General features: G+C 59.2%; 97 protein-coding genes, 3 rRNA genes, 1 other RNA gene, 4 pseudogenes and 1 riboswitch. Of the genes and pseudogenes, 67 read left to right on the top strand and 38 right to left on the bottom strand.

Going from position 1 to position 115343, the window contains the following annotated elements:
* Positions 1-60 precede the first annotated feature (60 nt).
* Positions 61-267 carry a hypothetical protein gene (locus tag ACXX9E_RS00525; RefSeq protein WP_123463209.1) on the bottom strand — a complete coding sequence of 69 codons (207 nt, stop codon included), beginning with the start codon at positions 265-267 and terminating at the stop codon, positions 61-63.
* A 193-nt stretch (positions 268-460) separates the two neighbouring features.
* On the opposite strand from ACXX9E_RS00525, the gene ACXX9E_RS00520 reads away from it, so the two are divergent.
* Positions 461-739, top strand: a complete 279-nt coding sequence (locus tag ACXX9E_RS00520) for a hypothetical protein (protein WP_123463083.1) — start codon at positions 461-463, stop codon at positions 737-739.
* A gap of 90 nt (positions 740-829) precedes the next feature.
* On the opposite strand, the gene ACXX9E_RS00515 is transcribed toward ACXX9E_RS00520, so the two are convergent.
* Positions 830-1993: a 1-acyl-sn-glycerol-3-phosphate acyltransferase gene (locus ACXX9E_RS00515; protein WP_177490484.1), complete on the bottom strand. Its 1164-nt coding sequence runs from the start codon at positions 1991-1993 to the stop codon at positions 830-832.
* A 142-nt stretch (positions 1994-2135) separates the two neighbouring features.
* Between ACXX9E_RS00515 and ACXX9E_RS00510 the strand changes: the two genes are divergently transcribed.
* From ACXX9E_RS00510 to ACXX9E_RS00500, 3 genes are read left to right on the top strand one after another with little or no spacing between them, the layout of a single operon-like run.
* The gene (locus ACXX9E_RS00510; protein WP_128614484.1) at positions 2136-2318 is read left to right on the top strand and encodes a CPXCG motif-containing cysteine-rich protein; all 183 of its coding nucleotides are present in this window, start codon (positions 2136-2138) and stop codon (positions 2316-2318) included.
* Between the two features lie 9 nt (positions 2319-2327).
* On the top strand, positions 2328-2588 hold the full coding sequence (locus ACXX9E_RS00505) for a putative signal transducing protein (protein WP_025109321.1): 261 nt from the start codon (positions 2328-2330) through the stop codon (positions 2586-2588).
* A 36-nt stretch (positions 2589-2624) separates the two neighbouring features.
* The gene (locus ACXX9E_RS00500) at positions 2625-3248 is read left to right on the top strand and encodes an SOS response-associated peptidase (RefSeq protein WP_458554912.1); all 624 of its coding nucleotides are present in this window, start codon (positions 2625-2627) and stop codon (positions 3246-3248) included.
* Between the two features lie 206 nt (positions 3249-3454).
* Here ACXX9E_RS00500 and ACXX9E_RS00495 read toward each other — a convergent pair whose 3' ends face one another.
* Positions 3455-5596 (bottom strand): methyl-accepting chemotaxis protein, encoded by a 2142-nt coding sequence (locus ACXX9E_RS00495; RefSeq protein WP_128614485.1) that lies wholly within the window; start codon positions 5594-5596, stop codon positions 3455-3457.
* Between the two features lie 263 nt (positions 5597-5859).
* On the opposite strand from ACXX9E_RS00495, the gene ACXX9E_RS00490 reads away from it, so the two are divergent.
* Positions 5860-6675: a M48 family metallopeptidase gene (locus ACXX9E_RS00490; RefSeq protein WP_123463092.1), complete on the top strand. Its 816-nt coding sequence runs from the start codon at positions 5860-5862 to the stop codon at positions 6673-6675.
* Between the two features lie 81 nt (positions 6676-6756).
* Here the strand turns inward: ACXX9E_RS00490 and ACXX9E_RS00485 are convergent, their stop codons facing one another.
* From ACXX9E_RS00485 to ACXX9E_RS00475, 3 genes are all read right to left on the bottom strand, one after another.
* Positions 6757-7341 carry a TMEM165/GDT1 family protein gene (locus ACXX9E_RS00485; protein WP_077574495.1) on the bottom strand — a complete coding sequence of 195 codons (585 nt, stop codon included), beginning with the start codon at positions 7339-7341 and terminating at the stop codon, positions 6757-6759.
* Positions 7342-7428: 87 nt separating this feature from the next.
* Positions 7429-7553: riboswitch (yybP-ykoY riboswitch) on the bottom strand.
* A 50-nt stretch (positions 7554-7603) separates the two neighbouring features.
* A complete protein-coding gene (locus ACXX9E_RS00480) occupies positions 7604-8602 on the bottom strand; it encodes a methyltransferase (protein ID WP_123463094.1) in 999 nt (332 codons plus the stop codon).
* Positions 8603-8634: 32 nt separating this feature from the next.
* Positions 8635-9600 carry a 2-hydroxyacid dehydrogenase gene (locus tag ACXX9E_RS00475; protein WP_458554911.1) on the bottom strand — a complete coding sequence of 322 codons (966 nt, stop codon included), beginning with the start codon at positions 9598-9600 and terminating at the stop codon, positions 8635-8637.
* A gap of 304 nt (positions 9601-9904) precedes the next feature.
* Between ACXX9E_RS00475 and ACXX9E_RS00470 the strand changes: the two genes are divergently transcribed.
* Positions 9905-10534, top strand: coding sequence for a LysE family translocator (locus ACXX9E_RS00470; RefSeq protein WP_166221232.1), 630 nt, complete (start codon positions 9905-9907; stop codon positions 10532-10534).
* Positions 10535-10582: 48 nt separating this feature from the next.
* Here ACXX9E_RS00470 and ACXX9E_RS00465 read toward each other — a convergent pair whose 3' ends face one another.
* Positions 10583-11347: an AraC family transcriptional regulator gene (locus ACXX9E_RS00465; RefSeq protein ID WP_458554910.1), complete on the bottom strand. Its 765-nt coding sequence runs from the start codon at positions 11345-11347 to the stop codon at positions 10583-10585.
* Positions 11348-11432: 85 nt separating this feature from the next.
* On the opposite strand from ACXX9E_RS00465, the gene ACXX9E_RS00460 reads away from it, so the two are divergent.
* The 5 genes from ACXX9E_RS00460 (at position 11433) to ACXX9E_RS00440 (ending at position 21013) form a co-directional block, all read left to right on the top strand.
* On the top strand, positions 11433-12617 hold the full coding sequence (locus ACXX9E_RS00460; protein ID WP_458554909.1) for an MFS transporter: 1185 nt from the start codon (positions 11433-11435) through the stop codon (positions 12615-12617).
* Positions 12618-12763: 146 nt separating this feature from the next.
* Positions 12764-14446, top strand: a complete 1683-nt coding sequence (locus ACXX9E_RS00455; protein ID WP_186747991.1) for a fatty acid--CoA ligase — start codon at positions 12764-12766, stop codon at positions 14444-14446.
* Between the two features lie 336 nt (positions 14447-14782).
* Positions 14783-16672 carry a DUF1302 domain-containing protein gene (locus ACXX9E_RS00450; protein WP_128614461.1) on the top strand — a complete coding sequence of 630 codons (1890 nt, stop codon included), beginning with the start codon at positions 14783-14785 and terminating at the stop codon, positions 16670-16672.
* A 28-nt stretch (positions 16673-16700) separates the two neighbouring features.
* Entirely contained in the window at positions 16701-18065 is a 1365-nt protein-coding gene (locus ACXX9E_RS00445; protein WP_128614462.1) for a DUF1329 domain-containing protein, read from the top strand.
* Between the two features lie 212 nt (positions 18066-18277).
* Entirely contained in the window at positions 18278-21013 is a 2736-nt protein-coding gene (locus ACXX9E_RS00440; protein WP_222834317.1) for a winged helix-turn-helix domain-containing protein, read from the top strand.
* A 108-nt stretch (positions 21014-21121) separates the two neighbouring features.
* On the opposite strand, the gene ACXX9E_RS00435 is transcribed toward ACXX9E_RS00440, so the two are convergent.
* The gene (locus ACXX9E_RS00435) at positions 21122-25519 is read right to left on the bottom strand and encodes a M10 family metallopeptidase C-terminal domain-containing protein (protein WP_458554908.1); all 4398 of its coding nucleotides are present in this window, start codon (positions 25517-25519) and stop codon (positions 21122-21124) included.
* Positions 25520-25721: 202 nt separating this feature from the next.
* On the opposite strand from ACXX9E_RS00435, the gene ACXX9E_RS00430 reads away from it, so the two are divergent.
* Both ACXX9E_RS00430 and ACXX9E_RS00425 read left to right on the top strand, forming a co-directional pair.
* Positions 25722-26366 carry an MBL fold metallo-hydrolase gene (locus ACXX9E_RS00430; protein ID WP_336348152.1) on the top strand — a complete coding sequence of 215 codons (645 nt, stop codon included), beginning with the start codon at positions 25722-25724 and terminating at the stop codon, positions 26364-26366.
* A 116-nt stretch (positions 26367-26482) separates the two neighbouring features.
* Complete coding sequence (locus ACXX9E_RS00425; RefSeq protein ID WP_222834320.1) at positions 26483-27220, top strand: YiaD family glycine zipper/OmpA-like lipoprotein; 738 nt, start codon at positions 26483-26485, stop codon at positions 27218-27220.
* A 228-nt stretch (positions 27221-27448) separates the two neighbouring features.
* Here the strand turns inward: ACXX9E_RS00425 and ACXX9E_RS00420 are convergent, their stop codons facing one another.
* Complete coding sequence (locus ACXX9E_RS00420; RefSeq protein WP_064392879.1) at positions 27449-27883, bottom strand: Z-ring associated ZapG family protein; 435 nt, start codon at positions 27881-27883, stop codon at positions 27449-27451.
* A gap of 144 nt (positions 27884-28027) precedes the next feature.
* Between ACXX9E_RS00420 and ACXX9E_RS00415 the strand changes: the two genes are divergently transcribed.
* From ACXX9E_RS00415 to zapE, 3 genes are all read left to right on the top strand, one after another.
* On the top strand, positions 28028-28657 hold the full coding sequence (locus ACXX9E_RS00415) for an alpha/beta hydrolase (RefSeq protein ID WP_123463211.1): 630 nt from the start codon (positions 28028-28030) through the stop codon (positions 28655-28657).
* 24 nt (positions 28658-28681) lie between these two features.
* Entirely contained in the window at positions 28682-30037 is a 1356-nt protein-coding gene (locus ACXX9E_RS00410) for a tryptophan--tRNA ligase (RefSeq protein ID WP_458554907.1), read from the top strand.
* Positions 30038-30127: 90 nt separating this feature from the next.
* Positions 30128-31222, top strand: a complete 1095-nt coding sequence (gene zapE, locus ACXX9E_RS00405; RefSeq protein WP_123463119.1) for a cell division protein ZapE — start codon at positions 30128-30130, stop codon at positions 31220-31222.
* A gap of 134 nt (positions 31223-31356) precedes the next feature.
* Here the strand turns inward: zapE and ACXX9E_RS00400 are convergent, their stop codons facing one another.
* Entirely contained in the window at positions 31357-32253 is an 897-nt protein-coding gene (locus ACXX9E_RS00400; RefSeq protein WP_185015770.1) for a GlxA family transcriptional regulator, read from the bottom strand.
* A gap of 250 nt (positions 32254-32503) precedes the next feature.
* On the opposite strand from ACXX9E_RS00400, the gene ACXX9E_RS00395 reads away from it, so the two are divergent.
* Positions 32504-33640: an acyl-CoA dehydrogenase family protein gene (locus ACXX9E_RS00395; protein ID WP_336348154.1), complete on the top strand. Its 1137-nt coding sequence runs from the start codon at positions 32504-32506 to the stop codon at positions 33638-33640.
* Positions 33641-33746: 106 nt separating this feature from the next.
* On the opposite strand, the gene ACXX9E_RS00390 is transcribed toward ACXX9E_RS00395, so the two are convergent.
* Positions 33747-34787, bottom strand: coding sequence for an NADP(H)-dependent aldo-keto reductase (locus ACXX9E_RS00390; protein WP_222834322.1), 1041 nt, complete (start codon positions 34785-34787; stop codon positions 33747-33749).
* A 244-nt stretch (positions 34788-35031) separates the two neighbouring features.
* Between ACXX9E_RS00390 and rplM the strand changes: the two genes are divergently transcribed.
* The 7 genes and pseudogenes from rplM (at position 35032) to ACXX9E_RS00355 (ending at position 39917) form a co-directional block, all read left to right on the top strand.
* Entirely contained in the window at positions 35032-35460 is a 429-nt protein-coding gene (gene rplM / locus ACXX9E_RS00385) for a 50S ribosomal protein L13 (protein ID WP_003228062.1), read from the top strand.
* Positions 35461-35474: 14 nt separating this feature from the next.
* A complete protein-coding gene (gene rpsI, locus ACXX9E_RS00380) occupies positions 35475-35867 on the top strand; it encodes a 30S ribosomal protein S9 (protein ID WP_127648153.1) in 393 nt (130 codons plus the stop codon).
* A 270-nt stretch (positions 35868-36137) separates the two neighbouring features.
* A pseudogene (petA, locus tag ACXX9E_RS00375) lies at positions 36138-36730 on the top strand (ubiquinol-cytochrome c reductase iron-sulfur subunit).
* Positions 36730-37941 carry a cytochrome b gene (locus ACXX9E_RS00370; protein WP_122590050.1) on the top strand — a complete coding sequence of 404 codons (1212 nt, stop codon included), beginning with the start codon at positions 36730-36732 and terminating at the stop codon, positions 37939-37941. Before petA ends, ACXX9E_RS00370 begins: the two are co-directional and overlap by 1 nt.
* Positions 37941-38723, top strand: a complete 783-nt coding sequence (locus tag ACXX9E_RS00365) for a cytochrome c1 (protein WP_064589123.1) — start codon at positions 37941-37943, stop codon at positions 38721-38723. The genes ACXX9E_RS00370 and ACXX9E_RS00365 overlap by 1 nt, the downstream gene beginning before the upstream one ends.
* A gap of 146 nt (positions 38724-38869) precedes the next feature.
* Positions 38870-39487, top strand: coding sequence for a glutathione S-transferase N-terminal domain-containing protein (locus tag ACXX9E_RS00360; RefSeq protein ID WP_003228048.1), 618 nt, complete (start codon positions 38870-38872; stop codon positions 39485-39487).
* A 16-nt stretch (positions 39488-39503) separates the two neighbouring features.
* Positions 39504-39917, top strand: coding sequence for a ClpXP protease specificity-enhancing factor (locus ACXX9E_RS00355; RefSeq protein ID WP_003228047.1), 414 nt, complete (start codon positions 39504-39506; stop codon positions 39915-39917).
* 51 nt (positions 39918-39968) lie between these two features.
* On the opposite strand, the gene ACXX9E_RS00350 is transcribed toward ACXX9E_RS00355, so the two are convergent.
* The 4 genes from ACXX9E_RS00350 to ACXX9E_RS00335 form a co-directional block, all read right to left on the bottom strand.
* A complete protein-coding gene (locus ACXX9E_RS00350; protein ID WP_123463129.1) occupies positions 39969-40547 on the bottom strand; it encodes a BON domain-containing protein in 579 nt (192 codons plus the stop codon).
* The gene (locus ACXX9E_RS00345) at positions 40544-41137 is read right to left on the bottom strand and encodes a phosphoheptose isomerase (protein WP_008082788.1); all 594 of its coding nucleotides are present in this window, start codon (positions 41135-41137) and stop codon (positions 40544-40546) included. The genes ACXX9E_RS00350 and ACXX9E_RS00345 overlap by 4 nt, the downstream gene beginning before the upstream one ends.
* A 101-nt stretch (positions 41138-41238) precedes the next feature.
* On the bottom strand, positions 41239-41601 hold the full coding sequence (locus tag ACXX9E_RS00340; RefSeq protein WP_123463131.1) for a YraN family protein: 363 nt from the start codon (positions 41599-41601) through the stop codon (positions 41239-41241).
* Positions 41601-43412, bottom strand: coding sequence for a penicillin-binding protein activator (locus ACXX9E_RS00335; protein WP_123463132.1), 1812 nt, complete (start codon positions 43410-43412; stop codon positions 41601-41603). The genes ACXX9E_RS00340 and ACXX9E_RS00335 overlap by 1 nt, the downstream gene beginning before the upstream one ends.
* A gap of 177 nt (positions 43413-43589) precedes the next feature.
* On the opposite strand from ACXX9E_RS00335, the gene rsmI reads away from it, so the two are divergent.
* The 18 genes from rsmI to lpxC all read left to right on the top strand — a co-directional run bounded on the left by rsmI (position 43590) and on the right by lpxC (position 63163).
* Positions 43590-44495, top strand: a complete 906-nt coding sequence (rsmI, locus tag ACXX9E_RS00330) for a 16S rRNA (cytidine(1402)-2'-O)-methyltransferase (protein WP_123463134.1) — start codon at positions 43590-43592, stop codon at positions 44493-44495.
* Positions 44496-44568: 73 nt separating this feature from the next.
* Positions 44569-44921, top strand: an RNA gene (gene rnpB, locus ACXX9E_RS00325) — RNase P RNA component class A.
* 403 nt (positions 44922-45324) lie between these two features.
* A complete protein-coding gene (gene mraZ / locus ACXX9E_RS00320; protein WP_007917012.1) occupies positions 45325-45780 on the top strand; it encodes a division/cell wall cluster transcriptional repressor MraZ in 456 nt (151 codons plus the stop codon).
* Positions 45777-46724, top strand: coding sequence for a 16S rRNA (cytosine(1402)-N(4))-methyltransferase RsmH (gene rsmH, locus ACXX9E_RS00315; RefSeq protein WP_437180145.1), 948 nt, complete (start codon positions 45777-45779; stop codon positions 46722-46724). Before mraZ ends, rsmH begins: the two co-directional genes overlap by 4 nt.
* Positions 46721-47014 (top strand): cell division protein FtsL, encoded by a 294-nt coding sequence (ftsL, locus tag ACXX9E_RS00310; protein WP_085700842.1) that lies wholly within the window; start codon positions 46721-46723, stop codon positions 47012-47014. Before rsmH ends, ftsL begins: the two co-directional genes overlap by 4 nt.
* Complete coding sequence (locus ACXX9E_RS00305) at positions 47014-48753, top strand: peptidoglycan D,D-transpeptidase FtsI family protein (protein ID WP_186748495.1); 1740 nt, start codon at positions 47014-47016, stop codon at positions 48751-48753. Before ftsL ends, ACXX9E_RS00305 begins: the two co-directional genes overlap by 1 nt.
* Positions 48753-50216, top strand: a complete 1464-nt coding sequence (locus ACXX9E_RS00300) for a UDP-N-acetylmuramoyl-L-alanyl-D-glutamate--2,6-diaminopimelate ligase (protein ID WP_186748490.1) — start codon at positions 48753-48755, stop codon at positions 50214-50216. The genes ACXX9E_RS00305 and ACXX9E_RS00300 overlap by 1 nt, the downstream gene beginning before the upstream one ends.
* Positions 50209-51576, top strand: coding sequence for a UDP-N-acetylmuramoyl-tripeptide--D-alanyl-D-alanine ligase (locus tag ACXX9E_RS00295; RefSeq protein WP_123463140.1), 1368 nt, complete (start codon positions 50209-50211; stop codon positions 51574-51576). The genes ACXX9E_RS00300 and ACXX9E_RS00295 overlap by 8 nt, the downstream gene beginning before the upstream one ends.
* On the top strand, positions 51576-52658 hold the full coding sequence (gene mraY / locus ACXX9E_RS00290) for a phospho-N-acetylmuramoyl-pentapeptide-transferase (RefSeq protein ID WP_015096766.1): 1083 nt from the start codon (positions 51576-51578) through the stop codon (positions 52656-52658). Before ACXX9E_RS00295 ends, mraY begins: the two co-directional genes overlap by 1 nt.
* A 5-nt stretch (positions 52659-52663) precedes the next feature.
* Positions 52664-54010: a UDP-N-acetylmuramoyl-L-alanine--D-glutamate ligase gene (murD, locus tag ACXX9E_RS00285; protein ID WP_186748491.1), complete on the top strand. Its 1347-nt coding sequence runs from the start codon at positions 52664-52666 to the stop codon at positions 54008-54010.
* Positions 54007-55224, top strand: a complete 1218-nt coding sequence (gene ftsW, locus ACXX9E_RS00280; RefSeq protein ID WP_047296416.1) for a putative lipid II flippase FtsW — start codon at positions 54007-54009, stop codon at positions 55222-55224. Before murD ends, ftsW begins: the two co-directional genes overlap by 4 nt.
* Entirely contained in the window at positions 55214-56284 is a 1071-nt protein-coding gene (gene murG, locus ACXX9E_RS00275; RefSeq protein ID WP_458554906.1) for an undecaprenyldiphospho-muramoylpentapeptide beta-N-acetylglucosaminyltransferase, read from the top strand. The genes ftsW and murG overlap by 11 nt, the downstream gene beginning before the upstream one ends.
* Entirely contained in the window at positions 56277-57737 is a 1461-nt protein-coding gene (murC, locus tag ACXX9E_RS00270; RefSeq protein ID WP_123463146.1) for a UDP-N-acetylmuramate--L-alanine ligase, read from the top strand. Before murG ends, murC begins: the two co-directional genes overlap by 8 nt.
* Entirely contained in the window at positions 57734-58693 is a 960-nt protein-coding gene (locus ACXX9E_RS00265) for a D-alanine--D-alanine ligase (protein WP_128615092.1), read from the top strand. The genes murC and ACXX9E_RS00265 overlap by 4 nt, the downstream gene beginning before the upstream one ends.
* Positions 58694-58697: 4 nt before the next feature.
* Positions 58698-59564, top strand: coding sequence for a cell division protein FtsQ/DivIB (locus tag ACXX9E_RS00260; protein WP_123463150.1), 867 nt, complete (start codon positions 58698-58700; stop codon positions 59562-59564).
* Between the two features lie 15 nt (positions 59565-59579).
* A complete protein-coding gene (gene ftsA / locus ACXX9E_RS00255; RefSeq protein ID WP_123463152.1) occupies positions 59580-60839 on the top strand; it encodes a cell division protein FtsA in 1260 nt (419 codons plus the stop codon).
* 103 nt (positions 60840-60942) lie between these two features.
* Positions 60943-62139, top strand: coding sequence for a cell division protein FtsZ (ftsZ, locus tag ACXX9E_RS00250; RefSeq protein ID WP_123463154.1), 1197 nt, complete (start codon positions 60943-60945; stop codon positions 62137-62139).
* A 112-nt stretch (positions 62140-62251) separates the two neighbouring features.
* Positions 62252-63163 carry a UDP-3-O-acyl-N-acetylglucosamine deacetylase gene (lpxC, locus tag ACXX9E_RS00245; protein WP_007916984.1) on the top strand — a complete coding sequence of 304 codons (912 nt, stop codon included), beginning with the start codon at positions 62252-62254 and terminating at the stop codon, positions 63161-63163.
* A gap of 178 nt (positions 63164-63341) precedes the next feature.
* Here the strand turns inward: lpxC and ACXX9E_RS00240 are convergent, their stop codons facing one another.
* From ACXX9E_RS00240 to ACXX9E_RS00210, 7 genes are all read right to left on the bottom strand, one after another.
* Complete coding sequence (locus tag ACXX9E_RS00240; protein WP_458554905.1) at positions 63342-64847, bottom strand: sensor domain-containing diguanylate cyclase; 1506 nt, start codon at positions 64845-64847, stop codon at positions 63342-63344.
* Positions 64848-65041: 194 nt separating this feature from the next.
* Positions 65042-66358, bottom strand: a complete 1317-nt coding sequence (locus tag ACXX9E_RS00235; RefSeq protein ID WP_458554904.1) for an OprD family porin — start codon at positions 66356-66358, stop codon at positions 65042-65044.
* A gap of 197 nt (positions 66359-66555) precedes the next feature.
* On the bottom strand, positions 66556-66777 hold the full coding sequence (locus ACXX9E_RS00230; RefSeq protein ID WP_123463160.1) for a hypothetical protein: 222 nt from the start codon (positions 66775-66777) through the stop codon (positions 66556-66558).
* A gap of 911 nt (positions 66778-67688) precedes the next feature.
* On the bottom strand, positions 67689-69053 hold the full coding sequence (locus ACXX9E_RS00225; RefSeq protein WP_186748519.1) for a heavy metal sensor histidine kinase: 1365 nt from the start codon (positions 69051-69053) through the stop codon (positions 67689-67691).
* On the bottom strand, positions 69043-69720 hold the full coding sequence (locus ACXX9E_RS00220) for a heavy metal response regulator transcription factor (RefSeq protein WP_025109277.1): 678 nt from the start codon (positions 69718-69720) through the stop codon (positions 69043-69045). Before ACXX9E_RS00220 ends, ACXX9E_RS00225 begins: the two co-directional genes overlap by 11 nt.
* A gap of 9 nt (positions 69721-69729) precedes the next feature.
* Positions 69730-72831 (bottom strand): multidrug efflux RND transporter permease subunit, encoded by a 3102-nt coding sequence (locus ACXX9E_RS00215; protein WP_186748520.1) that lies wholly within the window; start codon positions 72829-72831, stop codon positions 69730-69732.
* A complete protein-coding gene (locus tag ACXX9E_RS00210) occupies positions 72828-73985 on the bottom strand; it encodes an efflux RND transporter periplasmic adaptor subunit (protein WP_267805066.1) in 1158 nt (385 codons plus the stop codon). The genes ACXX9E_RS00215 and ACXX9E_RS00210 overlap by 4 nt, the downstream gene beginning before the upstream one ends.
* 1303 nt (positions 73986-75288) lie before the next feature.
* Between ACXX9E_RS00210 and ACXX9E_RS00205 the strand changes: the two genes are divergently transcribed.
* The 7 genes and pseudogenes from ACXX9E_RS00205 (at position 75289) to ACXX9E_RS00175 (ending at position 79382) form a co-directional block, all read left to right on the top strand.
* Positions 75289-75651 (top strand): DUF6124 family protein, encoded by a 363-nt coding sequence (locus ACXX9E_RS00205; RefSeq protein WP_458554903.1) that lies wholly within the window; start codon positions 75289-75291, stop codon positions 75649-75651.
* A 192-nt stretch (positions 75652-75843) separates the two neighbouring features.
* Positions 75844-76473 carry a nucleotidyltransferase domain-containing protein gene (locus ACXX9E_RS00200; RefSeq protein WP_458554902.1) on the top strand — a complete coding sequence of 210 codons (630 nt, stop codon included), beginning with the start codon at positions 75844-75846 and terminating at the stop codon, positions 76471-76473.
* A complete protein-coding gene (locus ACXX9E_RS00195; protein WP_458554901.1) occupies positions 76436-76855 on the top strand; it encodes a hypothetical protein in 420 nt (139 codons plus the stop codon). Before ACXX9E_RS00200 ends, ACXX9E_RS00195 begins: the two co-directional genes overlap by 38 nt.
* A 129-nt stretch (positions 76856-76984) precedes the next feature.
* Positions 76985-77290, top strand: a complete 306-nt coding sequence (locus ACXX9E_RS00190; RefSeq protein WP_322375162.1) for a type 1 fimbrial protein — start codon at positions 76985-76987, stop codon at positions 77288-77290.
* 111 nt (positions 77291-77401) lie between these two features.
* Complete coding sequence (locus ACXX9E_RS00185) at positions 77402-77641, top strand: hypothetical protein (RefSeq protein ID WP_123463171.1); 240 nt, start codon at positions 77402-77404, stop codon at positions 77639-77641.
* 151 nt (positions 77642-77792) lie between these two features.
* Positions 77793-78074: pseudogene (locus tag ACXX9E_RS00180) on the top strand (PAS domain-containing protein); the annotation flags it as partial.
* A 204-nt stretch (positions 78075-78278) separates the two neighbouring features.
* Positions 78279-79382: a methyl-accepting chemotaxis protein gene (locus ACXX9E_RS00175; protein ID WP_371921272.1), complete on the top strand. Its 1104-nt coding sequence runs from the start codon at positions 78279-78281 to the stop codon at positions 79380-79382.
* Between the two features lie 114 nt (positions 79383-79496).
* Here the strand turns inward: ACXX9E_RS00175 and ACXX9E_RS00170 are convergent, their stop codons facing one another.
* From ACXX9E_RS00170 to norR, 5 genes are all read right to left on the bottom strand, one after another.
* Positions 79497-80246: a YkgJ family cysteine cluster protein gene (locus ACXX9E_RS00170; RefSeq protein ID WP_186748523.1), complete on the bottom strand. Its 750-nt coding sequence runs from the start codon at positions 80244-80246 to the stop codon at positions 79497-79499.
* An 83-nt stretch (positions 80247-80329) separates the two neighbouring features.
* A complete protein-coding gene (locus ACXX9E_RS00165) occupies positions 80330-80656 on the bottom strand; it encodes a hypothetical protein (RefSeq protein ID WP_123463177.1) in 327 nt (108 codons plus the stop codon).
* 89 nt (positions 80657-80745) lie between these two features.
* Positions 80746-81204 carry a GNAT family N-acetyltransferase gene (locus ACXX9E_RS00160; protein WP_128614849.1) on the bottom strand — a complete coding sequence of 153 codons (459 nt, stop codon included), beginning with the start codon at positions 81202-81204 and terminating at the stop codon, positions 80746-80748.
* Between the two features lie 27 nt (positions 81205-81231).
* Entirely contained in the window at positions 81232-82134 is a 903-nt protein-coding gene (locus ACXX9E_RS00155) for a chemotaxis protein CheV (protein WP_025109268.1), read from the bottom strand.
* A gap of 603 nt (positions 82135-82737) precedes the next feature.
* Positions 82738-84297, bottom strand: coding sequence for a nitric oxide reductase transcriptional regulator NorR (gene norR, locus ACXX9E_RS00150; protein ID WP_458554900.1), 1560 nt, complete (start codon positions 84295-84297; stop codon positions 82738-82740).
* A gap of 164 nt (positions 84298-84461) precedes the next feature.
* On the opposite strand from norR, the gene hmpA reads away from it, so the two are divergent.
* The 9 genes from hmpA (at position 84462) to ACXX9E_RS00105 (ending at position 93381) form a co-directional block, all read left to right on the top strand.
* Positions 84462-85643 (top strand): NO-inducible flavohemoprotein, encoded by a 1182-nt coding sequence (gene hmpA, locus ACXX9E_RS00145; RefSeq protein WP_458554899.1) that lies wholly within the window; start codon positions 84462-84464, stop codon positions 85641-85643.
* A gap of 236 nt (positions 85644-85879) precedes the next feature.
* Positions 85880-86440, top strand: a complete 561-nt coding sequence (locus ACXX9E_RS00140; protein ID WP_458554898.1) for an ester cyclase — start codon at positions 85880-85882, stop codon at positions 86438-86440.
* A gap of 25 nt (positions 86441-86465) precedes the next feature.
* Positions 86466-86975 (top strand): disulfide bond formation protein B, encoded by a 510-nt coding sequence (locus ACXX9E_RS00135; RefSeq protein ID WP_123463187.1) that lies wholly within the window; start codon positions 86466-86468, stop codon positions 86973-86975.
* An 826-nt stretch (positions 86976-87801) separates the two neighbouring features.
* Positions 87802-88743, top strand: a complete 942-nt coding sequence (gene cyoA, locus ACXX9E_RS00130; RefSeq protein ID WP_007916947.1) for a ubiquinol oxidase subunit II — start codon at positions 87802-87804, stop codon at positions 88741-88743.
* Positions 88744-88746: 3 nt separating this feature from the next.
* Positions 88747-90777 carry a cytochrome o ubiquinol oxidase subunit I gene (cyoB, locus tag ACXX9E_RS00125; RefSeq protein ID WP_090286080.1) on the top strand — a complete coding sequence of 677 codons (2031 nt, stop codon included), beginning with the start codon at positions 88747-88749 and terminating at the stop codon, positions 90775-90777.
* A 3-nt stretch (positions 90778-90780) separates the two neighbouring features.
* The gene (gene cyoC, locus ACXX9E_RS00120) at positions 90781-91404 is read left to right on the top strand and encodes a cytochrome o ubiquinol oxidase subunit III (protein WP_034156084.1); all 624 of its coding nucleotides are present in this window, start codon (positions 90781-90783) and stop codon (positions 91402-91404) included.
* Positions 91404-91739 carry a cytochrome o ubiquinol oxidase subunit IV gene (gene cyoD, locus ACXX9E_RS00115; RefSeq protein WP_007916940.1) on the top strand — a complete coding sequence of 112 codons (336 nt, stop codon included), beginning with the start codon at positions 91404-91406 and terminating at the stop codon, positions 91737-91739. Before cyoC ends, cyoD begins: the two co-directional genes overlap by 1 nt.
* Positions 91740-91750: 11 nt before the next feature.
* Positions 91751-92638, top strand: coding sequence for a heme o synthase (gene cyoE / locus ACXX9E_RS00110; RefSeq protein WP_458554897.1), 888 nt, complete (start codon positions 91751-91753; stop codon positions 92636-92638).
* A 251-nt stretch (positions 92639-92889) separates the two neighbouring features.
* Positions 92890-93381, top strand: a complete 492-nt coding sequence (locus ACXX9E_RS00105; RefSeq protein ID WP_123463189.1) for a RidA family protein — start codon at positions 92890-92892, stop codon at positions 93379-93381.
* A gap of 433 nt (positions 93382-93814) precedes the next feature.
* Here ACXX9E_RS00105 and ACXX9E_RS00100 read toward each other — a convergent pair whose 3' ends face one another.
* The 3 genes from ACXX9E_RS00100 to ACXX9E_RS00090 form a co-directional block, all read right to left on the bottom strand.
* Positions 93815-94516 carry a hypothetical protein gene (locus ACXX9E_RS00100; RefSeq protein ID WP_123463191.1) on the bottom strand — a complete coding sequence of 234 codons (702 nt, stop codon included), beginning with the start codon at positions 94514-94516 and terminating at the stop codon, positions 93815-93817.
* Positions 94517-94635: 119 nt separating this feature from the next.
* Positions 94636-96150 carry a sensor histidine kinase gene (locus ACXX9E_RS00095; protein WP_186748526.1) on the bottom strand — a complete coding sequence of 505 codons (1515 nt, stop codon included), beginning with the start codon at positions 96148-96150 and terminating at the stop codon, positions 94636-94638.
* Positions 96147-96857: a response regulator transcription factor gene (locus tag ACXX9E_RS00090; RefSeq protein ID WP_128614853.1), complete on the bottom strand. Its 711-nt coding sequence runs from the start codon at positions 96855-96857 to the stop codon at positions 96147-96149. Before ACXX9E_RS00090 ends, ACXX9E_RS00095 begins: the two co-directional genes overlap by 4 nt.
* 151 nt (positions 96858-97008) lie before the next feature.
* Between ACXX9E_RS00090 and msrB the strand changes: the two genes are divergently transcribed.
* Genes msrB through msrA form a run of 3 tightly spaced genes read left to right on the top strand, consistent with a single transcriptional unit; the run spans position 97009 to position 100066 of the window.
* A complete protein-coding gene (msrB, locus tag ACXX9E_RS00085; RefSeq protein WP_458554896.1) occupies positions 97009-97527 on the top strand; it encodes a peptide-methionine (R)-S-oxide reductase MsrB in 519 nt (172 codons plus the stop codon).
* A 43-nt stretch (positions 97528-97570) separates the two neighbouring features.
* Positions 97571-99346, top strand: a complete 1776-nt coding sequence (locus tag ACXX9E_RS00080) for a cytochrome c biogenesis protein DipZ (protein ID WP_458554895.1) — start codon at positions 97571-97573, stop codon at positions 99344-99346.
* Between the two features lie 15 nt (positions 99347-99361).
* A complete protein-coding gene (gene msrA, locus ACXX9E_RS00075) occupies positions 99362-100066 on the top strand; it encodes a peptide-methionine (S)-S-oxide reductase MsrA (protein ID WP_458554894.1) in 705 nt (234 codons plus the stop codon).
* Between the two features lie 45 nt (positions 100067-100111).
* On the opposite strand, the gene ACXX9E_RS00070 is transcribed toward msrA, so the two are convergent.
* On the bottom strand, positions 100112-100921 hold the full coding sequence (locus ACXX9E_RS00070) for an HNH endonuclease (protein WP_447808882.1): 810 nt from the start codon (positions 100919-100921) through the stop codon (positions 100112-100114).
* Between the two features lie 108 nt (positions 100922-101029).
* On the opposite strand from ACXX9E_RS00070, the gene ACXX9E_RS00065 reads away from it, so the two are divergent.
* Complete coding sequence (locus ACXX9E_RS00065) at positions 101030-101878, top strand: exonuclease domain-containing protein (RefSeq protein ID WP_458554893.1); 849 nt, start codon at positions 101030-101032, stop codon at positions 101876-101878.
* An 18-nt stretch (positions 101879-101896) separates the two neighbouring features.
* On the opposite strand, the pseudogene ACXX9E_RS00060 reads toward ACXX9E_RS00065, so the two are convergent.
* Both ACXX9E_RS00060 and ACXX9E_RS00055 read right to left on the bottom strand, forming a co-directional pair.
* Positions 101897-102190: pseudogene (locus ACXX9E_RS00060) on the bottom strand (GNAT family N-acetyltransferase); the annotation flags it as partial.
* Between the two features lie 38 nt (positions 102191-102228).
* Positions 102229-103134 (bottom strand): LysR family transcriptional regulator, encoded by a 906-nt coding sequence (locus ACXX9E_RS00055; protein ID WP_458554892.1) that lies wholly within the window; start codon positions 103132-103134, stop codon positions 102229-102231.
* Between the two features lie 102 nt (positions 103135-103236).
* On the opposite strand from ACXX9E_RS00055, the gene ACXX9E_RS00050 reads away from it, so the two are divergent.
* Complete coding sequence (locus tag ACXX9E_RS00050; protein WP_458554891.1) at positions 103237-104409, top strand: aspartate aminotransferase family protein; 1173 nt, start codon at positions 103237-103239, stop codon at positions 104407-104409.
* A gap of 124 nt (positions 104410-104533) precedes the next feature.
* Here ACXX9E_RS00050 and ACXX9E_RS00045 read toward each other — a convergent pair whose 3' ends face one another.
* From ACXX9E_RS00045 to ACXX9E_RS00035, 3 genes are all read right to left on the bottom strand, one after another.
* A complete protein-coding gene (locus tag ACXX9E_RS00045; RefSeq protein WP_267805082.1) occupies positions 104534-106453 on the bottom strand; it encodes an alkaline phosphatase D family protein in 1920 nt (639 codons plus the stop codon).
* 72 nt (positions 106454-106525) lie between these two features.
* Positions 106526-107266, bottom strand: a complete 741-nt coding sequence (locus tag ACXX9E_RS00040) for a hypothetical protein (protein WP_458554890.1) — start codon at positions 107264-107266, stop codon at positions 106526-106528.
* 99 nt (positions 107267-107365) lie between these two features.
* Positions 107366-107731 (bottom strand): hypothetical protein, encoded by a 366-nt coding sequence (locus ACXX9E_RS00035; protein WP_340135024.1) that lies wholly within the window; start codon positions 107729-107731, stop codon positions 107366-107368.
* Between the two features lie 118 nt (positions 107732-107849).
* Here ACXX9E_RS00035 and ACXX9E_RS00030 point away from each other — a divergent pair, with 118 nt between their 5' ends.
* Positions 107850-108605 (top strand): hypothetical protein, encoded by a 756-nt coding sequence (locus tag ACXX9E_RS00030; RefSeq protein WP_458554889.1) that lies wholly within the window; start codon positions 107850-107852, stop codon positions 108603-108605.
* Between the two features lie 34 nt (positions 108606-108639).
* On the opposite strand, the gene ACXX9E_RS00025 is transcribed toward ACXX9E_RS00030, so the two are convergent.
* Together ACXX9E_RS00025 and ACXX9E_RS00020 are read right to left on the bottom strand one after the other, a co-directional pair.
* Positions 108640-108969: a hypothetical protein gene (locus ACXX9E_RS00025; RefSeq protein ID WP_128614992.1), complete on the bottom strand. Its 330-nt coding sequence runs from the start codon at positions 108967-108969 to the stop codon at positions 108640-108642.
* A gap of 449 nt (positions 108970-109418) precedes the next feature.
* A pseudogene (locus ACXX9E_RS00020) lies at positions 109419-109731 on the bottom strand (helix-turn-helix domain-containing protein); the annotation flags it as partial.
* A gap of 492 nt (positions 109732-110223) precedes the next feature.
* Between ACXX9E_RS00020 and ACXX9E_RS00015 the strand changes: the two are divergent.
* The 3 genes from ACXX9E_RS00015 to rrf all read left to right on the top strand — a co-directional run bounded on the left by ACXX9E_RS00015 (position 110224) and on the right by rrf (position 115301).
* Positions 110224-111790: ribosomal RNA gene (locus ACXX9E_RS00015) — 16S ribosomal RNA — on the top strand.
* Between the two features lie 315 nt (positions 111791-112105).
* Positions 112106-115035 (top strand): 23S ribosomal RNA (locus ACXX9E_RS00010).
* A 150-nt stretch (positions 115036-115185) separates the two neighbouring features.
* A 5S ribosomal RNA gene (gene rrf / locus ACXX9E_RS00005) occupies positions 115186-115301 on the top strand.
* Together the 16S, 23S and 5S rRNA genes form the textbook arrangement of a ribosomal RNA operon.
* The last annotated feature ends 42 nt before the right edge of the window (positions 115302-115343 follow it).

The following is a 115343-nucleotide window of genomic DNA, read 5'->3' as shown; positions in this document are numbered from 1 at the left end:
GACAACCCGGTCAGTCCTCTCTCCCTCCGGGAGAGGGCCAGGGTGAGGGTGCTTTTGCTTTCAGGCTGCCTGCGAGTAGAAGTCGAGAACGCTGACACCTGTCAGCAAGTCGGTCTCGGGCAAATCCGCATGCTGATGCCCGCCGAGGGCGCAATACACCAGCCAATGGCGATCCTGCACATTGAAGGCGAGACCGCCGACGAGGCTCTGTTGTTCTTCGTAAGGGGTGATGAGGTACAGACGATCCTGGTTTTCAGCGTGAAGCATGTCGCGTTCCATGTGTGTTTCGAGGCGCGCAGGGTGGCGTATCCACATGACGAAGCCGTGACACAGGACAGCCATCGGTCGATTGTCGGGTTATTTGTCGCAAAGGGTAGGGTAGTGAAGGAGGCTTTCGGTAGAATCCGTGCCGCGGTCGTCGATCTGGCGCCTGCCACACCGATTTAGTCTGAGGTCTGTGATGTCGCTGCACTTGATGACGCTGTTTACCGCCCATCCCGCCAAATTGATCAACCTGCTGGCGCTGGCCCTGGCCTTTCCGGGCAGTTGGCTGCTGCACGCGACCCGTCGTCGTGAACAACGCGCCATGGCCAGCATCGCCGCGCAACGCCAGGCCTTGCCGGACGCCGAGCCGATTCTGGATTGGGCGACGTTGCGCATGAACCGGTTTTTCTATCGCTTCGGATTTGCCTGCCTCGGCCTGGCCCTGCTCATCTCCTGGATCAGCACCCGCTTCTGAAGTTGAGTACATGACCCTCGCCACAAAAGTATGAGGCAGGCATAAAAAACGGCGCCCGAAGGCGCCGTTGTCGCGTCTGGTGCATGCCGCTTACAACGGCAACCCAGCCTTGACCCGGTACTGATTGCGCACCGGCGTCGCATATTGCAGCACCAGATACGGACGGTGCTCTTCAGGGCAGGCGTCCAGTCGGCTCTGCCACTCTTCCTGCGCCTTGGCCAGTTCATCGGCCGGGAACACCTCGGCGGCTTTCGGCACGTTCAGTTGCGGATCGGCATCCGCCCACATCGCATACGCCAGGTAGTGCACCGGGAACAGGCGATACCCGCCGAGAATCTGCTTGTCCATCTCGATCGCCAATTGCTTGGTGTCTTCGAACAATTCAGTGATCGGCGCGGCAAAGTTCACGTGCACCCGGCCCTTGTAGCCGGTGATCCCCTTGGCAATGCTTACGTCATCCTCGCCCGGCGCCTTGGCGTAGGTGCCAGTGGTGGCGCGGATGTACAGCTCGCGGGCCTTGGCCTGGTCGCACGGGTCGTATTCGTAGCTGATCGACACCGGGGTCAGGTTCAGCGACTGGATGACTTCGCCGAACGGCTCGTCCTTGCGGCTCATGTGGAACATCTTGAGGATCGCCGACTCGGTACGGTCGTCGCCGTCCTTGGCCCGGCCTTCGGCCTGCGCGATCCAGATCGACGCGCAATCGTTGCGGATCGAGTGGTTGATGTACGCCGACAGCAATTGGTACGCGGCCATTTTCTCGCGACGTCCGGTGATCGAACGATGCACGATGAAGCTCTTGTTCAGGCGCATCAGGTCGCTGACGAATGGCTTTTGCAGCAGGTTGTCGCCAATCGCGATGCGCGGGGTCGGCAGGCCGGCGTGGTACACGGCGTAGTTGACGAAGGCCGGGTCCATCACGATGTCACGATGGTTGGCGATAAACAGATAGGCACTGCCGGATTTGAATTGCTCGACACCGGTGTAGGTCACGCCGTCGGTGGCGCGCTCGATGGTGTGGTCGACGTAGAACTCGACTTTGTCCTGCAAAGTGGCCACCGAATTGACGTCGGCGAACTCACGACGCAAACGATGGGCTATAAGAGGTTTGAGCATCCAGCCGAAGGCACCGGCAAAACGCGGGAAGCGGAAGTGGGTGAGGATATCTAGAAACGCCTTGTCGCCGAGCAGTCGTGCCAGTACCGCTGGTACTTCGCTGTCGTCGTAAGGTCGGATGGCATCGAATTCGCCCATCATGCTCTCTTGTTGGAAACGGCTAGGGTAAGTAAAGGTTTTGATCGAAAACCCGCGAGGCACGGTCTGAAAAAGCAGCCAGACAAAAATAGCCCTGCAAATAGACCGGCGATTATACGCACAAGTCACCTGGGAGACCGCGATGCTGGAAAGCGCACTGTATGAATGTCCGTATTGTGGTGAAGAGGTCGAGACGACGCTGGACCTGTCCGATGGCGATCAGACCTATATCGAGGACTGTCAGGTGTGTTGTCGACCGATCAAGTTTGTCTTGCAGGTGCACGACGGGGACTGGTTTCTGGAAGTGTTCAGCGAAAACGAGTGAGGGGCGCCCATGCAGCGAATCTACGAGCCGGAAAACCTGATGGAAGGCGAGATGCTCAAGGGCATGCTCGCCAGCGAAGGCATCGAGGCGCATCTGGTGGGCCGCGATTTGCTCGGCGGCACGGGGGAGTTGCCGATTTTCGGTCTGCTGGGGCTGTCGGTCGATAACGATCAGGCCGAATACGCCCGCGAGCTGATCACCGCGTACAATGCCGCGCTGCCGCTGCCCGGCGATGAACCGGAGAGCTTCCCCGGGACGCTGGTCTGTTAGGCTGACGTTCGTTTTCTTTCTGAGTCGTGTTGCCCCATGTGTGGACGTTATGCCCTGTTTCGCTGGAACCGCGATTTCGCGGCCCTGCCCGGTTTTCCCGCCGATCAGCAGGCGCAGTGGAACATTTCTCCCAATGATTCGGTGTTGATGCTGCGGGCCGAAGCCGATGGCCAGCGCACGCTGGCCCGCGCCCGTTGGGGGCTGACGCCGCCGTGGCTGACCGACTTGTCGAAAACCCCGGCGCACGCCCGTGCGGAAACCGTGGCCGAACAACCGATGTTTCGTGAAGCCCTGCGCCAGCGCCGTTGCCTGCTGCCGGCCAACGGCTTCTATGAATGGCGCGGGACCCAGCGCAAACGGCCGTTCTGGCTGACGCCGGGGGAGGGCTCGTCACTGTTTTTCGCGGCGATCTGGGAGGCCTATCCGGTGCAGGAGCAGATCTGGTTGAGCACGGCAGTGATTACGCAGCCGGCCTCGAGTCAGCGCCGGCCGTTGATTCTCGATGAGGCCGGGCAGGCGGCGTGGCTCGATCCCGAGACGCCTTTGCATGTGTTGCAAGGGTTGCTGGCCAGCGAACCGGCGGCGTTGCGCGAGCGGGTGCTGGCGAATCTGATCAATGATCCCAAGCTCAACGGGCCGGAGTGTCTGACCCCGGGCTGAAGCCTGCAGATCAAAAGCCCCTCACCCTAACCCTCTCCCGGAGGGAGAGGGGACTGATTGGGGGATATTGACGGAATACACCGACTGGAAGGTTTTTCACCGAATCCATAATCGCCACGATTTTTCAGGTCGATGTATGACGGTAGACAACTCGGTCAGTCCCCTCTCCCTTTGGGAGAGGGTTAGGGTGAGGGCCTTTTGGCTTTTCAGACCTTGAACTGATTGATCAACCGCCGCTGCTGCTCCGCCAGTTTGGTCAAATCCGCGCTCGCTGAACTCGACTCATCCGCACCGCCCGCCACTTCATTCGCCACCTGACCGATATTGATCACGTTACGGTTGATGTCATCGGCCACCGCGCTCTGTTCTTCCGCCGCGCTGGCAATCTGCGTATTCATGTCGTTGATCACCGACACCGCCTGAGTGATCGTCTCCAGCGCCTCGGCGGCTTTCGCCGCGTGTTGCACACTTTCGTCGGTGCGGTTCTGGCTGTCTTCCATGACCCGCACCACATCGCGGGTGCCCTGTTGCAATTGCTGGATCATGGTCTGGATTTCTTCGGTGGCTTTCTGGGTCTTCTGCGCCAGATTGCGCACCTCGTCCGCCACCACGGCAAAACCACGACCCTGCTCGCCGGCACGCGCCGCTTCGATGGCGGCGTTCAGCGCCAACAGGTTGGTCTGCTCGGCGATGCCGCGAATGGCGGTGAGGATGGCGTTGATGTTCTCGCTGTCCTTGGCCAGGGTCTGCACCACATCGACAGCCTTGCCGATTTCCAGCGCCAACACGCCGATCGAATTGGACGTGTCGCGCACGATCTGCATGCCCTGACTGGCTGCCTGATCCGCATGACTGGCGGCTTGTGCGGCCTGAGTGGCATTGCGCGCGACATCCTGCGCGGTGGCGGTCATTTCCTGCACCGCCGTGGCGACCTGATCGATCTCGGCCATTTGTTTCTGGATGCCGATGTTGGTGCGAATCGCGATATCAGCCGTGTGTTCCGAGGAATCGCTGACGCTCTGCACTGACGTCACCACTTGGGTGATCATTGCCTGCAACTTGGCGAGGAAGGTGTTGAAGCCCTTGGCGATCGAACCCAGTTCATCGCTGCGATCGCTGGTCAAACGTCGGGTCAGATCGCCTTCGCCTTGGGCGATGTCATTGAGCATCGCAACCATTTGTTTCAGCGGTCGGGCGATGCCGTGGCCGACCAGCCAGATCACCAGCAGGCCGAGGCCGGCGATGATCAGGCCGACCATGGCCATGCCGAAGGTGTCGGATTTGCGCTGGGCCTCCAGATCGCCCTGCAGTTTTTGCAGGTCGGCCATCACCGCGTTGAGCGGTAATTGCAGCATCAATGTCCAGCGTGCGTCGGTCTGGCCGATGCCGAAGGGCAGGTACAGTTCGATGCGGCCCTTGTCCTTGTTCACCGAATAGGTGACTTCGCCGCGCTTGAGACTGGCCATGCTGGCGATCTGTTCGGCGTCGAGAATGTCGCTGACCTTCTCACCGAATTTGCTTGGGTCCTTGGTGTAGGCAACGATCCGGCCATTGCCGCCGATCAGGGCCATTTGTCCGGCGCCACTGTAGAGTTTCTGGTTGGCGCCCAGAAGCATTTCCTGGATGAAGTTCACCGACAGGTCAGCGCCAACGATGCCCTGGAACGCGCCGTTGAGCATGATCGGTTCAATAAAGGAGGCGAGCATGACGATCTTGTCGCCGACTTTGTACGGCGCCGGATCGATCACGCAGGATTTCTTGGTTTCTTTCGAGCACAGGTAGTACTCGCTGGCGCGCACGCCGGTGGACAGGGTTTTCTGGTCGTCGACGTCCACCAGTTTGTCCAGGCCGAGGGTGCCGTCATCGTTGCGGAACCACCACGGCAGGAAACGTCCGTTGGCCGCGTCGATCCCTACCACGCTGGTGCCGACGTAGGCCGCGTCATTGTGGTCGAGGGCGTTTTTTTCCCAGCCGATGTAGGTGCCGAGAATTTTCGGGTTCTTTTCAACGTTCTCTTTGATCAGGCTGATCAGTTGTTCGCGGCTGACGGTCAGACGTGGCTGGCCGTCGGCACCTGGTGTGCCGAGCAGGGCGTTGACCCGCACCAGGCCGCCGGCAATCAACAGTGGCGCTTCGAGTTCACGCTGGATCTGGCTGACCTGAGTCTGCGCCAGCGAGGTCAGGCGCTGTTCGATGACCTGCTCGAACTGGGTCTGGGTGCGCTGTTGCACCATCTCTTGCGTGCGGGCGCCGGAGAACAGCGCATACAGCACCAGCGCAACGACCACGCTGAGCACGATGGCGCCGGCCAGGGCGGCGACGGAAAACTGGATCGACTTGAACTTCATGGGAGCTCCGCACGCAAGAGGACGTCTGCGCTGTTGTATCGGCAGCCGGCATTGGGCCATGAGTGCGAGCAGGTGCAATTGAAAGCCGATGTCGCAAATGGATCAGTGCGCGACGCAGTTGCACGGGACTTGGCGGTCGCTGTGAATTTTTTACGACAGCGCTGGTGGGAAACATCTGAAAGTCGCTGCAACACGTCCGTTGTATCTGGCGTCGATACAATTACCCGCCTAGGATACGCGGCAGGTTTTCAGGGAGCTTTTGAATGAACAAGACATTGGTTGTAAGTGCACTGAGCGCAGCGCTGTTGCTGGCCGGTTGTCAGTCGGTCAACACCACCAGCGGCGGCGCCGTGGGTGTGGAGCGCAAGCAGTACATGTTCAGCATGCTGTCCTCGCAAGAGGTCGACCAGATGTATGCCCAGTCGTATCAGAAGACCGTTGGCGAGGCGTCCAGCAAAGGTGTGCTCGACAAGACCAGCCCGGAGGCCAAACGGGTGCAGGCGATTGCCAACCGCCTGATCGCCCAGGCGCCGAACTTCCGTCCGGATGCGGCGCAGTGGCAGTGGGAAGTCAATCTGATCAAGAGCGATGAGCTCAACGCCAACTGTGGGCCGGGCGGCAAGATCATTTTCTACACCGGGCTGATCGACAGCCTGAAACTGACCGACGATGAAATCGCCGCGGTCATGGGCCATGAAATCGCCCACGCCTTGCGCGAGCACGGTCGTGAAGCGATGTCCAAGGCCTATGGCATTGAAATGGCCAAGCAAGGCGCGGGTGCACTGCTCGGTCTTGGTCAGGACAGCCTGGCGCTGGCCGACACCGTGGCCAACTACGGCATGACCCTGCCCAACAGCCGCGCCAACGAAAACGAAGCCGACCTGATCGGTCTCGAGCTGGCCGCCCGCGCCGGGTACAACCCGAACGCGGCGATCACCCTGTGGAACAAGATGAGCAAGGCCTCGGAAGGCGCACCGCCGGAGTTCATGAGCACGCACCCGGCGTCGTCCAGCCGGATCGCCTCGTTGCAGGCGGCGATTCCGAAGGTCATGCCGCTTTACAACAGTAGTAAGCAGTAAGCTGCAAGCTGCAAGCTGCAAGTCAAAGCAGACACGCTTGGCTTGCAGCTCGTTGCTTGAAGCTTGAAGCTTGTAGCTGCTTTAAACCCAGCCACTGCTCTGCATCGCCTTGTACACCGCCACGATTGCCAGAATCATGAATGCCGAGGCCGCGAGGCGACGGATCAAGGTCAGCGGCAATTTGTCCGCGGCAAAGTTACCCGCCAATACCACTGGCACGTTGGCAATCAACATGCCCGCCGTAGTACCGATAATCACCAGCCACAGTTCCGGATATTGCGCGGCGAGCATCACCGTCGCGACCTGAGTCTTGTCGCCCATTTCGGCGAGGAAAAACGCAATCAGCGTGGTCAGAAACGGCCCGAACTTGCGTGCGGTGCTGGTTTCATCGTCATCCATTTTGTCCGGAACCAGCGTCCACAGCGCAGTGGCCGTAAAGCTTGCGGCGAGAATCCAGTGCAGCGTCGCATTCGAGAAGAAGCTGCCAAACCAGGCACCTACCGCACCGGCTGCCGCGTGGTTGGCCAGGGTCGCGGCGACAATACCGGCAATGATCGGCCAGGGTTTGCGAAAGCGAGCGGCGAGAATCAGTGCGAGCAGTTGCGTCTTGTCGCCGATTTCGGCCAAGGCAACGATTGCGGTGGGAACGAGTAATGAGTCCAGCATCAGGATTTCCTAAGGGGCGGGTCGACACGGCTATGACACGTACAGCCTTCCCGCCCCGGGTAAGGTGTGCGTGTCATAGGTCTTGTCAAACCCTGCGAACCGTCTGGTGCGGTCGCTTGGGTCGCATGCGCCATGATCTGAGGATCAAGTATGTTGACGCATGCCGGACGAGCTTGGCGCTCGTGGGAGACTACTCCCCTAGGACGGAGCGGATTCTGCCTAGGCAAATCCGATAGAGCAAGCCTCTTTTTGAAAAGAAGTTTCAGCCGCGCTTGGCCCGGTAAATCCGGAAACCATTGCCTTCGGCCTTGATCGCACACACGCCCAGATGCTCTTCGATCAGTGGCTGATACTTCAGGAAGCTGTTCGCAACTAGCCGCAGTTCGCCACCGTTTTTCAGATGTTTCGCCGCTTTTCGCAGCAAGTTCTCTGTGGCGAAATAATCCGTGTGCACGCCGACATGGAACGGCGGATTGCTCAGGATCGCGTTCAAACCCATCGGCGCAGCGTCGATGCCGTCGCCAGTGATCACCTCGGCTTCCAGACCATTGGCCGCCAAGGTGAGGCGACTGCTTGCGGCGGCGAAGGCATCGACATCCAGCAGCGTGACCTGATTGTGTGGGTAACGACGCTTGACCGCCGCGCCCAGTACACCGGCACCACAACCGAAATCGAGCAGATGTCCGCTCGGCAGTTTGTCCAGGTGTTCCAGCAGCAAGGCGCTGCCGCGATCCAGTCGGCCGTGGCTGAACACCCCCGGCAGGCTGATGACTTTCAACGGGCCTTCGGCCAGTGGCAGCTCGTAAGTCTGGGCCAGGCTTTCCAGGGATTTGGCTTCAGGCGCGTTGGCCACGGTGACTTGCCACAGTTGGCAGTGTCGCGCGCTGTCGAGTTTGCGCGGCTTGCCAAACGGGTTGAGTTGCTTGGACGCACCCTCGATGCCACTGCGTTTTTCGCCAACCAGAAACACCTCGCGCCCGGCCAGACGCGAGGCCACGGCGTTGAGGATGTAATCGGTCAGGTCTTTGGACTTGGGCAAAAACACCACGGCGCTGTCGAACTCACGCTGAGGAATCTCCACGCCAAAATGGCTGCGACCCTCGAAACGCGCGTCGAGTGCGGCTTGATCGCCCGCGTGCCAGCACCAGCCAAACGCATCGGGCAGGCGCCCGAGCAAATCGTCGGCGGGCAAACCGGCGAGCAACAGCGAACCCTGGAATAACTCGGCCTGACGAAGCAGTACTTCACTGCGCGGATCCATAACTGCTCCTCGAAAAAAAGTGCCGCAGTTTATCAACTGACGACCCGCAGCGCCTTACCGCTGAAGAACGCCTGAGCGTTTTCGGTCAATTGACCCACGATGCGCTGCCGCGCTTCGCGGCTGCCCCAGGCATTGTGCGGGGTGACGATCAGGCGCGGGATGTCGGCGGCCAGCAACGGATTGCCGTTGACCGGTGGCTCGATACTCAATACGTCGGTGGCCGCACCGCCCAGATGACCGTTGCGCAAGGCATCGGCCAGGGCTTGTTCATCGACCAGCCCGCCACGGGCAGTGTTGACCACGAAGGCGCCGGGTTTCATCGACGCCAGTTCGCGGGCACCGATGAAGTGGCGGGTGTGTTCGTTGAGCGGGCAATGCAGGGTCAGGGCATCAATCTGTGGCAGCAATTCGTTCAGGGGCAAGCGATCCGGTCGGGCAGGGCGCCCCGGAATCTGCCCGAGCAGTACGCGCATGCCAAAGGCCTCAGCCAGTCGCGCGACGGCGCCGCCGAGTTCGCCGTGACCGAGCAGGCCGAGGGTTTTGCCTTCCAGTTCGACGATCGGGTAGTCCAACAGGCAGAACTGTTTCGCTTGCTGCCAGCGACCGGCGGCAACGGCTTTCTGGTAATCGGCCAGGCGCGTGGCGAGGTTGAGCAGCAGCATGATGGTGTGCTGCGCCACGGATGGCGTGCCGTAACCCTGACAGTTGCACACCGTGATGCCGTGGTCGCGGGCCGCGTCCAGGTCGACGTTATTGGTGCCCGTGGCGGTGATCAGGATCAGCTGCAGATCCGGGCTGGCGGCCATCGCAGCGGCGTCGATGCGGATTTTGTTGGTGATCGCTACCGTGGCGCCGTGCAGGCGCTCGCTGACTTGTTCGGGCAAGGTCTGGGCGAACAGTTGCAAGTCACTGAAGCAGGCACGCAAAGGGCCAAGGTCGAGATCGCCGAGATCCAGTGATGGGTGATCAAGGAATACGGCGCGGCGCGGGTTCGTCATCAACTGTACCTTTTGTGCTCGGAACGGAAGGCGTAATCTGCCGAGCCTACCAGATGAAACAATTGGTTACTCAGAGCACAAAAGTCTGATGCGATGCATCGCAATGTGGATAACGCTGTGACGAGGGGATTTATCCCCGTTGGCGCGCGAAGCGCGCCCTGAAACTGGTAATCGTGTTGAAACAGTGACAGCACATGCACTGAATTTACGACTGCTGCGCAGCCGAACGGGGATAAATCCCCTCGCCACAGGTTCGAGTTCGCCGCGCATTTATTTTTCACCAAGCTGCCCCAGAGGAGCCCCCATGTACTGGACCGAGTTCTTGACCGTTGCATTGATCCACCTGCTGGCCGTGGCCAGCCCCGGCCCGGACTTTGCCGTGGTGGTGCGCGAGAGCGTGACCCACGGGCGCCGCGCCGGCACCTGGACCGCGCTCGGTGTGGGCACGGCGATTTTCCTCCACGTCGGTTATTCGCTGCTGGGCATCGGCCTGATCGTGTCGCAATCGATCATGCTGTTCAACGCGCTGAAGTGGGCGGCGGCGGCTTATCTGCTGTATATCGGCTTCAAGGCGTTGCGCGCGCAACCGGCGAAAACCGTGACCGATGATCTGCACAAGGAAGCCGGCGTGCGCACAGCCCGCGGTGCGTTCACTTCGGGCTTCGTCACCAACGGCCTGAACCCGAAAGCGACGCTGTTCTTCCTGTCGCTGTTCACCGTGGTGATCAACCCGCACACGCCACTGGCGGTGCAGGCCGGCTACGGGATTTACCTGGCAGTCGCGACTGCGATCTGGTTCTGCCTGGTGGCGATGCTGTTCAGCCAGCAACGCGTACGCGCCGGTTTCGCCCGCATGGGCCATTGGTTTGACCGCACCATGGGGGCGGTGCTGATCGCGCTCGGCGTGAAGATCGCCTTCACCGAAATGCACTGATCGCACACCCCTCGATTCAATACTGTGGGAGCGGGTTGTTTGCGATTTCTAAGCGAGTTCGCTGAGTTTGCTCAGGGTATTCAGATACTCGCGGGGATTTTCCCCAAGCAAACGGCAAAACATCGCACTGAACGCCCGCGCGCTGCCGTAACCCAAGTCCCGCGCCACACGCTGCACGCTGTCCCCGGCGAGCAGGCGTGGCAGGGCTTCCATCAGGCGCAGTTGCTGGCGCCAGGCGTTGAAACTCATCTGCAACTGCTGCTGAAACAGCCGTGCCAACGTGCGTGAGCTGGCGCCGACCTGCTGCGCCCAGTCTTCCAGCGTATTGGGATGGTCGGGGCTATGCAGCAGCGCCAGGCAGATGTTTTGCAGACGCCGGTCAGTCGGCATCGGAATGTGCAGCGGCAGGTTTTCCAGGCTGGCGAGTTCTTCCAGCATCAACTGTTGAATCAGTGGGTTGTCGGCATGCGGCGGCCCTTGCACCGCGCGCAGAATCAATTCGCGCAGTAACGGCGTCACCGCCAGTACGCAGCAATGTTGCAGGCTGGCGGGCGACAGTTCTGGCGCGATGAACAGCGAACGCATCTGCACATCGCCGCTCATGAAAATCTCGTGCGCGACCTCGGGCGGAATCCACACCGCGCGACTCGGCGGAATCACCCACGCGCCCGATGCCGTGACCACACGCATGATCCCGCTGGCCGCATACAACAACTGCGCCTCCTGGTGCAGATGCAGCGGTTGGTGCGCGCCGTCCAGATAATCCCGGGGGTAGGCGCTCACCGGGCCGTGTTCGAAGTGGCTGATCAACATGTCTGATTCAATGACTTGGTAGGCAGAAATGTGCTTTCCGGCCAACTTAGCATAAGCGGCTCATCACTACGTAAAGCGTGCTGCCATGAATCAATCGACCAATGTCATCCGTTACATCAACGCCGCCCATGTGATCGATCACATGTTCATGCTGATTTTTCCCGCCGCCGTGCTCGGCATGACGCAGGCCTTCGGTCTCGACTACGCCACGCTGATCGGCTTGTCACTGGGCGGTTTCATTGCCTTCGGCGCCTGTTCGCTACCCGCTGGTTGGCTGGGCGATCACTGGAGTCGGCGGCAGATGATGCTGGTGTTTTTCTTCGGCATTGGTGCCTCGGCAATTTTTACTGGCCTGAGCAGCAGCCCGGCCATGCTGGTGATCGGTCTGACCCTCATCGGTATTTTTGCGGCGATTTATCACCCGGTCGGCACGGCGATGTTGGTCGCTTATGCACAAAATCGCGGCCGGGAAATCGGCATCAACGGTATGTGGGGCAATCTGGGTGTGGCGTTTTCGGCGCTGATCACCGGTTTGCTGGTGGCGCAATTTGGCTGGCGCTCGGCGTTTCTGTTACCCGGCGCGGTGGCCGTTGTGCTGGGTTTTGGTTTTGCCTGGCAGGTGCGTGAAGAACCGATTCCGAAACGTCCGCACACGCCTCTCAAAGGCGCCGCCGGACAGCGTATTTCGATGGTCATGGTTTTTGGTGTGCTGGCGCTGGCCACAGCCACCGGCGGCGTGGTGTTCAACGCCACCACCATGACTTATCCGAAACTGTTCCAGGAGCGTTTGCAGGAGCTGTTCGCCTCACCGCAAACCCTTGGCGTGGTGGTCAGTCTGGCCTATGCCTTTGGTGCGGTGGCGCAGTTGAGCATTGGCCGGGTGTTGCACCGGCTCAGCCTGAAGTGGCCGTTTGTCGTGCTGACGGTGTGCCAGGCGCCGCTGCTGTTTGCGCTGGCTTATGCCGATGGCTGGGCGGTGATCGCACTCGGTGCGGCGTTCATGTTCGTGGTGTTCGGTCAGGTCACGGTGAACGATGCGATGGTCGCTAACTTCGTCGCCCCGCAGTGGCAATCGCGGGTGTTTGCCCTGCGTTACTGTTTATCGTTCGGTGCCAGCGCGACGGCGATTCCGCTGATTTCCTATGTCGAACCGCGCCATGGTTTTGTAGGCCTTTACTTGATTCTCGCGGGTTTCGGCGCACTGACCTTCCTCGGGGCAATGGTTTTCCCACGGACGCCTTCTGAAGAGGCTGTAGGACAAACAGCCTGATAGCTGACGAAAACCGGCAAATGCTGGCGCAAAGCTAGCATTTGTACGGTTCTGCAAATCATTCCTTTGGCTGATTTGGCTGGCGTATAAGGGTTCTAGAGTACCAAGCTCTACGCCAACACCGTGCAGCCAGAAAAGGGATTCATATGTTGCAGACTCGCGTCATTCCCCCGGCCGATGGGGCCTACCAGTATCCATTGCTGATCAAGCGGCTGCTGATGTCCGGTGCCCGTTACGAGAAAACCCGCGAGATCATCTACCGTGACCAGTTGCGCTACAGCTATCCGACCCTGATAGAACGTGTGGCGCGCCTGGCCAACGTGCTGACGGCCGCCGGTGTGAAGGCCGGTGACACGGTGGCGGTGATGGACTGGGACAGCCATCGTTACCTGGAATGCATGTTTGCCATTCCGATGATCGGCGCGGTGATCCACACCATCAACGTGCGTCTGTCGCCGGAACAGATCCTCTACACCATGAACCACGCCGAGGACCGCTTCGTGCTGGTCAACAGCGAGTTCGTCGGGCTGTATCAGGCCATCGCGCCGCACCTGACCACGGTCAAGAAAACCCTGTTGCTGACCGATCTGCCGGAAAAAACCGCCGAGCTGCCGAATCTGGTCGGCGAGTACGAGCAGTTGCTGGCCGCCGCGAGTGCGCAGTACGACTTTCAGGACTTCGACGAAAATTCGGTCGCCACCACGTTCTACACCACGGGCACCACCGGCAACCCGAAGGGTGTGTACTTCACCCATCGGCAACTGGTGCTGCACACCATGGGCGTGTCGACCATCATGGGCGCGATCGACAGCGTGCGCCTGCTCGGCACCAACGACGTGTACATGCCGATCACGCCGATGTTCCACGTGCACGCCTGGGGGCTTCCGTACGTGGCGACCATGCTCGGCCTCAAGCAGGTTTATCCGGGGCGTTACGACCCGGAATTCCTGGTCGAGCTGTGGCGCAAGGAAAAGGTCACGTTCTCCCATTGCGTGCCGACCATCCTGCAAATGCTGCTCAACGCCAAAGGCGCGCAAGATACCGACTTCGGCGGCTGGAAGATCGTCATCGGTGGCAGCGCGCTCAACCGCACGCTGTATGAAACCGCCAAGGCGCGCGGCATCCAGCTGACCGCCGCGTATGGCATGTCCGAGACCGGGCCGCTGGTGTCCTGTGCCCACCTCAATGATGAACTGATGGCCGGCACCGAAGACGAGCGCACCACCTACCGGATCAAGGCCGGTGTGCCGGGGCCGCTGGTCGAGGCGGCGATCGTTGACGCAGAGGGCAACTTCCTGCCCGCCGACGGCGAAACCCAGGGCGAACTGGTGCTGCGTGCGCCGTGGCTGACCGAAGGTTATTTCAACGAGCCGCAGAAGGGCGCCGAGCTCTGGGCCGGCGGCTGGCTGCACACCGGCGATGTGGCCACGCTCGACAGCATGGGCGTGATCGACATCCGCGACCGCATCAAGGACGTGATCAAGACCGGCGGCGAATGGATCTCTTCGCTGGACCTCGAAGACCTGATCAGTCGTCACGCGGGGGTACGCGAAGTAGCAGTGGTGGGCATTGCCGATCCGCAGTGGGGCGAGCGCCCGTTTGCCTTGCTGGTGATCCGTGAAGGGCACGTGATCGGGGCGCGCGAGCTCAAGGAACACCTCAAGCCGTTCGTGGAACTGGGGCACCTGAGCAAGTGGGCGATTCCGAGTCAGATTGCCCTTGTTACCGAAATTCCCAAGACCAGCGTCGGCAAGCTCGACAAGAAGCGCATCCGCCTCGACATCACCGAATGGCAGGCCAACAACAGCACCTTCCTCTCGACACTTTGAGTGTCCGCTGGCGCGCCGAAAACGGCGCGCCAGACCCACCAAGCAAGCGCTTGGCTTGTGAAATCGAAAAAATCAGCCATCCTTGCCGTGCCGACTTGTGTCGGACTGGCGAAAGGACTGTTCCAGAGTGGTTGGCGGCTGCAAATCACACTTTAGAGGGATCAAGCAGTACCACCTGCTGGCTATAGTCCGCTCAAGGATTTTTAAGAACGGGGCACACGCACAAAACGGGGCGATGCATCTTTGGAGTGACTTCGGGCTGTCTCTGGCACCCGGTCCTTCAGCGTTTTTAAAAGTACTCACTGCCATAACAATAATGCACATGGAGTAGCGTCGATGACCTCAGTAAACCAGTTCTGGCGCCGGGCGAAACTGCCTCTGGCGGTCAGTCTTGCCTCTTCGCTCGCCGGGCCCGCATTCGGCGTCAGTTTCAACGTCGGTGAAATCGAGGGCCAGTTCGACTCGTCCCTGTCGATCGGTGCCAGTTGGTCTACTCAGCAACCGAACAAGAACCTGATCGGCGTCAACAACGGCGGCCACGGCCTGTCGCAGACCTCCGATGACGGTCACGCCAACTTCAAGAGCGGTGAAACCTTCTCGAAGATCTTCAAGGGTATCCATGACCTTGAACTCAAGTATGGCGACACCGGCGTGTTCGTCCGTGGCAAATACTGGTACGACTTCGAACTCAAGGATGAAAGCCGCGAGTTCAAGGACATCAGCGATTCGGGCCGCAAGGAAGGCGCCAAGTCGTCCGGCGGGCAGATCCTCGACGCCTTCGTCTACCACAACTATGCGATTGCCGATCAGCCGGGTTCCGTGCGTCTGGGCAAGCAGGTCGTGAGCTGGGGTGAAAGTACCTTCATCGGTGGCGGCATCAACTCGATCAACCCGATCGACGTGTCTGCGTTCCGTCGTCCGGGTGCCGAGATCAAGGAAGGCCTGATCCCGGTCAACATGTTCTACGTCTCGCAGAGCCTGACCGAAAACCTTTCGGCCGAAGCGTTCTATCAACTGGAATGGGACCAGACTGTCGTCGATAACTGCGGTACGTTCTTCTCGCAGCCGGACATCGTCGCCGACGGTTGCAACGACAACCTGCGCGTGCTGAACAAGCGTTCGCAAATCCCGGCCGTGGCCCTCGGCCCACTGGCCGCCAACGGCGTCAATGTCAACCAGGAAGGTGTGCTGGTCCGTCGCGGTCCTGATCGGGACGCTCGAGACAGTGGCCAGTGGGGCGCGTCCTTCAAGTACATGTACGAACCGCTGGACACCGAGTTCGGCGCCTACTTCATGAACTACCACAGCCGTGCGCCAATCTTCAGCGCCACCGGTGCTCCGCAATCGGTTTACAACACGGCACGCGCGCTGCCGGGGCCTTTTGCGGCACTCGCCCCCCTGCTGGTCGCGGGTAACTCGAACTACTTCATTGAATACCCTGAAGACATTCGCCTCTACGGTCTGAGCTTCTCCACCACCCTGCCTACCGGTACGGCGTGGAGCGGTGAGATCAGCTACCGTCCGAACGCACCGGTGCAGCTGAACTCCACCGACATCCTGTTCGCCGGCGTTCGTCCGCTGGGCGGCGCACTGACCAACGCTTCGCTGCTCACCGGCGTTCCTGGCCAGGATCTGCATGGCTATGAGCGCAAGGAAATCACCCAGATCCAGACGACCTTCACGCACTTCTTCGATCAGGTCATGGGCGCCAGCCGTCTGACCCTCGTCGGCGAAGTCGGCGCGACCTACGTCGGCGGGCTGGAAAGCCGTTCCGACAAGCGTTATGGCCGCGATCCGGTGTACGGCCCGGGTGAGTTGCCGGCCACTGGCGGCGTCAATACCTGCGCCAACATTCTCAACGCCAGCACCATCAATGGTGCGGGCCCAGGTTCGCCGCAGAACAACCGCAGCCGCAATTGCGACAACGACGGCTTCACCACATCAATGTCGTGGGGCTACCGCGGTCGCGCCATCTGGGAATACAACGACGTGTTTGCCGGCGTGAACCTCAAGCCGAACGTGGCCTGGTCCCACGACGTCAGCGGTTACTCGCCAGGCCCTGGCGGCAACTTCGAGGAAGGTCGCAAGGCGGTCAGCCTGGGCGTCGACGCCGAGTACCAGAACACCTACACCGCAAGCCTGGCTTACACCAACTTCTTTGACGGCAAGTACACCACCGTGGATGACCGTGACTTCGTTGCGCTCAGCTTTGGCGTGAACTTCTAAGCACTGCATTTTCAGGACGAACGAATTTATGAAAATAACAAAGAGTCTGTTCCACGCCGGTGTTCTGGGCCTGTCATTGCTGGCGACCGGCGTCATGGCGGCGGTGCCTGCCGCTGAAGCCGACAAGCTGGGCAAGAGCCTGACCCCGATGGGCGCCGAAATGGCCGGCAACGCCGACGGTTCGATCCCGGCCTGGAAGCCGCTGCCGAAGAACGCTGGCAGCGTCGACAGCAAAGGTTTCCTGTCCAACCCGTACGCCAGTGAACAGCCGCTGTTCACCATCACTGCCAAAGACGTCGACAAGTACAAGGACAAGCTTGCACCGGGCCAGTACGCGATGTTCAAGCGTTATCCGGACACCTTCAAAATGCCGGTCTATCCGTCCCATCGCGGTGCGACCGTGCCGGATGACGTGTTTGCCGCGATCAAGAAGAACGCCACCAACACCAATCTGGTGTCCGGCGGCAACGGTCTGGAAAACTTCGAAACGGCGGTGCCGTTCCCGATTCCGAAAAGCGGCGTGGAAGTCATCTGGAACCACATCACCCGCTATCGCGGCGGCAGCGTGACCCGTCTGGTGACCCAGGCCACACCGCAGCCGAACGGCTCGTTCAGCCTGGTGTACTTCCAGGACCAGTTCGTGTTCCGCGACAAGATGAAGGACTACGACCCGAAAAATCCGGGCAACATTCTGTTCTACTTCAAGCAGAAAGTGACTGCGCCGGCGCGTCTGGCCGGTGGTGTGCTGCTGGTGCACGAGACCCTCGACCAAGTGAAAGAGCCACGTTCGGCGTGGGTCTACAACGCCGGTCAGCGTCGTGTGCGCCGTGCGCCACAAGTGTCCTATGACGGTCCGGGTACTGCCGCCGACGGTCTGCGTACCTCCGACAACCTCGACATGTACAACGGTGCACCGGATCGCTACGACTGGAAGCTTGAAGGCAAGAAAGAGATGTACATCGCCTCCGACAGCTACAAGCTCGACGATCCGAAGCTGAAGTACACCGACATCATCAAGGCCGGTCACATCAACCAGGATCTGGCGCGTTACGAGCTGCGGCGCGTCTGGCACGTGGTTGCAACCCTGAAAGAAGGTCAGCGTCACATCTACGCCAAGCGTGACTTCTACATCGACGAGGACACCTGGCAGGCCGCCGTGATCGACCACTACGACGGTCGCGGTCAGCTGTGGCGCGTAGCCGAAGCGCATGCCGAGAACTACTACGACAAGCAAGTGCCGTGGTATGCCCTGGAAACCCTCTACGACCTGCAATCGGGCCGTTATCTGGCGCTGGGCATGAAGAACGAAGAGAAACAGGCGTATGACTTCGGCTTCACCGCCACCACCAGCGATTTCACCCCGGCCGCGCTGCGTCAGGACGGTGTTCGCTAAACCGTTGTAAAAACCGAGGCCGCATCCTCGTGGAACGCCCCGACTGGTTCGGGGCTTTTTTTTTGCTTTTGCAGGCGTTGCCGGAAGACGTGTGCAGGGGCGTGTAGTCTTTTTGTAGCCATTTGTAGCAGTAACCTTCATAACCGGTTCGTTTAAGGCTAGTCTGCGGACATCTGCGACGCCGCCAACAGCAATTCGAACAAGAGCCGGCCATGACTGATCTGTCCCCGCTTCCGGGTCCCGCAAGTGTTGCCGTCACGGCATTGGACGGGCGTTTTTTTCGCCCGCCGTTGCCGGACGGCTACGTGTTGCGACCACGCCTTTGCGAGCGCCTGCAAGCCGGGCTCGGTGGACGGCTGTTGCTGGTCAGTGCCCCCGCCGGGTTCGGCAAGAGTTCACTGGCGATAGAGTTCTGTCAGAGCTTGCCGGAGCATTGGCAAAGTCTGTGGCTGGGTTTGAGCCCGCGTGACAGCGATCCCGGACGCTTTCTCGAACGTCTGCTCGAAGGCTTGCAGGACTACTTCCCGCAATTGGGTAGCCGCGCACTCGGCCTGTTGAAAATGCGCCAACGCCATCAACCCTTTGCCTTCGAGGAATGGCTCGACGGCATGCTCGATGAGTTGGCGCTGCACCTCGACCCTGCGACGCCACTGTTACTGGTACTCGACGATTACCATCTCGCCCAAGGGCCGGTGCTCGACCGCTGCCTGCAATTTTTCCTCAATCATCTGCCCGATGGCTTGCTGGTCATGGTCACCAGCCGCCAGCGCCCGGACTGGCATCTGGCGCGCTTGCGGCTGTCGCGCCAACTGCTTGAACTCAATGAGCAGGATCTGCGCCTGACCCACGACGAAGCCTTGTCTCTGCTTGATCGGCACAGCACGTCACTGCGCGGCGAGGCGCTGGAGAACCTGATCCAGCGCAGCGAGGGCTGGGTCGCCGGGTTGCGTTTCTGGCTCCTGGCAGCGTCCGAAGCCGGCAGCGAGGCGGCCTTGCCGCAAGCGCTGAACGGCGGGGAAGGGCTGATCCGTGATTACCTGCTTGAAGAAGTGATTGATTGCCTGCCGCCCGAAGTACAGGCGTTTCTCTATGACACGGCGCCGCAGGAACGCTTCTGCAGCGAACTCTGCGACGCCGTGCGCGAAGCCCATGACAGCGGCGAGATCCTGCGTTTTCTGCTGGCGCACCAGGTGTTTCTGGTGCCGCTGGACGAACACGGCCACTGGTATCGCTATCACCATCTGTTTTCCGATCTATTGCGCAGTCGGCCATTCGCTCAGGCGCTGGTGCCGACCGCCACTCTGCACTTGCGCGCCTGTCGCTGGTTCAACGCACAGGGCTTGCTCGACGAGGCCGTGGAGCAAGCGTTGCGTGCCGGCCATCTCGACGTGGCGGCGAATCTGGTGCAGAACCTGTCCGAGGAGCAATTGCTGGCCGAGCAAAACGTCGGCATGTTGCTGCGCTGGAAAATGGACTTGCCCGACAGCCTGCTGATCAGCACCCCGCGCCTGATCGTGCTGTACAGCTGGGCGCTGGGGCTGGCGTGTCAGCTCGATGCTGCCGAGGAGCTTGCCAGCCATCTGAGCCGTTTCCTGCCGGCACCTTCGGCCACCGCGCAAAAGTCGATGCTGGCGCAATGGCTGGCGTTGAGCGGGATCATCGCCCGGGGGCGCGGACATCGAGAACTGACGATCCGATATTGCACCGAGGCTTTGGAGAGCTTGCCAGCCAAGCGCTACGGCCAGCGGTTGATGTGCCTGTCGACATTGTCCAACCTCGCGATTGCCGACGGCGACCTGTGGCGCGCCCGAGGCTTGAATCGTGAATCCCTCGAACTCGCGCAACGCGTCGGCAATCCCTTGTTCGAGGCGCTGGCGCATTACGACCGTGCCCGCGTCCTGCAATCGCGTGGCGAAATTCTGCGCGCACTGGATGAAGTGCATCAGGGCCTGGAGCGCTTGCGTGGCCTGTCGCCGCAACGCTTGTATGCGGTGCGCGCACGGTTGACGTTGTACGAAGGCTTCCTGCTGGCGATGCGCTTGCAGCCTCAGGCCGCACGCGTGCGATTACTGGCCGGTATCGGTGAGGCACGAGCCTGCCGCGACATCAGTGTGTTGATCGGGCACTGCGTGATCGCCAGGCTGGACGGTGCGACTGGCGAGTTCGCCAAGGCCTTCGCCGAACTGGCCGAAGCCGAGCGTCTGATGCACATCTGGGATGTGCCGCCGATTTACTATCTGGCGATGATCACCCTGGTGAAATGCGAATTGTGGCTGGCGCAGGGGCGCACCGATCTGGCCGAGGCCTGGCTGGCGCGACTCGGGCAAACCTATACCGGTGAGCGTGCGGCGGCGCCGCCGGAGTTTCATCCGCAATTGCCGTTGCATGTCGAACTGCAGCAGGCACTGCTCGACATGATTCAAGGGCAACCGATGCTCGCCGAAGGACGCTTGAACGTGCTGCATGAAAACGGCCAGCAGACCGGGCGGCAATTGCTCAGCGTGATGGCGTTGACGCAGAAAGTGGCGTTACTGCTGGCGACCGGTCGCGAACCGGAAGCGCGCAAGGCGCTGGCTCAGGCACTGGAGGCCGCCAATGGCGGCGTGCTGCAACCTTTTGATGGCTTGTTCAAGGATCATCCGCACTGGATGCGCGGACAACTGACGCTGATCTCGCAACATCCGGTCGGGCAACAATTGCTGGAGCTCTTTCCGGTGACCGAGGTACGCCCCACCGTCGAGTGTTCAGCAACAGAGCAGTTGAGCAGTCGAGAACTGGCAGTCCTGCGGTTGATTGCTCAGGGGTGTTCGAATCAGGAAATCAGCGAGCAACTGTTCATCTCGCTGCACACGGTGAAAACCCATGCCAGCCATATCAATAGCAAGCTGGGTGTCGAGCGGCGTACGCAAGCCGTGGCGCGGGCCAAGGCGTTGGGCGTGTTGAGCTGAAAAAATCCTGGATATGAGCGCAAAACAAACGCCCCGAACCAGTCGGGGCGTTTGTTTTGTGGATTACCGGTCTGTTCTGCAGACCGGGTCAGGTGAGGGCGTCGGGCGTCAGGCCACCAGATCGTTGGCGCTGAAGCTGTTCACACCGACCAGCTGGATTTCGAAGTCCGCCCCGGCATTACCGCTGACATTGCCCGAAAGCACATGGTCGACGAAACGCAACTGTCCGGCACCGGTGAAGTCATTGGCGCCGATAAAAGTGAAAGCGTCCATGCCGCCTTGCAGCAGATTGGCATCGAATTTCGTCAGGTCGATCTTGTCACCCTGCAGACTGCTGAAGTCGGTGATTACATCACGGTTGGCACCCAGGCCCATATCGCTGCGCGAACTGAAGACGAAGGTATCCGCCCCGGCGCCGCCGGTCAGTGTGTCTGCACCTGCTCCACCATCCAGAATGTTGTCGCTGGCGTTACCGTAAATGGCATTGTTCAGCGCGTTGCCGGTGCCCTTGATCGCTGTACCGACAAGGTTGAGGATTTCAACGTTGGCGCCCAGGGTGTAGTCGACGTAGGAATAGATCGTGTCGATTTCCGACAGCGAGGTACCGGTCTCGATCACCGTGTCGCCGATGTTATCGACGATGTAGATGTCGTTGCCAGCGCCACCGTTCATGGTGTCGGCGCCCTTGCCACCGTTGATGAAGTTGGCATCAGCGTTGCCGATCAGGACGTTATCCAGGCTGTTGCCGGCCAGAGTGAATGCACCGCCGCCGAGCACTGTCACGTTTTCAACGTTTTGCAGGTTGTTCAGATTCAGATCGATGATGCTGTCCACTGGCGATGCGTTGAACAGCGTGATCAGCGTGTCGTTACCTTCGTTGGCGTTTTCCTGAATCAGGGCCAGTTCGGCAAATTGGTCGAGGGCGTAGGCATCGTTGCCCTTGCCGCCGATCATGGTATCGATGCCGGCACCGCCATTGAGCTGGTTGTTGCCATCGTTGCCGGTCAAAACGTTGTTCTGATTGTTGCCAATGGCGTTGATGTCGGCGGTGCCAGTGAGAACGAGGTTTTCCAGGTTCGCGCTAAGGGTGTAAGTGACAGACGCGCGAACGGTGTCGATCTCGTTGGCCAGCGTGCTGGTTTCACTGATCACGTCACCGACGTTGTCGACGATATAGGTATCGTTGCCCGTGCCACCGGCCATGAAGTCGGCACCCAGTCCGCCATCCAGAACGTTGTTGCCGGCATTGCCGTAGATCACGTTGTTCAGCGCGTTACCGTTGGCGTTGAGGTTGGCGCCGCCCGCCAGGGTCAGGTTCTCGACATTGGCGCCCAGCGTATAGTCGATGTAGGAGTAGACCGTGTCGATTTCCGAGAGAGAGGTACCCGTCTCGACCACCACGTCGCCAATGTTGTCGACGATGTAGGTGTCATTGCCGGCGCCGCCGGTCATGGTGTCGGCACCCTGGCCGCCGTTGATGAAGTTGGCGTCGGCGTTGCCGATCAAGACGTTGTTCAGGCTGTTGCCGGCGAGGGTGAACTCACCAGCGCCGAGTACCATGACGTTCTCGACCTGCTGCAGGCTGGCCTGGTTCAGATCGATGATGTTGGTCTGGGCGGTGGCGTTGTACTGGATAAACAGCCTGTCGATGCCTTCATTGGCGTTTTCCCGCACAAGTGCCAGCTCGGCAAACTGGTCAAGGGCGTAATCGTCATTGCCTTTGCCGCCGATCAGGGTGTCGATGCCTGCACCGCCGTTGAGCTGATTGTTGCCATCGTTACCGTAAATGACGTTGTTCAACTCGTTGCCGATGCCTATCAGGTCCCCGGCGCCGACCAAGGTGAGGTTTTCGACATTGGCGGACAGCGTATGACCGACGTAGGAGTAGACCGTATCGATTTGCGTCGGTGACGCATCGGTTTCAATGACCTTGTCCAAGACATTGTCGACGATGTAGGTGTCGTTGCCACCTCCGCCCTGCATGATGTCTGCGCCTTTGCCACCGTTTATGAAGTTGGCGTCGGCGTTACCGATCAGGGTGTTGTCCAAGTCGTTGCCCGCCAGTGTGAAGGCGCCTGCGCCTACTACACTCAGGTTCTCGACGTTTTTCAGGTTGTTTCTGTTGAGGTCTATCGTGCTGTTCAGGTCTGTCGCGTTGAAGAGCGTAATCAGCGTGTCGTTGCCCTCGTTGGCGTTTTCCTGAATCAGAGCCAGTTCGGCGAACTGGTCGAGGGCGTAGGCATCGTTGCCCTTGCCGCCGATCATGGTGTCGACGCCGCCACCGCCATTGAGCTGGTTGTTGCCATCGTTACCGGTCAACACGTTGTTCTGGTCGTTGCCGATTGCATTGATGTCGGCAGTGCCGGTGAGGACAATGTTTTCCACGTTGGCGCTGAGGGTATGGCTGACCGAAGCTCGAACGGTGTCGACTACGCCGACCAAGTCCCAGTCTTCAAAGATCACGTCACCGACGTTGTCGACGATGTAGGTATCGGCCCCGAAACCACCTGCCATGTAATCGGCGCCCAGGCCGCCATCGATCAGGTTGTTGCCGGCGTTGCCGTAGATCGCGTTGTTCAACGCGTTACCGGTGGCGTTCAGATTCGCTGAGCCGGCCAGGTTCAAGTTCTCGAGGTTGGCGCCCAGTGTGTAATCGAGGTAGGAGTAGACCGTATCGATTTCCGAAAGCGAGGTGCCGGTCTCGATGATCACATCACCAATGTTGTCGACGATGTAGGTGTCATTGCCCGCGCCGCCATTCATGGTATCGGCGCCCTGGCCACCATTGATGAAGTTGGCATCGGCGTTGCCGATCAGGACGTTGTCCAGGCTGTTGCCAGCCACAGTGAATGCGCCGGCGCCGAGCACTGTGACGTTTTCAATGTTTTGCAGGTTGCTCAGACTGAGGTCGATGGAGTTGTATTGAGCGGTGGCGTTGAAGAGGGTAATCAGCGTGTCATTACCCTCGTTGGCGTACTCTCGGATCAGACCCAGTTCGGCGCCTTGGTCCAGTGCATAGGCATCGTTACCCTTGCCGCCGATCATCATGTCGACGCCGGCACCGCCATTAAGCTGGTTGTTGCCGTCGTTGCCGATCAGAACATTGCTCAGCGAGTTGCCTATAGCATTGATGTCGGCGTTGCCGGTAAGAACGAGGTCCTCCACATTGGCGCCAAGGGTGTAACTGATCGAGGCGCGAACAGTGTCGATCTCGGTGTACAGGGCTCGGGTTTCAATGACAACGTCGCCGACGTTGTCGACGATGTAGGTGTCGTTGCCGGCACCGCCGATCATGGTGTCGGCGCCCAGACCACCGTCCAGAACGTTATCACCGGTATTGCCGTTGATTACGTTGTTCAGCGCGTTGCCGGTCGCGGTCAGATTAGCGCTGCCCGTCAACGTCAGGTTCTCGACGTTATCGCCCAGCGTGTAATTGATGTAGGAAATAACGTTGTCGATTTCCGAGAGCGAAGTACCGGTCTCAACCACCACGTCACCGATGTCATCGACGATGTAGGTGTCGTTGCCGGCACCGCCGGTCATGGTATCGGCCCCTGCCATGCCATTGAGCAGGTTATCCAGCGCGTTACCGATCAAGGTGTCGTTAAAACTCGACCCGATGGCGTTTTCGATCTTGGCGCCAAAGGCAATCGCCAGCCCTTCGTTGAAGTCTGCGCCATCGGGGTCGGTGAAGACTTTGCCGATCTTGCTGTATGCACCTTCGTTGAGATTGATGCGTACCGCTGCGGCCTGGTTGCTGGCGTCGATCGAGTCGACACCGCCGGCATCCCAGATCGTTTCGAACACCGATTGATCCGCCGCCCAGGAGTAGGTGTTGTTGCCCGTCATCCAGCGCATGTTGGCGCCATAGAGATTCTGGATTGCCAGAATATCGAGGAGCATGGGCGTGGTCGGGTGATAGGAGTATGAGTTGTTGTAACTCATGATCGTATGCGTGATGTCATCCAGTGCAGGATCCATCGTGGTCGCATTTCCGGTGCTCGGCGCGAAGGGGTGCTTGAGACCCAGCGCATGCCCGATTTCATGGACAAACGTCATGTAATCGTAGGTGCCTTTGACCGGCGAAGGGTCGCTGGTATTGGGCCCGATCCAGATGTCGCCAGCCCTTGGCGAGTCGCCGGGTGTGTAGGCCCAGGCGGCAGCGTCATCGTCCATCAGCAAATAGCCGCCAAACCGGATGTCGCCGACGTTTACGATGTTGTCACTGGTTTCGCGAAGGGTGATGTTGGCCACCGCGCTCCAGGCGCTTATGGCGCTGCGGGCAGTAGCTTGCTGCGCAATGGTCAATGAGTACCCGGCCTGGTACTCATTCGCTGCGCTGTAGTCGGTTACGAAATATGATCTTTGCGGGTTGATGAAGCTGTAAGTCAGGCTGACGCCCATTCCATCATCAGCCCATTTGGTACCGGATAGAAGACTGTCGAGGTATTTGATACCGGTCAGTGAAACAAGCTGGCTTTCGGTCGATTCGGTCGGGCGTGGCATTGCGCAATTCCTGAATGGGCTGCGGCCCTTCCTGAAATGTGGCCGCTACAGTGGGTGATTTTGCACCAGTATTTGTACATATGACATCATTGAGCCACTATTTTCTGATTAGTGGCGTCAATTAACTGACCTGGCGCTCTGTATCGGCAGGTGCAGTAGAATCCTGAAGCGAACGTCAATGCCGTCTGTCCAGGATCCTTTCATGTCTGCCTCAACCTCCGCCCTCATCCGCGAAACTTTCCCCGTCGGCCCTTTGCAGTGCAACTGCACCATCATCGGCGACCCGATCACGAAAAAAGCCATCGTCGTCGATCCGGGTGGCAATCCCGATCTGATCATGGCGCGTCTCGACGCTTTGGGGTTGAAGGTGGTCAGCATCATTCACACCCACGCGCATCTCGATCACTTCCTCGCTTCCGGGCAGATGAAAGAAAAAACCGGTGCGACCCTGCATCTGCATAAAGACGATCAGTTCCTCTGGGACAACCTGGAGATGCAATGCCAGATGTTTGGTGTGCCTTACACCCCGGTGCCATCACCGGACCGCTGGCTGAGCGATGACGAAGAGCTGGCGTGCGGCTGCGGCGTGGCGCTGCACACGCCGGGGCATACGCCAGGTTCCATGAGCTTTTGGTTTTCCGAGGCTAAGCTGTTGATTGCCGGCGACACGCTGTTTCGTCGCGGGGTAGGGCGCACTGATTTATGGGGCGGCGATCAGGCCACCATCGTGCGTTCGATCAAGCAGCGGCTGTACACCCTCGACGAAGACGCAATCGTCGTTGCCGGACATGGTCCGGACACGCGTCTCGGGGACGAAATGCGGGAAAACCCGTTCGTGCGCGCCTAAACATTTTGTCATGAGTGTGTGGCGGAATTTTTCGGCATTGTCATGATCCAACGCCCGCATAGGTCTATTGCCTAGGGCCGCTGCCACACAGAATGCGAAAAAACCAGGAGCTCTTCATGTTCACCACGCCTCGTTTGATTATTGTTGCTACCGCTGTGGCCATGTTGGCCGGCTGCGCCTCGCCCAACCCGTATGACAATCAGGGCCAGGCCGACGGTGGCTCGCAAGGCATGAGCAAAACCGCCAAATACGGTGGCCTCGGCGCGCTGGCCGGTGCACTGGCCGGTGCCGCCATCGACCACAACAACCGTGGCAAGGGGGCCTTGATTGGTGCCGCAGTGGTGGGGGCGTCGGCAGCCGGTTACGGTTATTACGCCGACCAGCAAGAGAAAAAGCTGCGTGCGAGCATGGCCAACACTGGGGTTGAAGTGCAGCGTCAGGGCGATCAGATCAAGCTGATCATGCCGGGCAACATCACGTTTGCCACCGATTCGGCGAACATCGCGTCGAGCTTCTACCAGCCGTTGAACAACCTGGCCAACTCGCTGAAAGAGTTCAGCCAGAACCAGATCGAAATCGTTGGCTACACCGACAGTACCGGCAGCCGTCAGCACAACATGGACCTGTCCCAACGGCGTGCGCAGAGCGTGGCCACCTACCTGACCTCGCAAGGTGTCAGCGGTGCCAACCTGTCGGCCCGTGGCGCCGGTCCGGATAACCCGATTGCCAGCAACGGTGACGTCAATGGCCGGGCGCAGAACCGCCGCGTTGAAGTCAACCTGAAGGCGATTCCGGGTCAGCAGTACGGTGGTCAGCAGCAACAGCAGCCGGGTACGGTTCAGCAGTATCCGTAAGCGATTGCCTGAATGAAGAAATGCCCGGTCCTGTGATCGGGCATTTTTGTGTGTGGCCTGTGCCGGCTCCTTCGCGAGCAGGCTCGCTCCCACAGTGGAATGCATTTCAAAATGTTGGAGTGAGCCTGCTCGCGATGGCGATCAAATCGGCACCACAAAACCATCAGGCACAAAAAAGCCCCCGGACAACGGAATTGTCCGGGGGCTTTTTGTTGCGCGCGAAGCTGATTACTTCTTCAGACCATAGTGCTCATCGAGCATGCCCGGCGAGTTCGGGGTCTTCGGTGCGTAGTCGCGTGGCGGCTCCTGATCGCGCGGTGGCGTCAGGCGTTCGCGCGGTGCCTGTGCGGCATCGGCGTGCAGGGCGGCGATCAGGCGCTGGCGGGTCTGCTCGTCCAGGGCCAGACGATTGGCGCCCTCGGCGAGATGATCCTGAACTTCCTGATAGCTCTGGGTCAGCTTCTTGACCAGCATCGCGGTGCTGTTGAAGTGGGTGACCACCTCGTTTTGATAACTGTCGAAGCGCTCCTGGATATCATCCAGTTGACGCTGCGTGCGGCTCGGTGCGGCGTTCGGCGCAACGCGCGCGATCAGGAATCCAATGGCGACACCCACAACCAGGGCAAGAGTCGGTAACAACCAAACTAAGAGCGAGTGTTCCACGAGTCCTTCCTCTATAAACGGCTTTGCTTTACGTTAACGGCTCGAACCTGCGCTGTATACCGCGATTCACTCGCAATAGATTGGCACAGACAATTTGCTAGACGAGTCGACCCGATTCGAGGTCACGGAGTTCCTTCCTTGCTGATGCGTGAAACCCCTGTAGTGATTGACGGCCCGGTGGGCCAACTTGAGTCTCTGTACCTGGATAACGAGCAGCCAATCGGCATCGCGTTGATCTGTCATCCGAACCCGGTACAGGGCGGTACCATGCTCAACAAGGTCGTCTCGACCCTGCAGCGCACCGCGCGCGACGCCGGCCTGATTACCTTGCGCTTCAACTATCGCGGCGTCGGTGCCAGCGAAGGTTCCCATGACATGGGCAGCGGTGAAGTCGACGATGCTCAGGCTGCAGCCGCATGGCTGCGGGAAAAACACCCGGATCTGCCACTGACCCTGTTCGGTTTCTCCTTCGGCGGATTTGTTGCAGCAAGTCTCGGCGGTCGTCTTGAGGCCGAGGGCGTGCCGCTCAAGCAGCTGTTCATGGTGGCGCCGGCGGTCATGCGCCTGGGCGATCAGGATCAACTGCCGCAGCACGGCGAGCTGACTGTGATCCAGCCGGAAACCGACGAAGTGATCGATCCGCAACTGGTCTACGACTGGTCGGAAAAACTCCAGCGCCCCCATGAGCTGCTGAAAGTGGCAGAATGCGGACACTTTTTTCATGGCAAGCTGACCGATCTCAAGGATCTGATCCTGCCGCGTCTTTCGAATTGATTGCAGTCTGACAAGCGATTACCCATGACGAACCGTACCCGCATCCTCACCGGCATCACCACCACCGGCACGCCGCACCTGGGCAACTATGCCGGCGCCATCCGCCCGGCGATCCTTGCCAGCCGCGACAGCAATGCCGACTCGTTCTACTTCCTGGCCGACTACCACGCCCTGATCAAATGCGATGACCCGCTGCGCATTCAGCGCTCGCGTCTGGAAATCGCCGCGACCTGGCTGGCCGGTGGCCTGGATGTCGACCGCGTAACCTTCTATCGCCAGTCCGACATCCCGGAAATCCCTGAGCTGACCTGGCTGCTGACCTGCGTCGCCGCCAAGGGCCTGCTCAACCGTGCGCACGCCTACAAGGCCTCGGTGGACAAGAACGTCGAGACCGGTGAAGACCCGGATGCCGGCATCACCATGGGCCTCTACAGCTACCCGGTGCTGATGGCGGCGGACATCCTGATGTTCAACGCACACAAGGTGCCGGTCGGTCGTGACCAGATCCAGCACGTGGAAATGGCCCGTGACATCGGCCAGCGCTTCAACCACCTGTTCGGCCAGGGCAAAGAGTTCTTCACCATGCCCGAAGCGCTGATCGAAGAGAGCGTGGCGACGTTGCCGGGCCTCGACGGGCGCAAGATGTCGAAGAGCTACGACAACACCATCCCGTTGTTCTCCAGCGCCAAAGAGATGAAGGACGCGATCTCGCGGATCGTCACTGACTCCAAGGCACCAGGCGAAGCCAAGGATCCGGACAGCTCGCACCTGTTCACCCTGTTCCAGGCGTTTGCCACACCGGCGCAGGCTGATGAGTTCCGCAGCGAACTGCTCGGCGGTCTGGGTTGGGGCGAGGCGAAGAATCGCCTGTTCCAGTTGCTCGACAACGAATTGGGCGAAGCTCGCGATAAATATCACCAGTTGATCGAACGTCCGGCAGATCTGGAAGACATTCTGCAGATCGGCGCGAAGAAAGCCCGTGCCGTGGCAACGCCGTTCCTCAACGAACTGCGTGAAGCCGTGGGCCTGCGTTCCTTCGTCAATCAAGTGCAAGTCGCTGCGACCACCAAGAAGAAGGCCGCGAAAGCCGCGCGCTTCGTCAGCTTCCGTGAAGACGATGGCAGCTTCCGCTTCCGTCTGCTGGCGGCCGATGGCGAGCAACTGCTGTTGTCGCGCAACTTCGCCGACGGCAAAACTGCAGGCCAGGTGACCAAGCAACTGCAATCCGGCCAGCCGCTGGATGTGCGCAATGAAGACCTGAGCTTCAGCGTATGGCTGGAAGGCGAGTGCGTCGGCGACAGCCCGGCGTTCGCTGATACCGCTGCGCGGGACGCGGCCGTCGAGGCGTTGCGCGTTGCGCTGACCCCGGTTCAGGACTAAACAACGGCGCGGCCCGACCAAGGGCTGATTGCCATTCCTACGGGCCGTCGCTACAGTGACGGCCCGTTTTTGTTGCCTTGCTAACGAATTATGACGCCCCTAGAACGATACCAAGCTGATCTGAAACGCCCGGACTTCTTCCATGACGCCGCGCAGGAAACTGCTGTGCGTCATTTGCAGCGTCTGTATGAAGATCTCATCGCTGCCGACCAGAACAAGCCGGGTTTGCTGAGCAAGCTGTTTGGCAAAAAGGATCAGACGCCGGTCAAGGGTCTGTATTTCTGGGGCGGCGTGGGTCGCGGCAAGACCTACCTGGTCGACACCTTCTTCGAAGCGCTGCCGTTCAAGGAAAAGACCCGCACCCACTTCCACCGCTTCATGAAGCGTGTGCACGAAGAGATGAAAACCCTCGGCGGCGAGAAAAACCCGCTGACCATCATCGCCAAGCGCTTCGCGACCGAGTCGCGGGTGATCTGTTTCGATGAGTTCTTCGTGTCCGACATCACCGACGCGATGATCCTCGGCACGCTGATGGAAGAACTGTTCAAAAACGGTGTGACTCTGGTCGCGACCTCGAACATTGTTCCGGATGGCCTGTACAAGGACGGTCTGCAACGCGCGCGTTTCCTGCCGGCGATTGCGCTGATCAAGCAGAACACCGAGATCGTCAACGTCGACAGTGGCGTCGACTACCGACTGCGTCACCTCGAACAAGCCGAGCTGTTCCACTATCCGCTCGACGAAGCGGCGCACGAAAGCTTGCGCAAGAGCTTCCGCGCACTGACGCCGGAGTGCACTGCCGCGATCGAGAACGATGTGCTGATCATCGAAAACCGTGAGATCCGTGCCCTGCGCACGTGCGACGACGTGGCCTGGTTCGACTTCCGCGAACTGTGCGATGGCCCGCGCAGCCAGAACGACTACATCGAACTGGGCAAGATCTTCCACGCCGTGTTGCTCAGCGGCGTCGAGCAGATGAGCGTCACCACCGACGACATCGCCCGGCGCTTCATCAACATGGTCGACGAGTTCTACGACCGTAACGTCAAGCTGATCATTTCTGCCGAAGTCGAGTTGAAAGACCTGTACACCGGCGGGCGCCTGACGTTCGAGTTCCAGCGCACGCTCAGCCGTCTGCTGGAGATGCAATCCCACGAATTCCTGTCGCGGGCGCACAAGCCTTAAACAGAATCGGCGTACAAAAAAAAGGGCCTGCAATTGCAGGCCCTTTTTATGCGCTGAAGAAAAACTCGAACGCACTGCAATCCTTGTGGGAGCTGGCAAGCCAGCTCCCACAGGTTTTGTATTTGCTTCGGGGGTTACGCAGCCTGCTGAAACTGCTGCCGATACTGGTTCGGCGACAGCTCGGTGTGCTGGCGGAACAACCGCGCAAAGAAGCTCGCATCGTCGTAGCCGACCTCATAACTGATGGTCTTGATGCTCTTGCGGCTGCCGGACAACAGGCCCTTGGCGGTCTCGATGCGCAGGCGTTGCAGGTAATGCAGCGGCTTGTCGCCGGTGGCGGTCTGGAAGCGGCGCATGAAGTTGCGGATGCTCATGCCGTGCTCACGGGCGACGTCTTCGAAGCGGAACTTGTCGGCGTAGTGCTCTTCGAGCCAGTGCTGGATCTGCAGGATGATCACGTCCTGATGCAGCTTCTGCCCGCCGAAGCCGATGCGCCCTGGCGAATAGCTGCGCTGCACTTCGTAAAGGATGTCGCGGGCCACGGCTTGCGCCACGTTGGCGCCGCAGAAGCGTTCGATCAGGTAGATATAGAGATCGCACGCCGATGTCGTGCCGCCGGCGCAATACAGGTTGTCGGCGTCGGTCAGGTGTTTGTCCTGATTCAGGTAAACCTTGGGGAATCGCTCGGCGAAGGCATTGAAGAAGCGCCAGTAGGTGGTCGCTTCCTTGCCATTGAGCAAGCCGGCCTCGGCCAGCCAGAACACGCCGGTGGCTTCACCGCAGAGCACGGCGCCGCGGGCGTGCTGTTCACGCAGCCACGGCAAGACCTGGGGATAACGGCTGCAAAGGGTATCGAAATCATCCCAGAACGCCGGAAGGATGATCACATCGGCGTTTTCCAGGCCGCCGTCCACCGGCATCACCACGTCACTGAAACTGTTCACCGGTTTGCCGTCGGGGCTGACCAGGCGCGTTTCGAACGCCGGTGTCAGGCCGTGGCCCAGTTGTTTGCCGTAACGCAGGCTGGCCAGGTGGAAGAAATCCTTGGCCTGCATGAGTGTGGATGCGAAAACCCGGTCGATTGCCAGGATGCTGACGCGCCGCAAGGGCGTGGAGACTTGCTTGGACATAATTCAACTTTTGTTTTGTTTTTATAAGGGAAAGTGGTCACCAGACGGCTGGATCGTCTTATTTTTTGTCGGATGTGTCCAGTGTCCTGTATCGGAGGTGAGGCATAGTCTCTGAAGGTCATCTCCCTCCAACAAGAAAGAAAGGTGCCGCATGATCCCCAGAACCTTGTTCAGCCCCGAGCACGAATTGTTCCGCGACAGCGTACGAACCTTCCTCGAAAAAGAGGCTGTGCCGTTCCATGCGCAATGGGAGAAACAAGGCCACATCGACCGCAAACTGTGGAACAAGGCGGGGGAGGCGGGGATGCTCTGCTCGCACTTGCCCGAAGAGTACGGCGGCCTGGGCGCGGACTTTCTCTACAGCACCGTGGTGATCGAGGAAGTGGGGCGGCTGGGGCTGACCGGCATCGGCTTTTCGCTGCATTCGGACATCGTTGCGCCGTACATCCTGCATTACGGCAGCGAGGCGCTGAAGCACAAGTACCTGCCCAAACTGGTCTCGGGCGAGATGGTCACGGCCATCGCCATGACCGAGCCGGGCGCCGGTTCCGACCTGCAAGGCGTGAAGACCACCGCTGTGCTGGATGGCGATGAGTACGTGATCAACGGCTCCAAGACCTTTATCACCAACGGCTTTCTCGCGGATCTGGTGATCGTTGTCGCCAAGACCGATCCGAAGGCTGGCGCCAAGGGCACCAGCCTGTTCCTGGTCGAAGCCAATACGCCTGGCTTCGAGAAGGGCAAGCGCCTGGAGAAGGTCGGCATGAAGGCCCAGGACACGTCGGAATTGTTCTTCCAGGACGTCCGTGTACCCAAGGAAAACCTGTTGGGGCAGGCCGGGGCGGGGTTCGCTTATTTGATGCAGGAATTGCCGCAGGAGCGCCTGACCGTGGCAATCGGCGGGCTGGCTTCAGCCGAAGCTGCGTTGCAGTGGACGCTGGATTACACCCGTGATCGCAAGGCCTTCGGCAAGGCAATTGCCGATTTCCAGAACACCCGCTTCAAGCTGGCGGAGATGGCCACCGAGATTCAGATCGGCCGGGTCTTCGTCGACCGCTGCCTCGAGTTGCATCTGCAAGGCAAACTGGATGTGCCGACGGCGGCGATGGCCAAGTACTGGGGCACCGACCTGCAATGCAAGGTGCTCGACGAGTGCGTGCAATTGCACGGCGGGTACGGCTTCATGTGGGAATACCCGGTGGCCCGGGCGTGGGCCGATGCGCGGGTGCAGCGGATCTATGCCGGCACCAATGAAATCATGAAGGAGATCATTGCGCGGTCGTTGTAGGTTTTCGGTGGCTGTCAGACCGCTATCGCGAGCAGGCTCGTTCCTGCAGAGGAACGCATTCCAAAATGTAGGGGTGAGCCTGCTCGCGATTTGATTTATGGATTAATCAAGGCGCCGGATTCGGATGATCCTTGTGAATCGCCTCAATCCCGGCCAGCACTTCGTCGGAAAGCTTCAGCTCGAAACTGGCAATGTTGCTGTCCAGTTGCTCAAGGGTCGTCGCGCCAATGATGTTACTGGTGACGAACGGTTGCTGGGTCACGAATGCCAAGGCCATTTGCGCCGGGTCCAGGCCATGTTCGCGGGCCAGGGCCACGTAACGGCTGCACGCCGCTTCCGACTGCGCATTGAAATAGCGGCTGAAGCGGCTGTAGAGGCTCAGGCGACCTTTTGGCGGGCGGGCGCCACCTTCGTACTTGCCCGACAGGAAACCGAACGCCAGCGGCGAATAGGCGAGCAGGCCGCATTGTTCGCGGATGGCGATTTCCGCCAGGCCGATTTCGAAGCTGCGGTTGAGCAGGTTGTACGGGTTCTGGATCGACACCGCGCGCGGCCAGCCACGGGCTTCGGCCAGAGCGAGGAAACGCATGGTGCCCCACGGGGTTTCGTTGGACAGACCGATGTGGCGGATCTTGCCGGCCTTGACCTGTTCGTCGAGGGCTTCGAGGGTGTCTTCGAGCGGCGTCAGGTTGGCTTCGATCTTGTGCTTGTAGCCCAGCTGTCCGAAAAAGTTGGTGCTGCGCTCCGGCCAGTGCAATTGATACAGGTCGATGTAGTCGGTCTGCAGGCGCTTGAGGCTGGCATCGACCGCTTCGGTGATGTGTTGACGGTTGTGGCGCAGGTTTTTGTCGCGGATGTAGTCGATGGTGTTGCCGGGGCCGGCGATCTTGCTGGCGAGGATCCAGTCGGCGCGGTCACCGCGACTTTTGAAGTAATTGCCGATGTAGCGCTCGGTGGTGGCGTAGGTTTCGGCTTTCGGCGGCACCGGGTACATCTCGGCGGTGTCGATGAAATTGATCCCCGCTTCCTTGGCCCGTTCGATCTGGGCAAAGGCTTCAGCTTCAGTGTTTTGCTCGCCCCAGGTCATGGTGCCGAGGCAGATTGCACTCACGTTCAGGTCGGTACGGCCTAGCTGGCGATAGTCCATCGGGTGCTCCTTGGGCAAAACAATCATAAAAGCAGGTTGAAAATTTTTTCGCAATCTGCATAATTGCCGACCTCTTTCTGCAGTGGAAGTGATGCGCCGCCGCCGAAGAATCTTGCCGTTGAACGGACGCGCCGACCCGAGCCCCCGAAAGCGTCTGTATCCGGCTGCCTTTGACTTGTCAAAGTACGCACTATTCAGTAAGATCCGCCGTCTTATTTACAGGCGGCCCCTGAGGCTATAAAGAATGAAAACTTTTACTGCTAAACCGGAAACAGTAAAGCGCGACTGGTTTGTCGTCGACGCTGCTGGTCAGACCCTGGGTCGTCTGGCCACCGAAATCGCGAGCCGTCTGCGTGGCAAGCACAAGCCTGAGTACACTCCTCACGTTGACACCGGCGACTACATCGTCGTAATCAACGCCGAGCAGATCCGTGTTACCGGCGCTAAAACCACTGACAAAATGTACTACTCCCACTCCGGTTTCCCGGGCGGCATCAAGTCGATCAACTTTGAAAAGCTGATCGCCAAAGCCCCTGAGCGCGTGATCGAGACCGCGGTTAAAGGCATGCTGCCTAAGAACCCGCTGGGTCGTGACATGTACCGTAAGCTGAAAGTCTATGCGGGCGCTGCACACCCTCATACTGCTCAGCAGCCCCAAGAACTGAAGATTTAACGGAATAGTTCATTATGTCGGCGACTCAAAATTACGGCACTGGCCGTCGCAAGACCGCAACCGCACGCGTTTTCCTGCGTCCGGGTACTGGTAACATCTCCATCAACAACCGCTCCCTGGACTCGTTCTTCGGCCGCGAAACTGCCCGCATGGTAGTTCGTCAGCCGCTGGAACTGACCGAGACTGTCGAGAAATTCGACATCTACGTCACTGTCATCGGCGGCGGTGTAAGTGGTCAAGCTGGCGCAATCCGCCACGGTATCACTCGCGCTCTGATGGACTACGACGAAACCCTGCGCGGCGCTCTGCGCAAAGCTGGCTTCGTTACTCGCGACGCCCGTGAAGTTGAACGTAAGAAAGTAGGTCTGCGTAAAGCGCGTAAGCGTCCGCAGTACTCGAAGCGTTAATTCCGCTTCCACGTTCAAAAAGAACGCCCGATTCCTCACGGAAGCGGGCGTTTTTTTATGCCTGCGATTTATCAAAAGAATTGCGCTGTGACAACTTGCCTCATCCGTAGACCCCCTATACTGCAAGGCTTGGGGGTGGAAGCTCCGGGTAATTCCCTTGTCAGAATTGGGGCTTTTCATTACCATTCGGCAAAATTTTTATAAGTAACATTGATTTATTTAGTAGATGCCTGATTTAACAGGCCACAAAAGCTGATGGGAGAGGACTGAATGAGCAATGACGGCGTGAATGCAGGCCGGCGTCGCTTCTTGGTAGCAGCCACATCCGTGGTGGGTGCTGCAGGAGCGGTGGGGGCTGCGGTCCCGTTCGTGGGGTCATGGTTTCCCAGTGCCAAGGCGAAAGCCGCCGGCGCACCGGTGAAAGTGAATGTCAGCAAAATCGAGCCAGGGCAGCAGATGATTGCTGAGTGGCGCGGCCAGCCGGTGTTCATTGTCCGCCGTACTGCGGAAATCCTGGGAATCTCAAGAAGATCGAGGGCCAGCTCTCCGATCCGACTTCCAAAAACTCCACGCAACCTACTTATGTCGATCCTGAAGTGCGTTCGATCAAGCCGGAAATTCTGCTGCTGATCGGGATTTGCACGCACCTGGGTTGCTCACCAACTTTCCGTCCCGAAGTGGCACCTGCGGATCTGGGTAAAGACTGGGTCGGTGGCTATTTCTGCCCTTGCCACGGTTCCCACTACGATCTGGCTGGCCGCGTCTACAAGTCGCAACCTGCGCCTTTGAACCTGCCAGTTCCCCCGCATTCCTATGAGACCGATGACCTGATTGTCATTGGCGTCGATACGGAGAAAGCGTGATGAGCAAGTTCATGGATTGGGTTGATGCGCGCTTTCCCGCCACCAAAATGTGGGAAGACCATCTCAGCAAGTATTACGCTCCAAAAAACTTCAACTTCTTCTATTTCTTCGGCTCCCTGGCGCTGCTGGTGCTGGTCAACCAGATCGTTACCGGTGTCTGGCTGACGATGAGTTACACGCCGTCGGCAGAAGAAGCGTTCGCTTCCGTCGAATACATCATGCGCGACGTCGAGTACGGCTCGATCCTGCGTCTGCTGCACTCCACCGGTGCTTCGGCATTCTTCATCGTGGTCTACCTGCACATGTTCCGTGGCTTGCTCTACGGTTCGTATCAGAAGCCGCGTGAACTGGTGTGGGTGTTCGGCATGCTGATTTACCTGGCGCTGATGGCCGAAGCGTTCATGGGTTATCTGCTGCCGTGGGGTCAGATGTCCTACTGGGGTGCCCAGGTGATCATCTCGCTGTTCGGTGCGATTCCGGTCATTGGTAACGACCTGACCCAGTGGATTCGTGGTGACTACCTGATCTCCGGGATTACCCTGAACCGCTTCTTCGCCTTGCACGTTGTCGCGCTGCCGATCGTGATTCTCGGTCTGGTGGTGCTGCACATCCTGGCGCTGCACGAGGTCGGTTCGAACAACCCTGACGGCGTCGACATCAAGAAGCACAAAGACGAGAACGGTATCCCGCTGGACGGCATTGCCTTCCACCCGTACTACACCGTGAAAGACATCGTCGGTGTGGTGGTGTTCCTGTTCATCTTCTGCTTTATCGTGTTCTTCTTCCCGGAAATGGGCGGCTACTTCCTCGAAAAACCAAACTTCGAGCAGGCCAACCCGTTCAAGACGCCAGAGCACATTGCACCGGTCTGGTACTTCACGCCGTTCTACGCGATCTTGCGTGCGATCCCGGACAAACTCATGGGCGTGATCGCCATGGGTGCTTCGATCGCCTTGCTCTTTGTCCTGCCCTGGCTTGACCGCAGCCCGGTCAAATCGATGCGCTACAAGGGCTGGATGAGCAAGATCTGGCTGGTGGTGTTCTGCATTTCCTTCGTGATTCTCGGCATTCTCGGTGTGCTTGCGCCGACGCCGGAGCGCACGCTGGTATCGCAGATCTGCACCTTCCTGTACTTCGCCTACTTCATTCTGATGCCGTTCTACACCAGGCTCGAGAAGACCAAACCGGTTCCGGAAAGGGTGACTGGCTGATGAAAAAGTTATTTTTTGCTCTGATTTTTGCTGCGCTGCCTGTGCTGTCTTTCGCCGCTGAACACGGTGGTCCAGAACTGGAAAAGGTCGACATTGACGTGTCCGACAAGGCTGCCCTGCAAGATGGCGCGCGCACTTTTGCCAACTATTGCATGGGTTGCCACAGTGCCAAGTTCCAGCGTTACGAGCGGGTGGCCGATGACCTCGGCATTCCACACGAAATGATGCTGGAGAAGCTGGTGTTCACTGGTGCCAAGATCGGCGATCACATGAACATCGGCATGCAGCCGGCGGACGCCAAGACCTGGTTCGGTGCAGCGCCACCGGATCTGACCCTGGTGGCGCGAGTGCGCGGTACCGACTGGCTCTACGGTTACCTGCGCTCGTTCTACGAAGATCCTGCACGTCCATGGGGCGTGAACAACAAGGTCTTCCCGAACGTCGGCATGCCTAACGTGCTGGTCGGCCTGCAAGGTCGTCAGGTGGTTGGCTGCAAACAAGTGCAGATCGTTGAAGACGGCAAGAAGCAATATGATCCGCTGACCGGTACGCCGCTGACTCATGAAGCGTGCGATCAGTTGACCATCGTGCCGAAAACCGGTGCTCTGAACGAAGAGCAGTTCGATGAGAAGGTCAAGAATCTGGTAACCTTCCTGGCTTACTCGGCTAACCCGGTTAAGCTGCAACATCAGCGCATCGGTACTTACGTCTTGCTGTACCTGGCGTTCTTCTTTGTGTTCGCCTACCTGCTCAAGCGTGAATACTGGAAAGACGTGCACTGATACGCTTCAAGCATTGCTGTTAATCGCGCGCGCCCAAGGGCGCCTCTGATAACGCAACGTCTGGTCAGCCAGAGGTTGCGGGAGGCGCCCTCTGGGCGCGCGCGTTTTTCCGGTTCCGACAATTTCAACAAGCGAGGAGGATCGCCATGGGCGTGACCAATCGGTTGGCCTGTTACTCCGACCCCGCCGACCACTATTCCCACCGAGTGCGCATCGTACTTGCAGAGAAGGGTGTCAGCGCCGAGATCATTTATGTGGAAGCTGGTCGCCAGCCGCCTAAACTGATTGAGGTGAACCCTTACGGCAGTCTCCCTACGCTGGTCGATCGTGACCTGGCGCTCTGGGAGTCGACCGTGGTGATGGAATATCTGGATGAGCGTTACCCGCACCCGCCCTTGATGCCGGTTTATCCGGTGGCGCGTGCCAACAGTCGTCTGCTGATTCACCGCATCCAGCGCGACTGGTGTGGTCTGGTGGATCTGATTCTGGATCCGAAAACCAAGGAAGCCGCGCGTGTCGTGGCGCGCAAGGAATTGCGTGAAAGCCTGACCGGCGTGTCGCCGCTGTTCGCCGACAAGCCGTTTTTCCTCAGCGAGGAACAAAGTCTGGTGGATTGCTGCCTATTGCCAATACTCTGGCGTTTGCCGATTCTGGGTATTGAACTGCCGCGGCCGGCCAAGCCGCTGCTTGATTATATGGAGCGCCAGTTTGCGCGTGAGGCTTTCCAGGCGAGTCTGTCTGGCGTCGAACGCGATATGCGCTAAGGCTTAAGGAGCCGCTATGAACTCCAGTCGACCTTATCTGGTCCGCGCGCTCTACGAGTGGATTGTTGATAACGATTGCACCCCGCACATGCTGGTCAATTCCGAATACCCGGCGGTGCAGGTGCCGCAGGGTTTCGCCAGTGACGGACAGATCGTCCTGAACATCTCGCCCAGTGCCGTGCGCCATCTGCACATGGATAACGACGTGGTGACCTTCGAAGGTCGCTTCGGCGGTGTTCCGCACAGCCTGTACGTGCCGATCAGCGCGATCCTGGGGATCTATGCCCGGGAGAACGGTCAGGGCATGGTGTTCGATCTTGAGTCGCCGATGGACGACGAAGACGACATCGAACCGGATGACGACTTGCCGCCGCCGGACAGCGAGCCGCCGCGCCCGAGTGGCCGGCCAAGCCTGAAGGTGGTGAAGTAAAAAAAAGGCGACCCGAAAGGGTCGCCTTTTTTATTGCGCAGGTGCTGCAAATCAGTCGATGTATTCGAACAGCTTCACGATCTTCTGCACGCCAGAAACGCTTTGCACCAGATTGGTTGCCTGTTGCGCTTCCTGCTTGGTCAGCAGGCCCAGCAGGTAGACGATACCGTTCTCGGTCACGACCTTGATGCGCGAGCCGGGAATACTGGCGTCGGTCAGCATCTGAGTCTTGATCTTGGTGGTCAGCCAGGCGTCGTTCTGGCGGGCGAGGAAGCTTGAAGGTGCAATCACTTGCAGTTCGTTGTGCACCTTCTTCACGCGCTGGACGTTGGCTGCAGCCTGTTCGGCTTTGGCCTTGAGGTCTTCGCGCGGAGTCTGGCCGGCCAGCAGCACGACGCCGTTGAAGCTGGTGACGACGATGTGCGAGCCGTTGTCCAGGGCCGGGTCGGCCTTGGCCACGTTCACGCCCACTTTGGTTTCGATCAACGAGTCGTCGATCTTGCTGCCGAAGGTGCGGGTGCCGCGGTCGTCTTCGATCGGCGCTTCACGGCTGGCGTTCACCACCGAGGTGCAGCCGCTGATGCCGAGGCACAGGGTCAAGGCCAGAAGGCCAAGGCGATTAGGGGTCATTCTTCACTCCCGAACAGTTGGCTGTCGATCAGATCGCAGAGGCAATGGATCGCCAGCAAGTGGACTTCTTGAATACGTGCAGTGACGTTGGCCGGTACGCGAATTTCGACATCCTCGGGCAACAGCAGCGACGCCATGCCGCCGCCATCGCGTCCGGTCAAAGCTACGACAATCATTTCGCGATCATGTGCGGCCTGGATCGCCTGAATAATGTTCGCCGAGTTGCCGCTGGTCGAAATCGCCAGCAAGACATCGCCCGGCTGGCCGAGCGCACGGATCTGTTTGGAGAACACTTCGTTGTAGCTGTAGTCGTTGGCGATCGAAGTGATCGTCGACGTGTCGGTGGTCAGCGCGATGGCTGGCAGGCTCGGGCGTTCGCGCTCGAAGCGGTTGAGCAGCTCCGACGAAAAGTGCTGGGCGTCGCCAGCGGAGCCGCCGTTGCCGCACGAAAGCATTTTGCCCTCGTTGAGCAGGGCGTTGACCATGATCTGGCTGGCTTGCTCGATGTGCGGTGCAAGTACGTCCATCGCCTGTTGCTTGGTGTCGATACTGGCCTGGAAAAGCTGGCGAATTCGGGATTGCATGTCCATCTGTGTGACCTTAAGTAGCGCGGCTGTCCGGCACATGAATGTGCAGCCCGCAAAGCAAAGAGCAAAATGTGTCGGGTGAAAATCCGGTCGGGTACAGGCGATCAGCTGTCGAACGCATTCTGCAACCAGTTCAGCTGATCCGGATGGCTGTCGATGGCCACCACGTCGAAGCGGCAGGGGGAATTGGCCCAACGCGACTCGCGCTGAAGAAAATACTGCGCAGCGAAAATCAGTTTCTGCTGCTTGCGCTCATCAATGCTAGCGAGCGCGCCACCCCATTGAGTGTTTTTTCTGTAGCGAACTTCAACGAATACTACTGTATCGCCATCAAGCATGACCAGATCAAGCTCGCCGCGTTTACATAACCAGTTCTGCGCCAACAGGCGCAGCCCCTGGTTCTGCAGATGCTCGAGCGCCTGGCGCTCGGCATCCTTGCCGCTTTGCGAGCGTGACCTGTCAGGCATCAGCGCGGAGTGTCCGGCAGGCGTTGAACCTGACCGCTGACGAACTGTGCCCACGGCAGCTGACGCACGACACGCTGGGTCTGGGTCATGCCGAGGCTGCCCGACTCGCCGTCGATGCGGCTGTCCGGCAGTGCCTTGAGCTGACCCAGGCGCGGAGCCAGGCGATAAGCATCGACGCCCATGGCGTACAGGCGACCGAGGCTGCCGGCAGCCTGTGGCCACTGTGCAACCACTTGCTGACGCAGCGGGTCGCTGGTTTCCAGCAGCCACGGGGTTTCGCAGAAGCGAATGCCGTTCATGTCGTTGTACTGGTTGACGTCGCCACTGGCGCTGTACACGTGCGAGGTCGCGTACACCGGTACGTCACCGGCGTACTGGAAGTTCAGGGTCGGCTTGATCTGTTGCGCCTGTTGCGGAGTGGCGGCCAGGAAGATGAATTCGATGTCCTGACGACGCGAAGGCTGCGCGGCCACGTTGGTGCCGGCGGCATTCTGCAGACTCTTGGCGCGGGCTTCGCTCTGGCGCAGCTGGAACATGTCGGCGATCTGCTGGGCCAGTTGCACTGGCTGATCAACACGTTCGGTGGCAACGATGCTGCCACCGTTGGCCTGCCAGTCCTGGCTGAACGCACGCAGTACGCGCTCGCCCCATTCGCCTCTCGGTACCATGATTGCGGCGCGATGCAGGCCGTCGGCACGTGCGCGGCGCGAGACTTCGCGGGCTTCGTCTTCAGCGGCCAGACCGAACTGGAACAGCTGCGCCGGGCCTTGATCGCCTTCGCTGTAGTTCAGCGCGAGGGTCGTGATCGGCAGTTGCGGGCGAGTGCTCAGTTGTTTGACCAGCGGTTTTTCCAGCGGGCCGACTACCAGTTGCACGCCGTCAGCCTGAGCCTTGCGGTAGAACTCGTCCATCGAGGTCAGTTTCGAGCTGTCATAGAACTCAATGGCTGGTGGCTTCTGGCCGGCCTGTTGGGCCTGGTAGTGCGCAGCCATGAAGCCTTCACGCAGGGCTTTGCCGACCGAGGCCAGCGGGCCATCCTGCGGCAGCAGCAGCGCGATTTTGCTCAGGGGCTGGCTGGCCAGCTCCTTGAGTTTGGTCAGTGGCAGCGGCAGGTTGATCGCGGCCGGGTGCTTCGGATTCTGTGCACGCCAGGCGTCGATAGCGGCTTGTTGCTGTTCCAGGGTGCCCGCGGATTTCACCGCCAGGGCCAGGCCCATCCAGCCGCCGAGGTCGTCGCTGGTGTTCGGTTGCAACTGGTCGGTTGGCAGCGAGCCGATCAGCGTCCAGATCGCTTCGTGGTTCTTGCTCGCCGCCTCGCCTTGCAGCATCGGCGCGATGAACACGCGCTCACGGGCGGCGGCCAGTGTCTGCCCATCGGCTTCCAGTGCGCGGGCATGCACGGTGCCGGTGCGCACCTGCTGCTCTTCCGGCATTTCGCCCAGGTGTTGCAGGCTTGGGTGGCTCAGGGCAGTCAGCGCGGCTTTCGGCTGATTGCGGGTCATGGCCAGTTCGGCGGACAGGGTGCTGGCGAAAATCTGCTGGCCTGGCTTCAACTGCTCGATTGGCACTTGTTGCAGGATTTGCGCGGATTGGCCGGCATTGCCCTGGCGATAAGCCAGGTCTGCCGCGCTCAGGCGCAACAGGGCAGCTTTTTCCGGGGTTTTAGCCTGGGTGGCCTGTTCGAGCAGTTGCTCGATGCTGGCATCCGGGGTCCGTGGAAGTTCGCCAAGGCTGGAGGAAGGGGAGCTGGCGCAGGCCGCCAGCAAGGCAGCGAGGCAGAGGGCAGTGAACAGCCGCAGGCAAGCGATCATGTAAGTGTTCCTGATACTCGATCAAATTAGCGTCGAATTGTACCCAAGCACTGGCCGGGGCGCGATGTTAGTGGCGTGAAACGGACAATTTAGCTGGAGCAAATGTTGCAGTGGCGCACAACCGAGGGAAAAACCGTGCCTGGCCGGAGCGCCGCGCACGCCTCGTGACGCGCTACAATGGCCGCTTTTACCGATCACGAGGTGTGCGCTTTGACTGCTCCAGGTTCCCTGAATTCCGCTGCTGGCTCGCTTTATGTGGTGGCGACGCCCATCGGCAACCTGGACGACATCAGCGCCCGGGCCCTGAAAATCCTGCGCGAAGTGGCGCTTATTGCGGCCGAAGACACGCGGCACTCGGCGCGCCTGATGCAGCACTTCGGCATTGCTACGCCGCTGGCTGCCTGCCACGAACACAACGAGCGCGATGAAGGCAGCCGCTTTATTACCCGTCTGCTGGCAGGCGATAACGTGGCGCTGATCTCCGACGCCGGCACGCCGTTGATTTCCGATCCGGGTTATCACCTGGTGCGTCAGGCCCGCGCCGCCGGGATCAATGTCGTACCGGTGCCAGGTGCTTGCGCATTGATTGCGGCGCTGTCGGCGGCGGGGCTGCCGTCCGACCGTTTTATCTTCGAAGGCTTTCTGCCAGCCAAGTCGGTCGGGCGCAAGGCGCGTCTCGAGGCCGTCAAGGAAGAGCCACGTACGCTGATTTTCTATGAGGCGCCGCATCGCATCCTTGAGTGTCTGCAGGATATGGAAGAAGTCTTCGGCGGTGAGCGCCAGGCTTTGCTGGCCCGCGAGATCACCAAGACGTTCGAGACGCTCAAGGGTCTGCCGCTGGCTGAGTTGCGCGCATTCGTTGAGTCCGACAGCAATCAGCAGCGCGGCGAATGTGTCGTGCTGGTCGCGGGCTGGGCGGCGCCAGAGTCGGAAGATGCGGTCAGCAGTGAGGCGATGCGCATCCTCGATCTGTTGCTTGAAGAGATGCCGCTCAAGCGCGCCGCTGCTTTGGCAGCGCAGATCACCGGCGAGCGCAAAAACGTGCTGTATCAGGTAGCGCTGGATAAACAGAAGGGCGTGTAAGCCGTCGCCCATAGCGGTCTTGAGGCTTTTAGCGCTTGTTCTTCAGGCGCTCTGCCGTTAACCTTCGCGGCGGAGAGTCGATCGGACAGTCGCTGCCCTCTATGAAAATTAGGGGGGGAGGAAAGTCCGGGCTCCATAGGGCGAAGTGCCAGGTAATGCCTGGGAGGCGTGAGCCTACGGAAAGTGCCACAGAAAATAACCGCCTAAGCGCTTCGGCGCCGGTAAGGGTGAAAAGGTGCGGTAAGAGCGCACCGCACGTCTGGCAACAGTTCGTGGCTAGGTAAACCCCACTTGGAGCAAGACCAAATAGGGTCCCAAGGCGTGGCCCGCGCTGGGACCGGGTAGGTTGCTAAAGATGTCCAGTGATGGCCATCGTAGACGAATGACTGTTCAAGACAGAACCCGGCTTACAGATCGACTCTCCACCTTTTTCTTTTCCCTGCTTGAATTAAAGGCGACAGGGCTGTTTATTATCAGCAGGCCTGGGCTGGATATCCGGCAGCGGCAAACTCAGTAATAGCCATTTCCCACCTTGCTTCAATCAACAGCAGAAGCACCTTTGTAATACCGAAAAAATCTTACTCTTAACAAATTACTTTAACTTTCGAGCGCAGCTTTCAGTGCTGCCTCAAGTTATGGGTCGAATGCATCCGCCAGATTCTCGTTGCTTCTTCTTTTATGCTCCTAAATCTCCGTTCTGTAAGGGTTTTCCTTTAATCCGCGCCTTGACGGTGTGGTGGGCGCATTCCTATAGTGTGCGCAAGTGGCGGAAAGTGGCATGAAGTGGGTTTTTTGAGCTCAAAACGATAAAAATTGGAGAAACGCTGACGTGTTTCGCGGAGCTAACGCTATCAGTCTCGACGCAAAGGGCCGTCTCGCCATGCCGAGCCGGTACCGTGACGAGCTCGATTCGCGCAGTTCCGGCCAATTGATCGTGACCATTGATGCCGTTGATCCGTGTCTGTGTGTCTATCCGCTCGACGAGTGGGAAATTATTGAAACCAAGTTGCGCGCGCTCCCTTCACTTCGCGAAGAGAACCGTCGCCTGCAGCGTTTGCTGATTGGTAATGCCGTCGACCTCGAACTCGATGGCAGTGGTCGTTTTCTGGTTCCACCGCGTCTGCGCGAATACGCCAAATTGGATAAGCGCGCGATGCTGGTAGGCCAACTGAACAAGTTCCAATTGTGGGACGAGGATGCATGGAACGCGGTGTCTGCCGCTGACCTTGCTGCTATTCAACAACCGGGCGCGATGCCTGATGAACTGCGTGATTTGATCCTGTGACTATTGATAGCGGCTTTAACCACATCACCGTACTGCTTGACGAAGCCGTCGAGGCTCTCGCTGTACGTCCTGATGGCTGCTATCTGGACGGCACGTTCGGGCGCGGCGGGCATAGTCGGCTGATCCTCAGCCAGCTCGGGACGGACGGGCGGCTCATCGGATTCGACAAAGATCCACAAGCGATTGCCACCGGGCAAACGCTAGCGGCCGAAGACGGCCGCTTTGTCGTTGTGCAGCGCAGCTTTGCCGAGCTCGGCTCGGTGGTTGCCGAGCGCGGTCTGGCGGGCAAGGTCAGCGGCATTCTGCTGGATCTGGGCGTGTCGTCGCCGCAGCTCGATGACGCCGAGCGCGGCTTCAGCTTTCTCAATGACGGCCCGCTGGACATGCGCATGGATCCGTCCCGTGGCATCAGCGCGGCGGAATTCGTCAATACCGCACCGGTGGAAGAAATTGCCCGGGTGTTCAAGGAATACGGCGAAGAACGTTTCTCCGGTCGCATGGCCCGTGCCGTGGCCGAGCGTCGCGATATCAAGCCTTTCGAGCGCACCGCCGACCTGGCTGAAGTGCTGAAAGTCGCCAACCCGGCTTGGGAAAAGGGCAAGAACCCGGCCACCCGTGCGTTCCAGGGTTTGCGCATTCACGTCAACAACGAGCTGGGCGATCTGGAAGCCGGCCTTGATGCCGCGCTGGAAGCGCTGGAAGTGGGCGGCCGGCTGGTCGTGATCAGCTTTCACTCGCTGGAAGACCGCATCGTCAAACTGTTCATGCGCAAGCTGGTGAAAGGCGAAGCCGACAACCTGCCGCGCAACCTGCCGGTTCGCCACGTGGCGTTCGAACCGAAAATCAAAATTCATGGCAAAGCGCAGACGGCCTCCGATGCCGAACTCAAAGCCAACCCTCGTTCCCGTAGCGCCGTCATGCGCGTCGCGGAGAAGTTGCGGTGAGCAAGCTTTTCGCCAAGCCCCTGCCGGGCGGCAGCTTTCTGATGCTGCTGCTGTTTATCGGCGTGCTCGTGTCGGCCATCGGCGTGTCTTACAGCGCGCACTGGAACCGTCAGTTGCTCAACACCCTGTATAACGAGCTCAGCGTGCGCGACAAGGCGCAGGCCGAGTGGGGGCGCCTGATTCTCGAGCAAAGCACCTGGACCGCGCACAGCCGGATCGAAGTGCTGGCCACCGAACAACTGAAAATGCACATCCCTGGCGCGGCTGACGTGAAGATGGTGGCGCCATGATGAAACTCGAAGGGGCACTCTTTCCGTGGCGCTTCCGGGTGATGGTGGCGCTGCTCGGCATCATGGTTGCGGCGATCTGCTGGCGCATCATCGACCTGCAGGTAGTCGACCGTGATTTCCTTAAAGGACAGGGCGACGCACGCAGTCTTCGTCACATTCCGATTCCGGCGCATCGCGGCCTGATCACTGACCGTAACGGCGAGCCGTTGGCCGTGAGTACCCCGGTGACCACCCTGTGGGCCAACGCCAAGGAAATGCAGACGGCCAAAGAAAAGTGGCCAGCACTCGCCGCCGCGCTGGGTCAGGATCCGAAAGCCCTGACTGAACGCCTCGAGGCCCAGGCCAACAAAGAATTTATTTATCTGGTGCGCGGGTTGACCCCCGAGCAGGGCCAGGCCGTGCTCGACCTTAAAGTGCCGGGCGTGTATGGCATCGAAGAATTCCGCCGGTTCTACCCGGCCGGTGAGGTCACCGCGCACATGGTCGGCTTTACCGACATTGACGATCACGGGCGCGAAGGCGTTGAGCTGGCCTACGACGAGTGGCTGGCCGGGGTGCCGGGCAAACGACAGGTCATCAAGGATCGGCGCGGACGGCTGATCAAGGATGTCCAGGTCACCAAAAACGCCAAGGCCGGCAAGCCCTTGGCGTTGTCCATTGACCTGCGTCTGCAGTATCTGGCCAACCGCGAATTGCGTAACGCCATCATCGAGAACGGTGCCAAGGCCGGTAGCCTGGTGATCATGGACGTGAAGACCGGCGAGATTCTGGCCATGGTCAACCAGCCGACCTACAACCCGAACAACCGGCGCAACCTGCAACCGGCGATGATGCGTAACCGCGCGATGATCGACGTGTTCGAACCGGGTTCGACCATGAAAGCCATCTCGATGAGCGCCGCGATCGAAACCGGCCGCTGGAAGCCGAGCGACACCGTCGAGGTGTATCCGGGTTCGCTGCAGATCGGCAAATACACCATCAAGGACGTGTCGAAGACCGAAGGTCCGGTGCTCGACCTGACCGGCATTCTGATCAATTCCAGTAACGTCGGCATGAGTAAGGTCGCGTTCGATATCGGCGGCGAAACGATTTTCCGCCTCGCGCAGAAAGTCGGCCTCGGCCAGGACACCGGCCTCGGTTTCCCGGGCGAGCGCGTCGGCAACCTGCCGAACTACCGTGAGTGGCGCAAGGCTGAAACCGCAACGCTGTCGTACGGTTATGGTATTTCCGTGACCGCGATCCAACTGGTGCACGCGTTCTCGGCGCTGGCCAACAACGGTCGTCTGGCACCGCTGACCCTGATCAAAACCGACAAGATGCCGCAGACCACGCAAGTGCTGCCGGAAGCCGTCGCGAAAACCATGCAAGGCATGCTGCAGCAAGTGATCGAAGCGCCGCGCGGCGTGTTCCGTGCGCAGGTGCCGGCGTATCACGTGGCAGGCAAGTCGGGTACTGCGCGTAAGACCTCGGTGGGCACGAAAGGCTACGCGGAAAACTCTTATCGCTCGCTGTTCGCCGGTTTCGGTCCGATGAGCGATCCGCGTTACGCGATTGTTGTGGTGATTGATGAGCCGTCCAAGGCCGGTTACTTCGGTGGTCTGGTTTCCGCGCCGGTGTTCAGCCGTGTGATGTCCGGCACCCTGCGCCTGATGAACGTGACGCCGGACAACCTGCCGACGACGCAACAAGCCAACGCCACCCCGGTCGTTCCGCTGAAAGCCAATGGAGGGCGCGGCTGATGTCATTAAGTCTGAACAAAATATTCCCCCACGCCGGCCACGATCTGTTGATCCGTGAATTGGCGCTGGACAGCCGCAACGTGCGCGCCGGCGATTTGTTCCTCGCGGTGCCGGGCGGCAAATTCGATGGCCGTGCGCACATCGCCGATGCCTTGCAGCGCGGCGCGGCAGCGGTGGCCTATGAAGTGGAAGGCGCCACTGTGCTGCCGATCACCGAAGTGCCACTGATTCCGGTCAAAGGTCTGGCGGCGCAGCTGTCGGACATCGCCGGACGTTTTTACGGCGAGCCGAGCCATCATCTGAACCTGATTGGCGTGACCGGCACCAACGGCAAGACCAGCGTGACCCAATTGGTCGCACAGGCGCTGGATCTGCTCGGCCAGCATTGCGGCATCGTCGGGACCCTGGGTTCCGGCTTCTATGGCGCACTGGAAAGCGGCCTGCACACCACGCCGAATCCGATCGCCGTGCAAGCGACCCTGGGCGACCTGAAAAAGGCCGGCGCCAAAGCCGTGGCCATGGAAGTCTCGTCCCACGGCCTGGATCAAGGCCGGGTCACGGCGCTGGCGTTCGACGTCGCGGTGATGACCAACCTGTCCCGCGATCATCTGGATTATCACGGCACCATGGAGGCGTACGCCGAGGCCAAGGCCAAGCTGTTCGCCTGGAATGATCTGAAGTGCCGTGTGGTCAACCTCGACGACGATTTCGGTCGGCAACTGGCCGCTGAAAAACGTGAGTCGCGCCTGATCACCTACAGCTTGCTCGACAGCAGCGCTTATCTGTTCTGCCGCGAAGCGCAGTTCGACGACCATGGCGTGCGCGCCACATTGGTGACGCCGCAGGGCGAGCATCATTTGCGCAGCACGCTGCTGGGTCGTTTCAACCTGAGCAACGTACTGGCTGCCGTCGGCGCCTTGCTCGGTCTGGACTACGCCCTCGACGAAATTCTCAAGGTTCTGCCGAAACTCGAAGGCCCGGCCGGTCGCATGCAGCGTCTGGGCGGCGGCACACAGCCGCTGGTGGTGGTCGATTACGCCCACACCCCGGACGCGCTGGAAAAAGTCCTGACAGCATTGCGCCCGCACGTCAAAGGTCAGTTGCTGTGCCTGTTCGGCTGCGGCGGCGACCGTGATCGCGGCAAGCGTCCATTGATGGCCGAAGTGGTCGAGCGTCTGGCCGATCAGGTACTGGTGACCGACGACAACCCGCGCACTGAAGATCCTGCGGTGATTTTCGATGACATCCGCGCCGGGTTCACCGCTGTGGATAAAGTCACGTTCGTGGCGGGCCGTGGTCAGGCGATTGCGCAATTGATTGCCGGCGCCTCGGCTGACGACGTGATCGTCCTGGCCGGTAAAGGTCACGAGGACTATCAGGAAATCAACGGCGAGCGCCACGCGTTCTCCGATCTGGTCGAAGCCGATCATGCCCTCACCGCATGGGAGGTGGCCCATGCTTAAGGCCCTGACATTAAGTGAACTGACCAACGTGCTCGATGCACGTCTGATCAGCGGCGATGCGCGTTTCGACGGCGTCAGCATCGACAGTCGCGCGATCAAGCCCGGCCAGCTGTTCATTGCCCTGACCGGTCCGCGTTTCGACGGTCATGACTACCTGAACGATGTTGCCGGCAAAGGCGCCGTCGCTGCCTTGGTCGAACGCGAAGTCGCTGACAGCACCTTGCCGCAACTGCTGGTCAAGGACACCCGTCAGGCCCTCGGTCAGTTGGGTGCATTGAACCGCGCCGCGTTCACTCAGCCGGTCGCCGCCATTACCGGCTCCAGCGGCAAGACCACGGTCAAGGAAATGCTCGCGAGCATCCTGCGCACTCGCGGCGCCGTGCTCGCCACTCGCGGTAATCTGAACAACGACCTGGGCGCACCGCTGACCTTGCTCGAACTGGCCCCGGAACATACCGCGGCCGTGATCGAGCTGGGGGCTTCGCGCCTGGGCGAAATCGCCTACACCGTGGGCTTGACCAAGCCGCACGTGGCGATTCTGAACAATGCCGGCACCGCTCACGTCGGTGAGTTCGGCGGCCCGGAAAAAATCGTCGAGGCCAAAGGCGAGATCATCGACGGCCTGGCGGCTGATGGCGTGGCGGTGCTCAACCTCGACGACAAGGCTTTCGGTATCTGGAAGCTCCGAGCCGGCGGACGCAAGGTGCTGACCTTCTCCCTGGGCAATCCTCAGGCAGACTTTTACGCCAGTGACCTGAGCACCGATGCCCGGGGTTGCCCGGCTTTCAACCTGCATACACCTGAAGGTGTCGAGCATGTTCAGTTGAACCTGCTCGGTACCCATAACGTCGCCAATGCCATGGCCGCCGCCGCTGCCGCCCACGCCTTGGGCGTGTCGCTGTTCGGCATCGCCACCGGGCTGGGTGCCGTGCAACCGGTCAAGGGCCGCACCGTCGCGCAACTGGCGAAAAACGGCATGCGCGTGATTGATGACACTTACAACGCAAACCCCACCTCCATGTGTGCCGCCGTTGATATACTCGCCGGCTTTTCCGGCCGCACCGTTCTGGTGCTCGGGGATATCGGCGAGTTGGGCGATTGGGCGGAGCAGGGGCACCGCGACGTGGGCGAGTACGCCCGGGGCAAGGTTTGCGCACTTTACGCAGTCGGACCGAACATGGTTCACGCCGTAAAGGCATTCGGTGAACAGGCGCATCACTTCGGCACGCAAGCCGAACTGATCCAGGCCCTCGACGCCGAGCAGGACACAAACACCACCATTTTGATCAAGGGTTCGCGCAGTGCAGCGATGGAAAACATCGTTGCGGCTCTGTGCGGGTCCAGTCTGGAGAAACATTAATGCTGCTGCTGCTAGCGGAGTATCTGCAACAGTTCTACAAAGGCTTCGCGGTCTTCCAGTACCTGACCCTGCGCGGGATCCTCGGTGTACTGACCGCGCTGGTTTTGTCGCTGTGCTATGGCCCGTGGATGATCCGCACCCTGCAGAACCGTCAGATCGGTCAATCCGTTCGTAACGACGGCCCGCAATCGCACCTGTCCAAATCCGGTACGCCGACCATGGGCGGCGCGCTGATTCTGTCTTCGATCGGTGTCAGCACCCTGTTGTGGGCGGACTTGAGCAACCGTTACGTGTGGGTCGTGCTGCTGGTGACCCTGTTGTTCGGCGCCATCGGCTGGGTCGACGATTACCGCAAGGTCATCGAAAAGAACTCCCGTGGCTTGCCGAGCCGCTGGAAGTACTTCTGGCAGTCGGTGTTCGGCCTCGGTGCGGCGATCTTCCTTTATATGACCGCTGCCACCCCGGTGGAAACCACCCTGATCCTGCCGATGCTCAAGGATTACAGCATTCCGCTGGGCGCCGGTTTCATTGTGCTGACCTACTTCGTGATCGTCGGTTCGAGCAACGCGGTCAACCTGACCGACGGCCTCGACGGTCTGGCGATCATGCCGACGGTGATGGTCGGCGGTGGCCTGGGCATTTTCTGCTACCTGTCGGGTAACGTGAAATTCGCCGAATACCTGCTGATTCCTTACGTTCCGGGCGCGGGCGAGCTGATCGTGTTCTGCGGCGCGCTGATCGGTGCCGGCCTGGGGTTCCTCTGGTTCAACACCTATCCGGCACAAGTGTTCATGGGCGACGTCGGTGCACTGGCGCTCGGCGCGGCACTGGGCACCATTGCGGTGATCGTCCGGCAGGAAATCGTCCTGTTCATCATGGGCGGCGTGTTCGTGATGGAAACCCTGTCAGTGGTCATTCAGGTTGCCTCCTTTAAGCTGACCGGTCGCCGTGTGTTCCGCATGGCGCCGATTCACCACCACTTTGAACTCAAGGGCTGGCCCGAGCCGCGTGTGATCGTCCGTTTCTGGATCATCACCGTGATTCTCGTGCTGATCGGCCTTGCCACCCTGAAGCTGAGGTAGAACGAGTGTCTCTGATCGCTTCTGACCACTTCCGCATCGTTGTCGGCCTCGGCAAGAGCGGCATGTCCCTGGTTCGCTTCCTGGCGAACCGGGGCGTGGCGTTTGCTGTGGCCGATACGCGGGAGAATCCACCGGAACTGGCCACGCTCAAGCGTGACTATCCGCACGTGGAAGTGCGTTGTGGCGAGCTGGACGTGGAATTCCTGTGCCGTGCCGACGAGCTCTACGTGAGCCCCGGCCTGGCGCTGGCGACCCCGGCCCTGCAAGCCGCTGCAGCGCGAGGCGTGAAACTGTCCGGCGACATCGAGCTGTTCGCGCGTAACGCGCAGGCGCCGATCGTGGCCATCAGCGGTTCCAACGCGAAAAGCACCGTCACCACCCTGGTCGGCGAGATGGCGGCAGCGGCGGGCAAGCGCGTTGCGGTCGGCGGCAACCTCGGCACTCCGGCGCTGGATCTGCTCAGCGACGACGTCGAGCTGTACGTGATGGAACTGTCGAGTTTTCAGCTGGAAACCACCGACCAGCTCAACGCCGAAGTGGCCACCGTGCTGAACATCAGCGAAGACCACATGGACCGCTACAGCGGCCTGCCGGCGTATCACCTGGCCAAACACCGGATCTTCCGCGGCGCGAAGCAGTTCGTGGTCAACCGTCAGGATGCGCTGAGCCGTCCGCTGATGGGCGAGGGCCAGCCTTGCTGGACCTTCGGCCTGACCAAACCGGACTTCAAGGCTTTCGGTATCCGCGAAGAAGACGGCGAGAAGTATCTGGCCTTCGAATTCCAGAACCTGATGCCGGTGCGCGAGCTGAAGATTCGTGGCGCGCACAACCAGTCCAACGCCCTCGCGGCACTGGCGCTCGGCCATGCGGTGGGCCTGCCGTTCGATGCGATGCTCTCGGCACTGCGCACTTTCGCTGGCCTCGAACATCGCTGCCAATGGGTGCGTGATCTCGATGGCGTGGCGTACTACAACGATTCCAAAGCGACCAACGTTGGCGCCGCTCTGGCCGCCATCGAAGGCCTCGGTGCGGACATCGCCGGCAAGGTCATTCTGATTGCCGGTGGCGATGGCAAGGGTGCCGAATTCAACGATCTGCGCGATCCGGTAGCGGCCAACTGCCGCGCCGTAATCCTGATGGGCCGCGACTCTGACAAGATCGGCGAAGCCATTGGCGACGCCGTGCCGCTGATTCACGCCGGTTCGCTGGTCGAAGCCGTCGAGCAATGCCGTGCGGTCGCCCAACCGGGTGACGTGGTGCTGCTGTCGCCAGCCTGCGCCAGTTTCGACATGTTCAAGAATTACGAAGACCGTGGTCACCAGTTCGTCCGCGCCGTGGAGGATCTGGTATGAGTCTGCGCAATATCATCAAGCCGTACCCGTCGCCGATCATCACCGGGCGTGGCATCGACCTCGATTTCCCGATGCTCGCCGGTTGCCTGGCGCTGCTGGGCCTGGGCCTGATCATGATTGCCTCGGCGTCCACCGAAGTGGCGGCGGCGCAATCGGGCAGCGCGCTGTACTACATGATTCGCCACCTGATCTACGTGGCGCTGGGCCTGGGTGCCTGCATCGTGACCATGATGATTCCGATCGCCACCTGGCAGCGTCTGGGCTGGATGATGCTGATCGGCGCATTCGGTCTGCTGGTGATGGTGATCGTCCCGGGGATCGGCCGTGAAGTGAACGGGTCGATGCGCTGGATCGGTTTCAGCTTCTTCAACGTTCAGCCCTCCGAGATCGCCAAGGTGTTTGTGGTGATCTACCTCGCCGGTTATCTGGTACGTCGTCAGAAAGAAGTGCGCGAAAGCTGGATGGGCTTCTTCAAGCCATTCATCGTGCTGCTGCCAATGGCCGGCCTGTTGCTGATGGAACCGGACTTCGGTGCCACCGTCGTGATGATGGGGGCGGCGGCAGCCATGCTGTTCCTCGGCGGGGTCGGGTTGTTCCGCTTCTCGCTGATGGTGGTGTTGGCGGTCGGCGCCGTGGTCCTGCTGATTCAAATGCAGCCGTACCGGATGGCGCGTCTGACCAACTTCGCCGACCCGTGGGCCGACCAGTTCGGCGCCGGCTATCAGTTGTCGCAGGCGTTGATCGCTTTCGGTCGCGGTGAGTGGCTGGGCGTCGGCCTTGGCAACAGCGTGCAGAAACAGTTCTACCTGCCTGAAGCACACACCGACTTCGTGTTCTCGGTACTGGCCGAAGAGCTGGGCGCGGTCGGTTCGCTGTGCACCGTGGCGCTGTTCGTGTTCGTATGTATTCGCGGCATGTACATCGGCCTGTGGGCCGAGAAAGCCAAACAGTTCTTCGCCGCTTATGTGGCTTACGGTCTGTCGTTCCTGTGGATTGGTCAGTTCCTGATCAACATCGGGGTGAACGTCGGCCTGCTGCCGACCAAAGGCCTGACCTTGCCGTTCCTCAGTTATGGCGGCAGCTCCCTGGTGATCTGCTGCGCCTGCCTTGGCTTGTTGCTGAGGATCGAGTGGGAGAGTCGAACCCACCTGGGCAGTGAAGAGATGGAATTCCATGAGAGCGACTTCGCCGAGGAGCCGAACCATGGGCGCTAACGTATTGATCATGGCCGGCGGCACCGGCGGCCACGTGTTCCCGGCGCTGGCCTGTGCCCGCGAGTTTCAGGCACGCGGCTACACCGTGCACTGGCTCGGCACACCACGCGGGATCGAAAACGATCTGGTCCCGGCGGCCGGCCTGGAACTGCACCTCATCCATGCCACCGGTTTGCGTGGCAAGGGCAAGCTGTCGCTGCTCAAGGCGCCGTTCATGCTGCTCAAATCGGTGTGGCAGGCGCGGGCAATCATTCGTCGGCTGAAGCCGGTGTGTGTCGTCGGCTTCGGTGGTTATGTGACCGGTCCAGGCGGTCTTGCCGCGAAACTGGCCGGTGTGCCGGTGATCGTTCACGAGCAGAACGCCGTGGCCGGCACCGCCAATCGGTTGCTGGTGCCGTTCGCCGCCCGGGTGTGTGAAGCGTTCCCCGACACATTTACTCTGTCGGACACCCGCCGTACCACCGGAAACCCGGTGCGCAGCGAGCTGTTCCTCGAAACATTGCGACCTGCCCTGGCCGGCCGCAAAGCGCGTTTGCTGATCCTTGGCGGTAGCCTGGGCGCAGAACCGTTGAACAAGTTGCTGCCTGAAGCCCTGGCCCAAGTCGCTGCCGATTTGCGCCCGGAAGTGTTTCATCAGGCCGGCAAAAACCACGATGAAGTGACTGCAGAGCGCTACCGCGCCGCCGGCGTGGACGCGCAGGTGCAGCCGTTCATCAAAGACATGGCCCAGGCCTATGGCTGGGCTGACCTGGTGGTGTGCCGCGCAGGCGCGTTGACCATCAGTGAGCTGGCTGCCGCCGGTCTGCCGTCGATGCTGGTGCCCTTGCCCCACGCAATCGACGATCACCAGACCCGCAACGCCGATTATTTGGCCCGCGAAGGCGCTGCCTTCCTGATGCCGCAAAGAACGACTGGCGCCGCAGACCTTGCCGCGCGCCTGACAGAGGTCTTGATGCAACCGCAACGACTTGAAGAAATGGCCCGAGCGGCCCGCCGTCTGGCGAAACCCGATGCCACCCGTAGCGTGGTCGACACCTGTCTGGAGGTGGCTCATGGTTGAGAATCAGAAAGCCATGCCACAACCGGAAATGCGCCGCATCCGACGCATCCACTTCGTCGGTATCGGCGGCGTGGGCATGTGCGGCATCGCCGAAGTGTTGCTGAACCTGGGCTATGAAGTGTCCGGTTCCGACCTGAAAGCCTCGCCGGTGACCGAGCGCCTGGAATCGTTCGGTGCGCACATCTTTATCGGCCACCGTGCCGAGAACGCCGCGACTGCCGATGTGCTGGTGGTCTCGAGTGCTGTGAACACCTCCAACCCGGAAGTGGCGACCGCCCTCGAGCGTCGCATTCCGGTGGTTCCGCGTGCCGAAATGCTCGCCGAACTGATGCGCTATCGCCACGGCATCGCCGTCGCCGGTACGCACGGCAAAACCACCACCACCAGCCTGATCGCTTCGGTGTTCGCCGCCGGTGGCCTGGACCCGACGTTCGTCATCGGTGGTCGTCTGAACGCGGCGGGCACCAATGCCCAGCTGGGCACCAGCCGGTACCTGATCGCCGAAGCCGATGAAAGCGATGCGAGCTTCCTGCACCTGCAACCGCTGGTGGCAGTGGTGACCAACATCGACGCCGACCACATGGCGACCTACGACGGTGACTTCAACAAACTGAAGAAAACCTTCGTCGAATTCCTGCACAACCTGCCGTTCTACGGTCTGGCGGTGATGTGCCTGGACGATCCGGTGGTGCGGGAAATCCTGCCGCAGGTCAAACGTCCGACCGTGACCTACGGCTTCAGCGAAGACGCCGACGTACGCGCGATCAATGTGCGCCAGCAAGGCATGCAGACGTTCTTCACCGTGCTGCGACCGGATCGTGAGCCACTGGAAGTCTCGGTGAACATGCCGGGCAACCACAACGTACTCAACTCGCTGGCGACCATCTGCATCGCCACCGACGAAGGCGTCAGCGATGAAGCCATCGTCCAGGGCCTGTCCGGGTTCCAGGGCGTGGGCCGACGTTTCCAGGTCTACGGCGAACTGCCAGTGGACGGCGGCAACGTGATGCTGGTCGACGACTACGGTCACCACCCGACCGAAGTCGCCGCGGTGATCAAGGCCGTGCGCGGTGGCTGGCCGGAGCGCCGTCTGGTGATGGTCTACCAGCCACACCGCTACAGCCGCACCCGCGACCTGTACGACGATTTCGTCAATGTCCTGGCCGACGCCAACGTGCTGCTGCTGATGGAAGTCTATCCGGCCGGCGAAGAGCCGATTCCGGGTGCCGACAGCCGCAAACTGTGCAACAGCATCCGCCAGCGCGGTCAGCTCGACCCGATCTACATCGAGCGTGGCGTCGATCTGGCGCCGCTGGTCAAGCCGCTGCTGCGTGCCGGCGACATCCTGCTGTGCCAGGGCGCAGGTGATATCGGCGGACTCGCGCCGAAGCTGTTGAAAAGTGAATTGTTCGCCGGCGCCGTGGCCGCGTCGGTCGAGGGGAAGTTGAAATGACTGCTGCCTACGCCAACCTGTTCTCCACTATCGCGCCGAAAGACTTCGGCCGTGTCGCCGTGCTGTTCGGTGGCCTGAGTGCCGAGCGTGAGGTTTCGCTGAAGTCCGGTAATGCTGTGCTCGAAGCGCTGCAGAGCGCCGGGGTGGACGCGTTCGGCATCGACGTTGGCGCCGACATTCTGCAACGTCTGCTCAGCGAAAAGATCGACCGCGCCTTCATCATTCTTCACGGCCGTGGCGGTGAAGATGGATCGATGCAGGGCCTGCTCGAAGTGGCGGGCATTCCGTACACCGGCAGCGGCATTCTGGCCTCGGCCCTGGCGATGGACAAACTGCGCACCAAGCAGGTCTGGCATAGCCTCGGGATTCCGACGCCGCGTCACGCCGTGCTGTGCAGCGAAGCCGATTGTATTTCGGCGGCGACGGAACTGGGCTTCCCTTTGATCGTCAAACCGGCGCATGAAGGTTCAAGTATCGGGATGGCCAAAGTGAGTTCTGCGTCCGAGTTGATCGACGCATGGAAAGCGGCCAGTACCTACGATTCGCAAGTCTTGGTCGAACAATGGATTCAAGGTCCGGAGTTCACCATCGCCACCCTGCGTGACCAGGTGTTGCCTCCTATTGCCCTGGGTACACCGCACACGTTCTACGACTACGACGCCAAGTACATCGCCAACGATACCCAGTACCGCATTCCGTGCGGGCTGGATGCCGCCAAGGAAAAGGAACTCATGGATCTCACGGCCAAGGCCTGTGAGGCGCTGGGTATTGCCGGTTGGGGCAGGGCGGACGTGATGCAGGACGCCGACGGGCAGTTCTGGTTTCTCGAAGTGAACACCGCTCCGGGCATGACCGACCACAGTCTGGTGCCGATGGCTGCCCGTGCGGCCGGTCTGGATTTCCAGCAACTGGTTCTGGCCATTCTGGCCGCCAGTGTTGAAGACGCTAGAGGTTAAGACGATGCAAGGCGCTCAGCTCAGACATCAGTCACCCGCACCCGGCCGTAAGCCGGTGCCGCGGGGTGCCAGCCGAATGGTGGCCAAAGAGCCGATGTCTGCGCGCCTGCCGAAAGCCAACTTCGGTTTTCTGAAAAGCCTGTTCTGGCCGGTGCTGCTGGTGGTCCTGGGGTTTGGCACTTACGAAGGCGCGCAGCGGTTACTGCCGTACGCCGACCGGCCAATCACCAAGATCGCCGTGCAGGGCGACCTGAGCTACATCAGCCAGCAAGCGGTGCAGCAGCGAATCGCCCCGTACGTGGCGTCGAGCTTCTTCACCATCGACCTGGCCGGTATGCGCACCGAGCTTGAGCAGATGCCGTGGATTGCCCACGCCGAAGTGCGCCGGGTATGGCCCGATCAGGTGGTGATCCGCCTCGAAGAGCAACTGCCCGTGGCCCGTTGGGGCGACGAGTCGCTGCTGAACAACCAGGGCCAGGCGTTTACGCCCAAGGAACTGGCGAACTACGAACACCTGCCGCAGCTGTTCGGTCCACAACGGGCCCAACAGCAAGTGATGCAGCAATACCAGGTGCTGAGCCAGATGCTGCGGCCGTTGGGCTTCTCGATTGCACGCCTGGAACTGCGTGAACGCGGGAGCTGGTTCCTGACCACCGGTGCCGGCAGTTCCGGCCCCGGCATCGAGTTGCTGCTGGGACGCGGCAACCTGGTGGAAAAGATGCGCCGCTTCATTGCCATCTATGACAAGACGCTTAAAGACCAGATTACGAACATTGCGCGCATCGATCTGCGCTACGCCAACGGCCTCGCCGTTGGCTGGCGGGAACCTGTAGCGCCGACGACAGCCCAACCCGCTGTCGCAAAGAATTAAGAAGAGGCAGGACCCATGGCAAACGTGCAAAGCGGCAAAATGATCGTCGGTCTGGATATCGGCACCTCCAAAGTGGTGGCGCTGGTAGGCGAGGTCGCGGACGACGGCACGCTGGAAATCGTCGGTATCGGTACTCACCCGTCCCGCGGCCTGAAGAAGGGCGTGGTGGTGAATATCGAGTCCACCGTGCAATCGATCCAGCGCGCGATCGAAGAAGCCCAACTGATGGCGGGCTGCCGCATTCACTCGGCGTTCGTCGGCGTGGCGGGCAATCACATTCGCAGCCTGAACTCCCACGGCATCGTCGCGATTCGTGATCGCGAAGTGAGCTCCGCTGACCTCGAGCGTGTACTCGACGCCGCCCAGGCCGTGGCGATCCCGGCTGACCAGCGCGTGCTGCACACCCTGCCGCAGGATTACGTGATCGACAACCAGGAAGGCGTCCGCGAGCCTCTGGGCATGTCCGGCGTCCGTCTGGAAGCCAAGGTTCACGTGGTCACCTGCGCCGTCAACGCCGCACAGAACATTGAAAAATGCGTGCGTCGCTGCGGTCTGGAAATCGACGACATCATTCTCGAGCAACTGGCCTCGGCCTACTCGGTGCTGACCGATGACGAAAAAGAGCTGGGCGTGTGCCTGGTCGACATCGGCGGCGGCACCACCGACATCGCGATCTTCACCGAAGGCGCGATCCGCCACACCGCAGTGATCCCGATTGCCGGTGATCAGGTGACCAACGACATCGCCATGGCGTTGCGCACCCCGACCCAGTACGCCGAAGAAATCAAGATCCGCTACGCCTGCGCCCTGGCCAAACTGGCCGGTGCCGGTGAAACCATCAAGGTGCCGAGCGTCGGCGACCGTCCACCGCGTGAACTGTCGCGTCAGGCTCTGGCCGAAGTGGTCGAGCCGCGTTACGACGAACTGTTCACCCTGATCCAGGCCGAGCTGCGTCGCAGCGGCTACGAAGACCTGATCCCGGCGGGCATCGTCCTGACCGGCGGCACGTCGAAGATGGAAGGCGCCACCGAACTGGCCGAAGAAATCTTCCACATGCCGGTCCGCCTCGGCGTGCCGCATGGCGTCAAGGGCCTGGATGACGTGGTGCGCAACCCGATTTATTCCACTGGCGTGGGTTTGTTGATGTACGGCCTGCAAAAGCAGTCCGACGGGGTTTCGTTCTCCGGCATCGGCAGCCGCGACAGCTACAGCAACGAAGAGCCACAGGCGCCGTTGCTGGACCGATTGAAGAAGTGGGTTCAAGGCAACTTTTAAAAGCAGCTCGGAGCGTCAAGCTTCAAGCGGCAAGCAATAGCAGTAGATGCACCGCAACAAACAGCAGTAGGCGAAAAAACTAGAGAATGTAAGGAGAGGGAAAATGTTCGAACTCGTAGACAACATCCCCGCAAGCCCGGTAATCAAAGTTATCGGTGTTGGCGGTGGCGGCGGCAACGCTGTCAACCACATGGTCAAGAGCAACATCGAAGGCGTTGAGTTCATCTGCGCCAACACCGATGCTCAAGCGCTGAAAAACATCGGCGCGCGGACCATCCTGCAACTGGGCACCGGCGTGACCAAAGGGCTGGGCGCTGGTGCCAACCCTGAAGTAGGTCGTCAGGCCGCTCTGGAAGACCGTGAGCGCATTGCCGAAGTCCTGCAGGGCACCAACATGGTGTTCATCACCACCGGCATGGGTGGCGGTACCGGTACCGGTGCTGCGCCGATCATCGCCGAAGTGGCCAAGGAAATGGGCATTCTGACCGTTGCTGTCGTAACGCGTCCGTTCCCGTTCGAAGGCCGCAAGCGTATGCAGATCGCCGATGAAGGCATCCGCATGCTCTCCGAAAGCGTCGACTCGTTGATCACCATTCCCAACGAGAAGCTGCTGACCATCCTCGGTAAAGACGCAAGCCTGCTGTCGGCTTTCGCCAAGGCAGACGATGTACTGGCCGGTGCCGTTCGCGGTATCTCCGACATCATCAAGCGTCCGGGCATGATCAACGTCGACTTCGCCGACGTGCGTACCGTGATGAGCGAAATGGGCATGGCGATGATGGGCACTGGCTGCGCCAGCGGTCCGAACCGTGCACGTGAAGCCACTGAAGCGGCGATCCGCAACCCGCTGCTGGAAGACGTGAACCTGCAAGGCGCGCGCGGCATCCTGGTGAACATCACCGCCGGTCCTGACCTGTCCCTGGGTGAGTACTCCGACGTGGGTAGCATCATCGAAGCCTTCGCTTCTGAGCACGCGATGGTCAAGGTCGGTACCGTGATCGATCCGGACATGCGCGACGAACTGCACGTTACCGTGGTTGCCACCGGTCTGGGCGCGAAAATCGAGAAGCCTGTGAAGGTCATCGACAACACCGTTCACACTTCGATGGCGGCTGCTCAAGTGCAACAACCGGCTCCGACCCGTCAGGAAGCACCCGCGGTGAACTACCGTGATCTGGACCGTCCGACCGTCATGCGCAACCAGGCTCAGGCCGGTGCTGCGGCTGCCGCGAAGATGAATCCGCAAGATGACCTGGACTACCTGGACATCCCGGCTTTCCTGCGTCGTCAGGCTGATTGATGGAATGTATCAGGGCTATGAAGGTGATTGGTGTTCAGCAAAGGCTCGGTCTGCTATCATCGCCAGCCTTTGTTGATACCAGTTCGCAATTTGCGCTGAAGCGGCCCAAGCCATGATTAAACAACGCACACTGAAAAATATTATCCGTGCCACAGGTGTAGGCCTGCACTCCGGTGAGAAGGTCTATCTGACCCTCAAGCCTGCGCCTGTCGACACTGGCATTGTGTTTTGTCGCGCTGACCTCGACCCTGTGGTGCAGATACCTGCCCGCGCGGAAAACGTCGGTGAAACCACTATGTCGACGACGCTGATTAACGGCGACGTCAAAGTGGACACGGTAGAGCACTTGCTCTCGGCCATGGCTGGCCTGGGCATCGATAACGCCTACGTCGAGCTCTCCGCGTCCGAAGTCCCGATCATGGATGGCAGCGCTGGACCTTTCGTATTCCTGATTCAATCGGCTGGCCTGGAAGAACAGGACGCCGCCAAGAAATTCATCCGCATCCTGCGTGAAGTGACAGTGGAAGACGGCGACAAGCGCGCCACTTTCGTCCCTTTCGAAGGGTTCAAGGTGAGCTTCGAGATCGATTTCGATCACCCGGTATTCCGGGACCGCACCCAAAGTGCAAGCGTGGATTTTTCCAGCACTTCGTTCGTAAAAGAAGTCAGCCGCGCCCGTACCTTTGGTTTCATGAGTGATATCGAGTACCTGCGCAAGCACAACCTCGCACTCGGCGGCAGCGTTGAAAACGCAATCGTGGTCGATGCCGATGGCGTACTGAACGAAGACGGTCTTCGCTATGAAGACGAATTCGTGAAGCACAAGATCCTCGATGCCATTGGCGATCTGTACCTGCTGGGTAACAGCCTGATTGGTGAGTTCAAAGGCTTCAAGTCCGGTCATGCACTGAACAACCAGTTGCTGCGCAAGTTGATTGAGCAGACAGATGCTTGGGAAGTGGTGACGTTCGAAGACGCCAGTACCGCACCGATCTCTTACATGCGCCCGGTTGCGGCAGTGTAAGTAAAAAACCTCTCTAGTTTTTTGAAGGCCATCCTCGGATGGCCTTTTTTTATGCCTGTGGTTTCTCTAGTGCCTGATCTGGCCTCTTCGCGAGCAAGCTCGCTCCCACAGGGGAATGCACTTCAAATGTGGGAGCGAGCTTGCTCGCGAAGGCGCCGGTGCAATCGCCACAGACCTTTCAGGTAGCCACCACCACCCGATTGCGCCCACCTTCCTTGGCCTGATACAGCGCCTTGTCCGCCGCAAACAACAGCTGCTCCAGCGTCATTTCCTTCGCCGCCGTCCACGTCGCGATGCCAATGCTCACGGTCATCGGCCACTCCGCGCCGTCGACCAACGGCAACTGCTCCACCGCCTGACGAATATGCTCGGCAATCTGCTGTGCGCCATGGCCATCGGTCTCGGCCAGAATCACTGAAAACTCCTCGCCGCCATAGCGCGCCACCAGATCCGCCGGTCGCCGCACATTTTCGGTGATGACCTTGGCCAGCGTCTTCAGCGCCCGGTCGCCGGCCTGATGGCCATGCCGGTCATTGAACGCCTTGAAGTGATCGGCATCGATCATCATCACCGACAACGGCTGGCCTGAACGCTGGGCGCGGAACCACTCGTGGCGCAACGACTGATCGAGCATGCGCCGGTTGGCCACGCCGGTCAGTGCATCGGTCGCGGCCAGTTGCGCCAGCTCGCGCTCGGCGCGCTGGCGCAAACGCAGCTCCCGGGCGAGCAGCCAGGTCAACCAGAGTAATCCGGCGCAGAGCACGCCGGTGGCACCACTGATCAGTATCGCGGTACGGCGCCAGGTGCCGAACACTTCATCGCTGGACAGCGCGACCATCACCGTCAGGGGCAGATTGCCGACCCGCGAATAGGTGTAGAGGCGTTGCTGATGGTCCATGCTCGAGGTGCTGGTGAAACTGCCATTGCCGTCCTTGTCGCCCAGTATCCGCATCACGTTTGGTCGGTTGCCGAAACTCTTGCCGATGGAGTCGCTTTGCAGATACGGCTTCTGCGCCAACAGGACGCCGTCGCTGTTGATGATGTTCAGCGTGCTGTCTTTGCCGATATCGAGGCTGTTGAACAACTGATCGAAGTAGTCGAGCTTCATCGACGCCACCGCCACGCCGACGAACTCGCCGGTGTCCGAGGAAATCCGCCGACTGAAGCTGATGCGCCACTGGTTGGCCTCGTCGCAATCGCAGCGGGTTTTGAATGGACGACTGATGAACATACCGGTGTCGCGGTTTAAGGCATGGGCGAGGAAGTACTCGCGGTCGGCAAAGTTGCCCGGCTTGGGCACTATCCGTGAAGAGTCGGCGACCACATCGCCGTGCTTGTCGAGCAACAGGATGTCGCCCTTGAAGCGAGCCGCCGTGGAACGGTCGAACAGCGCCAGATGGCGGATCTGCGGGGTGACGTCGTGCAAGTCATCGCGTTGGGCGGCCGCGATCAGGCCTTGCAGGGTCAGGTCGTAGAGTTCGACCGTGCGCAGCACGTCGGCGTCGATCAACTGCGCGATGGTGGTTGCGCTGCGGGTGGCCGTTTCCTGAGCGCTGGCGTGCTCGCGAATCAGTAGAAAAGTGACGATGCACAGAATCGCGATCACCGTCAGTGAACTGCCGCAGATCAGCAGCAATTCGGGGCGTCCGGTCTTGCCCGCAGGTGAGGTACGGTTCGCGATCATGGTGGGGGCTGTCGGTTGAGGAGATCTTGTTAGCGTAGTTGCACAAACACTGAATCGACTGTGGCGAGGGCGCTTGCTCCCGTTGGGCCGCGTAGCGACCCCTCTTTTTGCGGAGGGGCCTGCTGCGCAGTCCAGCGGGAGCAAGCGGCCTCGCCACAGGATCTGTGCGAGTCGCGCCTGACTTTGGGATGATCTTAGAAGACGTTGATCGGGTAGTCGATGATGACACGGTATTCATCTGTGTCAGTGTCGATCGCGCCGTAGCCGTTGCCGCCACGGTTGGTCGCCCATTGCAGGCGTATCGCGAGGTCTTTGGCCTGGCCGCTCTGCACCAAGTATTTCAGGTCGATGTCGCGCTCCCAGTGCTTGGCGTTGCGACCGTCGGCGCTGTACCACGAGGCGTAACCTTTGCTGGCCGGGTCGACCTTGGTCAGGTCCACGGTACCGCGCGAGTAGGACACCGCCGAGGTCAGGCCCGGCATGCCGAGACCAGCGAAGTCATACGCGTACTTGAGCTTCCACGAGCGCTCGTTCGGACCATTGAAGTCCGAGTACTGCTGGGAGTTATCGAGGTAAACGCTGTCACCCTGGCTGATGTAGTCGAACGGCGTGTTGCCGTTGACCCGTTGGTAAGCGGCCGTGACGCTGTGGCTGCCGATGCCGACGGTGAAATGCAGGCTGTAGGTGTTGTTGTCGATGTCACCCAGCAATGCGTCGCCGGTGTCCTGCGTGTGATAGAAGTGCAGGCCCGGGTTGAGGCTGACCAGATCGTTAAGCGTCCAGGTGTAGTCGAGATCGTAGTAGTACTGGTTCCAGATGTCCTTCAGCTCGGCGGCGTACAGATTGCTGGTCAGGCCTTCGACGCCGCTCCAGGAAACCCCGGTCCAGTTCAGATGGCGGCTTTCGTCACCGTCGGCGAGTTGGCCGTACGAGGTGCCGATGCGCTGGCGACCGCTCTGGTTGTAAGGCTTGGTGAAACTGGCCTGGCCACCCTCGAACATCCAGCCGTCGAAGCTGTGGTTGGTCAGGCTGACGCCACGGAAGGTCTGCGGCAGCATGCGGCTGTCACCACCGGCGATCACCGGGTTGGTGAGGAACAGGTCGCCGGCCTTCAACTCGGTATCGAACGCACGCATTTTCAGGGTGCCGCCGGCAGTCGAGAACGCGCCCGGTGCCTTGCCGTTGCCATCGCTCACCGGGAGGATGCTCGAACCCTCCGTGCCGCCACCGCCATCGAGCTTCAGCCCGAGCATGGCGTGAGCGTCGATGCCGAAGCCGACGGTGCCTTCGGTGTAACCCGACTGGAAGATCCCGAGAAATCCCTGGCCCCACTCGATGTTGTCGTCCGTCTGCTGCAGACGGTTGCGATTCATGTAGTAGTTACGGGCGTTGAGGTTGAGGCTCGCGCCTTCAACGAAACCCGCTTTGGCCGCTTCGTCGGCCTGGGCGGCGGGAGCAATCGTTGCGGCGATTGCAATGAATAACGGGGTATAGCGGACTGGGTAACGCACTTGCGGTAAAGCTCCTTGGGTCAACTGACCCCTCAATGTCTTGAGGGGCTGGATGTTTCTTGTTGTTACAGACGAACCGGATGGCTTTCAGACCACAACGAAAAAAGGCCGCTGAACATCAGCGGCCTGGAATGACGACGGTTGAACGGGAAGAGCCAAACAACCGCGTCGAGGGAAACGTTGGAACGGCGCGCGACTCAGCTGTCCTTCTCGGACGCTTTAGCCTGGGAAGCGGCGGCCTGCGGGGCTTGTGTGGCGTCTTGCGATTTGGCCATCACTTCTGCCTGAGACTGTTCGAACGCGTGAGCGCGAGCGGCATTCTGCGCTACGAACGACTGCGATTCTTCAGCCATCGCCATCGGCGACAGGATCAACGAGGACAAAACGAAAGCGCTGGCAATACCCATACTGTTGGACATCTTGAAAACCTTCTTGCTTGGCAAGTGCTGTTTGGTGCGGGCAAAGATAAGGTTGCCGGGCGTTGGGAAACAGCGTGATTTTCATAAATGACTGTTACATCAGAAGCAAAAGTCACCCCCTCACCCCAGCCCTCTCCCCCAAGGGGGCGAGGGGGAAAGGGAGCAGATCTCCATGCTTTTCAAAGCCTGAGTGCGACTGGCTATTTCAGGTCGGCGTACTTTGGGAGAACAGTGCGGTCAGTCCCAAGGGGGCGAGGGGGAAAGGGAGCAGGTCTCCATGCTTTTCAAAGCCTGAGTTCGGCTGGCTATTTCAGGTCGGCGTACTTCGGAATAACAACGCGGTCAGTCCCAAGTGGGCGAGGGGGAAAGGGAGCAGATCTCCATGCTTTTCAAAGCCTGAGTGCGACTGGTTATTTCAGGTCGGTGTATTTCGGAACAACAACGCGGTCAGTCCCAAGTGGGCGAGGGGGAAAGGGAGCAGACCTCCATGCTTTTCAAAGCCTGAGTGCGACTGGCTATTTCAGGTCGGCGTACTTTGGAAGAACAGTGCGGTCAGTCCCAAGGGGGCGAGGAGGAAAGGGAGCAGATCTCCATGCTTTTCAAAGCCTGAGTTCGACTGGTTATTTCAGGTCGGTGTATTTCGTAACAACAACGCGGTCAGTCCCAAGTGGGCGAGGGGGAAAGGGAGTAGATCTCCATGCTTTTCAAAGCCGGAGTTCGACTGGCTATTTCAGGTCGGCGTATTTCGGAACAACAACGCGGTCAGTCCCAAGTAGGCGAGGGGGAAAGGGAGCAGGTCTCCATGCTTTTCAAAGCCTGAGTTCGACTGGCTATTTCAGGTCGGTGTATTTCGGAACAACAGCGCGGTCAGTCCCCTCTCCCTCTGGGAGAGGGTTAGGGTGAGGGGCTTTTCAGACCGGCAGATAAATCCCGAAGGTATTCATCCCTCGATCGCTGCGCACAAACACATCCCCGCCATGCATCAGCGCAATCGCCTTGACGATCGCCAGCCCCAAACCATGGTTGTTGCCGCTGTTGCTGCGCGACGCATCCACTCGGTAGAAGCGCTCGAACAGGCGCGGCAAATGCTCGCTGGCAATCGGCGATCCGGGGTTGGCCACGCCGATGCTCACCTGGTGCTCTTCCACCTCGATGTGCACTTCGATCACCTGGCCCGGCCCGGTGTGCTGCACCGCGTTGCTCAACAGATTGATCAACGCCCGACGCAAATGCGCGATCTCGATCCGCACCTGCGCATCGCCACTCACGTGTACCTGTACTTGCGCGTCTTCGAGGATGAAATCCAGGTACTCCAGCGTGGTCGCCACTTCATCGGCCAGCGAAGCTTCGGTGAGCCTGGTCGCCTTGCTGCCCTGGTCGGCGCTGGCCAGAAACAGCATGTCGTTGATGATCGAACGCAGCCGTTCCAGCTCTTCAAGATTGGATTGCAGCACCTCGAAATAATGCTCGGCAGAGCGCCCGCGGGTCAGTGCGACCTGGGTCTGGCCGATCAGGTTGGTCAGCGGTGAGCGCAGTTCATGGGCCACGTCGGCGTTGAACGATTCCAGCCGCGAATAGGCTTGTTCGACCCGTTCCAGCGTCGAGTTGAACGAGTCGACAAACTGCTCAAGCTCCGGCGGCAACGGCGACATCCGCAAGCGCCCGGCCCGCAGTGGCGGCGCCAGTCGTTGCGCCTCCTGAGACAGTTTGATCAGCGGTTTGAGGCCGATGTGCGCCACCCAGTAACCCAGCGCGGAAGCCATCAACACCCCGGCAATCGCCAGGCCGATCAGGGCGATCAGCAGGTTGTGCTGGGTCTCGTGGAAGGTCTCGGTGTCGATGCCGATCATGAAGCGCAGCGGCGGACGCTGATCCTTGGCCGGCAGTTCGGTGAGCAGCACTTTCAGCGGATAGGGATGATCGGGCAACTGCAGGTCATGCATGCCCGTCGGGCCTTTGGCGAAGGCGCGGATCAGCGCATCCGGCTGACCATATTCGTAGCCCGGATCACCACTCACCACCCAGAACCGAATGCGTTTGTCCTCTTCGCCCAGCAGCTTCAGCTTGGCGTTGATCTTCACCCAGTGTTCCGGCGTGCCGTAGCGATTGAGCGCCGACTCGAGCACGCTGTAACGTGCGTCCAGTTCGGCTTCCGGCAGCAGGCCGAGGCCCTTGTCGACCTGCTGATACAACGCGCCGCCGATCAACAGAAACACCAGCAGCGCCACCAGCGTAAACATGCCGCTTAAACGCAGGGCAATCGAGTTACTGGACACCGCGGCTCTCCAGCACATAACCCATGCCGCGAATGGTGTGCAGCAGTTTCTCGTCGAACGGCCCGTCGAGCTTGGCGCGCAGGCGTTTGATCGCGACTTCGACGACGTTGGCATCGCTGTCGAAATTGATGTCCCAGACCATCTCGGCAATCGCGGTTTTCGAGAGGATTTCACCCTGGCGGCGGGCGAGGACGCTCAACAGCGAGAACTCTTTGGCGGTCAGATCCAGCCGGGTACCGGCCCGAGTGGCCTTGCGGCTGATCAAATCTATCCACAGGTCGGCGATGCTCACCTGCACCGGTTCATGGCCGCCGCTGCGCCGGGTCAGCGCTTGCAGGCGCGCCACCAGTTCGAGGAAGGAAAACGGCTTGCCGAGGTAATCGTCGGCGCCGTCGCGCAGGCCTTTGATCCGGTCTTCGACCCGTTCGCGGGCGGTGAGCATGATCACTGGCGTCTGCTTGCGCGCCCGCAACGCGCGCAGCACACCGAAGCCATCCAGGCCCGGCAACATCACGTCGAGGACAATCACCGCGTAGTCGCCTTCCAGCGCCAGGTGCAGGCCTTCGACGCCGTCGCGGGCCAGATCCACGGTGTAACCCTGTTCCGTCAGACCGCGGTGCAGATAATCCGCGGTTTTTTCCTCGTCTTCGATAATCAGAACGCGCATGACCCTGCCTCAGTCTGTGGTCGCCAGTGCCGCCGTGGGTACTGGTTTGGGGCGGTGAAACAGCCGCTCAAGCCACAAGTATATGACCGGCGTGGTGAACAGCGTCAGCATCTGGCTGACCAGCAACCCGCCGACCACGGCGATCCCCAGCGGCTGGCGCAGTTCGGCGCCGGTGCCATAGCCGAGCATCAGCGGCAGGGCGCCGAGCAGGGCGGCGAGGGTGGTCATGATGATCGGCCGGAACCGCGTGATGCACGCCTCGAAAATCGCCTCCTGCGGCGACAGCCCTCGATTACGCTGCGCTTCAAGGGCAAAGTCGATCATCAGAATGCCGTTCTTCTTGACGATACCGATCAGCAACACCAGCCCGATCAACGCCATGATCGAAAAGTCCTGGCCGCAGATCCACAGCATGATCACCGCACCCAAACCTGCCGCCGGCAGCGTCGAGATGATCGTCAGTGGATGCACGAAGCTCTCATAAAGCACGCCGAGAATGATGTACACCGCCACCAGCGCCGCAAGAATCAGCCACGGCTGACTGGCCAGCGAACTCTGGAACGCCTGCGCCGCGCCCTGGAAATTGCCGCTGATCGCCGTCGGCATGCCGATCTCGGCCTTGGCCTGATCGAGCAGGATCACCGCATCACCCAGTGCCACGCCGGGCGCGAGGTTGAACGACAGGTTGGCGGCGGGGAACATGCCGTCGTGGGCAATCGACAGCGGACCGATGGTCGGCGCGTCGAATTTGGCCAGCGCCGACAGCGGCACCATCTCGCCACTCAACGGCGAGCGCAGGTAAAAGTAATTGAGGCTTTCGGCCTTGCCACGTTGTTTGGTGTCCAGCTCCAGAATCACGTTGTACTGGTTGACCTGGGTCTGGAACTCATTGATCTGCCGTTGGCCGAAGGCATCGTACAGCGCCTCGTCGACATCGCTCGCAGTCAGGCCGAAACGTGCGGCGGCGCTGCGGTCGATGCTGATGTGGGTGATGCTGCCGCCCAATTGCAAGTCGTTGGAGATGTCGCGGAACGCCGGGTTGCTGCGCAGTTTTTCGGTCAGGCGCTGGGTCCATGTCGCGAGGGTTGCGCCGTCGTTGCTCTTGAGCACGTATTGATACTGTGCGCGGCTCGGGCCGGAGCTGAGGTTGATGTCCTGGCCGGCGCGCAGATAGAGGACGATGCCGGGGACTTTCATCAGTTGCGGACGAATCCGGTCGATGAACTGACTGGCCGAGACATCACGGTCGCCGCGTTTTTTCAAAGCAATCCAGAAGCGCCCGTTGGCGATGGTCTGGTTGCTGCCGGACACACCCACCGAGTGGGAAAACGCTTGCACGGCCGGGTCGGCGGCGACGATTTCGGCCATCGCCAGGTGTTTTTTCACCATGTCGCCGTAGGAGATATCCGCCGCGGCTTCGGTGGTGCCGAGGACGAAACCGGTGTCCTGCACCGGGAAGAAACCCTTGGGGATAAAGATGTAACCGCCAATCGCCATCGCCAGCGACAGGCCAAACACACCAATCATCAGTTTCTGATGGGCGAGGGCGCGGCGCAGGCCTTTCTCATACCAGCCGAGCAGGCGTTCGCTGAAGCCCGGTTTATCGCTGGCGTGATGCGCCGGTTTACGCATGAACAGCGCCGCCAGCGTTGGCGCCAGGGTCAGCGACACCACCACGGAAATCATGATGGTCGAGGTCGCCGTCAGGGCGAATTCCTTGAACAGTCGTCCGACCACGCCGCCCATGAACAGCAGCGGAATGAACGCCGCCACCAGCGAAAAGCTGATCGACACCACGGTGAATCCGATCTCGCCGGCGCCCTTGATCGCCGCTTCGCGCATGTCGTCGCCGGCCTCCAGATGTCGGTGGATGTTTTCCACCACCACAATCGCATCGTCGACCACGAAGCCGACCGCGACGACGATCGCCACCAGCGTCAGGTTGTTCAGGCTGAAGCCCAACAGGTACATGAGGGCGAAACTGGCGGTCAGCGACACGCCGAGTACCGCCGACACAATCATCGTCGCCGACAACTGGCGCAGGAACAGCGCCATCACCGCCACCACGAGCAGGATCGCGATCAACAGGGTGATCTCGACTTCATGCAGCGAGGCACGAATGGTCTGGGTGCGGTCGATCAGGGTTTTCACCTGCACCGAGGCCGGCAACATGGCTTCGAGGCCGGGCAGGGCGGCTTGAATGCGGTCAACGGTTTCCACAATGTTGGCGCCGGGCTGGCGCGAGATCACCAGGTTTACCCCCGGTTGATCGCCGGCCCACGCTTGCACATAGTCATCTTCCGAACCGTTGATAACGTTAGCGACATCTCTTAGGTGAACCGGGGCGCCGTCCTTATAGGAAACGATGAGCTGGCGGTATTCCTCGGGCTGGAACAACTGGTCGTTGGTCGACAGCGTGGAAATACTCGACTCGCCATACAGCGCACCTTTGGCCAGGTTGAGGCTGGTCTGCTGGATCGCCAGACGAATGTCGGCGAGGGTCAGGCCGATCGCCGCCAGTTTGTCGGCTGAGGCTTGGACGCGGATTGCCGGACGTTGCTGGCCGGTGATGTTGATTTGGCCTACACCGTCGATCTGACTGATCTGACGCGACAGCAGGGTTTCCACCAGGTCGCTGAGTTCGGTGCCGGGCATCTGCGTCGAGCTGACGCTGAGGATCAGCACCGGGCTGTCGGCGGGGTTGACCTTCTTCCAGGTCGGCAGCGTCGGCATGTCCTTGGGCAGTTTGCCGGCGGCGGTGTTGATCGCCGCCTGGACTTCTTGCGCGGCGGTGTCGATGCTCTTGTCGAGGGTGAATTGCAGGGTCAGCAGGCTGGAGCCGAGGGCACTGCTGGAGGTCATCTGGGTCATGCCGGGAATGGCGCTGAATTGCACCTCCAGCGGCGTAGCCACGGACGAGGCCATGGTGTCGGGGCTGGCGCCGGGTAACTTGGCCGAAACTTGAATCGTCGGAAATTCCGCTTCCGGCAGTGGGGCAATCGGCAAGCGCGGGAAGGCAATCGCGCCGACCAACACCAAGGCAATCGTCAGCAGAATCGTCGCGACCGGGTGGTCGATGCACCACGTGGAGATGCCTTTGTGCTCCTTCATGGTTTCGGCTCCGCTTGCACCACCTGTGGCGGCTCGCTCATGACCTGCACCGTGGAACCAGGTTTGAGCCGCGACTGGCCGTCGGTCACCAGCACGTCACCGGCCTTCACGCCTTTGATGATGTCCTGGCCGCTGCCCTGATAAACCATCTGCACTTGTACGACTTCGACCTTGTCGCCGTTCACCCGGTAGACGAAGTGTTGATCGAGCCCACGTTGTACGACGGTGGGCGGGACCACCAGCGCATCTTTGTCGAGGGCTGTCTGAATTTTTACCGTCACCAGCAGGCCGGGCCAGAGCTTCTGGCTGGCGTTGTCGAACTCGGCCTTGGCGCGGATGGTGCCGGTGTTGGCGTTGATCTGGTTGTCGATCAGGGTCAGGTGGCCTTCGCCGAGCAGGTTGCCGGTTTCGCCGTCGGTGTCGGCGCCGATGTAGGCCTTGACCGGGGCGTGTTGCGGGTCGTTGATCAGGCCTTGCAGGGTCGGCAGCATTTGCTGGGGCAGGGAGAACTCCACGGCGATCGGGTCGATCTGGGTCACGGTGAACAGGCCTTGGGCATCGGTCATGCGCAGGAAGTTGCCTTCGTCGACGGTACGTATACCGACGCGACCGGTGACCGGGGAGCGAATCTGTGTGTAGGACAGTTGTACCTGCGCCGCGTCGATCGAAGCCTGATTGCCTTGGGCGGTGGCTTTCAGTTGGTTGACCAGGGCTTGTTGCTGATCGTAGGTCTGCTTGGAGACGCCGTCGTCGACGCTGAGCAATTTGTAGCGTTTGAGGTTGACCAGGGCGACTTGCAGTTGCGCCTGGCTTTCGCCCAGTTGCGCGCGGGCCTGGTCGAGGCTGGCGCGGATGGAGCGGTCGTCGATGGTGGCCAGCAGGTCGCCTGCTTTGACGAGTTGGCCTTCTTTGACGAGGATTTTGGTGAGGATGCCGTCGACTTGCGGGCGCACGACCACGCTGTGGAGCGAGAGTACCGAGCCGATGCCGCTGGTGTAGCGGGGGACGTCTTTTTCGCTGACCGCGATCACTCGCACGGGGATGGCGGTGGGGGTGGCGAGTTTGGTCGGGGCGGGTTTGATTGCCCACCATGTGCCTGCGGCGGCCAGGACGATCACTAGGGCTAGCAGGGCTTTGTTCTTTTGGATTCGCATGCGGGGTGGGCGCCGGACGGAGTTTGGGCAGGGTTAGGGTCTTTATAAACTTGTTTTGGGGTCAGGAGGGTGACGGCTAGCTGTCGGCGCTGTCAGTTTTCTCTGTGTGTATATCCGTTGCTGCGGGTGTGGCTGATTACGGTTCCGCCCTTACGGCGGGTCACTTTTTCCAGACGCCGAAAAAGTAACCAAAAAGGCTTGCTCCTACGTGCGGCCCGCTCGCTGGGGCTCGGGGTTCCTTCGCTCCGGGACCGATTCGGGCGCAGCGCCTCCGGTTTGCTTCGCTGCACCTCCTCTCGCTGTGTTTGGCTGCGCCAAACGGTCGCTGCGCTCCCACGCCCGGATCAATCCCTCCACTCAGCCTTCCGATGTCGCCTTACAGATCAAAAGCCGCAGCCGAGCTAACGCTCATCCTGTTGAGTGGTGAAGAGCCACAGCGTGCTCGGCTTTGGATTTGTGGTGGAGCTGCCCCTCATCGGAACGCCGCCCGCCCAGCCCTCTCCCGAGGGAGAGGGAGCCGATTTGTGTGCTTTTCAAGATCCAAATTCAACGAGGTATTGCACGTCGGCGTACCTCCCGCAAACACCACGGTCAGTCCCCTCTCCCTCCGGGAGAGGGCTAGGGTGAGGGGCTTTTGATCTGTTTCAGAATCTGCGTTCGACCCGGTATTTCAGGTCGGCGTAGCCCTGCCAAACACCTCGATCAGTCCCCTCTCCCTCCGGGAGAGGGCTAGGGTGAGGGGCTTTTGATTTGTTTCAGAATCTGAGTTCGACTCGGTGTTTCACGTCGACGTAGCCCTGCCAAACACCTCGATCAGTCCCCTCTCCCTCCGGGAGAGGGCTAGGGTGAGGGGCTTTTGATCTGTTTCAAAACCTGAGTTCAACACGGTATCGCACGTCGGCGTAGCTCTGCCAAACACCACCGTCAGTTCCCTCTCCCTCCGGGAGAGGGCTAGGGTGAGGGTTGGCTTTTGGTTGTTTAAATTTGTGTCGAATAATCAGAACCTTCCCACAAGATTTTCAGGTTGTCCGTCGGACGTGCGCTCTCTAGTCTTTGGTTGTCGCCGACAACTCGGTGATCGGGTGTGAGAACCCTGAAAAATTAGTGATTCAGTCCATCAGTCCGCATAATTGCCGGCGGCTTGTCCGCTGCTTGCAAATGCTTCATGGCGGCTATGTGCGGGCAGACTTCGGTCTGGCCGGTTTCCTATTTTTCCGGTTTCTCACCCCGCACATAGCTGCCACCCACTTCGCCGCGTGAGAAACGGCAAGGGATGGCTCCCATTTGCAAAATAGGGTTTCCAATGACTAAGCCAGTTCCAGATCCACCCAACGATCCCTCCACCCCACTCGAAGACGCCCTCCGCGCCGACGACCAGCTCAAAACCCGCGAAGCCATCAAGCGCGCTCTCGATTTCTACCTCTGCCCCGAACCGGTCAAACCGCGTCAGCCCAGTACGATGTTCCTCATCCAGCCGAACATCGACACCGAAAGCCTGCTTGCCCACGCCTGCGAATCGCTGGCTTCAGCCAATGTCATGGCCGGTGATCTGGCCGATCAGCTCAGTCGCCCGCAGCGCAGTACGGCGCTGGCGATCCAGCAGATCGTCATGCTTGCCGAGCTGGCGGTGAACCGGGCGCTGGATAGGGTTGATCCGCAGACGTAGTCCGTCTGAACAGCATGTCACCGTGCTGCACGAATAGGCTCGCTCCTACAAGGGGATCGCATTCCAACTGTAGGTGTGAGCCTGTTCGCGATGGCGATTGTTCGGTGACCGCTGCCTCTGGAAATATTCGAACGGTTGATAAGTCCCAAAAAGGGACCTATCGTTCCCTTTTTGGGACTCTTGGCCTTCACAGTGGAAACTATCTCTCTAAGCGAAGCGCTATTTACCACCACTCAACAAAAGGTGTTGGGTCTGATGTTTGGTAAGCCTGACCAGACTTTCTATGCCAACGAGATCGTGCGCTGGGCGCGGGTTGGCAAAGGCAGTCTCATGCGTGAACTCGACCGTCTGCAGCGAGCCGGTGTGTTGCGCATGACAAAGGTGGGCAATCAGAACCATTACCAGGCCAATCCCACATGTCCCATCTACGCCGAACTACTGGGCATTGCTCGCAAGACGTTTGGCATCGCTGAGCCTCTGCGTCGGGCATTGCAGCCGTTTACCGAGCAGATCACCTGGGCGTTTGTCTATGGCTCCATCGCCAAAGACACAGCAAACACACTCAGTGACATTGATCTCATGCTGATCGGCGAAGGCCTGCACTACAGTGACGTCATGGAACGGCTCATGCCCATGGAGGAACAATTGGGTCGTCCCATCAACCCGACGCTTTACACCCCGCAAGACTTGGCGGCAAAACTGGCTGGGCAAAACAGCTTTGTCTTGCGGGTGGTGCAGCAGGAAAAAATCGTTCTGTTAGGGGCAAACCCTTTGGAGTCCAAGGATGGGCAGCAACGAGAGTCTGGAGAATCTTCTACGTAGCGGTGGGCTGAAAGCGGAGCCGCCGGATCGCAATGAGTGTGAGGGCTTGATGCGCTCGGCCATGGATCGGCTCAAGGATGCGCAAACTTCTACGTTGTCTTTTTCCAGCCGTTTCGACTTGGCTTATAACGCAGCGCACGCGTTGGCGCTGACGGCGCTCCGATTGAGTGGCTATCGATCAGATAAACGCTATCTGGTCTTTCAGTGTCTGGTGCATACGGCGCATATCAGCAAGGTTCAGGTGCGATTGTTCGCGTTGTGTCATGAGCGGCGCAATCTCGCGGAATACGAAGGGTATATGGATGAGGATGACGCGCTTCTGGCGCAGTTGTTGGAAAGCGCCTCGCAATTGTTGAGCAATGTCCAGCAACGAATGAACTGACATCCGGCACGGCTAGCGATCCTGACTAATCTCTTAAAGATCCGCCTCTATGAGCGGATACAGCTTGTATGGCTCAGGCCGCGCACGGCCCAAATCTCTCTGGGCCGTCCACTTCGGGAGTGTCTTGAAATGAAGCTGAAAACCGCTCTGCCGTATGTGCTTCTGTTGGTTCCACTCACAACCTTCGCCGCGCCGGCCAGTCAATCCGGCGAGATCCGCTTCACCGGGCAAATCGTTGACTCGGGCTGTCAGGTCGGACCGGTCGGGGCGTTTGCTGCTCGTGAGTCTCGCCAGATCGAAATCAAGCCCGGCGTGAAAGTCGATGTCGACACTGAGCGCAACGCTTGCAGTCATCAGGCGCTGCCGATTTCCATGCGTTACGAAGCGCTGAAGACATCGACTGACAAAGGCATCGTGATCATCACCTACCTGTAAACCGTTCGGCGTGCGCTGCAAATCTTCAGGTGCCGAGCCATGGCGCACAGGTATACTGCGCGCCTTCGCGGCTCACTGATCGGGCCCGACTTTCTGCTTTCCGGAGCTTTTATGACTTCCCCGACCCTGCCGCCGGTTGACGACGCTGTGAGCGATGTCTCGGCTGAACTGGCCGATACCAGCGACACCAAAGCCGAAATTCCGGCCTTCAAGTTTCCCTTCAAACCGGGCGAACTGGCCGCAGCCAAAGGCTCGAACCAGCCGTGGTACAAGAACGGCGCCAAGAACGGCCACACCAAGACCCCGGGCATGGCGCCGCCGGGTACCCGTCGTTCGATGGGCAAGCGCTGAGTTTTATTCCCGCCCTGCGCCATCGACTGCGATTTTCGGTCGCAGTGATGGCTAAGTGCTCAGATCCTGAGCCAGATCAATATTTGACCAATTGGTGCGCTTAGAGTCAGCAGCCCTGCCGACTCTTTCCAATAAAACGAGCGCGCTATTCATGAAGATCAATCTCCCGGTGACCGGTCGCAATGTCGATGTGGCGCTGGATGCGAACATTCTCTCGACCACCGATCTGACCAGCGCGATCACTTACGCCAACGACGACTTCATCAAGATCAGCGGTTACAGCCGCGATGAGTTGCTGGGTGCGCCGCACCATCTGCTGCGTCATCCGGACATGCCGGCGCAGGCGTTTGCGCATATGTGGCAGACGCTCAAGGGCGGGCGGTCGTGGATGGGGCTGGTGAAAAATCGCTGCAAGAACGGTGATCATTACTGGGTCAGTGCCTATGTCACGCCGGTGACGCAGAACGGTACGGCGGTGGAGTATCAGTCGGTGCGCACGCGGGCGGATGCGCGGCAAGTGGCGGCGGCGGAGCTGGCGTACGTGCAGTTGCGCGGCGAGCGTGTGACGCGCTGGCAACCGCAAGCCTTGGGGGTGCGGACCAAGGTCACGGCGCTGGCCAGTGCGCTGCTCGGCGTTGTGCTGGGTGCCGAGACCTGGTTGCAGCCGGATTCTGCCTGGTTGAACCTGGCAGCATTTGTGTTGGGCAGCGGCGCTTGTGCGTTGGCGCTGCGCTGGATTTTGTGCCCGCTGGAGCAACTGGCCGAGCGTGCGCGGAGCGTTGCGGACAATCCGTTGAGTCAGTCTGTGTATACCGGACGTCGCGATGAAATCGGCCAGATCGAGTTCGCCTTGCAGATGCTCGAAGCGCAGGTCGGCGCGGTGCTCGGGCGTATCGGCGATGCGTCGCAACAGTTGGCCGGACACGCTGCGCAACTGGTCGATCACCTGCAAAGCAGCCATAACAGTTCACTGCAGCAGCAGGCGGAAACCGACCAGGTGGCGGCGGCCATTCACCAGATGGCCGCGAGTGTCGCGCAGGTTGCCAGTCATGCGCAGCAGGCGTCTGTAGCGGCGGACATGGCCGGAACGGAAACCCGTGAAGGGCATTGGCTGGTCGGTGAAAGTCGCAGCGCCGTGTTGCGCCTGGCTGAAGAGCTTGGCCGGGCGACCGAGGTGATTCATCAGCTCGAAGGCCACAGCAGTGAAATTTCCGGAGTGCTGGAGGTGATCCGCAGCATCGCCGAGCAAACCAATCTATTGGCTCTCAACGCGGCGATCGAAGCCGCACGCGCCGGCGATGCCGGACGCGGGTTTGCCGTGGTGGCGGATGAGGTTCGCGGGTTGGCGCAACGCACGCAGCAATCGACCAACGAGATTCAACGAATGATCAGCACCCTGCAGAACGGCGCGCGTGACGCGGTGCTGGTGATGCAGCAAAGCAGTGAGCATGTGGATAACAGCGTCGAACAGGCGCAGCGGGCGGCGCGGGCGCTGGACGGGATCAGCGAGCGGGTCGAGCAGATCACCGAGATGAGCCTGCAGATTGCGGCAGCGGTGGAGCAGCAGAGCGCGGTGAGCGAGGACATCAACCGCAACATCGTCAGCATTCGTACGGCGTGCGAGGTGACGGTGGATGAGGGGCGCGAGAGTCAGCGCAATTCCGAAGATGTGGCGGGGCTGGCGGGGGATTTGAGGTTGCTGGCGCGGGAGTTCTGGGGGCGGCGGCAGGTTCGCGATTGAGGGTGTGCTCACTTGCGCTATCGCGAGCAGGCTCACTCCTGCAAGGGAATGCATTTCAAATGTAGGAGTGAGCCTGCTCGCGATGAGGTCCGGGCGGACGCTAAAGAATCTGGATCAGGCCGCCCGCAACGAAATAAACGCATACGTCTGCGCCGGCTCCGTCACCACCTGTGCCCCGGCCGCCAGCACTTGCCCGGCCACATCATCGCCCGACAGATGAAACACCCACTCACTCGGCGCCATCGTCAACGGCTGGGCAGTCACCTGATCAATCACCGCCGCAAACGCCTCCATATTCGGCAAGTAGGCAGTAAACCCGTCCCCCTTCAGCGCCGTGGTACGAATCCCCAGCATCGCGCAGATCGCGTCCTTGATGCCGATGTCATCGCGGTCGGCCTGGCGCGAGCGTTGAATCAATTCAACCAGCGCCTGATCGACCAACTCGCCCCCGGCAATCAGCACGGGCCCCTGTTGCCAGGACTCCGGCGGGCAATCCTTGGCAGCAGGGGTGAGCGGGATATGCGGGTTGATTTCCGCTGGGTAAATACGACACACCAGCGGCCGGCGCTCGTAGATGCGGCACAGGTTGTCTTCGTCAAGATTCCGGCAGGGACCGACGTTGTATGCGGCGAAGGTGATTGCCACATGGGCGTCTGTCGTGCCGCTGCGAACGAGCGCTGAACGCCGTTCGGCATGTTCTCGCTGCTGCGCCGGCAAACCCAGGCCATTACCGAGAAAAGCCTCCACCAGCACGATCACCTGACCGCCATCCGCCGCCCACATGCGGGCCTCGGCCAGGGTCAGCGGGACATGGTGGTCGGTGCAGCATTTGCCGCAGCCTACGCAGGAAAACGTCGTATTCATTGAGCGATCTGTCTTCAATCAGGGCGTGAAACGGTGGCGGAAAACCACCGCACAGGCGCGGATCGAAGCAAGTTATGCGCCACTCACTGCGCTTTGCCGGTCGGACGAATCGAGTCCCACTCGGTGACGAAGGCGGTTTTCGATTTTTTGTTGTACAGGCACAGCTCGGTGCCCTGCTGGCCTTTCATGTGTTTTTGCGGGTATTGACCTTGCAGCAACACGGCGGTGTAGCCGACGCGGTCGTCGAATTGCGCGGGTGTGCCGACCGGTTTGGCGTTTTTCAGGCCACTGGCCTTGGTACAACTGGCGAGCACGGTTTTGTCGTAGGCGGCCCAAGCGTCGGGGCTGGAGGCGTGGGCCTGGGAGGTGAGGGCGGTGAGGCAGAGCAGGCTGAGGGTGAGCACTTTCATGGTGGGCGTCCTTGGTCGTGAGTGGCCAAGGTTGGAGTCTGCCAGAGAAAGGAAGTTGCCGGTGCTGGCCTGCTCGCGAAAGCGGTCGATCAGTCCGGCACCAGTTCCCGGCGGACCACATACATCCCGGCACTTTCATACAAGCGCTGCGCGCGCCGGTTGTCTTCCAGCACCTTCAGATCAACAAACCCTTCGCGCCGTTGCTGAAATACCTTGAATGCATTGAGCAACAACGCCCGGCCCAATCCACGCCCTTGCATGCGCGGATGCACCACCAGATTCTTGATATATGAGCTGGTCCAGCATTGCGCCACGCCGACCACACCTTCGCCGTCGCGGGCAATCAAGCACAGCGAAGGATCGTATTCGGGATCGGTCTCGAATTGCTGCTGCCAAGTGTCCAGCGCCGGCACCCGGCCGCCGCCTTCGCGATAGCCGAGTTGCATTAGGGCGTGCACGTCCGGCGCCAGTTCGACGGAGTACGTACACAGTTCAATGCCTTGAGGCCAAAGCGCATCCGGCGCGTCCTTGGCAAGATCGCGCCGCATCAAAAAACAATACGTCTGCGCCAAGACTCAGTGACCGTTGGCCGCGACGTGTTTGGCCGCTTCGATCAGGCGTTGAGTCAGTTCCGGCGAGGAGAATTTGGTCAGCACCGCATTCGCTCCGGCCAATCGGGCCTTTTCGCTGTTCATCGCGCTGTCGAGCGAGGTGTGCAGCAGCACGTAGAGGTGGGCGAAGTCCGGGGTTTCGCGCAGGGTGCGGGTGAAGGCGTAGCCGTCCATCTCGGACATTTCGATGTCGGAGACGATCAGGTTGATCTGCTGCGCGGTGCCTTGCAGGTCGAGCAGGCAGTCGATGGCTTCCTTGGCGCTGCGCGCGGTGTGGCACTGCAGGCCGAGGTTGCGCAGGGTGTGCACCGATTGCTGCAGCGCCACCTGACTATCATCGACCACCAGAATCCGCGCATTGCCGAGGACTTCGGCGTCTTCCATGCTCAGGTCGGTCGGGGCCATTTCGATCTGCGCCGGGGCGATGCTGTGGATAACCTTTTCGATATCCAGCACCTGCACCAGCGTGCCGTCCACCGAGGTCACGCCGGTGATGTAGGCACGTGAGCCACCGGAACCGAACGGTGGCGGCTTGATGTCGGTGGTCAGGCAATGGACGATTTTGCTCACGGCCTGCACGTGCAGGCCCTGTTTGGAGCGGCTGACATCGGTGACGATCAGGCAGCCGCCGTTCGGATCTTCCAGCGGGCGCTCGCCGATCGCGCGGCTGAGGTCGATCACCGACAGCGACGCGCCGCGCAGGGTGGCGATGCCTTTGACGTGCGGGTGCGACTCCGGCAGCTTGGTCAGCGGCGGGCAGGGGATGATTTCACTGACTTTCAGCAGGTTGATCGCCATCAGCTTGCCGCTGCGCAAGGTAAACAGCAGAAGCGAAAGTGAATCTGCGCGGGCTTTGGTGGAAGACATATAAACCTTCTGTGGAAAAAGGTGATGGGCGAGGGGCAAATCGCCAGAAACTATTGATGCCGGGTTATCGGCGTCAAAAGGTTGGGCTTTAGGTTAGTTGTCGGGTAGTCGGCCTGGGTTGATCGCTGTTCTCTCGATCACTGCCCCTCACCCCAGCCCTCTCCCGGAGGGAGAGGGGGCCGATTGGGGGATATTGTAGTAACTCACCGACCTGAACCTGCTCTGCCGAATCCATAATCGACTCGATGTTTCAGGTCGGCGTATGGCGCAAAACACCTCGGTCAGTCCGCTCTCCCTCTTCCCGGAGGGATGAGGGGGTCGATTGGGGGATATTGTAGTAACTCACCGACCTGAACCTGCGCTGCCGAATCCATAATCGAATCGATATTTCAGGTCGACGTATTACGCAAAACACCTCGGTCAGTCCGCTCTCCCTCTTCCCGGAGGGATGAGGGGGTCGATTGGGGGATATTGTAGTAACTCACCGACCTGAACCTGCGCTGCCGAATCCATAATCGAATCGATATTTCAGATCGGCGTATTACGCAAAACACCTCGGTCAGTCCCCTCTCCCTCGGGGAGAGGGCTAGGGTGAGGGTGCTTTTAGCTCTTAATCCCCAGACGTTTAGCCATGCGGCCCAGGTTCGCCCGATCCAGCCCCAACTCCCGCGCCGCACTCGCCCAGTTATCCTGATTGCGTTCCAGCGCCGCACTGATCAAACGCCGCTGATACTGCTCGGTAGCACTGCGCAGATCCCCGCTGATCAGCGGCATCTCAGCCACGACACCGGCAACCGGCTCAACCGAGTTATCCACAACCTCACGCGGCAGATCCAGATCTGCCGCACTGAGGCTGAGGATCTTCGGCCGCACTTTGCAGTTGCCCAAGGCCTTCAGCGCGCTGCGCCCGATCAAGTGTTCCAGTTCGCGCACGTTGCCCGGCCAAGTGTAGGCGAGCAACGCTTCCTGGGCGTCGCTGCTCAGGCGCAGGCTGTTGAGGCCCATGCGCGAGCGGTTCTGTTCCAGAAAAAAGCCGCTGAGCAACAACACATCACGCCCGCGATCGCGCAATGCCGGCACCCGCAGTGGGTACACGCTCAAGCGATGGTAGAAGTCGGCGCGATAACGACCGCTGCGCACTTCTTCGGCCAGGTCGCGGTTGGTCGCGGCGATCAGGCGTACATCGACCTGATGTTCCTTGTCCGAACCCAGCCGCTGTAACTGGCCGCTCTGTAACACGCGCAACAACTTGGCCTGCACGGTCAGCGACAACTCGCCGACTTCATCGAGAAACAGCGTGCCGCCATTGGCCAGTTCGAACTTGCCGCGACGGTCGCTGGTGGCGCCGGTGAAAGCGCCGCGCACGTGGCCGAACAGTTCACTCTCGACCAGCGTGTCGGGCAGCGCGGCGCAGTTGAGGCTGATGATCGGTTGGTCGGCGCGCGGTGACGCGGCGTGGATGGCTTGGGCGACCAATTCCTTGCCGACCCCGGTTTCGCCAGTGATCAACACGGTCAGATCGCTGCCGCCGACCAGGTTGATTTCTTCCACCAATTTCTTGAGCGCCTTGCTCTGACCGATCATTTCGCGGTGCTGCTGGCCGCTGGCCTGGCGATAGACCTCGGCGCGCTGGTGTTCGTCTTCGGCGCGGACGGCCAGGCGTTCGATGCGCTCGGCGGCGTTGACCGTGGCCGAGGCGAGGCTGGCAAAGGCTTGCAGGACGTCGAGTTCGATCGGCTCGAAACGCTCGGGATCAAGGGCGTCAAGGGTGATCAGGCCCCAGAGTTTTTCATCGACGAACAGCGGGCACCCGAGGCAGTCGTGGACTTCGAGGTGATCGGCGAGGCCTTCGACCAGGCCGTCATAAGGATCAGGCAAATCGCTGTCGGCGGCGAACCGTGTCGGCCCGGCGCCGGCCAGCAGAATTTCAAAGCGCGGGTGCTCGCTGACTTTGAAGCGCCGGCCCAGGGTGTCGGTACTCAAACCGTCCACCGCCAGCGGCACCAGCGATTCACCCTCCAGGCGCAACAATGCGGCGGCATCGCACGGCAGGAGGGCGCGCATGGCCTGGAGCAGGCGTCGATAGCGCTCGCCATCGGGCAGTTCGCGGGACAGATCGGAGACTAAAGGCAGCAGGGCGGTGAGCAGTGATTTGGCAGACATGGTGATGTAGTCAAAGAGACAAGATGTAGTCGGGATGACTATAAAGGTCTTCGTGTCGAAATGACTACGTGTTTTTTAAATCATTGATTTGTATGAATAAAATATCTGGCACGAAAACTGATAAGCCTAAGGCAACTTATCAAAAAAGCTCAGGAGTCACTCTTATGCTTAGCGTCCAGGATCGTGCCATCGTCAAATCCACTGTGCCTCTGCTCGAAAGCGGTGGTGAGGCGCTGATCACGCATTTCTATCGCATGATGCTCTCCGAATACCCCGAAGTCCGTCCGCTGTTCAACCAGGCGCACCAGGCCAGCGGTGATCAACCGCGTGCCTTGGCCAACGGTGTGCTGATGTACGCGCGCCACATCGACCAGCTCGACCAATTGGGCGATCTGGTGGCGAAGATCATCAACAAGCACGTGGCCCTGCAAATCCTGCCGGAGCACTACCCGATTGTCGGCACCTGCTTGCTGCGCGCCATTTCCGAAGTGCTCGGCGATGAGATCGCCACGCCCGAGGTGATGAGTGCGTGGGGGGCGGCGTACGGTCAGTTGGCCGAGATCCTGATCGGCGCCGAAACCGCCATCTACGATCAGAAAGAGCAAGCTGTCGGCGGCTGGCGCGGGGCGCGTGAGTTCATCGTGGCGGCGAAGGTCGAAGAGAGTGCGGAAATCGTTTCCTTCTACTTCGAACCGGCCGACAAAGGCCCGATCCTTGCGGCTGAACCGGGTCAGTACATCGGCATGAAGCTGATCCTCGACGGCGAAGAAGTCCGCCGCAATTACTCGCTGTCGGCGCTGGCGAACAACGGTCAGTACCGCATCAGCGTTAAACGCGAACCGGGTGGTCGCGCCTCCAACCACTTGCACGATCACTTGCACGTCGGCTCGAGCATTCAGCTGTTCCCGCCATCGGGCGAATTCACCCTGACTGCCAGCGATAAACCGCTGGTGTTGATCAGTGGCGGCGTGGGCATCACGCCGACGCTGGCGATGCTCGAAGCGGCGCTGGAGAGCGAGCGGCCGGTGCACTTTATCCACTGCGCGCGCAATGGCAGCGTGCATGCGTTCCGCGACTGGATCGACGGGCTGGCGGCGCGGCATCCGCAACTCAAGCGGTTTTATTGCTATGCCGAAGACGACGGCGTGAGCCCGGCGGCGGACAAGGTCGGCCTTCTGGATCAGGCCCTGCTTGGCGAGTGGTTGCCGGCGCAAAGGGATGTCGACGCTTACTTCCTCGGGCCGAAAGGTTTTATGGGGGCGATCAAGCGCCATCTGAAAGCGCTGGGCGTGCCGGAGCAGCAGAGCCGGTATGAGTTCTTCGGGCCGGCTGCTGCTTTGGAATAACTCCTGAGACCGAGTCGTCTGCATCGCGGGCAAGCCCGCTCCCACAGGATTTATGTCGTACACAGCATCTGTGAACGATGCCAGACCTGTGGGAGCGGGCTTGCCCGCGATTGGCCGTTATGCGGTCCTGATTATTAAATTCTGTTTAAAGGTTAATCGTTTCTTAACCGGTTTATCGTTTATTCCCCGATGCTGATGATAGGCGCTCGTTCGTTTAACTGATCAGGATCGCCCCCATGTCGCACATCATCTTCTCCCCTCGTTTGAGCCTGGCAACCCTAGGCCTGTCGGCCGCGTTGCTGGCCAGTCCGTTTGCCTCGGCCGAATCGGCGTTCATTACACCGCAGAGCCTGATCGTCGATCAGAGCCTGCCCAAGGCGCAGCAACAGGCGATGGAGTTGGCGGCGCGGCGTTACGGCAGTTTCTGGAGCAGTGGGGAAGAGGCCCTGGCCACGGCAGCCTTGTCGCCGCAATTTGTCGACAAGACCCCGCCCGAAGGTCGGGTGCAGGGGCCGACCGGACCGTTGCTGGCGTCGAAGTTCTTTCGTACGGCGGTGCCGGACCTGAGCTGTGAGATCGAGCAAATGATCATCGCCGGAGACCGCGTGGTGGTGCATCTGCACTTTCGCGGGCACTTCAGCGGCACGTTCAAAACTCTCAAAGGGCAGGGCCAGCGTGTAGACTTCCGGGCAACCGATATCTATCAGATCGACAACGGTCGCATCGCGGCCAATTGGCATATCGAAGACAACATCAGCCTGATGGCGCAACTGCAAGCGCAGCCGCCGGCTAGCTGAACCATGGACATACAAGGGAAACGCGATGAGCGAGGAAACGATTCGACTGGGACGTGAGCGGCGCTTTCTGGTGCTGCTGGGGATTATCTGCCTGGCACTGATCGGCGGTGCGCTGTACATGCAGATTGTGTTGGGTGAGGCACCGTGTCCGCTGTGCATCCTGCAGCGTTATGCACTGCTGCTGATTGCGCTGTTCGCCTTCGTTGGCGCGGCCATGCGCAGCCGCCGCAGCATCACCGTGTTCGAAGTGCTGGTGGTCATTTGCGCGATTGCCGGCGCCGGTGTTGCCGGGCATCACGTCTACACCCAGTTCTATCCGGCAGTGAGTTGCGGCATTGATGTGCTGCAGCCGATTGTCGATGACCTGCCGCTGGCGAAGATCTTCCCGCTGGGCTTCCAGGTCGACGGTTTCTGCTCGACGCCGTACCCGCCGATTCTCGGTCTGTCGCTGGCGCAATGGGCACTGCTGGCATTCGTGCTGGTGGTGATCCTGGTGCCGCTGCTGACCTCGCGTAACCGAAAAACACTGCGCTGAGTCAACTCTTCGGCGGATTGGCCGATACAGAAAACGCCCCGATTTGCGGATCAGCTCATCGGGGCGTTTTGCATTTCAGAGTGTTTGTGAAATCACCGTGACGAATGGCAAGGATGGGTGCGACAGGTGTGCGACATGTTGTCACACAGAGCGTGTCGCAAGCCGATTGAACGACACGGAATGGCGTAATGTTACAAAAAAGGATTGGTCTGTTTCGGTATTTTTCTGGTTTTGCACGTGTGTGCCAGATCAGGCAGTTTTAACAAGCTCCGGGAGATAGCCAGAGGCCTTTGAATATCGGGCTTTGCGCCGATTCGGTGCTGGGAGAAAGCGTTCAGAGCTGTCTGAACTGAGGTGGATAGACCTACATTTTTTGGTGTTTTTGTTGAGAATTGATTTCGATAAGATGCGGAACTTTTGCAAAAACGGTGATGGATTGTTGCTCTGAGCGATAAAAATTATTTCGGGATAAGACATGGTGTATAGGGCGCTACCTATCTACAATCGCCCGCATTGAATTCCCGGCACTGTTCAACCTTTATTAAGGAACTGGACAGGAAGTCGGGTGTCGAGCAGGCCGAAAGGCTTTTGAGACACCCAGGTGTCGGTGCCTTCCAACTTTCCGCACCAAATGGAATTGGTCTGTAACAAGGCCTTTGACCACGAATTCGAATAAGAACTGACCGCTGTCCCAAGGTTTTGTCGAGCGTCTGACGCGCGACGGGCGGCCCTTATTCAATCCAAAGAAAATGCCAACCCTTGGCAGGGTGAAGTGTTGGCGATCAAAACCCAACTGCATTGCGCAAGCTGCTTTAGAGGTCGTGAGATGAGTAAAAACAGGTACCCCAGATTACTAGGCCTAGTGCCGCTGCTCGGCACGTTGTTGCTGGGAGGCTGCAACATGACCTTGCTCAATCCAACGGGCCAGGTCGGCCTGGAACAGCGCAACCTGATCATCACCGCCACGCTGCTGATGCTGTTGGTCGTTGTGCCGGTTATCGTCATGACCTTCCTGTTCGCCTGGAAGTACCGCGCGTCCAACAAGAACGCCGTGTACACCCCGAAATGGTCGCACTCGACCAAAATCGAAGTGGCAGTCTGGACCATTCCGGTCCTGATCATCATTGCCCTGGGTTACATCACCTACATTTCGACCCACGAACTGGACCCGTATCGTCCAATTCAATCCGACGTCAAGCCAGTGACCATCGAAGTCGTTGCGCTGGACTGGAAGTGGCTGTTCATCTACCCGGAACAAGGCATTGCCACGGTCAACAAGATCGTGTTCCCGGCGCACACGCCAATCAACTTCAAGATCACCTCTGACGCTGTGATGAACTCGTTCTTCATCCCGGGTCTGGGCGGCCAGATCTACGCGATGGCGGGCATGCAGACCAAGCTGCATCTGATCGCTGACCGTAACGCTGAAATGGACGGTATCTCCGCCAACTACAGCGGCGCGGGTTTCACCGGTATGAAATTCAAGGCTATCTCCACCACTCAGGAAGATTTCGACGCCTGGGTAAGTGAAGTCAAGAAGTCACCTAAACAGCTTGATCAAGCTGAATATGCGGCCCTTGCCAAACCGAGCCAGAACAACCCAGTCGAGCTCTACTCCTCGGTCACGCCGAACCAGTTCCAGATCATCGTCGACAAGTACGAAGGTATGAAGCCGGGCAAGCCGCTGAAGCACGAGAAGAAAGAGAAAGAAGTGGCGGCCACGGAAATTGACTCGAGTTCGCATTCAGCTGCCGGGGCAGAGGAGTAAACGATGTTTGGTAAATTAAGTTGGGAAGCAGTCCCATTCCACGAGCCGATCGTGATGGTGACCATCGCCATGATCGCCCTCGGTGGTCTGGCGCTGTTCGCTGCAATCACCTACTTCAAGAAGTGGACCTACTTGTGGACCGAGTGGTTGACCTCGGTCGACCACAAGAAAATCGGCGTGATGTACATCATCGTTGCCATGGTCATGCTGCTGCGTGGCTTTGCCGACGCCATCATGATGCGTACCCAGTTGGCCATGGCCACCGAGGGTTCGCCTGGCTACCTGCCACCTGAACACTATGACCAGATCTTCACCGCTCACGGTGTGATCATGATCATCTTCATGGCGATGCCATTCTTCACCGGCCTGATGAACCTTGCAGTGCCGCTGCAGATCGGCGCGCGTGACGTTGCGTTCCCGTTCCTGAACTCCCTGAGCTTCTGGCTGCTGGTGTCCGGCGTTGTGCTGATCAACCTGTCACTGGGCGTCGGCGAATTCGCCAAGACCGGTTGGGTTGCCTATCCACCATTGTCGGGTCTGCAATACAGCCCTGGCGTGGGTATGGACTACTACATCTGGGCGCTACAGCTATCCGGGTTAGGTACGACGCTGACGGGGGTTAACTTCCTCGCGACCGTACTGAAAATGCGTACCCCTGGCATGAAACTGATGGACATGCCGATCTTCACCTGGACCTGCACCTGGGCAAACGTTCTGATCGTGGCTTCGTTCCCGATCCTGACCGCGACCCTGGCACTGCTGACCCTTGACCGTTACATGGATTTCCACATTTTCACCAATGAACTTGGTGGCAATCCAATGATGTACGTCAACCTGTTCTGGGCCTGGGGCCACCCTGAGGTTTACATCCTGATCCTGCCGGCATTCGGCATCTTCTCGGAAGTGATCTCGGCGTTCACCGGCAAGAAACTGTTCGGCCACCACTCGATGATCTACGCCTCGGGCGCGATCTCGGTACTGGGCTTCATGGTTTGGCTGCACCACTTCTTCACCATGGGTTCGGGTGCCAGCGTCAACGCCTTCTTCGGTCTGGCGACGATGCTGATTTCCATCCCGACGGGTGTGAAACTGTTCAACTGGCTGTTCACCATCTATCAGGGCCGTCTGCGCTTCACCAGCCAGGTTATGTGGACTCTGGGCTTCATGGTGACCTTCGCCATCGGCGGCATGACCGGCGTACTGCTGGCCATCCCGGGTGCTGACTTCGTGCTGCACAACAGCCTGTTCGTGATCGCGCACTTCCACAACGTGATCATCGGCGGTGCGGTATTCGGTTACATCGCAGGTTTCGCGTTCTACTTCCCGAAAGCGTTCGGCTTCAAGCTGCACGAAGGCTGGGGTAAAGCAGCGTTCTGGTTCTGGATCTCGGGCTTCTTCGTCGCGTTCATGCCGCTCTATGCACTGGGCTTCATGGGCATGACCCGTCGTCTGAATGCCACCACCAACCCTGAGTGGGTACCGTACCTGTACGTTGCCATGTTCGGTGCGGTGATGATCGCTGTCGGTATTGCCTGCCAGCTGATCCAGCTCTATGTGAGCGTGCGTGACCGTAACAAGCCAGAGAACGTTTGCGATCACGGTGACCCGTGGAATGCACACACCCTGGAATGGTCGACCTCGTCGCCACCTCCGTTCTACAACTTTGCTGTGCTGCCTAAGGCTGACTGCATCGACCCGTTCACCGAAGCCAAGGAAAACGGTACTGCGTACCAGCGTCCGGCCAAGTACGAGCCGATCCACATGCCGAACAACACCGCCACTGGCGTGGTGATGGGCGCACTGTTGACCGTCTTCGGTTTCGCAATGATCTGGCACATCTGGTGGCTGGCGATCGCGAGCCTGGTAGGCACCGTCGTTTACTTCGTGATCCACGCTGCACGTGACGACCAGGGCTATATGGTTCCGGTTGAAACGATCGAGCGTATCGAAGCCGAGCAGCACAAGCGTCTGGTCGCGGCAGGGAAAATCCCGGCCGGTGCCACCCGTGTTGAAACCTCGTTGGAACAGGCTTAAACCATGTCGAACTTAGTGACCAATGTTGGACACGCCCATGGTGACCATGGGCACGATGACCATCACCACGATTCGGGCGAGATGACCGTATACGGTTTCTGGCTCTACCTGATGACCGACTGCATTCTGTTTGCGTCGATCTTCGCGGTGTACGCAGTACTGGTAAACAACGTAGCCGGTGGCCCGTCGGGCCACGACATCTTCGAACTGCCATACGTGCTGGGCGAAACCGCTCTGCTGTTGTTCAGTTCGATCACCTACGGCTTCGCCATGCTGGCGTTGTTCAAAGGCAAGAAGCAGCAGGTTCTGGGTTGGTTGTTCATGACCTTCCTGCTGGGCGCAGGCTTTATCGCCATGGAGATCAACGAGTTCCACCTGCTGATCTCCGAGGGCTTCGGTCCTAGCCGTTCGGGCTTCCTGTCCGCGTTCTTCACCCTGGTCGGTACCCACGGTCTGCACGTATCCGCAGGTCTGATCTGGATGGGCATCATGATGTACCAGGTCAACAAGCACGGCCTGACGGCGACCAACAAGACCCGTCTGAGCTGCCTGAGCCTGTTCTGGCACTTCCTGGACGTGGTGTGGATCTGCGTATTCACCGTTGTTTACCTGATGGGGACTCTGTAATGGCTAATGCACACTCCCATGACAGCCATGATGCTGGCCACGGCAGCGTAAAGTCGTACGCCATTGGCTTCATCCTGTCGGTGATCCTGACCGTCATCCCGTTCGGCCTGGTGATGTACCCGAGCCTGCCGAAGGCCACCACGCTGGCAATCGTTCTGCTGTTCGCAGTGATCCAGGTGATCGTTCACCTGTATTACTTCCTGCACCTGGACCGTTCCATTGCTCAGCGTAACAACGTGATTGCATTCGTCTTTACGGCGATCGTGATCGTGCTGCTGGTTGGCCTGTCGCTGTGGATCATGTTCAGCATCCACACGTACATGATGGCGAAGTGAGGTAAGACCCGATGTCGCTCAAGCACTTTATCCAAATCACCAAACCGGGGATCATTTTCGGTAACGTGCTTTCTGTGGCAGGCGGGTTCTTCCTGGCCTCGAAAGGGCATGTCGATCTGGCGGTGTTTCTGGCAGCCATGATCGGCACCTCCCTGGTTGTAGCGTCCGGTTGCGTGTTCAACAACTGCATCGACCGCGACATCGACCTGAAGATGGAACGCACTAAAAACCGGGTACTGGTGCAGGGCTTGATCTCCCTGAAACTGGCCCTGGTTTACGCGACCATCCTTGGTGTTCTCGGTGTTGCGTTGTTGTACAAGGTAGCCAACCCGTTGGCCGCGCTGTTCGCGGTCATCGGCTTCATCATCTACGTCGGCTTCTACAGCCTGTACCTCAAGCGCAAGTCGGTTCACGGCACGCTGGTGGGCAGTCTGTCGGGCGCCATGCCGCCAGTGATCGGTTACGTTGCCGTAACCAACAGCTTCGACATGGCCGCGCTGACCCTGCTGGTGATGTTCAGCCTGTGGCAGATGCCGCATTCCTACGCCATCGCGATCTTCCGCTTCAACGATTACCTGGCCGCATCGATTCCGGTGCTGCCCGTTAAGCGCGGGATTCAAGTGGCCAAGAAGCACATCCTGCTCTACATCCTGGCGTTCCTCGTAGCGACCTTGATGCTGACCTTCAGCGGTTACGTCGGCATGAGCTACCTCGCCGTTGCCGCGGCCATGGGCATGTACTGGCTGTACATGGCCTGGACCGGCTACAAGGCAGTGGATGACACGGTCTGGGCACGCAAGCTGTTCGTGTTCTCGATCTTCACCATCACTGCGTTGAGCGTCATGATGTCCCTGGACTTCAAGGTGCCCGCAGAGCTGCTGCTGACGTACGCGCCGTAAGGTTTCGAGGCTTCAAGAAAAACCCCGCACATTGAGAGATGTGCGGGGTTTTTTGTTGGGTGGATTATGCTGATTTGATGTGCCGCCAATGGCCGCAACGCAACAAGCGCTTCAGGCAGGCAGGTTGCGGTATCGCCGCAAACCCCCTAGATTTGGATCCAGCCATGTCAGTGATAGCGCCATGCCATTCCCTCGGCGCTCAACTGTTTTACTCCGCGATATTTCACGCATAGATCAAGAGGCTGGGCGAAATGACTGAGAGGATGACCTGTGATGAACGCTTCATCGCCCTGGCCCAAGAGCTGAACTACGACATTTATGGCGAGAACACCGCCGGCGGTAATTACGCGCCGCTGATCCGTCATCACGATGAGCTTTACATCAGCGGTATGGTGCCGCGCACTAACGGCAAGATTCAGTACCCGGGGCGTGTCGGCCTGGAGTTGACCCTCAAGGATGCGCAGGCCGCCGCCAGCATCAGTGCGATGCGCTGCCTGGCGCTGATCGTCGATGCGGTGGGTTCGCTGGACAAGATCAAGGCGTTGTTGCGAGTCACCGTGTACGTGAAGTCGACGCCGGACTTTGTTGACCTTAGCGAAGTGGCCAACGGCGCGTCGGACGTGTTCAGCCATGTGCTCGGCGATGCCGGCCGGCACACGCGCAGCACGGTCGGTGTGTATCAGTTGCCGAAGAACGCGGCGATTGAAGTGGACATGATTGTAGCGTTGCATCCGTCGGCTTGAAGGTGATTTGGCAGCTTGCCCTCACCCTGACCCTCCCGAAACGTCGGACCGCCCGGACGGGGAGGGGGCTGACCGAGGTGTCTTGCGCTATATATCGACCTGAGAGATCGAGTCGATAGCGGATTCCGCACAGCACTTTCATTTCGATGCGTCGCTTCAATATCTCCCGATCGGCTCCCTCTCCTGGAGGGAGAAGGGACTGACCCAGGGGGCTTGCGCTATACATCGACTTGAGAGATCGAAGCGATAGCGGATTTTGCACAGTACTTTCATTTCGATGCGTCTCTTCAATATCTCCCGATCGGCTCCCTCTCCCTTGGGAGAGGGCTGGGGTGAGGGGCTGGGATTTACGCCATTCCACTAATGCCCGCCGAAAACCAAAAAGCCCCGCCTGAATCTCAGCGCGGGGCTTTTTCGTACAGCAGCTGCGCTATTACTGCGCGGCGATGCTGTAGCCATCGAACGCGGTCTGCTGTTGCAGCGCGGTGATGATGTTCTTGCGGTTTACCGCCTGCTCGGTGCCGGCGTTGTCGAGGAACGTTTCGCTTTCCAGTTCCGCTTCTTCGCCTTCACCGACGAAGGTGAAACCGAGGAATTCCAGCGCTGCACGGTCAACGTTCAGGCGCGAACGCGGAGTGCGCAACGGCAGCGTTACGCTCATGCCGTCCTTGCTGATGGTGAAAATTTCGACTTCTTTCTTCTTGGCCGCTTTGCTCTTGCCACCGCTCGGGTTGCTGATCGCCTGATGAGTCTGGTTCAGCACTTTCAGCGCCAGGCCATAAACGATTTCCTGGAACGCCGGGTCGTCCTTGAAGCTGGACAGGATGCGGCCGATCGAGAACTTGCTGCTCAGGTCTTCCAGGGCTGCAATGTCGGCGGCTTCGGCGTCTTTCAGGCGCTTGAGTTCGCCCATCAGCTCGTAGGCCTTGTCGTCATCGAAGCTGTCGTGCGCTTGACGAATCGCGGCGCGCAGTTCGCGGATCTGGTCGCTTTCGCGGGTGGACTGGAATGCATCCAGCACCATCTCGCTGATGATTTTGGCTTGTGGGAGGTGTTGTGAAAGATTGATGGAGTTTTCGTATTCCGCTTTGGACGATTCGGTGACTACGGATTCAGCGGTGTTGAAATCGGACATTGAAATTTCACTACTTTTTTAACTTGAGTGGAGATGAGAAAGCGCGAGGTCTTTTTCAGGCCGGTTAATTTAGGGGAGCGGGGCGGTGTTGTCACGGAACAACAGGCCGGCGGTGCGGATTATTTGTCCGGCGCGTCCGAATTGACCGAGCGCATCATCCACTGTTCAGCGGTTTGCTGATCGGTCGGCAATGAGAAGCGAAAAGTCGCGCCGCGCCCCGCGACATCCAGCAACTGAATCTCGCGCCCGTGCAGTTGCAGGATGCGGTGCACGATACGCAGCCCCAGCCCGCCATCCCGCCGGGCACCACCGATATTGAACGGTCGCAGGAACAGACCTTCGCGCAACTCCGGGGCGATACCGGGGCCGGTGTCGCTTACCGTCACCTCGACCCGTGCGCCATGGGGCTGCAGATCGAATTCGAGTTCGCCGCCCTTGGGTGTATGGCGCAAGGCATTGTCCACCAGGTTGGTCAGCACCCGTTCGATCAACCCGAGGTCGGCGCAGACCGTCGGCAGGTTAGGCACGAAATGCGCCTTGAGTTCCACCTGTCGCGCTTCGGCCGTCAGCTCGAATTTCTGGAAGATGTCCTGCACCAGATCGAGCAGGGAAAAACGCTCCGGCACCGGTTGCACGAAACCGTGTTCCAGACGCACCAGTTCCAGCAGCGATTGCGCCAGCCCGCCGACCTTGCGGCTTTGATCGAGGGCGATGCCCAGATAGCGCCGGCGTTCTTCGGGCGAGAGTGTGGCGTCCTTGAGTGACAGGGTTTCCAGATAACCGTGCAACGAGGCCAATGGGGTGCGCAGGTCATGGGAAATGTTTGCCACCAGTTCGCGGCGTTCCTGATCCTGGCGGGTCAGCGAGCGCCATTGTTCACCGAGGCGGTTTTGCATCTGGCGGAAAGCGGCGTCGAGTACGGCGATTTCATCCGGATCGGCGCTTTTATCCACAGGTGCCGAAACAACAGATTGCGGAGCACCGTCGATGTCGAAGCGGCTGACGGTTTCCGTCAGGCGCCGCAGTGGCCGGGTGATCAGGTTGAACGCGGTCAGACCGGCAATCAGACACAGCAACGCGACCAGCCCGATCGACAACAGCGCCGTATTGAGCGCGGCGCTGGTGGCACCGCGTTCGGCGTAGCGGTCGTGTGCTTCGCCAAGCAACACCACGTACAGATAACCGGCGGCCTTGCCGTCGACCTGCAACGGCGCTGCACTGAACACTTTGCGTCCGTCGACGCTGCGCGGGTCATCGCCGAGAATCGGCAGCGGCTGGTCATTGAGCAACTGGCGGATTGGCGCCAGATCGACCTGTTGACGGCGGATCCGGCCTTCCGGTGCCGCATTGCCAACAATCTTGCCCTCGGTATCGAGCAGGTACACCTCGACACTCGGATTCACCAGCATCAACTGGCTGAACAGTTCGCGCACGGCGCCGGGCATCAGCCCGTGGCTGTCCATCAGCACCGTGTCGTGGGCGATGTGTTGCGCCAGATCCCGCGAGAGACCTTGCACCACCTCCAGCTCATGCATCTGACTGGAGCGCACCTGCAGCCATGCCGATGTGCCGCAGCACACCAGCAACAGCACGGCGAATACCAGGGACAGGCGCTGCGTCAGGTTCAGTTTCATGGCTGCTCGGTACCGAATTTATAACCGCGGCCCCACACCGTGAGGATACGTGCGGGCTGCGCCGGATCCTTCTCGATCTTCGCCCGCAAGCGGTTGATGTGGGTGTTCACCGTGTGTTCATAACCTTCGTGGCTGTAGCCCCAGACGGCATTGAGCAGGTCCATGCGCGAGAACACTTTGCCCGGCTGGCGGGCGAAGAAATACAGCAGATCGAACTCTCGCGGGGTGAGGTCCAGCCGCTGCCCGTCGAGGCTGACTTCTCGAGTGATCGGATCGATGGACAGGCCGTCGAGGCTCAGGCTGCCGGCGTCCATTTTCAGGTTGCGCGCCATCGCATCGACCCGGCGCAGCAAGGCCTTGACCCGGGCCACCAGTTCCAGCATCGAAAACGGTTTGGCCAGGTAATCGTCGGCGCCCAGCTCCAGGCCAAGAATGCGGTGCAATTCGCTGGAGCGCGCGCTGGTGATGATGATCGGTGTATAGCGCGCCATGGCCCGGGCGCGGCGGCAGATCTCCAGGCCATCGACGCCCGGCAGCATCAGGTCGAGGATCAAGGCATCCCAATGCCCCTGCTGCAACAAGCGCATGCCCTCATCGCCGTCGGCACTGTGAATCACCTCGAATTTTTCGTCGCGCAGGTGCAGGCAGATAAGGTCGGCGATGTGCTGGTCATCCTCGACCACGAGGATGCGTCTGGTCTGTTCCATGAAGCTCAATCCTTCGGCGCAATGCGCGCATTGTGCGGGTTTTCTCTCGGGTGAGTTATCACGAATTCGTTAACTCCCTGTGAGGATTTGGCGATCAACCCAAGCCTAGGCTGTGTTCCGCAAAGGGCATTTGGAATTTTGGGAGACGGCCATGTTTTCACGGCGACAGGTTCTGTTAGCGAGCGGCGGGCTGGGGCTTGCATCGCTGGTGGCGGGTGTGTTGCCAAAATTGTCGACTGGCACTGCACTGGTCAGCGAAGCGCATGCGGATGAAGCATTCGAGGTGAGCCACAGCGACAGTGAATGGCACTCGATCCTCAGTGACGAGCAATACCGGATCCTGCGCAAGGAAGGCACCGAGCGTGCCTACACCAGCCCCCTCAACAATGAACATCGCACGGGCACATTCGCCTGTGCCGGGTGTGATCTGGCGCTGTTTTCATCCGCCACCAAATTCGACAGCCGCACCGGATGGCCGAGTTTCTGGGCGCCGTTGGAGCACGCCGTGGCCACGCGTCAGGACCGCTCCTTCGGCATGTCCCGCGAAGAGGTTCACTGTCGTCGCTGCGGCGGACATCTGGGGCATGTCTTCGATGACGGACCGAAGCCCACCGGCCTGCGTTATTGCATGAACGGGCTGGCGATGACCTTCAAAGCCGTGGTGGCCTGAGCCATGAATCACGGGCGATCTTCACTTCAGACAGGACGGATTTATGTGGCTCTTGGTTCTCGCTTATCTCGGTGGTGTGCTGACGATCGTCAGCCCGTGCATCCTGCCGGTACTGCCTTTTGTCTTCGCTCGCACCGGGCAACCGTTTATCAAGAGTGGCTTGCCGCTATTGGCCGGGATGGCGCTGACCTTCGCGCTCGTCGCCTCGTTGGCGGCGGTGGGCGGCGGCTGGGTGGTGCAAGTCAATCAGTACGGGCGCTGGCTCGCGTTGCTGTTCGTTGCACTGTTCGGGCTGACCTTGCTGCTGCCGGGTGTGGCCGAGCGCCTGACCCGGCCCCTGGTGTCGGCCGGCAATCGTCTGTCGGAGGTCGCCGGGCAGGACAACCGTCCACGTCCCGGCGCGTCGTTTCTGATCGGCGTCGCCACGGGGCTGCTCTGGGCGCCTTGCGCCGGGCCCATTCTGGGACTGATTCTGACCGGCGCCGCGCTGCAAGGGGCAAGCATCGCCACCACGCTGTTGTTGCTCGCCTACGCGGCGGGCGCCGCGACTTCACTGGCGTCCGCGCTGTTGCTGGGCGGTAAGGTGTTTGCGCTGATGAAGCGCTCGATCGGCACGGGGGAGTGGATCCGGCGTGGGTTGGGCGTGGCGATGCTCGCGGGTGTCGCGGCGATTGCGCTGGGCCTCGACACTGGGCTGCTGGCACGGCTGTCGACGGCATCCACTGGCGGGATTGAACAGGCACTGGTCGGCAAACTGTCCGGCAAGTCGGCGTCTGATAACGGAACGATGATGGCGCAGATTCCTGCCATGGGCGGAGCAATGAAAGTTGCCGACAAGGCACCGGGAACACTCCCGGTTGAAGGCCAGTTGCCGCCGCTCAATGGCGCCGTGCAATGGCTCAATTCGCCACCGCTGGACGCCCAGGCATTGAAGGGCAAAGTGGTGCTGGTGGATTTCTGGACTTACTCCTGCATCAATTGCCTGCGCACGCTGCCGTATGTCAAAGCCTGGGCCGAGAAGTACCGCGATCAGGGCCTGGTGGTGATCGGCGTGCACGCCCCGGAGTTCGCCTTCGAGCGTGATGTAGGCAACGTCACCAAAGCCATGAAGGAGTTGGGCATCAACTACCCGGTGGCGATCGATAACGACTACAAGATCTGGCGCGCCTTCAACAATGAATACTGGCCGGCGCATTACTTTGCCGACGCTCAGGGACGCATTCGTTATCACCATTTTGGCGAAGGCGACTACGCCGAGTCGGAACGGGTCATCCAGCAGTTGCTGCGTGAGGCCGGAGCGAAAACCGTGGCCGACGGCTTGATCAACGCCGATGGCAAAGGTGTGCAACAGGCGCCGGACATGAATCAGGTGTTGTCGCCGGAAACCTATGTCGGCTACCAGCGCGCGGAACATTTTGTAGCGCAAAGCGGCCTAGTGCCTGACAAGGTCGCGACCTATAACCCACCGGCCAACCTGACCCTCAATGACTGGAGCCTCGGCGGCCAATGGGCCGTCAGTGCCGAGCGCGCCACCGCCAGCGCGCCGGCCAGTCGCATCGTTTACCGCTTCCACGCCCGCGATCTGCATCTGGTGCTGGGCCCGGGCGCGGATGGCAAACCGGTGCGGTTCAAAGTGTCGATTGACGGTCAGGCGCCGGGTGATGCCAACGGTATGGATGTCGCTGCGGATGGCAGCGGCCGCGTGACCGAGCAGCGCCTGTACCAGTTGGTGCGGCAAACCGATGCGGTGAGGGATCGAACCTTCACCATCGAATTTCTTGACCCGGGCGTAGCGGCCTACGCCTTCACCTTCGGCTGATCAGGAGTGCGCAAGATGAGATCTCAAAACAACTGGCGGCGTGGGTTATTGGGCGTCGCGATGGCTGGCGTGATCGGTCAGTGCTCGGCCTTTTCTTTCGGGGCCGAGGACGCGGTGGTCATTCCGCCGCCGGCCCTTGATGAAAACACGCAGGCGCACAGTGAAACCGCAGTATTTGCCGGTGGTTGCTTCTGGGGCGTGCAAGGGGTTTTCCAACACGTCAAAGGTGTGCAGAAGGCCGTCTCCGGTTACGCCGGCGGTGCCGCGAACACGGCGCAATACGAGCGGGTCAGTGAAGGCGACACCGGTCATGCCGAGTCGGTACAAGTCACCTTCGACCCGACGCAAGTCAGCTACGGCAGCCTGCTGCAGATCTACTTTTCGGTGGCCCACAACCCGACTGAACTCAACCGCCAGGGCCCCGACAGCGGCACGCAATACCGCTCGGCGCTGTTCCCGGTCAACGCCGATCAGCAACGCGTGGCGCAGGCCTATATCGCGCAACTGGATGCGGCGCACGCCTATGGCAAACCCATCGTGACGAAACTGGAAACCTATAACGGCTTCTACCCGGCGGAGGACTATCACCAAGATTTCCTGACGGAGCATCCGAGCTATCCGTACATCGTCATCAACGACATGCCGAAAGTGGCGCAGTTGAAGCAGTTGTTTGCGCAGCGTTATCAGGACAAGCCGGTGTTGGTGAAGGGCGGATCTTGATAGAACTCGCCCAAATCTACCGATGTTACGGGGAATGCTGGGCCGTTACTTACCCAGCTCCCATCCATACCAGTTATGACTTCTTTTCAGATACTCGGTGCCAGGGGCGAGATTGATCGGGTTGGGTAAATTCAGTGATCGTCCGTGGAGACTGGTCGATAAAGTGTGGTCGCTTTCGGTGTAAGGACCGTCTTCTTCTTTCATGTCTGCATAAATCATTTTCAGATCTGTGCCGAAGGTAATAATCCCTCTGTCGAACAGTCTGTGATGATTTGAGTTCAATAGAATGCCGTTTCGGATGTCGAGTCTCTCTGCTTCAGTGCATTGGCTCCATGGAAGTATGTGGCATGCTTCCAGAACTTGAGTGAATGTAGTGTCAGTCAAGGCGCATTGGCATCCATAGGCTTTAAGCAAAGCTGTTCTGAATAGGCGTTGAATTTTTCCTCTGACCTTGACCATTGAGTAGATTTCAATTGCGCTGGACGGCGTGTGTAAAAGCTGATTAGCGAGCTCGTCCGCGGTAACGCCCAATGCTGCGTACCCGAATGGGTTGTCTTTCTCTGACCAAGGGAAATGCTGAACTTCTGCTCGCTGTTGTGCGATCAGTCTTGGGTCGTTCACGACACAGCCTTGCCCGGGAGTTCTGGTATTGGCGTTGACCACCACCATTGTCAGCGGAGGAAAATCATTTTCCAGGCAATAATCTTGAATCTCTAAAAGAACGTATCGGCATGCTCGATGATGGATCTCTAGTTGAGACCCCAATTGGCCATACGTCAGAGTTGTGCCTTGTGCTGCGTGCCGAATCAAAATTGGCCATGCACGGGCCGCACGCTCTTCTTGATTGATTTTCATCTGCCACTCCCTGTGTTTTTACATGCGAGCCTGAATGATGGCATATTGAGATCCTTCACAGTATCTGTAATTGGATTAACGCTATCAGTCACATCAGAGACTTCTAAAATGGATTTTGTAGCTATTGACGTAGAAACCGCTAATGCCGATATGGCGTCGATCTGTCAGATCGGTATCGCTTGCTTCAAGAACGGGGTGCTCACAGAAGAATGGCAAACGCTAATTAATCCTGAAGACTATTTCAGTGATATCAACATCGGGATTCACGGAATCGATGAGACCGATGTGATGGACTCACCTAAATTCGTGGATATCTTTGAGCAACTGAGCAGGTACCTGAGAGGCTCCATCTGTGTGTGTCATACCCATTTTGACCGTATTTCTCTTGATAGAGCTTTCCGTAAACATGGCTTGCCGCAGATGGAAATAAATTGGTTGGATTCAGCGAGAGTCGCCCGGCGAAGCTGGCTGCAATTCGCAAATAAAGGCTATGGTTTGGCGAAAGTCGCGGAGCACATCGGCTATACGTTCAAACATCACGATGCTCTCGAAGATGCCAAAGCGGCGGGACATATTCTGTTGGCGGCGGTGGAGGTTACAGGAATAAGTGTCTCTGAATGGGGGCGACGTATTCGTCAACCGTTAGTCATTGATCCTGAAGTTGAAAAAAACCCTGACGGTTTACTGTTGGGTGAAATGATCTGTTTTACAGGAAGTATGAGTCTGGTCAGAAAAGACGCCGAAGCAATCGCGCTGAAATGTGGGTGTGCGATAGGCAGTGGGGTTACGCAAAAAACCACACTTTTGGTCGTCGGTGATCAGGATGTAATCCGGTTGGCTGGAAAAGACAAAAGCGCAAAACACCTGAAGGCAGAGCAACTGATCATGAGTGGCCAGAACATTCGGATAATAAGGGAGAGTGATTTCATCGCGTTGATGGATCGTTCGAGTCAGTAGTGATGTGCCCCGGACGCTGATCGCAATGATCGAAGTTTCAAAGCCCTGGCGAGCAAAAAACGCTTCCGCGCCCTCACGTCCGGCGAGCAATATCCAAGTGATCTCGCGTTTGTCGCTCATGACGTGTTCGACCAGCGCCCGGCCGATCCCCTGACGTTGATATTCCACCTCTATCACGACCACCGACAATTAGCCGTTGGATAAATCATCGGTAACGCCGCGGGCGAAACCGATAATTTTCCTGCCATCGAGCACAACAGTCGTGCGCTGAGAGTTTTGGATCAATTGGGCAAACCGCTCGGAAGAACCGGTTCAGCCTTTGCTTAAGAGCCGTTCAGACGAGTTCATTGTCAGGACTGCCCCCACGTCCGCATCGCAAACTCCACGAACCGCCGCAGCTTCGGCAGGCGATAACGATCCGGGGCATACAGCAGGTGCAACGGGCGGCTGGGAGGCTGGTAGTCGGGGACGACTGTCACCAGTCTGCCGTCGCGCAGGTCCTGTTCCACCAGCGCATCCGGCAGCATCACGATGCCCATACCGGTGCGCGCCGCCTGGTGCAAGCCGGCGGAGGTGTTCATCAGCATCGGTCCGCTGACATCCACCAGAATCTCGCCGTCCGGGCCGCTGAGGCGCCAGCGCTTTTCCACCGATTGCCAGTCATCGCCGGCGGGGTAGGCGAATGACAGACAGTCGTGTTGTTGCAGCTCTTCCGGGGTTTGCGGCATACCGCGTCTGGCAACGTATTCCGGTGAGGCGCACACGGTCAGGGTGTAGTCGATCAGCGGCCGCGCGATCAGGTTCGACTGTTCGAAATGCCCCAGCCGAAATGCTACATCCAGACCACTTTCCAGCAGATCCGGGCGGCGGTTGGTCAGCACCACGTCCATTTTCACCAACGGGTATTGCAGGGAAAACTCGCTGAGCGCCGGCGCCAGGCGTTCGACGCCGAAGGTCAGCGGTGCGGTGATGCGCAGCAGGCCACGCGGTTGGTCGAGTGCCTGTTCGGCCAGGCGTTCGGAGTCAGCCACCAGCCCCAATACATCCAGACAACGCTGGTAGTAAACACTGCCGAATTCGGTAAGCCGCTGACGGCGTGTGGTGCGTTGCAGCAGTTGCACGCCGAGCCGTTGCTCCAGCGCCCGCAGGTGATTGCCGACCATGGTCGTCGACATAGCGCACTGCAACGCGGCTGCCGTCATGCTCCCGGCTTCAACGACTTTGACGTAAACGTTCATCGACTGGAACAGGTCCATTATCAAGCCCTGCTTTTAAATGAAAGAAGCTTTGCCGAGTTTATCCAGTTCAGGTGGCTAACCATACTGCAGACACACCGACCTGCACTGGAGTTTGAAATCATGACCGCCGCCCTGATGAACACCTATCAACCGCTGGCCCTGAGTTTCACCAAAGGGCTTGGCACTCGCCTGTGGGATCAGGCCGGTCGTGAGTATCTGGATGCCGTCGCTGGCGTGGCGGTGACCAATGTTGGCCATTCGCATCCGCGCATTGTCGCTGCCATCAGCGAGCAGGCAGGGCTGCTGTTGCACACGTCGAACCTGTACAGCATCGACTGGCAGCAACAGCTGGCGCGCAAACTCACGCAGCTGTCGGGGATGAATCGGGCGTTCTTCAACAACTCCGGTGCTGAAGCCAACGAAACCGCACTGAAACTGGCGCGTTTGTACGGCTGGCGCAAAGGCATCGAACAGCCGCTGGTGGTGGTCATGGCCAACGCGTTTCATGGCCGCACGCTGGGCACCTTGTCCGCCAGCGATGGCCCGGCGGTGCGCTTGGGCTTCAACGAACTTCCGGGGGATTTCATCAAAGTGCCGTTCGGTGATCTGGTGGCGCTGGAGCAGGTACAGCAAAAGCATGGCGAGCGGATCGTTGCGATTCTCGTCGAGCCGATTCAAGGCGAAAGCGGCGTACAACTGGCTCCACCCGGTTACCTGAAAGCCCTGCGTGACCTGTGCAGCCGGCGCGCCTGGCTGCTGATGCTCGACGAAATCCAGACTGGCATCGGCCGCACCGGCCGGTGGTTCGCGTTCCAGCATGAAGACATCGTTCCGGATGTGATGACCCTGGCCAAGGGACTGGGCAATGGCGTACCGATCGGCGCCTGCCTGGCACGGGGCAAGGCGGCGGATCTGTTCACGCCCGGCAGTCATGGCAGTACGTTCGGTGGCAATCCGCTGGCTTGCCGGGTCGGTTGCACGGTGCTGGATATCATCGAAGAACAGGGGCTGCTGGAAAACGCGCGGATTCAGGGGGATCGCCTGTTGACTCGCCTGCGCGCAGAACTGGCAGACAATCCCAATGTACTGGCGATTCGTGGGCAGGGCTTGATGATCGGTATCGAGTTGAAACAGCCGGTGCGTGATCTGACGCTGATTGCCGCACGGGATCATGGGTTGCTGATCAACGTTACGCGTGGCAAGACGATACGGCTGCTGCCACCGCTGACGATTGATGAGCGCGAGGTGGGGATGATTGTCAGAGGTGTGGGGCTTGCTGTAACCGCGCACTGACAGGCAACCGATGACACCTGTGGGAGCGAGCCTGCTCGCGATGGCGGTGGGGCAGTCGATACTTATATTGAATGATCAATCGCATGCGCGAGCAGGCTCGCCCACATTGGAAAAATGCGTGGCGCTAATCAGGATAATCCGTCAACTCCGGCGCCAGCATCCGCGTCTTCACCGCCCCATTTGAATTGTGCTGAATGATCTCGCTCGGCTGCCCCTGTTCATTGAAAAACACCTGCCCGATCCCCGCCGAATTCCACAAGCGTTCACCGGCCTCTGCATGTTCGGGCCTGTACGGCACGATGCGCATGCGTCGGCGTTTGGTAAACCAGTTGAGTGGCGAGCGCGGCGAGTAGAGCCAGCGATTGAGCCGGTCGAACCACTCCAGCAAGGTTTTCGGAAACTCGTTCTTGATCCCGCTGCTGGTGATCTGCCAGATCCGTGGACCGGCCTTGCGGTGTCGGATCAGCACTTCGTAGACGAAGGAATAATGCACATCGCCCGACAGCACCACGTAGTTACCGGGGGTACGCGAGTGTCGGAAAATATTCAGGATCACCTGTGCGGCGCCGCGATGGGCCATCCAGTTTTCCGCGTCCACCAGCAGCGGGTAACCGCACCAGCTGAACAGCTTCTGCACGGTTTCAATCAGCTTCACGCCGAAGATCGGCGCCGGTGAAACGATGATCGCCGACGGGTGATCGAGCAACGCCTGCTGCAACTCGCTCAAGGCTTCCCAGTCGAGCAAGCCCGACGGTTGCTTGAGCGCCATTTCACTGCGCCAGCGGCGGGTGCGGGTGTCGATGACCAGCAGCGCCGGACTGCTCGGCAATACGAAATGCCAATTCTGAAAACGCAGCAGGTCATCAATCAGCGCGTCCTGCACCGGGCTGTCGAGGTACTGATCATCGCCGCTGGCGCTCAGGCGTCGGGTTTTCTCCAGGACATCCTTGAAGGCATCAGGGTTATTGCCCCAGCCCTGGCACAACATGTACGCGATCAAGGCGTTACCGATGATGCGTTTGGAGAACGGATGGCCGTAGGCCGTTTCCTCCCATTGCGCGGACAGGTTCCAGTCATCGGTGATGTCGTGATCGTCGAAAATCATCAGGCTTGGCAGGTGCGCCAGCGCCCGGGCGACATTGCCCAAGCCGGCCTTGAAGCCAATGATGCGAGTCTGTTCGAGGGTATAGCGCTTGAGCCGTGCAGGCGTCAGTTCGGGCGTTTGCGGATTGATCAGCGTCCAGGCCGTCGGCGACCACACCAGCAAGTACATCGCCATGACCTCGGCGAAGGTCACCAGATGATTGTCGGCACTGCTGCTGGTGAAAATCGGCTTACGCGCGCCACCGAAAAATCGCTCACGCAAGGTCTCGTTGCTTTCCAGCGCCGGTAACAAATCCGCGCGGTGGTAGTAACTGGCCGGGTGTTCGTAAAGCCTGGCGCTGTCGCTGACGACGGCGCCTTCGAGGTGTTCGTCGTACAGGCCAAGGCGTTCGATCAAGGCGTGGATCGCCCGCAGCATCGGGCCGGCAACGTCGTCGGCGTAGACCTGGTCACCGCTCATCATCAACAGTGCCGGGCGTTGTTGCGGATCGGTTTCGTCTGCCAGCAATTGGTCGACACACAGCAAGCCATCGGTTGCCGGGTGATGCGGCTTGCGACAGGACCCGTGCAGCAGTTGGTCGATCCGCGAGCGCAGGACGAAGTTCGGGCTCGTCGCATCGCCGTACAGCAGATGCGGCGCCCAGTCGGCGATACCGGTTGTGTGGTCGATCAGCAGGTCATAGTCGATACGCGTATCGCCGGGCAGGGCGCTATCGAGAGGAACATCAATCAGATGAACAAATGCTTTGCGACCGACAGGAATGACCGTGCATTTCCCGGCGTCGAGAGGGATATCTCCTACACCTTGCAGGCGCAAGGTCAGCGACAGTTGTCGGCTGCCCACCAGCCATAGCACCAGTCGCGTCGGTTCCAGCCGTCGCAGCAGCGGGCCGGCCAAGACGGGAGGCAGCGGATTCAGTTCAGCAAGTGTCGGGGACATTCCGGGGCAAAGCTCAAGGCGCACAAGCCGGCGATGATAGCGCAGCCGGCGCCTTGAACCCTTAAATGAGGCTTAAGACTCGATCTTCTTCAACTTCAGATCGAGCAGGCGCCACGCGGCCTTGTCAGTGTCTTTACTGTCCACTTGTTGAACCGAGCAGTCGAAACCGTAGCTGACGTTGTCGCCCAACATGTTGCGAGCGCTGACGGTGCTGCTGATGGTGTAGGTCTGATCCTTGAACCGCTGGCTGCTCGCGCTCTTCGCACTGGCGATCGCGGTCGACGCGGAAAAGCGCATGGCGCTCTTGATGAAGGGTTCGCAAATCATGAACGCCATCAGGGACCGGTCCGCGTTCGGATGAGTGCCGGCCAATCGGCGCGAAACGGCAAAGTCGTTGTGCACGTTGTCCTTGAAGTCCTTCTCCAGCAGTGACGCGGGCAGGCGTTTGCTGTAGTTCGGCAGAAGGGCGGACTCGGGCGGAGAAGGCTCGTTCTGTGGTTCGCTGGCGACGTAGGTCGCAAGATTGTCGGAATCGGCAGGGGTCGATGCGATCACCGGTACAGGCTCCATTGACCTTTCTACTTCCGGCATGAGTGCTGCCGCGGCGCGCTCTGTTTCGCGGCTATCGGTTTGCGCCGGTGTAGATGGGAACACCGAAAACGTAATCGACAGCACGACCATTGCCACGATGAAACCGCCCGCTGCACCAACAATATTGCCGTAGAAGATATTCCAGCTACCGCGGTTCTTCACCACCCAGCGCCACATGAAACCCCAAGCCGCGACAAACGCCAGAAAACGCAGAAACTCCATTCGATCCTTTCCTTAATACTTCGAAACCTGAAATCAACGCACGCCCGAAGTGAACGCTGACGATGGGCGGCAAGATAGCAAAACAGTCACGCCGTCCGATCATGTGTTGGGGAAATAATTCACCGCAAGCAGCAGCAAGGTCGTCATGCCGGCGGCGAAGCCACACACTGCGCCCAGCAACTGACGCGCAACCGGATGTTCGGGTTGACGGCGATTGGCAATCCACAACCAAACCCCCGCCAGAACCCCCGCGCTTGTGATGAACACCACCAGACTGCGATTGAGGTTTGGTGTCGCCATCGACGTACCAATGACTGCGCCGTAAATCAGCGTGAACACAATACCGGTCACCACGCTACTTCCGGCGCCAGCAAGGTTGGCAAGTAACAAGTTCCAGTCACCCCGTTGTTTCACCACCCACATCCAGGTTCCGGCCATCACTGACAAGCACAACAAAGCATCCATTGGTTTATTCCCGAGTGCGCGATTATTGAGGCGGTTGAGATGCCTCCAGCGAATTGGACGGCAAGATAGCAAAATAGTAGCTTTGCGCCACTTTCTTCAACAACGTAACGGACTACGCATGCCGATTGTTTCTTCTGTCTCGCGCCTGCTCGGCGCATTCCTCTTCGCCATCGTAATGACCCCGGCGTTTGCCGGCTGGGATGAAACCCCGGAGGTCGCCTGGAAAGGATACCTCTCCGATTGTCAGGGTTTTCAGCAAGTAGTGAACAACGTTCAAAACGGGGTCATGACGACCAGGCAAGCGATGAACCGCGTCGACAGCTTGAATCACACTCTTTACGTCCATCGCGACCACCTCGCGCAGGCAAACCTTGCCTCTCCCGAATATGCCCGTTGCGAAAACGTCATTGCACAAGCGTTCGAGATCCGGAACAAGGAAGAGGAGGTCCTGGTTGCAGAGCTTCAACAGCAATACTTCAAAGATCAGGCCGAGCACCAGGAGTCTCCGGAATACAAGCGCGCCCGCGCCCTGGGCTTTAGCGACGTCGGCGGACTTGGCAAGCTCAAAGAGCTCGCCGAGGATTCGGAAACGGATGGCGAAGACTACCTGAAGACCCTGATGATCACGGTCGACTGGGGCTGCGGCCGACATTTCCGCGCCGTGCAGTACGTCAAACCCTATGTCATCTACACCGCCCATCCCGATGAGGGCAACTGCGCCATCTATAAAGGGGTGGCGGTGCTGGGCGGAGAAATGGTGGATAGGGGCGACACCATCGATCAGGAAGCGGTTTTTCAATACGTGGGATGGAAGAAACTGGAAGGGCCAGATGGGTTTCCCATCGACATTCGAGTAGTAAAAGTACTGAAGTAATCCGAAGGGATGTTTCTTCAGATCGCGCGTCTGTTTAGAGAATGTCCTTCAAATAACCCTTGAGCGCGAGGAGCGGCTGATCGAGTTGCTCCAGCGATTGCGCCTGACTGAAGTCGGCTGACAACTTGTGCAGCTCACGCCCCAGCGGTTTCTCGACACCGCCCAACGCATTCATCGCCAACCCCAGGCACTCGTTCAGCTTGAATTGGATGGTCTGGATATCACGACGTTTCACCAGCAACTCGAACACGTCTTTCTGGTAATCCCCCATGACCATGTCATCCCGCAGAATCGGGCTCAGGCCCTCTTCCTCATAAGCGAGTTTGAGGGAGAACAGGGCGACGGTTTCCAGTGACGTTTCCATGCAATGAATCCTTTGAGATGTCCTGTTGGTGAAACAGAAGGAAGATCAAAAGATCGCAGCCTTCGGCAGCTCCTATAAAAGCAGCCACTTTCCAGCAGACGAAAAAAAAGGCCTTGTAAGGCAAGACCTTTCTTAATTGGCCCCCGAGGCGGCGGCCCGAAACTAACATTGGTTACTTGATTTGTATAGATTCAATTTTATGCGCATCTTTTTGTGCGCGTGAATTTGTCAAAACTGTTTAGAGCAGGTTTGACAGTCAGAACTCGAACAAACGTCGCGTTCCCGCGCAAATTTCAGACCCGGCTGATTCACCGTTTATTGGCAGATCTTACGTAGCGACGCCAGACTTCAAAGCAGTGTCTGGTTATTTTACACAGTCCAGGCCAATAGCTGCCCCTTGGTGAGAGGCCGCTTACGACGATGAGCTCGACGACGATCGATCCAAGCCAACCTAACGCCCGCCTGAATGCCCGGGAAAATGCTTCGGGGCTTTCGAAGCCCGCACTGAGCGCGGCTTCCAGTACCGAGTAATCCGCGAGGGAGGACAAGCCATGCGCTGCGCGTCGTAGCCGCATCAACTGTACATAACGCGAAACAGGCACGCCCACGAAGGCGGTGAATTGTCGATGGCAGTGAAACGCCGAAAAGTTCGCCACTTGGCTCAATGTCTTCGCACAAGCCACCTTTGAGATTGGCGTCGATGTAGGCGAGTACTGCATTGAAGCGCTTTGTGTAGGCGGCGTTGCTCGGCAAGTCAGGCACTGGATGGGGGCTTCGGGGATACGGTTGGCAATTAGAGTCAACTACACCGGCGTCTGCGCACCTGGCCGTGCTTGCTGAGGTCGCGATTGGGTTGCCTGTTTGGCAGGAGCCGCCTTCCATAGTGGCAACCCAGGTGCTTTGGTAAGGAAAAAATTCTAGATGGGGGGTTGACCACGTATTTTAATACTGTACTATTCGCCTCCCGCTAACGAGCAGCTTGATGTTGATCTTGGCTTAAGTAACTGATTTTGATGAAAAAAATTAGTTGCTTTTAAGGAAAAGCGCTGTAGAATGCGCGCCTCGGTTGAGACGAAAGATCTTAACCAACCGCTCTTTAACAACTGAATCAAGCAATTCGTGTGGGTGCTTGTGGAGTCAGACTGATAGTCAACAAGATTATCAGCATCACAAGTTACTCCGCGAGAAATCAAAGATGTAACCAACGATTGCTGAGCCAAGTTTCAGGGTTTCTTAAAAACCCAAAGATGTTTGAAGCTGAAGAGTTTGATCATGGCTCAGATTGAACGCTGGCGGCAGGCCTAACACATGCAGAGTCGAGCGGATGAAGTGAGCTTGCTCATGGATTCAGCGGCGGACGGGTGAGTAATGCCTAGGAATCTGCCTGGTAGTGGGGGACAACGTTTCGAAAGGAACGCTAATACCGCATACGTCCTACGGGAGAAAGCAGGGGACCTTCGGGCCTTGCGCTATCAGATGAGCCTAGGTCGGATTAGCTAGTTGGTGAGGTAATGGCTCCACCAAGGCTACGATCCGTAACTGGTCTGAGAGGATGATCAGTCACACTGGAACTGAGACACGGTCCAGACTCCTACGGGAGGCAGCAGTGGGGAATCTGAATATGGACGAATGGGCGAAAGCCTGATCCAGCCATGCCGCGTGTGTGAAGAAGGTCTTCGGATTGTAAAGCACTTTAAGTTGGGAGGAAGGGTTGTAGATTAATACTCTGCAATTTTGACGTTACCGACAGAATAAGCACCGGCTAACTCTGTGCCAGCAGCCGCGGTAATACAGAGGGTGCAAGCGTTAATCGGAATTACTGGGCGTAAAGCGCGCGTAGGTGTCGTTCGATTAAGTTGGATGTGAAATCCCCGGGCTCAACCTGGGAACTGCATCCAAAACTGGCGAGCTAGAGTATGGTAGAGGGTGGTGGAATTTCCTGTGTAGCGGTGAAATGCGTAGATATAGGAAGGAACACCAGTGGCAGAAGGCGACCACCTGGACTGATACTGACACTGAGGTGCGAAAGCGTGGGGAGCAAACAGGATTGGATACTTCCTGGTAGTCCACGCCGTAAACGATGTCAACTAGCCGTTGGGAGCCTTGAGCTCTTAGTGGCGCAGCTAACGCATTAAGCTTGACCGCCTGGGGAATTGCAAGGCCGCGAAGGTTAAAACTCAAATGAATTGACGGGGGCCCGCACAAGCGGTGGAGCATGTGGTTTAATTCGAAGCAACGCGAAGAACCTTACCAGGCCTTGACATCCAATGAACTTTCCAGAGATGGATTGGTGCCTTCGGGAGACATTGAGACAGGTGCTGCATGGCTGTCGTCAGCTCGTGTGCCGTGAGATGTTGGGTTAAGTCCCGTAACGAGCGCAACCCTTGTCCTTAGTTACCAGCACGTAATGGTGGGCACCTCTAAGGAGACTGCCGGTGACAAACCGGAGGAAGGTGGGGATGACGTCAAGTCATCATGGCCCTTACGGCCTGGGCTACACACGTGCTACAATGGATCGGTACGAAGGGTTGCCAAGCCGGCGAGGTGGAGCTAATCCCATAAAACCGATCGTAGTCCGGATCGCAGTCTGCAACTCGACTGCGTGAAGTCGGAATCGCTAGTAATCGCGAATCAGAATGTCGCGGTCGAAGTACGGCTCCCGGGCCTTGTACACACCGCCCGTCACACCATGGGAGTGGGTTGCACCAGAAGTAGCTAGTCTAACCTTCGGGGGGATCGGTTACCACCGGTGTGATTCATGACTGGGGTGAAGTCGTGACAAGGTAGCCGTAGGGGAACCTGCGGCTGGATCACCTCCTTAATCGACGACATCAGCTGCTCCATAAGTTCCCACACGAATTGCTTGATTCATTGAAGAAGACGAGAGGCCAGCCTTTAAGGTGGTGTGTTTCGTTAGAGTTTAGAAATGAATATTCGCATGCGAATATTGATTTCTAGTCTTTGACTACGTTTCGTTCTTTAAAAATTTGGGTATGTGAATAGAAAGATAGACTGAACGTTACTTTCACTGGTAACGGATCAGGCTAAGGTAAAATTTGTGAGTGACTCTTAAGAGTTTTGCGAATTTTCGGCGAATGTCGTCTTCACAGTATAACCAGATTGCTTGGGGTTATATGGTCAAGGTGGAAGAAGCAGCATACGGTGGATGCCTTGGCAGTCAGAGGCGATGAAAGACGTGGTAGCCTGCGAAAAGCTTCGGGGAGTCGGCAAACAGACTTTGATCCGGAGGTGTCTGAATGGGGGAACCCAGCCATCATAAGATGGTTATCTTGTACTTGGAATACATAGGTTGCAAGAGGCGAACCAGGGGAACTGAAACATCTAAGTACCCTGAGGAAAAGAAATGACACCGAGATTCCCTTAGTAGTGGCGAGCGAACGGGGACTAGCCCTTAAGTGGCTTTGAGATTAGCGGAACGCTCTGGAAAGTGCGGCCATAGTCGGTGTCATAGCCCTGTACGCGAAAATCTCTTAGTCATGAAATCGAGTAGGACGGAGCACGAGAAACTTTGTCTGAATATGGGGGGACCATCCTCCAAGGCTAAATACTACTGACTGACCGATAGTGAACTAGTACCGTGAGGGAAAGGCGAAAAGAACCCCGGAGAGGGGAGTGAAATAGATCACTGAAACCGTATGCGTACAAGCAGTGGGAGCAGACTTTGTTCTGTGACTGCGTACCTTTTGTATAATGGGTCAGCGACTTATTTTCAGTGGCGAGCTTAACCGAATAGGGGAGGCGTAGCGAAAGCGAGTCTTAATAGGGCGTCTAGTCGCTGGGAATAGACCCGAAACCGGGCGATACTATCCATGGGCAGGTTGAAGGTTAGGTAACACTGACTGGAGGACCGAACCGACTACCGTTGAAAAGTTAGCGGATGACCTGTGGATCGGAGTGAAAGGCTAATCAATGGACTCGGAGATAGCTGGTTTCTCCTCGAAAGCTATTTAGGTAGCGCCTCATGTATCACTGTAGGGGGTAGAGGCACTGTTTCGGCTAGGGGGTCATCCCGACTTACCAAACCGATGCAAACTCCGAATACCTACAAGTGCCGAGCATGGGAGACACACGGCGGGTGCTAACGTCCGTCGTGAAAAGGGAAACAACCCAGACCGTCAGCTAGCGGTCCCAAAGTTATGGTTAAGTGGGAAACGATGTGGGAAGGCTTAGACAGCTAGGAGGTTGGCTTAGAAGCAGCCACCCTTTAAAGAAAGCGTAATAGCTCACTAGTCGAGTCGGCCTGCGCGGAAGATGTAACGGGGCTCAAACCATACACCGAAGCTACGGGTATCATATCTCGGATGATGCGGTAGAGGAGCGTTCTGTAAGCCTGTGAAGGTGAGTTGAGAAGCTTGCTGGAGGTATCAGAAGTGCGAATGCTGACATGAGTAACGACAATGGGTGTGAAAAACACCCACGCCGAAAAACCAAGGTTTCCCTGCGCAGGATCAAGTTTTAATCGACGCAGGGTTAGTCGGTCCCTAAGGCGAGGCTGAAAAGCGTAGTCGATGGAAAACAGGTTAATATTCCTGTACTTCTGGTTATTGCGATGGAGGGACGGAGAAGGCTAGGCCAGCTTCTGGCGTTGGTTGTCCAAGTTTAAGGTGGTAGGCTGGAATCTTAGGTAAATCCGGGATTCTAAGGCCAGAGCTGATGACGAGTTACCTTTCAGGTGACGAAGTGGTTGATGCCATGCTTCCAAGAAAAGCTTCTAAGCTTCAGATAATCAGGAACCGTACCCCAAACCGACACAGGTGGTTGGGTAGAGAATACCAAGGCGCTTGAGAGAACTCGGGTGAAGGAACTAGGCAAAATGGCACCGTAACTTCGGGAGAAGGTGCGCCGGTGAGAGGTCGAAGGACTTGCTACCGTAAGCTCATGCCGGTCGAAGATACCAGGCCGCTGCGACTGTTTATTAAAAACACAGCACTCTGCAAACACGAAAGTGGACGTATAGGGTGTGACGCCTGCCCGGTGCCGGAAGGTTAATTGATGGGGTTAGCTAACGCGAAGCTCTTGATCGAAGCCCCGGTAAACGGCGGCCGTAACTATAACGGTCCTAAGGTAGCGAAATTCCTTGTCGGGTAAGTTCCGACCTGCACGAATGGCGTAACGATGGCGGCTGTATTTCTCCACCCGAGACTCAGTGAAATTGAAATCGCTGTGAAGATGCAGATTATATCCGCGGCTAGACGGAAGAGACCACGTGAACCTTTACTATAGCTTTGCACTGGACTTTGAATTTGCTTGTGTAGGATAAGGTGGGAGGCTTTGAAGCGTGGACGCCAGTTCGCGTGGAGCCATCCTTGAAATACCACCCTGGCAACTTTGAGGTTCTAACTCAGGTCCGTTATCCGGATCGAGGACAGTGTATGGTGGGTAGTTTGACTGGGGCGGTCTCCTCCTAAAGAGTAACGGAGGAGTACGAAGGTGCGCTCAGACCGGTCGGAAATCGGTCGTAGAGTATAAAGGCAAAAGCGCGCTTGACTGCGAGACAGACACGTCGAGCAGGTACGAAAGTAGGTCTTAGTGATCCGGTGGTTCTGTATGGAAGGGCCATCGCTCAACGGATAAAAGGTACTCCGGGGATAACAGGCTGATACCGCCCAAGAGTTCATATCGACGGCGGTGTTTGGCACCTCGATGTCGGCTCATCACATCCTGGGGCTGAAGCCGGTCCCAAGGGTATGGCTGTTCGCCATTTAAAGTGGTACGCGAGCTGGGTTTAGAACGTCGTGAGACAGTTCGGTCCCTATCTGCCGTGGACGTTTGAGATTTGAGAGGGGCTGCTCCTAGTACGAGAGGACCGGAGTGGACGAACCTCTGGTGTTCCGGTTGTCACGCCAGTGGCATTGCCGGGTAGCTATGTTCGGGAAAGATAACCGCTGAAAGCATCTAAGCGGGAAACTTGCCTCAAGATGAGATCTCACTGGAACCTTGAGTTCCCTGAAGGGCCGTCGAAGACTACGACGTTGATAGGTTGGGTGTGTAAGCGCTGTGAGGCGTTGAGCTAACCAATACTAATTGCCCGTGAGGCTTGACCATATAACACCCAAGCAATTTGCGTCGAAGAGACCAGATTGCGGTGTGTGAAGACGAAATGAACCGAAAGTTCGCGCTGCTCACAAGACACCTGTATCACATACCCGATTTGCTGAAGCGAGGCCAGATGGTCACGAGTCAGTACCCGAATTTCTTGACGACCATAGAGCGTTGGAACCACCTGATCCCATCCCGAACTCAGAAGTGAAACGATGCATCGCCGATGGTAGTGTGGGGTTTCCCCATGTGAGAGTAGGTCATCGTCAAGATTAAATTCCGAAACCCCAATTGCGAAAGCAGTTGGGGTTTTT

The organism is Pseudomonas sp. GNP014 (genome assembly GCF_054344005.1).
The sequence above is the reverse complement of the archived record's forward strand: the minus strand, read 5'-3'. Positions and strand labels throughout refer to the sequence as shown.

What these genes read in the sequence shown, in the direction of transcription:
- ACXX9E_RS00525 (WP_123463209.1), bottom strand. Translation starts at nt 267, where the DNA reads ATGCTTCACGCTGAAAACCAGGATCGTCTGTACCTCATCACCCCTTAC.
- ACXX9E_RS00520 (WP_123463083.1), top strand. Translation starts at nt 461, where the DNA reads ATGTCGCTGCACTTGATGACGCTGTTTACCGCCCATCCCGCCAAATTG.
- ACXX9E_RS00515 (WP_177490484.1), bottom strand. Translation starts at nt 1,993, where the DNA reads ATGGGCGAATTCGATGCCATCCGACCTTACGACGACAGCGAAGTACCA.
- ACXX9E_RS00510 (WP_128614484.1), top strand. Translation starts at nt 2,136, where the DNA reads ATGCTGGAAAGCGCACTGTATGAATGTCCGTATTGTGGTGAAGAGGTC.
- ACXX9E_RS00505 (WP_025109321.1), top strand. Translation starts at nt 2,328, where the DNA reads ATGCAGCGAATCTACGAGCCGGAAAACCTGATGGAAGGCGAGATGCTC.
- ACXX9E_RS00500 (WP_458554912.1), top strand. Translation starts at nt 2,625, where the DNA reads ATGTGTGGACGTTATGCCCTGTTTCGCTGGAACCGCGATTTCGCGGCC.
- ACXX9E_RS00495 (WP_128614485.1), bottom strand. Translation starts at nt 5,596, where the DNA reads ATGAAGTTCAAGTCGATCCAGTTTTCCGTCGCCGCCCTGGCCGGCGCC.
- ACXX9E_RS00490 (WP_123463092.1), top strand. Translation starts at nt 5,860, where the DNA reads ATGAACAAGACATTGGTTGTAAGTGCACTGAGCGCAGCGCTGTTGCTG.
- ACXX9E_RS00485 (WP_077574495.1), bottom strand. Translation starts at nt 7,341, where the DNA reads ATGCTGGACTCATTACTCGTTCCCACCGCAATCGTTGCCTTGGCCGAA.
- ACXX9E_RS00480 (WP_123463094.1), bottom strand. Translation starts at nt 8,602, where the DNA reads ATGGATCCGCGCAGTGAAGTACTGCTTCGTCAGGCCGAGTTATTCCAG.
- ACXX9E_RS00475 (WP_458554911.1), bottom strand. Translation starts at nt 9,600, where the DNA reads ATGACGAACCCGCGCCGCGCCGTATTCCTTGATCACCCATCACTGGAT.
- ACXX9E_RS00470 (WP_166221232.1), top strand. Translation starts at nt 9,905, where the DNA reads ATGTACTGGACCGAGTTCTTGACCGTTGCATTGATCCACCTGCTGGCC.
- ACXX9E_RS00465 (WP_458554910.1), bottom strand. Translation starts at nt 11,347, where the DNA reads ATGTTGATCAGCCACTTCGAACACGGCCCGGTGAGCGCCTACCCCCGG.
- ACXX9E_RS00460 (WP_458554909.1), top strand. Translation starts at nt 11,433, where the DNA reads ATGAATCAATCGACCAATGTCATCCGTTACATCAACGCCGCCCATGTG.
- ACXX9E_RS00455 (WP_186747991.1), top strand. Translation starts at nt 12,764, where the DNA reads ATGTTGCAGACTCGCGTCATTCCCCCGGCCGATGGGGCCTACCAGTAT.
- ACXX9E_RS00450 (WP_128614461.1), top strand. Translation starts at nt 14,783, where the DNA reads ATGACCTCAGTAAACCAGTTCTGGCGCCGGGCGAAACTGCCTCTGGCG.
- ACXX9E_RS00445 (WP_128614462.1), top strand. Translation starts at nt 16,701, where the DNA reads ATGAAAATAACAAAGAGTCTGTTCCACGCCGGTGTTCTGGGCCTGTCA.
- ACXX9E_RS00440 (WP_222834317.1), top strand. Translation starts at nt 18,278, where the DNA reads ATGACTGATCTGTCCCCGCTTCCGGGTCCCGCAAGTGTTGCCGTCACG.
- ACXX9E_RS00435 (WP_458554908.1), bottom strand. Translation starts at nt 25,519, where the DNA reads ATGCCACGCCCGACCGAATCGACCGAAAGCCAGCTTGTTTCACTGACC.
- ACXX9E_RS00430 (WP_336348152.1), top strand. Translation starts at nt 25,722, where the DNA reads ATGTCTGCCTCAACCTCCGCCCTCATCCGCGAAACTTTCCCCGTCGGC.
- ACXX9E_RS00425 (WP_222834320.1), top strand. Translation starts at nt 26,483, where the DNA reads ATGTTCACCACGCCTCGTTTGATTATTGTTGCTACCGCTGTGGCCATG.
- ACXX9E_RS00415 (WP_123463211.1), top strand. Translation starts at nt 28,028, where the DNA reads ATGCGTGAAACCCCTGTAGTGATTGACGGCCCGGTGGGCCAACTTGAG.
- ACXX9E_RS00410 (WP_458554907.1), top strand. Translation starts at nt 28,682, where the DNA reads ATGACGAACCGTACCCGCATCCTCACCGGCATCACCACCACCGGCACG.
- zapE (WP_123463119.1), top strand. Translation starts at nt 30,128, where the DNA reads ATGACGCCCCTAGAACGATACCAAGCTGATCTGAAACGCCCGGACTTC.
- ACXX9E_RS00395 (WP_336348154.1), top strand. Translation starts at nt 32,504, where the DNA reads ATGATCCCCAGAACCTTGTTCAGCCCCGAGCACGAATTGTTCCGCGAC.
- ACXX9E_RS00390 (WP_222834322.1), bottom strand. Translation starts at nt 34,787, where the DNA reads ATGGACTATCGCCAGCTAGGCCGTACCGACCTGAACGTGAGTGCAATC.
- rplM (WP_003228062.1), top strand. Translation starts at nt 35,032, where the DNA reads ATGAAAACTTTTACTGCTAAACCGGAAACAGTAAAGCGCGACTGGTTT.
- rpsI (WP_127648153.1), top strand. Translation starts at nt 35,475, where the DNA reads ATGTCGGCGACTCAAAATTACGGCACTGGCCGTCGCAAGACCGCAACC.
- ACXX9E_RS00370 (WP_122590050.1), top strand. Translation starts at nt 36,730, where the DNA reads ATGAGCAAGTTCATGGATTGGGTTGATGCGCGCTTTCCCGCCACCAAA.
- ACXX9E_RS00365 (WP_064589123.1), top strand. Translation starts at nt 37,941, where the DNA reads ATGAAAAAGTTATTTTTTGCTCTGATTTTTGCTGCGCTGCCTGTGCTG.
- ACXX9E_RS00360 (WP_003228048.1), top strand. Translation starts at nt 38,870, where the DNA reads ATGGGCGTGACCAATCGGTTGGCCTGTTACTCCGACCCCGCCGACCAC.
- ACXX9E_RS00355 (WP_003228047.1), top strand. Translation starts at nt 39,504, where the DNA reads ATGAACTCCAGTCGACCTTATCTGGTCCGCGCGCTCTACGAGTGGATT.
- ACXX9E_RS00350 (WP_123463129.1), bottom strand. Translation starts at nt 40,547, where the DNA reads ATGACCCCTAATCGCCTTGGCCTTCTGGCCTTGACCCTGTGCCTCGGC.
- ACXX9E_RS00345 (WP_008082788.1), bottom strand. Translation starts at nt 41,137, where the DNA reads ATGGACATGCAATCCCGAATTCGCCAGCTTTTCCAGGCCAGTATCGAC.
- ACXX9E_RS00340 (WP_123463131.1), bottom strand. Translation starts at nt 41,601, where the DNA reads ATGCCTGACAGGTCACGCTCGCAAAGCGGCAAGGATGCCGAGCGCCAG.
- ACXX9E_RS00335 (WP_123463132.1), bottom strand. Translation starts at nt 43,412, where the DNA reads ATGATCGCTTGCCTGCGGCTGTTCACTGCCCTCTGCCTCGCTGCCTTG.
- rsmI (WP_123463134.1), top strand. Translation starts at nt 43,590, where the DNA reads ATGGCCGCTTTTACCGATCACGAGGTGTGCGCTTTGACTGCTCCAGGT.
- ACXX9E_RS00305 (WP_186748495.1), top strand. Translation starts at nt 47,014, where the DNA reads ATGAAACTCGAAGGGGCACTCTTTCCGTGGCGCTTCCGGGTGATGGTG.
- ACXX9E_RS00300 (WP_186748490.1), top strand. Translation starts at nt 48,753, where the DNA reads ATGTCATTAAGTCTGAACAAAATATTCCCCCACGCCGGCCACGATCTG.
- ACXX9E_RS00295 (WP_123463140.1), top strand. Translation starts at nt 50,209, where the DNA reads ATGCTTAAGGCCCTGACATTAAGTGAACTGACCAACGTGCTCGATGCA.
- mraY (WP_015096766.1), top strand. Translation starts at nt 51,576, where the DNA reads ATGCTGCTGCTGCTAGCGGAGTATCTGCAACAGTTCTACAAAGGCTTC.
- ftsW (WP_047296416.1), top strand. Translation starts at nt 54,007, where the DNA reads ATGAGTCTGCGCAATATCATCAAGCCGTACCCGTCGCCGATCATCACC.
- murG (WP_458554906.1), top strand. Translation starts at nt 55,214, where the DNA reads ATGGGCGCTAACGTATTGATCATGGCCGGCGGCACCGGCGGCCACGTG.
- murC (WP_123463146.1), top strand. Translation starts at nt 56,277, where the DNA reads ATGGTTGAGAATCAGAAAGCCATGCCACAACCGGAAATGCGCCGCATC.
- ACXX9E_RS00265 (WP_128615092.1), top strand. Translation starts at nt 57,734, where the DNA reads ATGACTGCTGCCTACGCCAACCTGTTCTCCACTATCGCGCCGAAAGAC.
- ACXX9E_RS00260 (WP_123463150.1), top strand. Translation starts at nt 58,698, where the DNA reads ATGCAAGGCGCTCAGCTCAGACATCAGTCACCCGCACCCGGCCGTAAG.
- ftsA (WP_123463152.1), top strand. Translation starts at nt 59,580, where the DNA reads ATGGCAAACGTGCAAAGCGGCAAAATGATCGTCGGTCTGGATATCGGC.
- ftsZ (WP_123463154.1), top strand. Translation starts at nt 60,943, where the DNA reads ATGTTCGAACTCGTAGACAACATCCCCGCAAGCCCGGTAATCAAAGTT.
- lpxC (WP_007916984.1), top strand. Translation starts at nt 62,252, where the DNA reads ATGATTAAACAACGCACACTGAAAAATATTATCCGTGCCACAGGTGTA.
- ACXX9E_RS00240 (WP_458554905.1), bottom strand. Translation starts at nt 64,847, where the DNA reads ATGATCGCGAACCGTACCTCACCTGCGGGCAAGACCGGACGCCCCGAA.
- ACXX9E_RS00230 (WP_123463160.1), bottom strand. Translation starts at nt 66,777, where the DNA reads ATGTCCAACAGTATGGGTATTGCCAGCGCTTTCGTTTTGTCCTCGTTG.
- ACXX9E_RS00220 (WP_025109277.1), bottom strand. Translation starts at nt 69,720, where the DNA reads ATGCGCGTTCTGATTATCGAAGACGAGGAAAAAACCGCGGATTATCTG.
- ACXX9E_RS00215 (WP_186748520.1), bottom strand. Translation starts at nt 72,831, where the DNA reads ATGAAGGAGCACAAAGGCATCTCCACGTGGTGCATCGACCACCCGGTC.
- ACXX9E_RS00210 (WP_267805066.1), bottom strand. Translation starts at nt 73,985, where the DNA reads ATGCGAATCCAAAAGAACAAAGCCCTGCTAGCCCTAGTGATCGTCCTG.
- ACXX9E_RS00205 (WP_458554903.1), top strand. Translation starts at nt 75,289, where the DNA reads ATGACTAAGCCAGTTCCAGATCCACCCAACGATCCCTCCACCCCACTC.
- ACXX9E_RS00195 (WP_458554901.1), top strand. Translation starts at nt 76,436, where the DNA reads ATGGGCAGCAACGAGAGTCTGGAGAATCTTCTACGTAGCGGTGGGCTG.
- ACXX9E_RS00190 (WP_322375162.1), top strand. Translation starts at nt 76,985, where the DNA reads ATGAAGCTGAAAACCGCTCTGCCGTATGTGCTTCTGTTGGTTCCACTC.
- ACXX9E_RS00185 (WP_123463171.1), top strand. Translation starts at nt 77,402, where the DNA reads ATGACTTCCCCGACCCTGCCGCCGGTTGACGACGCTGTGAGCGATGTC.
- ACXX9E_RS00170 (WP_186748523.1), bottom strand. Translation starts at nt 80,246, where the DNA reads ATGAATACGACGTTTTCCTGCGTAGGCTGCGGCAAATGCTGCACCGAC.
- ACXX9E_RS00165 (WP_123463177.1), bottom strand. Translation starts at nt 80,656, where the DNA reads ATGAAAGTGCTCACCCTCAGCCTGCTCTGCCTCACCGCCCTCACCTCC.
- ACXX9E_RS00160 (WP_128614849.1), bottom strand. Translation starts at nt 81,204, where the DNA reads ATGCGGCGCGATCTTGCCAAGGACGCGCCGGATGCGCTTTGGCCTCAA.
- ACXX9E_RS00155 (WP_025109268.1), bottom strand. Translation starts at nt 82,134, where the DNA reads ATGTCTTCCACCAAAGCCCGCGCAGATTCACTTTCGCTTCTGCTGTTT.
- norR (WP_458554900.1), bottom strand. Translation starts at nt 84,297, where the DNA reads ATGTCTGCCAAATCACTGCTCACCGCCCTGCTGCCTTTAGTCTCCGAT.
- hmpA (WP_458554899.1), top strand. Translation starts at nt 84,462, where the DNA reads ATGCTTAGCGTCCAGGATCGTGCCATCGTCAAATCCACTGTGCCTCTG.
- ACXX9E_RS00140 (WP_458554898.1), top strand. Translation starts at nt 85,880, where the DNA reads ATGTCGCACATCATCTTCTCCCCTCGTTTGAGCCTGGCAACCCTAGGC.
- ACXX9E_RS00135 (WP_123463187.1), top strand. Translation starts at nt 86,466, where the DNA reads ATGAGCGAGGAAACGATTCGACTGGGACGTGAGCGGCGCTTTCTGGTG.
- cyoA (WP_007916947.1), top strand. Translation starts at nt 87,802, where the DNA reads ATGAGTAAAAACAGGTACCCCAGATTACTAGGCCTAGTGCCGCTGCTC.
- cyoB (WP_090286080.1), top strand. Translation starts at nt 88,747, where the DNA reads ATGTTTGGTAAATTAAGTTGGGAAGCAGTCCCATTCCACGAGCCGATC.
- cyoC (WP_034156084.1), top strand. Translation starts at nt 90,781, where the DNA reads ATGTCGAACTTAGTGACCAATGTTGGACACGCCCATGGTGACCATGGG.
- cyoD (WP_007916940.1), top strand. Translation starts at nt 91,404, where the DNA reads ATGGCTAATGCACACTCCCATGACAGCCATGATGCTGGCCACGGCAGC.
- cyoE (WP_458554897.1), top strand. Translation starts at nt 91,751, where the DNA reads ATGTCGCTCAAGCACTTTATCCAAATCACCAAACCGGGGATCATTTTC.
- ACXX9E_RS00105 (WP_123463189.1), top strand. Translation starts at nt 92,890, where the DNA reads ATGACTGAGAGGATGACCTGTGATGAACGCTTCATCGCCCTGGCCCAA.
- ACXX9E_RS00100 (WP_123463191.1), bottom strand. Translation starts at nt 94,516, where the DNA reads ATGTCCGATTTCAACACCGCTGAATCCGTAGTCACCGAATCGTCCAAA.
- ACXX9E_RS00095 (WP_186748526.1), bottom strand. Translation starts at nt 96,150, where the DNA reads ATGAAACTGAACCTGACGCAGCGCCTGTCCCTGGTATTCGCCGTGCTG.
- ACXX9E_RS00090 (WP_128614853.1), bottom strand. Translation starts at nt 96,857, where the DNA reads ATGGAACAGACCAGACGCATCCTCGTGGTCGAGGATGACCAGCACATC.
- msrB (WP_458554896.1), top strand. Translation starts at nt 97,009, where the DNA reads ATGTTTTCACGGCGACAGGTTCTGTTAGCGAGCGGCGGGCTGGGGCTT.
- ACXX9E_RS00080 (WP_458554895.1), top strand. Translation starts at nt 97,571, where the DNA reads ATGTGGCTCTTGGTTCTCGCTTATCTCGGTGGTGTGCTGACGATCGTC.
- msrA (WP_458554894.1), top strand. Translation starts at nt 99,362, where the DNA reads ATGAGATCTCAAAACAACTGGCGGCGTGGGTTATTGGGCGTCGCGATG.
- ACXX9E_RS00070 (WP_447808882.1), bottom strand. Translation starts at nt 100,921, where the DNA reads ATGAAAATCAATCAAGAAGAGCGTGCGGCCCGTGCATGGCCAATTTTG.
- ACXX9E_RS00065 (WP_458554893.1), top strand. Translation starts at nt 101,030, where the DNA reads ATGGATTTTGTAGCTATTGACGTAGAAACCGCTAATGCCGATATGGCG.
- ACXX9E_RS00055 (WP_458554892.1), bottom strand. Translation starts at nt 103,134, where the DNA reads ATGGACCTGTTCCAGTCGATGAACGTTTACGTCAAAGTCGTTGAAGCC.
- ACXX9E_RS00050 (WP_458554891.1), top strand. Translation starts at nt 103,237, where the DNA reads ATGACCGCCGCCCTGATGAACACCTATCAACCGCTGGCCCTGAGTTTC.
- ACXX9E_RS00045 (WP_267805082.1), bottom strand. Translation starts at nt 106,453, where the DNA reads ATGTCCCCGACACTTGCTGAACTGAATCCGCTGCCTCCCGTCTTGGCC.
- ACXX9E_RS00040 (WP_458554890.1), bottom strand. Translation starts at nt 107,266, where the DNA reads ATGGAGTTTCTGCGTTTTCTGGCGTTTGTCGCGGCTTGGGGTTTCATG.
- ACXX9E_RS00035 (WP_340135024.1), bottom strand. Translation starts at nt 107,731, where the DNA reads ATGGATGCTTTGTTGTGCTTGTCAGTGATGGCCGGAACCTGGATGTGG.
- ACXX9E_RS00030 (WP_458554889.1), top strand. Translation starts at nt 107,850, where the DNA reads ATGCCGATTGTTTCTTCTGTCTCGCGCCTGCTCGGCGCATTCCTCTTC.
- ACXX9E_RS00025 (WP_128614992.1), bottom strand. Translation starts at nt 108,969, where the DNA reads ATGGAAACGTCACTGGAAACCGTCGCCCTGTTCTCCCTCAAACTCGCT.